A 92,470-nucleotide genomic window follows, 5' to 3' on the forward strand; every position below is an offset into this window, starting at 1 on the left:
GATCTTTAGGCACAAGCTCATCAATACAGACAAACTCAAGGGTGGACTGGGTTTGGGGGCGTTCTTTTAACATGGCTCTATTATAAAAAATCCTCGTCATTTGACGAGGACTTTTTCAGCAGTCTGACCCGCCAGTAGGCGGGTTTTTTTGTGGACTTAAAACGTTGTAACCGAGCCGCTTAGTTCAGTGTGATATCAACCATAAGGTCGCCGGCTATTGCTTCCAGTGCCTGTTGTAGATCATCCAGATCAACGCCGGCGGGGACGGTAAGATCGGCATCCGCTTTGAACAACTCTTCGGCCGACATTGAACCGCTGACCAGTTCTGTCGATAGACGCTCGACATTGATGTTGAAGCGGCTGAGTGCCTGAGATATTTCGCGGACGATGCCGGGTTTGTCGTGGCCAATCAGCTCCAGCGTAATATTGTTACTGTCGGCGGATGTTTCATATTGTGGACTACGTGCAACGATGACTCTGAGTCCCTGAGATTCGAGTGCTTGCAGCGCCTCGATCAGTGTCTCTGCGCGTTCTTCGGCCACCGATACAATCAAAATACCGGCAAACTTACCCGCGAGGCGGGACATGCTGCTTTCTAGCCAGTTGCCGCCATTGTCCGCGATGGTTTGGGACAGTCGTTCTACCAGGCCGGGTTTGTCTGGGGCGATGACGGTGAGTACGAGAGGTGTCATGATTATTTGCTCCTTAAAATATATTCAGACGGGGCTTTTTGTCTTTGCGATGGCGGACGTTAACTCTCGTCTGTACGGTATATAGGGTTGAACCGTTGTGGTGCTAGAATAACTGGCTTAGGGTTAAGGTTTCAACGGCCAGAGTAAAGGGCGAGTTGAAATGTCGGTGCACTGTTTAAGGCGTCTTGCTTAAAAAGTGCTGACAACGTTAATGGATCATCCCATAATTCAGATCATCCTGCTATCGGGGCTGAAGTCTTAAGTTTCGGCCGAGAACCGCTTGATGGTCAATATGCACAGCTTTTTGTTGGATTATAAACACAGATGAACGAGATTCTTACGGCCTTATGGCCGGTTTTTGCGTTGCTATGTGCCGGACATATTATTCGGCGTATGGCGTTTCCGGGTGATGGCTTTTGGGAGCCTGCAGAAAGGTTAATCTATTTTCTGCTGTTTCCGTTGTTGTTGGTGCATAAGCTGAGTCTGGCGGATGTCGGTGCGGTGCCGGTGGCTGATGTTGCCTTGGCGGTGGCTTTGTTGTTGTTTGCCGGCACGCTGGTGCTATTGGTTATACAGCGATTAAAGCCGTTGGACGGTGGTAGTTTTACCTCGGTTTATCAGGGTGGGATACGCTTTAATACCTATGTGGGTTTAGCGGCCAGCGCGGCGATATTTGGTGATAGCGGGGTGGCCATCGCAGCGGTCATTATTGCGGTGATGATCCCGTTGTTAAATCTGCTCTGTGTTTTGATTTTTAGTTTGTATACCCGTAAAGATGCGGGTTATTTGAGTGCCCTGTGGGCGATTCTAAAAAACCCGCTGATTATTGCCTGTTTTATCGGCATCTTTCTGAATCTGTCGGGTATTGGTTTGCCCTGGGCGGTGGCATCGGTTGCTGGCTTGGCCAGTGGTATGGCATTGCCGTTGGCATTGCTGGCGGTGGGGGCGGGTCTTAACTTGACCGCTTTGCGCAAAGCGGGCGGTGCGGTGATCTACAGTAGCGCAGTGAAGTTGTTGCTGTTTCCTGTCGTGATGCTGTTTATCTGTAGGCTGTTTATCGACTCACTTGAGGTGGCTCAGGTGTTATTACTCTTCAGTGCTCTGCCCACGGCGCCCTCTGCCTATGTATTAGCGCGGCAATTAGGAGGCGATGCGACGCTAATGTCGGCGATCATTACGGGGCAAACATTGTTGTCTATGCTGCTAATGCCGATAGTTTTATCGATTTTGCCGTCTTTTTTATGAATTTCTGTAAAAAAAGGGAACTTTTCCTCGTTTTTTAATGTCTTTTAGTAAGCTTTTAAAGCATTTGTCGATAAAGTGCGCATAAGTTCTTAAAAATACATCATAAAACAGTTGTTTTTTTTGTTCTGTATGCAAGAATATAAGCGCTTTTGAGTTAGCGAACTAAAATTACTGAGCAGTTGGAAAATGAGAAAAGGGCCGGATATCGTTGTAGTACTGGTGGCTGTATTTATTTTGGGTACGGTGTTTACCGGTGTCAGCCATGCTGATATCGAATTTGTATCTTTGGTAGGAGAAGCTTTTGCTAACTGAGGGTTATCGGGTGGCGCGGTAGAAGCGTTTCTCGGTGGCAATACCTTCCAAGGGAATATCCCAGCTTTCTGTTTTAAGTTGATCCACTTTCTGTAGATCATGCGCCAATCCAATTAGGCGTGTGCCCCTTCCGTGACGCCAACCCTGCTTAAAGGCAAAGGTTCGGTCATAATATCCGCCCCCCATACCTAAACGGCCGCCCTGTTCATCAAAGGCAACCAATGGCAATAAGACTAGATCTAAAGCCCAGGCCGGACGTCGTGGTGCCTGTACCAATGCGGGTTCTTTAATGCCATAGATATTGGCATCTAATACAGTATCTTTCGTGTATTCAATAAACCAGAGGCGGTTATGGCGTACCGGGTGAAGTACCGGCAAAAAACATCGTTTACCCAGTTTTCGGCAGTATTGAATCACCTGTTCAGGGCTAATCTCACCATCACTGGCAAGGTAGAGGGCAATGGTGCGGCTGCGACGAAATTGAGACAGTCGGCGAATAGTTGAGAGTAAACCTTGAGCGTGCTGACGTTGAGTGGCCGGCGGTAAGCTACGGCGCATTTTACGTATTTGACGACGCAGATTTTTTTTATAATCGCTGGCTTGTTTCATTCGATTGTCACGGCAGGAAAGAGAGAAGACTCCCCAGGGTTACGGCGCTGGATCGGCCCTGAACCCGAAGGTTCAAGGTGGCAGCTTCAGATTAAAATTAGGCTTTCCGGCAAGCGGACATGCACATCAGATAATACAAGAAGCTTCCAATGGTGTGATTATCGGCTCAAGGGACTAACCAGAACAACCAATAACCTCAGGGAGCTGATCTCATTATACCGCTCTAGAATAGAAAGTCAGCCTTGAATTAACACTTTAATGTGCTATTGCGAGAAATAACCGGATGTTTAATTAGGTGAAAAATAAGGTTATTTTCGGTAATTGAAAAATATTCAAGCGTAACCCTGTTAGTTGCTTAAAAATCACTCAGCTAATGTTTTTTCGAGCAGCAGGCTAAGATGGCTCAGGCGTGAGTTAACCGCTTCTCGCTCGGCGGTTTGGCTGGATTGTAATTCATAGGTGATATTCAATGCTGCCATGACGGCAACTTTTTCTGAGCCGATGATGCGACCGCCTGCACGGATGTCTTGCATCTTTTTATCGAGGTAGGCGGCGGCTTTAAGGAGTTCCGCTTCGGCTTCGGCAGGGCAGGCGACGACATACTCTTTACCGAGCAGGGTCACGGAGATATTGCGGGGAGAACTGCTCATGCCTGCTGCTCCAGCGTTTTAAGGCGACTGATCATCGCTTCGAGTTTCTGATCGGTCTGATTAGCGACGTGCATACGCTGATGCCGCTCCTCTTTCAGGGCAGAAATTTGTTGTTGCAGATCTTGATTAGACTGCTCAAGTTTCTGGCAGTGCAGGATCAGCTCATTAATCTGTTGTTCCAGTTTATCGAACGCTTGCGCAGACATAGGTATCAGACTCAATTATCAGAGCGCCTATAATAAGCTGAAAATGGCTGGTAATCGAGTGCTGTTTCATGGTGCCGCTCTAGCTGAAGTGCTAGGATATGAATCCTGAAAAGTTAAGCCGATACAGAGTAGCGCCTCCATGCCTGAAACCCAGTCCCCTGAAGACTTTCTTCCCGAATATTATGAAATATGTGATGTACTTGTCGCCGAAGACAGTATGACCAGTAGTGCCGCCGAACTGCACGGTTTGTTGTGCGGCTATCTTGCTGCCGGTGCTCGGTTTAGCCATGAAGCTTGGTTGAAGCTGGCGATGGAGCTGACCGATATCACCGATTTTCGCCATGAATCATCGAAACTGGCCTTTACCGACCTCTATGATGGGGTGGTGGCACAACTTGAACAGAGTGATTTCAGTTTTCAGCTGATGTTGCCCGATGATGATATGTCGATGGCCGAACGGGCGGAAGCCTTGGGTTGTTGGTGTCAGGGTTACCTGAGTGGCTTTGGTTTACAGGGCGGACATACCAATGAGTCGCTTTCCAGTGAGCTGAAAGAGGCGTTGGCCGATATGGCGCAGATTGCCCAGATCGAGTTGGAACCCGATGCCGATGAAGAGAACGAGTCAGATTTGATGGAGCTGCAGGAATATGTCCGCATCTCATCGATGATGATTTATGGCGAGTTCAATACGCCACCAGAACAAGAGTCTGCACCGGGTGCGACTCTCCATTAACAGGGAGTGATTTTTACTATGCGAATCAGTCAGTCAGGTTTTGCCCTTCGTCGTCAGCAGTTGATGGATAAGATGAGTCCCGGCAGCGTGGCGATCGTTCCCTCTGCCAGCGAAGTGACGCGTAACCGAGATGTGGAATATCCCTTTCGCCAAGACAGTGATTTCTATTACTTAACGGGCTTTAATGAGCCGGATGCGCTGTTGGTATTGATTCCTAGTCCGAGTGCCGGTCAGGTGGTGATCTTTTGCCGCGACCGTGACCCTGAAATGGAGATCTGGCATGGCTATCGCGCAGGACCCTTAGGTGTTTGTAACCAGTATGGTGCGGATCACGCTTATCCTATTGGCGAACTAGACGAGCGCATGGTTGAGCTGCTGCAGGGTAAGGATCGACTCTATTACTCCATCGGGACCCATGAGAGTCTCGATGCCCAGGTGCAGGGTTGGCTGAATGGTATTCGTAAAAATAGCCGGCTTGGCGCCACGTCACCGAGCGAAATGGTGATGTTAGATCGGCTGTTACATGAGCAGCGATTGTTCAAATCGGCTGAAGAGGCTGATTTGATGCGCGCAGCGGGCCGTATTTCGGCTGAAGCTCATGTGCGGGCGATGGAGGTTTGCCGGCCAGGTTTGACGGAGTATCAGTTAGAAGCGGAGATTACCCATCACTTTGCGATGAATGGTTGCCGCTTACCGGCTTACTCGTCGATAGTCGGCGGCGGTGATAACGCCTGTGTTTTGCATTACACCGAAAACCAAGATGTGCTGAAAGAGGGCGATCTGGTACTGATCGATGCGGGTTGTGAGCTGGATTACTATGCCGGTGACATCACCCGTACTTTCCCTGTTTCGGGTAAGTTCAGTGCTGAGCAGAAAGCGCTATATGAGCTGGTGCTGGCGTGCCAGTTAGCCTGTATCGAAGCGATACGCCCTGGGGTGCCTTGGATCTGTATCCATGATAAGTCGGTCGAAGTGTTAACCCATGGGTTGATCGACCTGGGCTTACTGCATGGCGACCCTGAAGAGTTGATCGAAACCGGTGCCTATCGAGCGTTTTACATGCACCGTATCGGCCACTGGTTGGGTATGGATGTGCATGACGTGGGTGATTATAAGGTGGATGGCGAATGGCGTTCACTGGAGCCGGGGATGGTGTTAACCGTCGAGCCGGGGATCTACGTGTCACCACAGAATGACAGTGTCGATGAAAAGTGGCGGGGTATCGGTATTCGTATCGAGGATGACGTACTGGTAACCGAGGATGGTTATGAAGTGCTCAGTGCCGCTGCGCCAAAGGGTGTTGCCGAGATAGAAGCATTGATGAGCCGCTCTGCGTGAATCGCGTGTGGTCGTCTTTGCGCTTAACGCGACGATAAGTCTTAACAGTCCGGGCCGTTATGAAACAGCATTACGATATTATCATTATTGGTGGCGGTATGGTGGGGGGCAGTCTTGCGGCCTCACTGATTCCCGCCGCTCAGCGTTTGGGATTGTCGATCGCCGTGGTCGAAGCTTTTCCCCTGCCAGAGGCGGGTAGCGAGGAGTATCAGCCGAGTTACGATACGCGCTCGACGGCACTCTCCTATGGCAGTCGCCTAATCTATGAGCAGATCGGTATTTGGCAGCAACTACGTCAACATCTGTGCCCCATTACCCATATCCATGTATCGGACAAAGGGCGCTTTGGCGCTACCCGGTTGAATGCTGAGGATGAGCATGTCTCGGCGTTGGGCTATGTGGTGGAAAACCATTGGCTGGGGCGGGTGTTGATGAACCGTCTGGCGCAGGAAGATGCGGCGGTTATTGATCTGCTGTGCCCTGCGGAAGTCACCGATGTTGTGTCTGATGACAACCTGATGAGGGTTGCATTGACGACGGCAGAGGGCGATCAACAGATAACCGCCGAACTCGTCGTGATGGCCGATGGTGGCCGGTCAGGGTTGCGTGAGCAACTGGGTATCGGTTATCAACAGAAAAGTTATCAACAGCATGCGGTGATCGCCAATATTAGCCCTGAAACCGCCCATGGCAATATTGCCTACGAACGCTTTACCGATACCGGCCCGATCGCGCTGCTACCCCTAGAAGACTCCGTGTTAAGTGGCGAGGCGTCGCAACAGGATTTTCACCGCATGGGGTTGGTCTGGACGGTACCCGATGAGCAGATAGATGAGATTCTCGGGCTGACCGATCAACAGTTTATCGAGCGGGTACACGAGCGTTTTGGTTATCGTGCTGGGGTGTTTGTTAAGGTCGGTGAGCGTTTTAGTTATCCACTGAAACTCAGTATCGCCGACGAGCAGGTGCGTCAGGGATTAATTGTTTTAGGTAACGCGGCCCATGCGTTGCATCCCATCGCCGGTCAAGGCTATAACTTAGCGTTACGCGGTGTGGTTGCTTTGGCGGCAGAGTTGATTGAGGCCCGTGAAGCGGGTGTTAATCTGGGTGATATTCATCATCTGACACGATTCGCCGACCGGGTGCGTCAAGATCAGCAAAAAACGATCGGCTTTAGTGATAAAACGATGAAGCTGTTTTCCAATGATAATCCACTATTGGCCCTTGGCCGCAGTGCGGGTTTACAGTTGATGGATATCTGTCCCATGGCGAAAACGGTCTTTGCCCGCAGCGCGATGGGGCTCGACCAACCGACGCCGGATTTGCGCTGAGGCGTATCAGTCATCTGTGAGGACTCAAATGACACAAGATAATACAACCGATCTGGTGATTGTCGGTGCGGGTATGGTGGGGCTGACGCTGGCCGCATTATTGGCGGAGAGTGGTTTACGCATCCGCATTCTGGAAAGCCGAGAGGTCGATGCCGCACAAGCCCTGAGTTGGGAGCAGTCTCAGCGGGCGGAAGGTTATGATCCTCGCGTCAGTGCGTTGACGGTTGCATCGCAGCAGGTACTTACGGTTGCAGGTGTTTGGTCGCAGATCGAACAGATGCGGTTAATGCCTTACCGTGCGATGGATGTTTGGGACGGTGAGGGTACCGGCGAGATACGCTTCGATTGTACCGAGTTACATGAACCCTGTTTAGGTCATATTGTTGAAAACCGAGTCACGCAAGCGGCGCTGTTGCAGCGAGTAGCGGGTTTGGCGCAGTGCCAGTTATCCGTAGGGGTGGCATTGACCGAGCTATCCGAGCCGGATGCTGATGGGTTGCGTACCCTGACACTGAGTGATGGCGAAACTCTGCAGTCGCGCTGTGTGGTTGCTGCCGATGGCGCGCTGTCGAATACGCGTCGGTTGGCGGGTATCGGTATGTGGGAGTGGGATTACGGGCATCATGCTATCGTGACAACGGTTACCACCGAGCAAGCCAACCAAGCGACCTGCTGGCAGCGTTTTACCGATGATGGGCCGTTAGCCTTTTTACCCCTGCCGGATAGTCACCTGAGTTCGATTGTCTGGTCTACTTCGCCGGATCATGCGAAAGCGGTGATGGAGTTAGATGACGAAGGATTTTGTCAGGCGCTGGAGCGAGCCTTTGAGGGGCGTTTAGGGGCGGTGACCCATACCGATGCACGCTATGTGTTTCCCCTGCGTCAACGTCATGCGCAACAGTATGTTAAAGCGGGCTTTGCGGCGATCGGTGATGCGGCACATACCATTCATCCCTTGGCTGGGCAGGGTGTTAACCTTGGGCTAATGGATGCGGCGGCATTGGCGGAGACTATCCTTGATGGGCTGGCGGATGGGGTGAATTGGCATTCCGATTACCATTTGCGCCGTTTTCAGCGCGCCCGTCAAAGTGAGAATTTGCAGATGGCAGTGACAATGGAGGGCTTTAAACGACTATTTAATGCGGGCGGGCCACTGCCCCGACTATTGCGCAATACCGGTATGACGTTGATGAATCGATGCTCGCCGGTGAAAAACCATATTGTGCAGCAGGCCATGGGTTTGGCAGGGCCGCTGCCCCGTTTAGCGCGCCGGCCGGTAAAAGAGTAAAGCCGACCTAGGTCGCTAACGAGCACCGCATTAGCCTAAAAGACCGGCGCTAATCCATGCGAAAATTTGCACTGCCGCTGGATTCTATATACATTGACTGCCCTTTTTGAAGACAGCCCTTAGCGTTATTGCTGCATAACAATTAATAGCGACAGCTACAGAGCGATCGGTTATTCGCTCAGGATAAGTGAGTTACGAATGATGGGACAGAAAACGGCACTTTACGATAAGCATTTACAGATGAATGCCAAACTAGTGGACTTCGGTGGTTGGGATATGCCGATCCACTACGGTTCTCAGGTTGAAGAGCACCATATCGTCCGTCGCGATGCAGGTATGTTTGATGTGTCTCATATGACGGTCGTGGATGTCACCGGCGCTGATGCGAAAGAGTATCTGCGTTACCTATTGGCGAACGATGTCATCCGACTACAGGAGCAGGGTAAAGCGCTCTATAGTGGTATGTTGAACGAAACCGGCGGCGTGGTTGATGATCTGATCGTCTATTTGATGACCGATCCCGATGTAACCGGTGAGTGGTTCCGGGTCGTGGTTAACTGTGGCACCCGTGAAAAAGATCTACGTTGGATGGCGGATCATACCGCCAAGTTCGACAACGTCGCCTTGACGGAACGTCCTGAATTGGCGATGGTAGCCATTCAGGGGCCTAATGCGCTGGCGAAGGTTGCGTCGGTGTTGAGTGATGGGCGGGTTAAGCTGATTAACGACTTGAAGGTGTTTCAGGGGCTTGAATCTGAAGGCTGGTTTTTTGCGAGAACGGGCTATACTGGCGAAGACGGACTTGAGGTGATGGTGCCAGAGGAGTATGTTGCAGACTTTTGGCAAGCCTTGGCCGATGCTGGCGTAGCGCCTTGTGGTTTGGGCGCGCGTGATACCCTACGATTGGAAGCTGGTATGAATCTGTATGGCTCTGATATGGACGAGAAAATCTCGCCATTGTCGGCTAATATGGGTTGGACGATTGCTTGGGAACCGGCAGAACGCGATTTTGTAGGTCGTCAAGCGCTTGAAAAACAGCGTGAGGCGGGTGTAAAACAGAAGCTCGTTGGCTTGGTTCTTGAAAGCCGGGGCGTGCTCCGTAGCCACCAAAAAGTCATGATTAACGGTGAGGAAGCGGGTGAAATCACCAGCGGTTCTTTCTCGCCAACATTGGGTTGTTCTATAGCAATGGCCCGAGTATCGGCTAATATAGCGGATACATGCCATGTTGATATGCGTGGCAAACTGGTAGAAGTAAAAGTAGTTAAACCGTCATTTGTTCGCAATGGCGAGAAAGTGTATTCATAAACTCTCACTGTAGGAAAGAGAAAATGAGCGATATCCCAAGCGATCTGAAGTATGTTGCCAGCCATGAGTGGATCCGTGACGAGGGTGATGGTGTTGTAACTATCGGTATTACTGATCATGCCCAAGACCTTCTGGGTGATGTAGTGTTTATTGAGCTGCCGGAAGCCGGCGCTGAATTCGCTACCGGTGATGACCTCGGTGTGGTTGAGTCTGTTAAAGCAGCATCGGATGTGTATGCGCCGTTGAGCGGCGAAATTATCGCCATCAATGGTGATCTGGAAGATGCCCCTGAGTTGGTTAACAGCGATCCTTACGGTGACGGTTGGTTTGTCCAACTGCGTCTGTCGGATACCACCGAACTCGATGATCTATTAGACGCTGACGGCTACGCGGAGTTGTGCGAAGCCGAAAGCTGATCTGTATTGATCATGTATAACTAAGCCCTGCCACTGCGGGGCTTTCTGTTTTCTGGGCCAGCAGGCTTTCTGCTAATAGTCCACCTAATAACTGTCTTACTGAGGGTAACTTCCTTGCAACAACTACGTTTAAATTCTGGCGCTGATAAGCGTCTACGCGGTGGCCATGTCTGGATCTACAGCAATGAAGTGAATACGCAGCTTACGCCATTGAAGCAGTTTGCTCCGGGTGAACAGGTAGTGGTGGAGAGCTCTGCGGGTAAGCCATTGGGATTGGCGTACGTTAATCCTAATTCGTTGATCTGTGGTCGTCTGGTGAGCCGTAGCGTGAAGATTCCGCTGGATCGCTCTTTGATTGTTCATCGTCTGAAGATTGCTTTGTCTTTGCGTGAAGCCTGTTTTGATAAGCCTTGCTACCGCTTAGTCTTCGGAGATAGCGATGGTCTGTCCGGTTTAGTGATCGACCGATTCTTCGATATCTTTGTTGTGCAAATTTCCACAGCGGGAATGGAGCTGTTTAAAGAGGATATTGTGGCGGCGTTGCAGAAAGTCTTTAAGCCGCAGGGTATTCTCTTCCGCAATGATGGCAAAATGCGTCAGACGGAAGGCCTGGAAAGTTACTCTGAAGTGGCTTACGGTGAAGTGCCTGAGCTCGTGCCGTTTGAAGAGAATGGTGTGTCATTCTTGGCACCCGTACATAAAGGTCAGAAGACCGGTTGGTTCTATGATCACCGGTTAAACCGCGCGCGGATGCAGCAGCACGTTGAAGGCAAACGGGTGTTGGATCTATTCAGCTACATCGGTGGCTGGGGAGTGCAAGCCTTAGCGGCCGGCGCTGAACATGTGACCTGTTTGGATGCGTCTGAATTTGCTTTGGATGTGGCGCAGGAAAACGCTGTGTTGAATGGCGGTGAAGATCGCTTTACCAGTATTCAGGGCGATGCGTTTGATGGCTGCAAAATGCTGCTGGAAGAGGGCGAAAAGTTTGACGTGGTGATTGTTGATCCACCGGCCTTTATTCAGCGACGTAAAGATATTCGTAACGGCGAGCAGGCTTATAAACGGATCAATCAGTTGGCGATGCGGCTGGTGGCTAAAAATGGCCTGCTGATTTCGGCATCATGCTCTATGCACCTGCAGCGTGAACGGCTGGTGGATATTATCCGTTCCGAAAGTCGTGCGTTAGATCGTCAGGCACAGATTTTTGATCAGGGTCATCAGGGTGGCGATCATCCGGTCCACCCGGCGATACCGGAAACCGATTATCTGAAATCCTATTTTGTCCGGTTGTTACCGGTCACCTAAATCGATCTGAGGAAAGCATAGGCTATGGATTATAAATTACTCGGTGGCAGTGAGCTGAACGTCAGCCGTCTCTGTTTGGGTACTATGACCTTCGGTCAACAAAATACCGAGGCCGAAGCGCATCAGCAGCTCGATTATGCGGTTGATGCAGGGATCAACTTCTTTGATACGGCGGAGATGTATCCGGTACCGCCGAACCCAGCGACCCAAGGGCGTACGGAAGAGTACGTTGGTAGCTGGATTAAGGCGCGGGGTAACCGTGAGCGGATTATTCTGGCGACTAAAGTAAGCGGGCCTGCAGAGATGGCGACGCATATTCGGCCGGGGCTCTGCCTCGATAAAGCCAATATCCGCCAAGCGATTACGGATAGTTTGCAGCGTTTGCAGACCGATTATGTGGATCTTTATCAGATTCATTGGCCGGAGCGGTCGACTAACTTTTTTGGTCAGTTGAATTATAAGCACCAGCCGGAACAGGATGGCACGCCCATACTGGAAACGCTTGAAGCGCTAAAAGAGTTGGTCGATGAAGGACTAATTCGCTATGTCGGTTTATCCAATGAGGTGCCTTGGGGAGTGATGAAGTTCCTCAGTTATGCTGAGGCGCTTGGGTTGCCGCGGGTCGTTTCGGTGCAGAACCCATACAACTTGTTGAATCGAAAAGATGAAGTGGGTTTAAGTGAGGTGATGCTGCGGGAGAATGTGGATCTGTTAGCCTATTCACCCTTGGCGTTTGGTACGCTCAGTGGCAAGTATCTGGATGGTAGTGCAGGCCCCGATGATCGTATCAACCAGTTTCCTCGCTTTGCCCGCTATTTTACCGATATGGGGCTGAAGGCGACGGCGGAATATGTCTTGCTGGCACGGGAGCATGGTCTTGACCCCGCGCAGATGGCGTTGGCGTTTGTGAACCATCAGCCTTTTGTCGGCAGCAATATTATCGGTGCGACCACGATGGAACAGTTGCAGAGTAATATCCGTTCTATCGATCTAAAGTTGTCAGCCGAGGTGCTCGACGGGATTGAACGGATTGCCACGCAATACTCGAATCCTTGTCCCTAATGGGTCAGCTTTAATCGAAAAATGCGCTCATTGAAGCGCATTTTTTATATCGATGAATAATTCATTCAGGCCGCTCGGCACTGTTTTAGTTGGTTGTTTAGCGCGGCCATCACCTGACCCCGTTTAACGAGACCGACGAGTATGCCGTTGTCGATGACCGGATAGATTTTCGGCTTATTCGTGGCCATCATCTGCGCGAGTTCCAGCACGGTTTGGCTAGGTTTTACGCTCAGCGGTGTGCGTTGCATCATATCCTTGACCAACACATGGCTGTCACAGTGATAGCTATCGCCGAGTAAGAACGGGATGCAATCTTGCTCTGATAGGAAGCCGGTGAGATGCTTGTTGGCATCGATGACGGGCAAACCGATCATGTTACTAGCGATGAGTTGATCCACTGCTTGTGGTAATGACATCTCTTCAGGTAACGGTGTTATGCATTCAGACATAATATCTCTAATTAAAATCATGGTCTTCATCTCCTCTGTTGCTTATATACAGTCTTGCAGCAAAACGTGGGTTTCACCAATCAGGCTTGGCTATTCAGCTGATAGCGGCAAGCTACTGGATATAAAAAATGCCCCACCTGTGAGGGCAGAGCATTAGATGTTGAATCGATTAAGAGGAGATGGGGCGCTTTATCGGAGACTAATAATGGGCCAGCCGTTATCTTCAGCGGTTTGCTTGAGCCGTTCATCGGGATCGACGGCGACGGGGTGGGTGACCCGTTCCAGCAATGGCTTATCGTTAATGGAATCGCTGTAAAAATAGCTGTCGTCCATGGAACGGCCGGTTTGCGCTAGCCAAGCGTTAAGACGCTCTACTTTGCCCGCCTGAAAGCAGGGAATGCCCGCGACTTTACCCGTATAGCGACCATCAATCATCTCGGGTTCGGTGGCTAGGGTATCGTCGACACCAAGTGCGGCGGCGATAGGGCCGGTGACAAAACGGTTGGTGGCGGTAATGATTAGTAGGTAATCACCTTGGTCACGATGTTTTTGCAGCAGCGTGGCTGCTTTGTCTAACATCATCGAGGCTACGGTGGTCTGCATAAATTCTTGATGCAGTTGTTCGAGGACGGCTGGCTCATGCTCGCTTAAGGGTTTTAGCGCAAACTCCAGAAACTCGAGGATATCCAGCGTACCTTTTTGATATTGTTGATAAAAATAATCATTGGCTTGACGGTAGGCTTGAGTATCGACAATACCCTTGTTGCATAAAAACTCGCCCCAGGCGTGATCGCTATCGCCGTTTAGTAGGGTGTTATCTAAATCGAAAATCGCCAGGCTCAAGGTTCTCTCTCCAATATAAGGTCAGCTTTAAAACGCAGCGCTAAGAATAGTGGCTCATGGTTAAGGTGGCAATTATTAATCCTGAATTTTATCGGCCAGCTTAATTTGCTGTATTGCCTGAAGTTGTGGAACAATAGCGTAAAAGAATTTGTAAGGAATTCACCGTGATAGATTCAGATGGGTTCAGGCCGAATGTCGGTATCATTCTGGCGAACTCGATGGGTCAGGTGCTTTGGGCAAGACGTATAGGGCAAAATGCATGGCAGTTTCCTCAAGGGGGAATTAACGTGTCAGAATCGCCAGAACAGGCGATGTATCGGGAACTTAAAGAGGAGATTGGGCTCTCACCTGAAGATGTTGAGGTGATTGCTGTTACCCGAGGCTGGCTTCGTTACCGGCTACCCAAACGCATGATAAGACACCATTCCCATCCGGTTTGTGTAGGACAGAAACAAAAATGGTTTTTACTGCGCATGTTGAGTGATGACAGCGCAGTCGTGATAGATTCAACAAACTCTCCTGAGTTTGATGGCTGGCGTTGGGTGAGTTACTGGTACCCTCTTGGCCAAGTGGTGGCATTTAAGCGGGATGTGTATCGCAAAGCGATGCGTGAACTGTCACCAAAATTGACCCGACTGGTTCTTGGGGGCTGGTATATAAAGGAGTAGGCACCGTATGCTGGAAACGCTACGCAAAATTGTACAGGAGGTTAATGCCGCAGCGGATCTTGAATCGGTGCTGGATGTTATTGTCCGCCGTGTGCAGCGTGCGATCCGTACAGATGTCTGCTCTATCTATCTGCTTGACCGACAACGCGAACGCTATATGTTGATGGCGACGCAGGGGTTGAATCAAAAGTCAGTCGGGCGAGTCTCTCTTTCGGTTGACGAGGGTATTGTGGGCTTGGTCGGTCAGCGTGCTGAGCCGATCAACCTCGAAGATGCGGCGACCCACAGCGCATTTACCTATTTAAAAGGTACTGGCGAAAAAAAGTTTCATGCGTTTCTCGGCGTGCCGATTATTCACCATCGCACCTTGTTGGGGGTTCTGGTTGTTCAGCAAAAGCTGATTCGTAAGTTTGACGAATCAGAAGAAGCCTTCATGGTGACGATGTCGGCGCAACTGGCGGGGGTGATCGCCCACGCAGAGGCGACCGGTTCAATTCTACAGATTTCCGACCACACTAAAAACGAAGCCGACCGTAAGTTTGAAGGCGTCTCCGGCTGTATCGGTGTCGCTATTGGCCCCGCCGTGGTGATGACGCCGCTAGCGGATCTCGACGGTGTGCCGGATCGAAAAGTCGATGATATTAAGGCCGAGGTGGCCACCTTTAAGCGAGCCTTGGCTCAAGTGCGGCGGGATATTAAACGGGTAGGCCGTAGCCTAGCGAAACGTTTGCGTTCAGAAGAGCGTGAGCTGTTTGATGTGTATATCCGTATGCTCGATGACAATGCGTTGGGCGGCGAGATTATTGCTCGTATTAAAGCGGGAAGTTGGGCTCAGGGTGCACTCAAACAGGTGATTGGCGAGCATGTGCAGCAGTTCTCGATGATGGATGATCCTTATCTGAGAGAACGGGCTACGGATATTAAAGATCTTGGCCGCCGCATGCTGACCTTCCTGCAGGAATCTGGCCCCTCATTGTCAGAGATTGTCTTCCCGGAAAATACCATTCTGGTGGCCGATGAGCTAACACCTGCGATGCTTGGTGAGGTGCCGACGGAAAAGTTGGTCGGCCTGATCTCCGTGCATGGCTCCGGTAACTCCCATGCGGCGATTCTGGCCCGCTCGATGGGTATTCCTACTTTGATGGGGGTTGTAGATCTGCCCTATACGCGGGTAGAAGGGTTGAATGTGATTCTCGATGGCTACTCCGGTCGGGCGTTTATCAATCCATCTGACGATCTGATTCAGTGTTATCAAGAGGTTATCCGTGAGGAAGACGAGGTTAATGCGGGGCTCGAAGGGTTAAAGGAGCTGCCGGCGGAAACCACCGATGGTTATCGTATGCCGCTGTGGGTGAATACCGGTTTGATTGCCGATGTCGCTCGGGCCCTCGATCGGGGGGCGGAAGGTATCGGTCTCTATCGCACCGAGATTCCCTTTATGATTCGGGATTTCTTCCCCAGCGAGCAGGATCAGATGGAGACCTATCGCAAGCAGTTAGAAGCCTTTGCGCCCCGTCCGGTCACCATGCGCACGCTGGATATCGGTGGTGATAAACCGCTGTCCTACTTTCCCATTAAAGAAGATAACCCCTTTCTCGGCTGGCGCGGTATTCGGGTGACCTTGGATCATCCCGAGATCTTTCTGGTGCAGATTCGAGCCATGCTCCGTGCCGCCGAGGGGTTAGATAACCTGCGTATCATGCTGCCGATGGTCACCAGCGTGCGGGAGGTAGATGAATCTAAACGGCTGATTGCACAAGCGGTGGAAGGTTTGCGAGAAGAGGGACATAACATCACTCAACCGCTGATTGGCGTGATGATCGAAGTCCCTGCGGCTGTCTATCAGGTGCGTCGTTTTGCACGGCGGGTCGATTTTATCTCGGTGGGTTCGAATGACCTGACCCAGTATCTGTTGGCCGTCGATCGCAATAATCCACGGGTGGCGGATCTTTACGTGCCTTATCATCCGGCGGTGTTAAAAGCGTTGCAGTTCATCGTTTTGGAAGCCCACAAAGAGAATGTCTCGGTAAGCATCTGTGGTGAAATGGCGGCGGACCCTGCGGGTGCTATTTTGCTGATGGCGATGGGTTACGATGTGCTGTCCATGAATGCAACGAACCTGCCTAAGGTGAAATTTGCTTTGCGGGGAATCAGTTTTGAGCGGGCCAAGGCGCTATTAAGCGAGATTATCGTGATTGGCGATGCGGATAAGATTCAGGCTGCGTTGAGTAGTCGCTTGAAAGAGATGGGCCTAGGTCAGCTGACTCAGCCGACGATGCCCGACTGATCGATCGCCGCTGAATGTTCGAGACTCAAGCTTTCGTTCTTTTAACTGGGTTTCAGTGCTACGAAGCGAAAGGCATGTCGCTCGGTTTTTCCCTGCGCATCATAACTCTGTTCGACCACCTCGGTTTCACCATTATGCTTGATGAGTATCGCGGTGGTGGCTCGGGTGCCGTAGTGCTCTGAATGAATAAAGCTGGCGGATAGTCGGCGTTCGAGAGCGAGATCGATACCGGTGTGTGGTAACTGTTCGTCGGGGTAGGTGGTTGTGTCCTGCATCAGTTTGATGAGGCTATCGGGGGATAAGTCGTTATCGATACACTGTTTTAAGGCCTGCTTGGCCGCGAGGAGTTTTGGCCAGGGAGTATCAAAGACAGCGTTGCTGATGCCGTGAATCCCATTGGGGATTGGTTGCAGTGCTTCGGCACGATTGGATAGATAGCATAGTTGCTGGCCATCATCGATGAGTTGATTAAAGCCATCAAAATCATCGGTGTGGGTCGTGCGAATAAAGTGACTACAGCTTTGATCGCTCAGTAGAAAATCTAGCGGCAGGTTGCCCCTAGAGCGATGCCCCTGGGGTTTAGTTAAGCCGTTGCGGTGGTTAGTGAGGGCGGAAAAGCGCCCGCTACGGGTGAGCCCTAACCAGGTGCCGCCTTGTTCGAGATCTTTGCCTGCCAATAGATCGGGCTGGTCGGGCCAGTACTGCATCGCACGGGTAGGGCGATTGTAAAACTCATCCCGATTAGCGGTGAGGATCAGTTTGTAGTCGGGGTGGTGGTTGTAGGCGAACAGAATCAGGCACACGGCGGGTTCTCTCTTTGGCTCGGCAAGCGTTAGCCGTTATATTTATAAGAAATTTTTATCGCTAAGCTGTGGGTAACAGCTTCATTTAAAACCAATATTTGTCATTTATCTATTATAGGATGCGCAATAAGCGTGATTTTATCCGGCAGATTCAGAATAAAGGAAGTCAGTTTTAATGTGGGTGCATGATATTGATCCAATTGCGGTGGCGTTAGGGCCATTAAAAATTCACTGGTATGGGCTGATGTATCTGGTTGGTTTCGCCTCAGCCTGGTATCTCGGTGGTAAGCGCGCACGTCGCCCCGGTTCTGGTTGGACCGAAGAGCAGATCTCCGATCTGATTTTTTGGGGCGCTGTCGGGGTGGTGCTCGGGGGCCGGTTTGGTTATGTGGTGTTTTATAACTTTGATCAGTTTCTCAACGATCCGCTCTGGTTATTTGCCGTCTGGGAAGGAGGGATGTCATTCCATGGTGGCTTGCTCGGGGTGATTGCGGCGATTGGTTATTTCTCCCATAAATATCAGAAGAGCTATTTTGATATCGGTGACTTTGTCGCGCCCTTGATTCCGATTGGGTTGGGCGCGGGACGTATCGGTAACTTTATTGGTGGCGAGCTATGGGGTCGGCCAACGGATCAAAGCTGGGGTGTTATTTTTCCCCGTGCCGGTGATACGTTAGCCCGTCATCCATCGCAGCTGTATGAATTTGCCTTAGAGGGCGTGGTGCTGTTTGTGGTGCTGTGGTTCTATTCCGCTAAACCGCGGCCAAAAATGGCGGTCTCAGGGATGTTCTTGCTCTGTTACGGTCTGTTCCGTTCGAGCGTTGAGTTCTTTCGTCAACCGGATGTGCAGTTGGGCTATGTGGCGCTGGATTGGTTGACGATGGGCCAGTTGTTGTCGTTGCCGATGATTGCGTTAGGTGCTTTCTTATTATGGTTAGCTTATAGCCGGGATACCGTGAAACGGATGGCATAGGTCGTTCTCTAACGGCCCCGTGTTATTTTATCGTGTGATTAGGGGGCTGTGCGTCCTGTGTGCGGCTTAGCGCGAGTTTGAGCAGTGCGGCGACGGACATGGCATCTGTGATCTCTCCCTTGATGGCCATCGCGATAGCCTCGTCGGTGGTCACTTTCATGAGAGTGATATCTTCGGTGTCTTCTAGCTGTTGCGGGCCTTGGCTTAGTTGGGTTGCTAAAAAGATAAAAGCGACTTCATCGGTCACCGAGTTTGATGTTCTCAGCTCCATAAAGGGCTGCCAATGCTCAGCGGTTAAGCCTGTTTCTTCGCGAAGTTCTCGTTTGGCTGCATCCAGTGGAGGTTCATCGAGTGATGCGCCACCCTCTGGAATCTCAATGGTGGTCTCATTGTTAGGGTAGCGGCTCTGTTTGACTAGGCAGATCTGATCGTCATCATCAATGGCGATAATGCCAATCGCTCGGGATTTAAAATGTACAACGCCATAGATCCCCTCGGTGCCGTTAGGACGGATCACCTCTTCATGGCGAACCTGAATCCAGGGGTTCTCATAAGCAATCTGTTGACTCTTTTGCTGCCAACCACCTATCTTGGGTTTTGTCATGATTAGGCCCGTTTAACGTCAGCGTTTATGGCGGCTGACGTTGTTGTTATACGGAGAATGGGTATTGAATCGGGTCGTGATACTGATAGCCTTCGATCTCGAAATCATCGGTAGTAACCCAGGTTTCCAAATCTTCTAAGGTTTTAATGTCCGGATTGACCTTAAAGGTGGGCAGCGGCAGAGGTTCACGTGTTAGCTGTACATCACGCATCAACTCGAGCTGATCTTCATAAATATGTGCATTAACGATCTTATGGTAGGCCTTGCCTGGTTTTTTTCCGGTAATCTGGGCGATAATCGCCAACAGAAAATAGACCTGAACCATATTGAATGTCAGACCTAAGGGTACATCGCAGCTGCGTTGTGTGCTGTTGAGGTAGAGTGTATCTCCTAACAGCGAGAAGTGGTGGCTGTACATGCAGGGGCGTAGGCAGCCCATGTGAAATGCACCGGGGTGATAAAAAGTATAGATCTCCCCGCGATCATCGATACCCTGAGTCAGGTCGTCGACAATCTTACGCAGTAGATCGATGCTACCGCCGTCGGGCTTGGGAAAGTTTCTGCCTACCTTGCCATAGATAAAGCCACAGTCATCGGTGCCTTTGCGGTAGGGGTTGGCGAGCCAGGATGCGTTATCATTGGCGTTGGCATCCCAGGTCTTAGTGCCGAGTTGGCGGAACTGTGCCGCATTGTCGTAACCGCGCAGATAGCCTAACATTTCGGCAATGGCCGATTTATAAAAGCTTTTCCGTGTCGTGACCAACGGGAATTCACCGGCGGCGACATCGTAGGTTAGGTCGGCGTTAATGACGGTCAGGCAGCGTTTTCCGGTGCGTTCGTTTTCCACCCAGATGCCTTCATTGATGAGTCTTTGGCAAAGATCAAGATATTGTCTCATTGGTTTGTGCTTGACACCTGTGGTTAAATTCAGCCAGCGATGTTACCAAACAGTAAGTAGCAAGTCATTGGTACCAGCACTAGTTCGAGTATTAGTTAAGGCAAGGAGAGTTTATGAACCTGGCGATCATAGTGGCCCAGGCAGAAAACCGGGTAATCGGTATTAATAATAATTTGCCCTGGCATCTGCCGGAGGATCTGCGCTATTTCAAGCGGGTCACGATGGGTAAGCCGATTATTATGGGACGTAAGACATTTGAATCGATTGGTCGGCCGCTACCGGGGCGGACCAATATTGTGGTTAGCCGTGATACAACGTATCAGCCGGAAAATGTAAAGGTGGTGCACAGCCTTGAAGCGGCGAAAGCACTAGCTGAGAGCATCTGTATGGTGAATGGTTGCGATGAGGCGATGGTGATCGGTGGTTCACAGATTTATCAGCAGGCGTTACCGTTGGCTGACCGTCTGTATCTGACCCAAGTACATGCTGAAGTGGAAGGTGATGCGTATTTCCCCGTATTCCACCCCGGTGATTGGGCTGAAATCGGTCGGGAGGATTTTTCGGCCGATGGACCTAACCCCTACGATTACAGCTTTATAGTGCTGCAACGTATCTCCTGAAGGATATTCTATGATTGAGCCACTTTTATCGGTACTGGCGGATGGTAAGTTTCATTCAGGTCAGGCGCTGGGGCAGGCGTTAGGTGTAAGCCGCAGTGCCATTTGGAAGCAGATTAAGAGCATTGAAGAGTCGGGTATTGAGGTGTTTAGCGTCAAGGGTCGAGGTTATCGGATTCCCGGCGGGTTAGATCTGCTGGATCAGGCCTTGATTGAGGGTGCGTTACAGGCGGATGTGCGTCAGCGTCTCAACCTGATCGATGTAAACCTGATTATCCCCTCGACCAATGCCAAAGCGATGGAAGCGGTTTATCGTGACGGACATGGCTCGTTATATTTGGCTGAGCAGCAAACAGCAGGACGTGGTCGTCGTGGGCGTAGCTGGGCAAGCCCTTTTGCCAGTAATATCTATTTTTCACTGACTTGGCAGTTCAATAATGGCGCAGCTGCACTTGAGGGGCTAAGCCTTGCCGTCGGGGTGGCGCTGATTCGCGGCTTGAAACGGCTGGGGGTGGATGAAATCTCGGTTAAATGGCCTAACGATCTGTTATGGCGTGGGCGTAAGTTAGCCGGTGTGTTGCTGGAAATGAGTGGTGATGCGGCAGGTGAGTGTTTTGTGGTGATTGGCGTAGGTATCAATGTCAATATGTCAGAACTCGCGGCGGAGACGATTGATCAGCCGTGGATCGATCTACGTCAGATTCTGGGTGAGGCGCCTTCGCGCAATCGGTTGTTAGCCGAACTGATCAATGAGTTGGTGCCTGTGCTTGAGCAGTTTTCCAGCGAAGGTTTTGCCGCCTTTAAGGATGAGTGGCAGCAGATAAATGCCCATCGTAATCAGGTGGTGAGTCTTAATCTAGGTAACCGACAGGCGGTGGGTATTTGTCGTGGGGTTGATCAATCCGGCGCGCTTCTGTTGGAAATCGATGGTGAGTTGCAGGCTTATCATGGTGGCGAAGTGAGTGTACGACTAGCATGAGTGTGTTGGATCTGGATGCGGGTAATACCTTTATTAAGTGGCGAATGGCTGGCTCAGAACTGCGGGGGCGGTTGCGTCATAGCGAGTTGACGATCGCACAATGGCCGTCAGACGTGGAGCGGGTAAGAGTCTCGTCGGTGGCGGGTGAACAGGTAAATCAGGCATTGCATCAGTTTGTGTCGCAGCGCTGGCAGGTGCAGCCCGAGTTTGCCGTCACTCAGGCAGCCGCCTGCGGTGTGAGTAATAGTTATAGTGATCCCTCGCGAATGGGGGTTGATCGCTGGTTAGCCCTATTGAGTGCTTGGCAGCAGGAGCAGGGTGCCTGCTGGGTGGTGGATTGCGGTAGTGCCATCACAGTAGAGCAGTTGAGTGGCAATGGGCAGCACCTAGGTGGTTATATCATTCCAGGGCTCCAGTTGATGGGACGTAGTCTTTTGATGAATACCGCAGAAGTGATTGTGGATCAAACGATAGCGGGCTTCGATGCGACGCCGGGAGTTAATACGTCTGAAGCGGTGCATCATGGTGTCAATCTATTATTAGAATCGCTGGCTGAAAAGGTGATGCGTAAGGCAGCAGGGCAACCGGTTTATGTAACCGGCGGTGATGGTGAGTTGTTTTGTTCGCTGGTGGAGGGCGCTACCTGGTGTCCTGATCTTGTGTTAGATGGTTTACCGTTGGCGCTGGGCGCTGAATGATGCGCTGGCTATTTTTAATTCTACTGCTGATCAATGGTGTCTATTTTGGTTGGCAGTTGCGTCAATCAGATGAGCCGGTTGAGGGAGTTCGGCAGGCGCAGGTGGCATCGCTTAAACTGCTGAGTGAAGTTGATCGTTCGACTTTGCTACCACGTCAGGTCGTTAAAGCAGAGTCTAGTGCTGGGGTGTCTATCCCCGATGAAACCATGTGTTATGTGGTCACAGGGATAGAATCTGAAGTCGAGGCGCTGGACCTACAGGAACGGATCGAACGGTTAGGCTTGAATGCGCTGTTATTACAAACAGATGTAGAGCGGGTGGAGATGTTTGAGCTAATACTGAATCGGCCTGCTGATTATTCGCAACAGCAAGCATTAGAGGCGCGCTTGGTGGAACAGGGATTCAATGTAGAAACAGAGAAACTAGGCCCTCGCGATGTGTATGTTATCGGTCGATTTAAGACGCGTGCAGCGTTAAATCAGGCACGGGATAGCGTGAGTCAGCAGTTTGTGGTGGATGAATATGAGGTTATGCAGTCATTGCCACAGTATGAGGTTTGGATTGAGGCTAATAATTCGCTAGAAACAGACAATAAAATCAACGAGGTAGACGGTTTTCTTGATTCTGCCATAAAAATCGAAAAAAAGTTATGTAAAAGGGTTGCAAGCACAGGGGCTCGTGATTAATATATGCGCCACTTCACAGCCGATGCCGGTATAGCTCAGCTGGTAGAGCAACTGACTTGTAATCAGTAGGTCCCGAGTTCGACTCTTGGTGCCGGCACCATTAAAGCGGTGAAGTATTGGTAGGGTGGGGTTCCCGAGTGGCCAAAGGGATCAGACTGTAAATCTGACGCGCGAGCTTCGGTGGTTCGAATCCACCCCCCACCACCAATAGCTGTAAGGCGGGTATGGTACAATGGTAGAACCTCAGCCTTCCAAGCTGATGATGCGGGTTCGATTCCCGCTACCCGCTCCAGTTAGATGTGCTCATGTGGCTCAGGGGTAGAGCACACCCTTGGTAAGGGTGAGGTCGGCGGTTCAAATCCGCCCATGAGCTCCATTATTTTCATAGGGTAGATATAGCGATATGTCTGCCCTTTGTTGTATGTGGCAGCGTGGTTAATCACACTTACTTGACGCAAGGTAAATGGCAATGGCTAAAGAACAATTTGAACGTAACAAACCGCACGTTAACGTTGGTACAATCGGCCACGTTGACCACGGTAAGACTACTCTGACAGCAGCACTGACCCGTGTATGTGCAGAAGTTTTCGGTGGTAAAGCTATCTCATTCGCTGGTATCGATAATGCTCCAGAAGAGCGCGAACGTGGTATCACTATCGCGACTTCTCACGTTGAGTATGATTCTCCAATTCGTCACTACGCGCACGTTGACTGCCCAGGACACGCGGATTATGTGAAAAACATGATCACCGGTGCTGCTCAGATGGATGGTGCTATCTTGGTTTGTGGCGCGACTGATGGCCCTATGCCTCAGACTCGTGAGCACATCCTGCTGTCTCGTCAGGTTGGTGTACCTTACATCATCGTATTCCTGAACAAGGCAGACCTGCTGGCTGAAGATTGCGGCGGCGTTGATTCTGAAGAATACGCTGAAATGCTGGAATTGGTTGAGATGGAGCTGCGTGAGCTGCTTGATACTTACGATTTCCCAGGTGATGACACTCCAATCATTGCAGGTTCTGCATTGATGGCGTTGAACGGCGAAGATGAAAACGAACTGGGAACAACGGCTGTACGTAAGCTAGTTGAAGCACTGGATACTTACATTCCAGAACCAGAGCGTGCTATCGATCAGCCATTCCTGATGCCTATCGAGGACGTATTCTCTATCTCTGGTCGTGGTACTGTAGTAACTGGCCGTGTAGAGCGTGGTATTGTTAAGACGGGTGAAGAGATTCAAATCGTCGGTATCCGTGATACTCAAACAACTACCTGTACTGGTGTTGAAATGTTCCGTAAGCTGCTTGACGAAGGTCGTGCAGGTGAGAACATTGGTGCATTGTTGCGTGGTACTAAGCGTGACGACGTAGAGCGTGGTCAAGTACTGGCTAAGCCAGGTACAATCACTCCTCACACTCGTTTCGAAGGTGAAGTATACGTACTGTCAAAAGATGAAGGCGGACGTCACACTCCATTCTTCAAAGGTTACCGTCCACAGTTCTTCTTCCGTACTTGTGACATCACAGGTTCTTGTGAACTTCCAGAAGGCGTTGAAATGGTAATGCCAGGCGATAACATCAAAATGGATGTTACCCTGATCAACCCTATCGCAATGGAAGAAGGTCTGCGCTTCGCGATCCGTGAAGGCGGTCGTACTGTTGGCGCAGGCGTTGTAGCAAAAATCATCGAGTAATCTTTGATTTAATAGCAACTTAACGGTTGCTACCTAGTAGGGATGCGTGTAATATACGCGTCCCTAGTTAGTACTAGGCCAGTGGCTCAATTGGCAGAGCAGCGGTCTCCAAAACCGCAGGTTGGGGGTTCGAGTCCCTCCTGGCCTGCCAACTCTAATCTGAGTTGGTGTCTAACAAGTTCATAGCAAATTATCGATAACCGAGGCCCATCGTGAATTCTAAAGTGTCTTCCGAAGGTTCAAAGCTGGATGGCCTGAAATGGGTCGTAGTGGTAGCCATAGTCGCTGCCGGCGTAGTAGGTAACTCTGTTTATTCAGAAGAGTCACTGCTATATCGCGTAATTGCACTATTAGTTCTTGCTGGTGTTGCAGGCTATATTGCGCTGCAAACCGCTAAAGGATTGGCTTTCTTTACATTGTTTAAAGAAGCGCGATCTGAAATTCGCAAAGTTGTATGGCCAACCCGTCAGGAAACAATGCAGACAACTCTGATTGTGACTGTCGTTGTATTGGTTGTAGGTTTGCTTTTGTGGGGTCTTGACTCGTTACTGAGTTTGGGCGTCTCGACTGTAATCGGATAAGAGGAAAGAGGCATGGCTATGCGATGGTATGTTGTACATGCGTACTCCGGTTACGAGAAGCGTGTAATGAATTCTCTGAGAGAGCGGGTCGAGCTGCATAAAATGCAGGATGGCTTTGGCGATATCCTCGTTCCTACAGAAGAAGTTGTTGAGATACGCGAAGGTAAAAAACGTAAGTCTGAACGTAAATTCTATCCGGGCTATGTATTGGTTCAGATGGAAATGAATGACGACACTTGGCACTTAGTTAAAGATACGCCGCGCGTTCTTGGCTTTATTGGTGGTACGGCAGATAAGCCAGCACCGATTACCGAGAAAGAAGCGCAAGCGATTCTGCAACGTGTTGAAAGTGGTGTTGATCAGCCGCGTCCTAAGACCTTGTTTGAACCGGGTGAAATGGTTCGAGTGGTCGATGGTCCGTTTGCAGACTTTAACGGTGTTGTAGAAGAAGTGAACTACGAGAAGAACAGGCTGCATGTTGCAGTATTGATCTTCGGTCGTTCGACTCCAGTAGAGCTGGGGTTTGGTCAGGTCGAAAAAGCCTGATAGCAGAATTTTAGGAACTGACCTCGGTGCTTGAATGAGTGCTGGGGTTTTTCCGTCTTTAAACCGGGGAGCCGAAAGGCGTTACTACCCGCCAGGAGTGAAACATGGCTAAGAAAATCCAGGCTTATATTAAGCTGCAGGTTGCTGCCGGTCAGGCGAACCCAAGTCCACCAGTTGGCCCAGCATTGGGTCAGCATGGTGTTAACATCATGGAATTTTGTAAAGCGTTTAACGCTGCAACTCAGGGTATCGAAGCGGGTCTTCCGACTCCTGTTGTTATCACTGTATACGCAGATCGTAGCTTTACCTTCATCACTAAGACGCCTCCTGCAGCAGTATTGCTGTTGAAAGCGGCTGGTCTGAAGAGTGGTTCTGGTCGTCCAAACACTGAGAAAGTGGGTTCTGTTACTCGCGCTCAGTTGGAAGAGATTGCAACGACTAAAATGGCTGACTTGACTGCTTCTGATATGGATGCAGCTGTTCGCACCATCGCTGGTAGTGCACGTAGCATGGGTCTTACCGTGGAAGGAGTTGAGTGATGGCTAAGTTGTCTAAGCGCCAAAAGGCGATTGCTGAGAAAGTTCAACCTGGTAAGCAGTACGCTGTTAACGATGCGGTTTCTCTGCTGAATGAACTGTCCACTGTTGACTTTAAAGAGTCTGTTGATGTTGCGATCAATCTAGGTATTGATCCACGTAAATCTGACCAAAACGTTCGTGGCTCAAGTGTGCTGCCAAGCGGTACTGGTAAAGAAGTACGTGTTGCTGTGTTTGCTCAGGGTGAAAACGCTGAGAAAGCAAAAGCAGCTGGCGCTGATGTTGTCGGTTTTGATGATCTGGCTGAACAGATTAAAGGCGGCGACCTGAACTTTGACGTTGTTATTGCAACGCCAGATGCGATGCGTGTTGTTGGTCAGTTAGGCCAAATCTTGGGCCCACGTGGTCTGATGCCTAACCCTAAAGTAGGAACCGTTACTCCAGACGTTACTACTGCGGTTAACAATGCTAAAGCTGGTCAAGTACGTTTCCGTACTGACAAAAACGGTATTATCCACGCAGGTATTGGTAAAGTTGGCTTCGAACCTGAAGCGATTGCTGCCAACCTAGACGCGTTGTTAGGCGAAATTAAGAAACTTAAGCCTTCTTCTGCTAAAGGCGTGTATCTGAAGAAAATTACCCTGTCCACCACTATGGGGCCAGGTCTGGTAGTCGATCAGGGCTCTTTGGGCGCTTAATCGATTTTCAGAAAAATTGAGGGTCTCTGCGGTATTGCCGCAGAGGTCGTCAAAGACCGCAGGTGAGAGTGGCGCACGTAGTCAGTCTCTTAATCTATCAACCTGCGCAGACGGTGTGATCCCCTTAACAGGATCAATTCAACCACCGTACTCGGCGCTTCAGTGATTTATCATTGGAGTGATTGGTAAACAGTCGATAAGACTAAATCCAGGAGTAAATCGTGGCATTAGGACTCGAAGATAAAAAAGCGATTGTCGCTGAAGTCCAGGAAGCTGCTAAAGGCGCTCTTTCTGCTGTAGTTGCAGATTCTCGCGGTGTTACCGTTGAGAATATGACCGAACTACGTAAGCAGGCACGTGAAGCGGGAGTATGGCTACGCGTCGTACGTAACACGCTAGCGCGTCGTGCAGTAGAAGGCTCTGATTTCGAATGTATCTCAGATGCGTTCGTAGGTCCAACCTTGATTGCATTCTCTAACGAGCACCCAGGTGCTGGTGCGCGGATTCTGAAAGATTTCGCCAAGAAGAATGACAAGCTTGAGTTAAAGACCGCTGCTTTCGAAGGGCAGACCGTAGACATCTCTGTGTTGGCTTCACTGCCTACATACGATGAGGCGATCGCTAAGCTGATGGGTTGCATGAAAGAAGCAGCTGCAGGCAAGCTGGTTCGCACTATTGCGGCTATTCGCGAACAGAAAGAAGAAGCTGCTGCTTAATTTTAAAAGCGGCTTAAGTAACGAGTTTAAGAGCCTCAGGCTCGAATATTTTAGGAATTGAACCATGTCTCTATCTAAAGAAGATATCTTGAATGCAATCGCTGAAATGTCTGTAATGGACGTTGTTGAGCTGGTTGAAGCAATGGAAGAAAAATTCGGTGTTTCTGCTGCTGCTGTTGCAGTTGCTGGCGCTGCTGGCGGCGAAGCTGCTGCTGCTGAAGAGCAAACTGAATTTGACGTTGTTCTTGCTGCTGTTGGCGACAAGAAAGTTAACGTAATCAAAGCTGTTCGTGCAGCAACTGGTCTTGGCTTGAAAGAAGCTAAAGGCATGGTTGACGGCGCTCCTGCTACCGTTAAAGAAGGCGTTAGCAAAGATGAAGCTGAAGAGCTTAAGAAAGCTCTGGAAGAAGCTGGCGCAACTGTTGAAGTTAAGTAAGCAGCGCTATGCTTCGTATCAGACTATTTGATAGCTGATACATCTACGGCTGGTGGCAAAGTGCCACCGGCCTTTTTCCGTTATTAGTAAGAGCAAATGATAACGGCTCACAAACCGAGAAAATTCCTTCGGTTTGGTTGAATTTTTCAGGTGTAGATGCTGGGGAACTTAGATGGCTTACTCATATACTGAAAAGAAACGCATCCGTAAAGACTTCGGAAAGCTGCCGGAAGCGATGGACGTGCCGTATTTATTGGCAATCCAGTTGGATTCTTATTTGAAATTCCTGCAACAGGGTGCTGACTCTACAGACCGCAAAGATGTCGGACTGCATGCTGCTTTCAGTTCCGTATTCCCGATCGTTTCCTATTCCGGAAATGCCGCATTGGAATATGTAGGTTACCGTCTGGGCGAGCCGGTTTTTGACGTTAAAGAATGCCAGATGCGTGGTATTACTTATGCGGCTCCACTGCGCGTAAGAGTCCGCCTGGTAATCTATGATCGCGAATCTTCAAATAAAGCGATCAAAGATATTAAAGAACAAGAAGTATACATGGGCGAAATGCCGCTGATGACCGACAACGGTACATTCGTTGTTAACGGTACAGAGCGTGTTATCGTGTCCCAGTTACACCGTTCGCCTGGTGTATTCTTCGACCATGACAAGGGTAAAACGCACTCCTCTGGGAAGCTGCTTTATTCTGCCCGTGTCATTCCTTACCGTGGTTCATGGTTGGACTTCGAGTTTGATCCTAAAGATAGCCTATTTGTACGTATTGACCGTCGTCGTAAATTGCCGGCCACTATTCTGTTGCGTGCACTGGGATATACCACTGAAGAGATCCTCGAAACCTTCTTTGATAATACGGAATGGGTACTGAGCACAGAAGAGATTCTGATGACGCTGGTACCTACTCGTCTGCGTGGCGAAACAGCTACCTTTGATATTAAAGATGGCAGCGGCAATGTACTGGTTGAATCCGGTCGTCGTGTGACACCGCGTCATATCCGTCAGTTAGAGAAAGATAATGTTACTCAGCTAGAAGTGCCTGTTGAGTATCTGCTAGGTAAAGTATTAGCAAAAGATATTATCGATCCTACTACCGGTGAACTACTGTGCGAAGGCAACAGCGAGATCACTGAAGAAGTGCTTGAACTGATGCGCAGCCGTGATGTTACCGCGTTTGAAACGCTGTACACCAACGAGCTGGATTGTGGTTCATTTATTTCTGATACCCTGCGTATCGATACGACGCGTAATCAGCTAGAAGCACTGGTAGAGATCTACCGGATGATGCGTCCTGGCGAGCCACCAACCAAAGAATCTGCTGAGAACCTGTTCCAGAACTTGTTCTTTGCTGAAGAGCGTTACGACCTTTCTGCTGTTGGTCGGATGAAGTTCAACCGTCGTCTAAGTCGTGATGATGAAGTCGGTTCTGGCGTGCTGGATAAAGAAGATATCCTGGCTGTTATGAAGACGTTGATCGATATTCGTAACGGTAAAGGTGTTGTCGATGATATCGATCACCTGGGTAACCGACGTATTCGTTCTGTTGGCGAAATGGCTGAAAACCAGTTCCGTGTTGGTCTAGTACGTGTAGAGCGTGCTGTCCGTGAGCGTTTGAGCATGGCGGAATCGGATAACCTGATGCCTCAGGATCTGATCAACGCTAAGCCAGTAGCGGCTGCCGTTAAAGAGTTCTTCGGTTCGTCACAGCTGTCTCAGTTTATGGACCAAAACAACCCACTGTCGGAAGTTACCCACAAGCGCCGTGTATCAGCGTTAGGGCCTGGCGGTTTGACACGTGAGCGTGCTGGCTTTGAGGTACGTGACGTACATCCAACCCATTACGGTCGTGTATGTCCAATCGAGACACCTGAAGGACCGAACATCGGTCTGATCAACTCGCTGGCAACCTATGCCCGCACTAACGATTATGGTTTCCTTGAGAGCCCATACCGGAAAGTGGTTGATGGTCAGGTAACTGATGAGATTGAATACCTATCAGCGATTGAAGAGGGGCGTCATGTTATCGCTCAGGCTTCTGCTGGTATGGATGACAACCATAAGCTAACCGATGAGTTGGTTGCGGTTCGTCATGAAAATGAATTTACCGTTATGCCACCGGAAAAAGTTACCTACATGGATGTATCTCCACGTCAGGTAGTATCGGTTGCGGCGGCATTGATTCCGTTCCTAGAACACGATGACGCGAACCGCGCATTGATGGGATCGAACATGCAGCGTCAGGCTGTACCGACATTGCGTGCTGATAAGCCGTTAGTGGGTACAGGCATGGAGCGTTATGTTGCACGTGATTCCGGCGTTTGTGTCACTGCTAAACGCGGTGGTGTGATTGAAGCGGTTGATGCGGCACGTATCGTTGTGCGTGTAAGTGATGAAGAAACAGCCGCGGGTGAAGCGGGTGTAGATATCTACAACCTGACCAAATACACCCGTTCTAACCAGAACACCTGTATCAACCAGCGCTCTATCGTGAGTCAGGGCGAAACAGTTCAGCGTGGCGATATCATGGCTGACGGCCCGTCCGTTGACCTTGGTGAGCTGGCGTTGGGGCAGAATATGCGTATCGCATTCATGCCTTGGAACGGTTACAACTTCGAAGACTCGATTCTGATCTCCGAGCGTGTTGTGCAGGAAGATCGTTTCACCACTATCCACATTCAGGAACTGACCTGTGTGGCGCGTGATACCAAGTTGGGTTCTGAAGAGATTACTTCGGATATTCCAAACGTGGGTGAGTCTGCGCTGGCGAAACTGGATGAAGCCGGTATCGTACACATCGGTGCTGAAGTTGGCCCTGGTGATATTCTGGTTGGTAAAGTGACACCTAAGGGTGAAACTCAGCTGACTCCGGAAGAGAAACTGCTACGAGCTATCTTTGGTGAGAAAGCCTCTGACGTTAAAGATACGTCTCTGCGTGTTAAGACAGGTACCATCGGTAAAGTTATCGATGTACAGGTATTTACCCGTGATGGCGTGCCTAAAGATGAGCGTGCACTCTCCATTGAACAATCTGAACTGAACCGTATCCGTAAGGATTTGAACGAAGAGTTCCGCATTGTTGAGCAAGCGACCTTTGAACGTCTCGAACGTGCCCTGTGTGGTCTTAAAGCTGAAGGCGGTGCAAACTTCCAGAAAGGCGAAGAGATTACCTCTGCTGCATTGGCTGAACTGAAGAAATCTGATTGGTTCAAGATCCGTGTTGCTGATGAATCAGCACAGGAAATGCTGGAAAGAGCGCAAGAGCAACTCGAAGAAAGTCGTGTTGAGCTAGATGCTAAGTTCGAAGACAAGAAGAACAAGCTGCAAACAGGTGATGACCTAGCGCCGGGCGTACTGAAAATTGTCAAGGTTTACGTAGCGACTAAACGCCGCGTACAGCCAGGTGACAAGATGGCCGGTCGTCACGGTAACAAAGGTGTTATCTCCGTTATCATGCCGGTTGAAGATATGCCGTATGATGAAAACGGTGAGACGGTTGATATTGTCCTCAACCCACTGGGTGTACCATCACGGATGAACGTAGGTCAGGTGCTTGAGACCCACATGGGTATGGCGGCTAAAGGTCTGGGCGTTAAGATCAATGCGATGCTGCAAGCAGAGCGTGATCGTCTAGAAACCGTTAAAGAGCTACGTGAGTTCCTTGATCGTATCTACAACAGTGAATTGGGTGGCTATAAGTCAGGCCGTCATGAAGATATCGACTCTTTGAGCGATGACGAAGTGATGGAGCTGGCGAAAAACCTGAAAGGTGGTGTACCGCTGGCAACCGCAGTATTTGACGGTGCTAAAGAAGCGGAAGTGAAGGAGCTGCTGCGTATGGCAGACCTGAGCGATACCGGTCAGTTCACCCTGTTTGATGGTCGCTCCGGTGATAAGTTTAGCCGTCCAGTAACCGTAGGTTACATGTACATGCTGAAACTTAACCACTTGGTTGATGATAAGATGCACGCACGTTCTACCGGTTCTTACAGTCTGGTTACTCAGCAGCCGCTGGGTGGTAAGGCTCAGTTCGGTGGTCAGCGATTCGGTGAGATGGAAGTGTGGGCACTGGAAGCATACGGTGCTGCTTACACCTTGCAGGAAATGTTGACGGTTAAGTCCGATGACGTGAATGGCCGTACGAAGATGTATAAAAACATCGTTGATGGCGATCATCGTATGGAACCGGGCATGCCAGAATCGTTCAACGTGCTGGTGAAAGAGATCCGTTCGCTAGGTATCGACATCGAGCTGGAATCCGAGTAACCCTTTAACAGATAGTTTACTGCGCAGCTGAATTAATCGCTGCGTGGTCAACTCCCCCGAGGAGCTGAAAGAAATGAAAGATTTACTAAATCTGTTGAAATCCCAGGGACAGAACGACGAGTTTGACTCGATCCGTATCGGTCTGGCATCACCTGAGATGATTCGTTCTTGGTCTTTTGGTGAAGTTAAAAAGCCAGAAACCATTAACTACCGTACGTTTAAGCCTGAGCGTGATGGTCTGTTCTGTGCCAAGATCTTTGGTCCAGTTAAAGACTATGAATGTCTATGTGGCAAGTACAAGCGTCTCAAGCATCGCGGTGTTATCTGTGAGAAGTGTGGCGTTGAAGTAGCACTGGCTAAAGTTCGTCGTGAACGTATGGGTCACATCGAACTGGCATCGCCGGTTGCACACATTTGGTTCTTGAAGTCTCTACCATCCCGTATCGGTTTGATGCTGGATATGACTCTGCGTGATATTGAGCGGGTCCTGTACTTCGAATCTTTTGTTGTGATTGATCCAGGTATGACGACGCTTGAGCGTGGTCAGCTGATGAATGACGAGCAGTATTTTGAAGCGCTAGAAGAGTTCGGCGATGACTTCGATGCCCGTATGGGTGCTGAAGCAATCCAAGAACTGCTGAAATCTATCGATCTTGTAGAAGAGATCGAAGTGATGCGTGAAGAACTGCCAGCAACGAATTCTGAAACTAAAATTAAGAAGCTGTCTAAGCGTCTTAAATTGCTGGAAGGTTTCCATCTGTCAGGCAACAAGCCTGAATGGATGATTTTCCAAGTTCTGCCGGTTCTGCCGCCAGATCTGCGCCCATTGGTGCCGCTGGATGGTGGTCGTTTTGCGACTTCCGATCTCAACGATCTGTACCGTCGGGTAATTAACCGTAACAACCGTTTGAAGCGTCTGCTTGATCTGAGTGCTCCGGATATCATCGTACGTAACGAAAAACGTATGTTGCAAGAATCTGTTGATGCGCTGCTAGATAACGGTCGTCGCGGTCGTGCTATTACCGGTTCTAACAAGCGCCCACTGAAATCCTTGGCTGATATGATCAAGGGTAAGCAGGGTCGTTTCCGTCAGAACTTGTTGGGTAAGCGAGTCGACTACTCTGGTCGTTCCGTTATCGTGGTTGGTCCATACTTGCGTTTGCATCAGTGTGGTCTGCCTAAGAAAATGGCACTGGAGCTGTTCAAGCCTTTCATCTTCTCTAAGCTAGAGCTACGCGGTTATGCAACCACGATTAAAGCCGCTAAGAAGATGGTTGAGCGCGAAGAGTCGCTGGTATGGGATATCTTGGATGAAGTTATCCGCGAACACCCGATCATGCTTAACCGGGCACCAACACTTCACCGTTTGGGTATTCAGGCATTTGAACCTGTACTGATCGAAGGTAAAGCGATTCAGCTGCACCCATTGGTCTGTGCGGCTTACAACGCCGACTTTGACGGTGATCAGATGGCGGTACACGTGCCGTTGACTATCGAAGCGCAGCTAGAAGCTCGTGCATTGATGATGTCAACTAACAACGTACTGTCGCCTGCTAACGGTGAGCCTATCATCGTACCTTCTCAGGACGTGGTCTTGGGGCTGTACTGGATGACCCGTGCGCGTATTAACGCTCAGGGTGAAGGCATGGTCTTCGCTGATATCAAAGAGGTTCAGCGGGCTTACGGTGCCAAGCAGGTCGATCTGCAAGCGTGCGTGAAAGTGCGTATCCACGAAACGATTCGTGATATCGAAGGTAACGAAGAGCATATCACTAGCATTAAAGAAACGACCGTTGGTCGTGCCATGCTGTTTGATATCGTGCCAACCGGTCTACCATTTGATCTGGTTAACCAGGCGATGACGAAGAAAGCTATTTCGCGTCTGATTAACACCGCTTATCGTATCGTTGGTTTGAAAGATACTGTTATCTTTGCTGACCAAGTGATGTACATGGGCTTCCGTCAAGCAACAGTTTCTGGTTCTTCTATCGGTGTTAACGATTTCGTTATCCCAGATGAGAAGGTCGATATCATCACTTCTGCAGATAGCGAAGTGAAAGAGATCGAAATGCAGTACGCTGACGGTCTGGTTACCCAGGGCGAGAAATACAACAAGGTTATCGATATCTGGTCTCGTGCAAACGAAGTACTAGCTAAGAAGATGATGGATAACCTGAAGAAGGAAGAGGTGCTAAACCGTGAGGGCGAGCTAGTCATCCAAGACTCTTTCAACTCGGTTTATATGATGGCCGACTCCGGTGCCCGGGGTAGTGCTGCACAGATTCGTCAGTTGGCGGGTATGCGTGGTCTGATGGCGAAGCCGGATGGCTCCATCATCGAAACGCCAATTACCGCAAACTTCCGTGAAGGTTTGAACGTACTACAGTACTTCATCTCGACTCACGGTGCGCGTAAAGGTTTGGCGGATACCGCACTGAAAACAGCGAACTCTGGTTATCTGACACGTCGTCTGGTTGACGTATCTCAGGATCTGGTTATCACTGAAGATGACTGTGGTACTGAAGAAGGGCTTGTCATGCAGCCGCTGATTGAAGGCGGTGATGTTGTGGTAGGTCTGGGTCATCGTATCCTGGGTCGTACTATCGCTAAAGATGTGATGGATCCAAGCGGTACTGAAGTGCTGATCGAAGCCGGTACATTGATTGATGAAGCTTGGGTTAAACGTCTTGATGACGAACAGCGCTTCTCTTCTATCGATGAAGTGGTTGTACGTAGTGCGATTACCTGTGAAACAGCCTTCGGTCTGTGTTCTAAGTGTTATGGTCGTGACCTCGGTCGTGGTCATAAGGTTAACCCAGGTGAAGCAGTGGGTGTTATCGCTGCTCAGTCTATCGGTGAGCCGGGTACACAGCTGACCATGCGTACCTTCCACATCGGTGGTGCAGCATCACGGGCAGCCGCAGTCGATAGCGTACAGATTAAAAACTCCGGTGAAATCCGGATGCATAACCTTAAATCTGTAGAAAAAGCAGATGGTTCTCTGGTAGCAACCTCTCGTTCAGGCGAGCTGGGTGTAACCGATGAGCACGGTCGTGAGCGTGAGCGTTATAAGCTGCCTTACGGTGCTGTGATTAAGGTTAAAGATGGCGATCGTGTTGAAGCCGGCGCTATTGTTGTTAACTGGGATCCGCATACCCACCCAATCATCTCCGAGGTGGCGGGTAAGCTTGAGTTTGTTGGTATTGATGACGGTATTACCGTTAAGCAACAAACGGATGAGCTGACCGGCTTGTCGACTATCGAGATTCTGGACCCAGCAGTACGTCCAGCGGCGGGTAAAGATATCCGTCCGATGATCCGTTTGGTTGATGCGACGACGGGTGCTGACCTGTTCCACCCGGGTACAGACTCCGCTGCTCAATACCTGCTGCCTGCTAAGGCGATTCTGAACCTGAACAATGGTGCAGAAGTGGGTATCGGTGATGTACTGGCACGTATCCCTCAGGAAGGTTCTGTGAACAAGGATATCACCGGTGGTCTGCCACGGGTTGCTGACTTGTTCGAAGCGCGTAAGCCTAAAGAATCTTCTATTCTGGCTGAAGTGTCCGGTACGATCACCTTCGGTAAAGAAACCAAAGGTAAGAAACGTCTAGTGATCAGTCCTCCTGATGCTGATCCTGTCGAGCTGATGATTCCTAAGTGGCGTAACCTGAACGTATTTGAAGGTGAAGTCGTGCAGAAGGGTGAGGTTATCTCCGATGGCCCATCTAACTCCCATGATATTTTACGTATCAAGGGTGTTGCGGAACTGGCGAAATACATCACCTCTGAAATTCAAGACGTTTACCGTCTGCAGGGTGTTGGCATCAACGATAAGCACATCGAAGTTATTGTACGTCAGATGCTGCGTAAGGTTGATATCACTGCCAGTGGTGATAGCTCGTTCATCAACGGTGAACAGGCTGAATACCACAAGGTTATCGCTGAGAATAAGCGTTTGGTTGCTGATGGTAAGATGCCGGCTAAGTACGATCGTGTACTGCTGGGTATCACTAAAGCATCGCTGGCAACAGAGTCCTTTATCTCTGCTGCATCGTTCCAAGAAACAACCCGCGTTCTAACTGAAGGTGCGGTGTGTGGTAAGAAAGATTACCTGCGCGGCCTGAAAGAAAACGTGGTTGTTGGACGATTGATTCCAGCCGGTACCGGTTTGGCTTATCACAAAGCGCGTAAGCGTAAAGCTCAGAAAGTCGATGATAACGTCACTGTAAGTGCAGAAGATGTTCAATTGGCACTGACTGAAGCGTTGAACCAAGCAGCGATGCCTGATTCAGAATAATAAGCTGTTGGCGGGCCTGAATTAGTTTTCGGGCCTGTAATTAGAGCTTATATGTGGGTAACTTTGGTCTAGAGGCTAAGAAAGATCTAAAAAGAGTTATCTAATACTTGGTCGAATATTGACCTAGTGGGCCGAGATTGAGTACAATCTCGGCCCTTTCGTGACAGGAGTGAAAAAAATCCTGTTTTTTTGGTGCTTAAATAAAGCGTGGAGTTTGCTTAATGGCAACTATTAACCAGCTGGTGCGACAGCCGCGCAAGCGTAAAGTGGTAAAGAGCGATGTTCCTGCATTGCAGGCTTGTCCTCAACGCCGCGGCGTTTGTACCCGCGTCTATACAACAACCCCTAAGAAACCGAACTCAGCATTGCGTAAAGTATGTCGTGTTCGTTTGACTAACGGATTCGAGGTTACTTCCTACATCGGTGGTGAAGGTCATAACCTGCAAGAGCACTCCGTTGTTCTGATTCGTGGCGGTCGTGTAAAAGACTTACCGGGTGTTCGTTACCACACAGTACGTGGCGCACTGGATACCAGTGGCGTAAATGACCGTAAACAAGGTCGTTCTAAGTACGGTACCAAGCGTCCTAAGTCTTAATTGTTTCCGGGACGGCGACAGAAGTCCGGCACTGGCTGTGCAAACAGCCCGCTATACAACTAGAGCTAGACCGCAAGCAATAAGAGTAAGGTCAGGTATCAATTCCTGAAATAACCTGAAGACCTGTAGATAAAGGGGCTTATCATGCCAAGAAGAAGAGTTGCGGCAAAACGTGAAATCCTGCCGGATCCTAAGTTCGGTAACATTACACTGGCAAAATTTACTAACCACCTGATGATCAGTGGTAAGAAATCTGTTGCTGAGAAGATCGTTTACGGTGCGCTGGACAAAATCAGTGAGCGCACTGGTGAAGATCCAATTGAATCATTCAACAAAGCACTTGAGGCTATCCAGCCAATGGTTGAGGTTAAATCTCGCCGTGTGGGTGGTGCTACCTATCAGGTGCCTGTAGAAGTACGTCCTTCTCGTCGTATGGCTCTGGCTATGCGTTGGTTGGTTGATGCTTCCCGTAAGCGTGGTGAAAAATCCATGGCTCTGCGTCTAGCTGGTGAAATCGGCGATGCAGTAGAAGGCCGTGGCGCAGCTGTGAAGAAACGTGAAGACGTTCATCGCATGGCTGAAGCGAACAAAGCATTCGCTCACTACCGCTTCTAAGCTTTTGATGTAAGGTCTGAGGATTGAGTTTTGGCTCGTAAAACGCCTATTAACAGATATCGAAATATCGGTATCTGCGCCCATGTTGATGCTGGTAAAACAACGACCACTGAGCGTGTTTTGTTCTATACCGGTATGTCTCATAAGATCGGTGAAGTACACGACGGTGCGGCGACCATGGACTGGATGGAGCAGGAACAGGAGCGTGGTATTACTATCACCTCCGCTGCGACAACCTGTTTCTGGAGTGGCATGAGTAAGCAGTTTGATCAGCACCGTATCAATATTATTGATACGCCGGGACACGTTGACTTCACGATTGAAGTTGAGCGTTCTCTGCGGGTGCTTGATGGCGCTGTTGTGGTGTTATGTGCGTCTTCGGGTGTTCAGCCTCAGACCGAGACCGTTTGGCGTCAGGCGGATAAATATGAAGTGCCGCGTATGGTTTTCGTCAATAAGATGGACCGTGCCGGTGCTGACTTCTTCATGGTCAAAGACCAGTTGAAGGAACGTCTGGGGGCAAGCGCTGTACCGATCAATTTTCCGATTGGTGCAGAAGAAGAGTTTAAAGGTGTAGTCGATCTGATTCGCATGAAAGCCATTATGTGGAATGAAGCGGATCAGGGGATGACTTACGAGCTTTACGACATCCCCGCTGAGTTGCAAGAGCAGGCTGAAGAGCTGCGTGAGCAGATGATTGAAGCCGCTGCTGAAGCATCCGATGAGCTGATGGACAAATACCTCGAAGGAGGTGAGTTGTCCAATGAAGAGATAAAAGCGGGCTTGCGTCGACGCACTCTTGCTAACGAACTTGTTCTAATGCAGGCAGGTTCTGCCTTTAAGAATAAGGGCGTGCAAGCGATGCTAGATGCCGTGATTGAGTATATGCCATCGCCGGTCGAAGTTAAGGCGATCGAGGGTATGCTTGATGATGACGAGACGCTTGAAACTCGCGAAGCGGATGATGCAGCACCTTTTGCAGCGTTGGCATTTAAAATAGCGACTGATCCATTCGTGGGTACACTGACATTCGTGCGTGTGTATTCGGGTGTGCTGGCTTCTGGCGATAGTGTTATTAACACTGTTAAAGGTAAGAAAGAGCGCGTCGGACGGATGGTGCAGATGCACGCTAACAACCGTGAAGAGATTAAAGAGGTTCGCGCAGGCGATATCGCTGCTCTGATCGGTATGAAAGATGTTACGACCGGAGATACTCTGTGCTCTCCTGATCATAAGATCACGTTAGAGCGTATGGAGTTTCCTGAACCGGTAATCTCGGTGGCTGTTGAGCCTAGATCTCAGGCAGACCAGGAAAAAATGGGTATCGCGCTGGGCAAGCTTGCTCAGGAAGATCCTTCTTTCCGGGTGGCAACTGATCCTGAAACCGGTCAGACAATTATCTCTGGTATGGGCGAATTGCACCTAGATATATTGGTGGATCGCATGAAACGCGAATTTAGCGTTGAAGCGAACATCGGTAAGCCGCAGGTAGCCTATCGCGAGAAAATCCGTCAGTCTGTCGATGCAAACCATAAGTTTATTCGTCAGTCAGGTGGTCGTGGCCAGTATGGTCATGTAGTCATTGAGTTTAGTCCGTCTGAAAATGAAGGGCTGGAGTTTATCAATGAAATTGTTGGTGGTTCTATTCCTAAGGAATATATCCCAGCGATAGAAAAAGGTATCGAAGAGCAGATGAAAAACGGCGTTATTGCCGGTTATCCGCTCATCGGCCTGAAGGCTCGTCTACATGATGGGTCTTACCATGAAGTTGACTCTAATGAGATGGCGTTTAAAATTGCCGCCTCACAGGCGCTTAAAAAGTATGCGCAGGAAGCAAGTCCCTGTCTGCTTGAGCCTGTTATGAAGGTGGAAGTTGTAACGCCCGAAGATTACATGGGTGACGTGATGGGTGACCTGAACCGTCGACGTGGTCTGGTTCAGGGTATGGACGATTGTAGTTCAGGTAAGATAATCAATGCTCAGGTTCCACTGGGCGAGATGTTTGGTTATGCTACCGACCTGCGTTCGGCTACTCAGGGTCGTGCAACCTACTCAATGGAATTTCTTGATTATGCCGAAGCGTCAGACAATGTCGCCCAGGCAGTAATCAATGCAAGATAATTTGCCCAACATATTAATGAGGAATTAATCGTGGCTAAAGAACAATTTGAACGCTCAAAACCGCATGTTAACGTTGGTACAATCGGCCACGTTGACCACGGTAAAACTACTCTGACAGCAGCACTGACCCGTGTATGTGCAGAAGTTTTCGGTGGCAAAGCTATCTCATTCGCCGGTATCGATAATGCGCCAGAAGAACGTGAACGTGGTATCACTATCGCGACTTCTCACGTTGAGTATGATTCTCCAATTCGTCACTATGCGCACGTTGACTGCCCAGGACACGCGGATTATGTGAAAAACATGATCACCGGTGCTGCTCAGATGGATGGTGCTATCTTGGTTTGTGGCGCGACTGATGGCCCTATGCCACAGACTCGTGAGCACATCCTGCTGTCTCGTCAGGTTGGTGTACCTTACATCATCGTATTCCTGAACAAAGCAGACCTGCTGGCTGAAGATTGCGGCGGCGTTGATTCTGAAGAATACGCTGAAATGCTGGAATTGGTTGAGATGGAGCTGCGTGAGCTGCTTGATACTTACGACTTCCCAGGTGATGACACTCCAATCATTGCAGGTTCTGCATTGATGGCGTTGAACGGCGAAGATGAAAACGAACTGGGAACAACGGCTGTACGTAAGCTAGTTGAAGCACTGGATACTTACATTCCAGAACCAGAACGTGCTATCGATCAGCCATTCTTGATGCCTATCGAGGACGTATTCTCTATCTCTGGTCGTGGTACTGTAGTAACTGGCCGTGTAGAGCGTGGTATTGTTAAGACGGGTGAAGAGATTCAAATCGTCGGTATCCGTGAAACTCAAACAACTACCTGTACTGGTGTTGAGATGTTCCGTAAGCTGCTTGACGAAGGTCGTGCAGGTGAGAACATTGGTGCATTGTTGCGTGGTACTAAGCGTGACGACGTAGAGCGTGGTCAAGTGCTGGCTAAGCCAGGTACAATCACTCCTCACACTCGTTTCGAAGGTGAAGTATACGTACTGTCAAAAGATGAAGGCGGTCGTCACACTCCATTCTTCAAAGGTTACCGTCCACAGTTCTTCTTCCGTACTTGTGACATCACAGGTTCTTGTGAGCTTCCAGAAGGCGTTGAAATGGTAATGCCAGGCGATAACATCAAAATGGATGTTACCCTGATCAACCCTATCGCAATGGAAGAAGGTCTGCGCTTCGCGATTCGTGAAGGCGGCCGTACTGTTGGTGCTGGCGTTGTAGCTAAAATCATCGACTAATCTTCGTTGATATATAAAAAAGGCTCCTTCGGGAGCTTTTTTTTGTCTTTTTTATGTAGCTTGAGTTTAGCGTATTTCAGCTTTTGTGCGGCCGTATCAAAAACCCATCGCTAATCTGGGTGTTAAGAGAATCTGCTTGGATTGACTCGCGCTCATTTACGTCCGCCAATGAGGGAATAGATAGTCACTTCTTTGTTTTAGCTTTCTGCTTTATCTCCCTGTTTTGCTTAAGTATCGATTCTCTCTGTCTGATTTTTGTTGCGCTGACTTGGCTGCTGTTGAGCGCCGCTAAAGGCGGGCTGTTTAATTTGTAAACAATACAGGCTTGACTTGGGTGTATAGGGTAAGTAGAATGCGCTACCCCGTTAAATGGGGTTAGGTGGCGAAAGCCTTTTTTTAATTCTAGGAATTGTGGTCAAATGCAAAACCAGAAAATCAGAATCCGTCTGAAGGCTTTTGATCATCGCCTGATTGACTCTTCCGCTCAGGAGATCGTTGAGACTGCTAAGCGGACAGGTGCTCAGGTGCATGGTCCGATCCCGCTTCCTACTCGCAAAGAGCGTTTTACAGTTCTGATCTCTCCTCACGTGAACAAAGATGCACGTGACCAATATGAGATCCGTACTCACAAACGCGTTCTAGACATCGTTGAACCAACAGAAAAAACTGTTGATGCACTGATGAAGCTAGATCTTGCTGCGGGTGTTGAAGTGCAAATTAGCTTAGGCTAATTAGACGATTGCGTAGATGAGTACATCTACGTGTGGAATGCCTTTTAGGCAGCCATAGCGGGTTTTAGCCCCGTACACAACTGGCAATGTGAGGTTTATAAAATGTCTGTATCTTTAATCGGACGTAAAGCAGGTATGACTCGTGTCTTCACTGAAGACGGCGTGTCTGTGCCAGTCACTGTCATCGAGGTGGAACCGAACCGCGTAACACAGGTTAAGACCGAAGAAACTGATGGTTATTCTGCTGTGCAGGTAACTGTAGGTTCTCGTCGTGCTAACCGCGTTACTAAGGCCGCTGCAGGTCACTTTGCGAAAGCAGAGACTGAAGCAGGTCGTGGTTTGTGGGAGTTCCGTCTGTCAGGTGACGAAGAAGTAAATGTTGGTGATCAACTGACTGTTGAACGCTTTGAAGCGGGTCAGAAAATTGATGTAACCGGTCAATCCAAAGGTAAAGGTTTTCAGGGCGGTATTAAGCGCTGGAACTTCTCCATGCAGGATGCGACACACGGTAACTCTCTTTCTCATCGTGCTCCTGGTTCTATTGGTCAGTGTCAAACTCCTGGTCGTGTGTGGAAAGGTAAGAAGATGGCAGGGCACATGGGTGCTGAACGTGTAACCGTTCAATCCCTAGAAGTTGTTCGCATCGATGCCGAGCGCAATCTGCTGTTAGTGAAAGGTGCTGTACCTGGTGCTACTGGCGGCGACGTAATCGTTAAATCAGCTGTTAAAGCTGGTGCCTGAGGGGGTTTGAAATGAATCTGAATCTTGCAGGAGCTGGAGGAAGCGTAGAAGTTTCCGATCTAGCATTTGGTAAAGAATTCAATGAATCACTGGTTCATCAGGTTGTTACGGCATACCTGGCCGGTGGTCGTCAAGGCACCAAGGCTCAGAAAAACCGCGCCGCTGTAAGCGGTGGTGGTGCTAAGCCATGGCGTCAAAAAGGTACTGGCCGTGCACGTGCCGGTACTATTCGTAGTCCTTTGTGGCGTACTGGTGGCGTAACATTCGCTGCTCAGCCGCGCGACCATGCTCAAAAAGTTAACAAGAAAATGTATCGCGCTGCGATGCGTTGCATCTTGTCTGAGCTGGTTCGTCAGGAGCGTTTGGTTGTTGTTGAAGACTTCCAAGTAGACGCGCCTAAGACTAAGCAGTTTGTTGCTAAGCTCGCTGAGCTTGAGTTGACAAACGCGCTAGTGATCACAGAAGACGTAGAGCAGAATCTGTATCTAGCCGCACGCAACGTACCACACGTTGACGTTCGCGATGCAGCTGGCATCGATCCTGTCAGCCTGGTAGGTTTTGAGAAGGTTGTTGTGACTGTTGCTGCTCTCAAGAAAGTTGAGGAGGCGTTAGCATGAACGAAGGACGCATCTATCAAGTACTGCTAGGCCCACATATCTCTGAGAAAGCGACGATTGTTGCTGAAGGTTCTCAGCAGGTTGTATTCCGCGTCTCAACTGATGCAACTAAGCCTGAAATTAAGAAGGCTGTTGAGCAGTTGTTCGACGTAAAAGTAACTGGCGTGAACGTTGTTAACGTTAAGGGCAAAACCAAGCGCACTCAGCGCGGTATGGGTAAACGCTCTGACGTTCGTAAGGCATATGTATGTCTTGCAGACGGCCACGACATCGACTTTATCGATGGCGAATAAGAGGGGTTTGAATTATGGCTATTGTTAAATCTAAACCGACCTCCGCTGGGCGCCGTCATGTAGTAACGGTGACAACACCTGATCTGCACAAGGGTAAGCCACACGCTGCTCTGGTCGAAAAGAAAAGCAAAACCGGTGGTCGTAACACCTATGGTCGCATTACGACTCGTCACATTGGTGGCGGTCATAAGCAACATTACCGTGTTATCGATTTCCGTCGCAACAAACTGGATATCCCTGCTACCGTTGAGCGTCTGGAATATGATCCAAACCGCTCCGCGCACATCGCTTTGCTGATGTACGCTGACGGTGAGCGTCGCTACATTATCGCCCCTAAAGGTGTTAAAGCTGGTGATTCTCTGATATCTGGTCAGAATGCTGATATTAAACCAGGTAACTGTTTGCCACTGCGCAACATCCCTGTCGGTAGTGTCATTCACTGTATCGAGATGAAACCAGGTAAAGGTGCTCAAATTGCACGTTCTGCTGGTACTTCCGCACAGTTGATTGCTCGTGAAGGCGCTCACGCGACTTTGCGTCTGCGTTCAGGCGAAATGCGTAAAGTGTTGGTTGATTGCTGCGCGACACTGGGTGAGGTCGGAAACTCCGAGCACTCTCTGCGTCGTCTAGGTAAAGCTGGTGCTACGCGCTGGCGTGGTGTTCGTCCTACCGTTCGTGGTGTGGCGATGAACCCAGTCGATCACCCACATGGTGGTGGTGAAGGTCGTACATCTGGTGGTCGTCATCCTGTGACACCATGGGGCGTACCGACTAAAGGTAAGAAAACTCGTTCGAATAAGCGTACCGATAAGATGATCGTACGCCGTCGTCAAGCGAAATAATCAGAGGATACAGCTGTGCCACGTTCACTGAAGAAAGGTCCTTTTATCGACCTTCACCTGTTGAAAAAGGTAGAAGCTGCAATTGAGGCCAATGATCGTCGTCCGATCAAAACTTGGTCTCGCCGTTCTACAGTTTTTCCAAACTTCGTAGGACTGACGATTGCAGTTCATAATGGCCGTCAGCACGTACCGGTGTTTGTCACCGAGGATATGGTTGGTCATAAATTAGGCGAATTTGCAGCGACCCGTACGTATAAAGGTCATGCTGCAGATAAGAAAGCTAAACGCTAATCGGGAGTTAAGAAAATGGAAGTAGCCGCTAAGCACAAAGGCGCCCATATCTCCGCTCAGAAAGCGCGTTTGGTTGCCGATCAAATCCGCGGAAAGGCGGTGGGTGAAGCCCTGAATATTTTGGCTTTCAGCCCTCAAAAAGGTGCGGTGCTTGTTAAGAAGGTACTTGAGTCTGCTATTGCTAACGCAGAGCATAACGAAGGTGCTGATATTGACGAGCTACGCGTTTCACAAATCTTCGTTGATGAAGGTATGACCATGAAGCGCATAAGACCGCGTGCGAAAGGTCGCGCTGACCGTATTTTGAAGCGCACCTCCCACATCACCGTTAAGGTAGCTGACTGCTAGGAGATACCACTATGGGTCAGAAGGTACATCCAACAGGTATTCGACTTGGAATTGTAAAAGATCACACTTCGGTGTGGTATGCAGACAAGAACGAATACGCTAATAAGCTGTTGAACGACCTTAAGGTACGTGAGTATCTGGAAGGCGAATTAAAAGCAGCATCTGTTAGCCGCATCGAAATTGAGCGGCCTGCACAGAATGCAAAAATTACCATTTTCACTGCCCGTCCAGGTATTGTTATTGGTAAGAAAGGTGAAGATGTCGAAAAACTGCGTAACGCTACATCAAAAATGATGGGTGTTCCGGTTCACATCAACATCGAAGAAATCCGTAAACCAGATCTAGATGCTAAATTGGTTGCTCAAAGCGTCGCGAGCCAGCTGGAACGTCGTGTTATGTTCCGCCGTGCCATGAAGCGTTCTGTACAGAATGCTATGCGTCAGGGTGCTGAAGGTATCAAGATCCAGGTTGGTGGCCGTCTAGGTGGTGCAGAGATTGCACGGTCTGAATGGTACCGCGAAGGTCGTGTGCCATTGCACACCCTGCGTGCTGACATCGATTACGGTACTTACGAGGCGCACACTACATACGGTGTGCTTGGCATTAAAGTCTGGATCTTTAAAGGTGAGATTTTGGGTGGTATTGAAGAAGTACGCGCTCAAAGAAATGCTCAACCTAAGAAGAAAGGTTCAAAGTAGGGGTAATTATCAATGCTGCAACCTAAGAGACTTAAATTCCGCAAGGTTATGAAAGGCCGCAACCGCGGTCTGGCCGAGCGCGGCGGTACTGTTAGCTTCGGTGAAATTGCACTGAAAGCGACAGAACGTGGCCGTATTACTGCTCGTCAGATCGAAGCTGCTCGTCGTACTATGACTCGTCACGTAAAACGTGGCGGTAAAATCTGGATTCGCGTGTTCCCGGACAAGCCAATCACAGGTAAGCCGCTTGAAGTACGGATGGGTAAAGGTAAGGGTAGTGTTGAATACTGGGTATGCCAGATCAAACCAGGCAAAGTACTGTTCGAAATGAGCGGTGTGCCTGATGAGTTGGCTATCGAGGCGTTCAACCTAGCTGCGGCGAAATTGCCGCTGGCCACCACTATTGTTAAACGGACGGTGATGTGATGAATGCAACTGAACTGCGCGAACAATCCGCTGAAGAGCTCCAGCAAACTTTGCTGGGTCTTCTCAAGGATCAGTTCAATCTGCGTATGCAGAAAGCAACTGGTCAGCTGACTCAGAATCATATGCTGGGTCAAGTGCGTCGCGATATCGCGCGCGTTAAGACCGTACTGAATCAGAAAGCAGGTAACTAATAATGGCCGCAGAAAAACGTACACGTACTGTGACCGGTAAAGTTATCAGCAATAAAGCTGACAAAACTATTACCGTTCTGGTTGAGCGAAAAGAGAAGCACCCGATCTACGGGAAATTCGTAACTCGCTCTACTAAGCTGCATGCGCATGACGAACAGAATGAATGTCAGATGGGAGACACAGTGACTGTTGCTGAATCTCGTCCGCTTTCAAAAAGTAAGTCTTGGACGCTAGTTAAGATTGAAGAACAGGCAGTAAAGGTGTAATATAACGCACCTTTGCTTCTGGCAGGCTGTTTTTTGGGCCCGAAAGAGCAAAGAAAACAGTCTGAATTTTGGAGTAGAGACCCATGATTCAAACAGAATCTATGCTTGATGTTGCTGATAACAGCGGCGCCAAGCGAGTACAGTGTATCAAGGTCCTAGGTGGCTCTCATCGTCGTTATGCCGGTGTGGGTGATATCATCAAAGTTACTGTGAAAGAAGCAATTCCTCGCGGTAAGGTGAAAAAAGGCCAGGTCCTTAATGCTGTTGTGGTACGTACCCGTAAAGGTGTTCGGCGCCCGGACGGTTCAATTATTCGCTTTGATACAAACTCAGCGGTATTATTGAACGCCAACTCCGCGCCTATCGGTACTCGTATCTTTGGCCCAGTAACTCGTGAACTTCGCTCAGAGAAGTTTATGAAAATCATTTCCCTGGCGCCTGAAGTGCTATAAAAAATCCCGACCTAATCAGTCAGGATTTATGCAAAAACGCTAAGCTCGAAAGGGCTTGGCGTTTTTAAGCATGAGAGGGTAGTAGGAAAGGATGGATAATTAATGCGTAAAATCATTCGTAACGACGAAGTAATCGTTATTGCAGGCAGAGACAAAGGCAAACGCGGCAAAGTATTGCGTATTCTTGCTGATGATCGTCTGATCGTGTCTGGCATCAACATGGTTAAGAAACACACCAAGCCTAACCCTATGGTGGGTAAAGCTGGCGGTATCATAGAAAAAGAAGCAGCGATTGCAGTATCTAACATCGCTATCTTCAACTCTGCTACCGGTAAAGGTGACCGTGTTGGTTTCAAAGTTCTGGAAGATGGCAACAAAGTCCGGATCTTCAAATCCAACGGCGAAGTTATCGCTAAGTAATAGGAGTTGATGCCATGTCTAGATTAAAAGCACTCTATAACGAGTCCGTTAAGCAGCAGTTGAAAGACGATTTAAGCTGTCCTAACGTGATGGCTGTACCACGCCTGACCAAAATTACCCTGAACATGGGTGTTGGTGAAGCGCTGGGTGATAAAAAGCAGCTAGATAATGCCGTTGCAGAAATGCAGGCAATTGCAGGTCAAAAACCTGTTGTAACCCTAGCCCGCAAATCAATTGCAGGCTTTAAGGTTCGTGAAGGTTGGCCAATTGGTTGCAAGGTAACTCTGCGCGGTGAGCGTATGTGGGAATTCCTTGACCGTCTGGTTGATATCTCGATCCCACGTATTCGTGACTTCCGTGGTCTGAACCCGAAATCTTTTGATGGTCGTGGTAACTACAGCATGGGCGTGAAAGAGCAGATCATCTTCCCTGAAATCGAATACGATAAGGTAGATAAGCTGCGTGGTATGGATATTACCATCACCACCACTGCTCGCACTAACGACGAAGGTCGTGCCCTGCTGGCAGCCCTCAACTTCCCATTCAAAAAGTAAGGGTAGAGAAATGGCTAAGGTATGTATGAAAGCGCGCGAATCAAAACGCGCAAAAACGGTTGCTAAGTATGCTGAAAAGCGTGCTGCTCTTAAAGCAATCGTGAAAAACCCAGCTTCTTCTGAAGATGAAGTTTGGGATGCCCAGGTAGCTCTACAAAAGCTACCGCGTGACGCTAACCCGGTTCGCCAGGTTCGTCGTTGTCAGGTTACTGGTCGTCCACACGCTGTTTACCGTAAATTTGGTCTAAGTCGGATCAAACTGCGTGAAGCAGCTATGCGTGGTGATGTTCCGGGCCTGAAAAAAGCTAGTTGGTAAGCACAATGGTCTGGGCAGGGTGGTTGTCATCCTGCTACCGCATTGCGCTGCACAAAGGAAAATAAACCATGAGTATGCAAGACACTCTTGCGGATATGCTAACCCGTATTCGTAATGGTCATATGGCTGAGAAATCAGCTGTAACTATGCCTGCTTCTAAACTGAAAGCCTCTGTTGCTGCAGTTTTGAAAGAGGAAGGTTACATTGCTGACTTCGCCGTTGAAGGCGAAGGCAAGCCAGTGATGACTGTTGAACTGAAATACTTTGAAGGCAAGCCGGTTATAGAGTCTATCCAGCGAGTTAGCCGTCCAAGTCTGCGTGTATACCGAGGCGCTACTGAGCTGCCTAAAGTATCTGGCGGTCTGGGCGTAGCTATCGTTTCCACTTCGCGTGGTGTGATGACTGATCGTGCTGCTCGTGCTGCCGGTATCGGCGGCGAAGTCATCTGTACGGTATTCTAGGAGCTGGAAATATGTCTCGAGTTGCTAAAAGTCCCGTTGTCCTACCGGCAGGTGTTGAAGCTAAGGTTGATGGTCAGCAGATTAATGTAAAGGGCGGTAACGGTGCCCTAGATCTGACTGTTCACCCGTCTGTAGAAGTAACCACAGAAGAAAACGTGCTGAAGTTTGCCGCACGCAATGGCAGCAAAACTGCTAACGCGCTGGCTGGTACTGCTCGTTCTTTGGTTAATAACATGGTTGTTGGTGTAAGTACTGGTTTCAATAAGAAACTATTGCTTCAGGGTGTTGGTTATCGTGCTGCCGTTAATGGCAATACGTTGAGCCTGACTCTGGGTTTCTCACACCCAATCGATTATAAGCTGCCTGAAGGTGTTGTAGCTGCAATGGAAGGCCAGACCACTATCGTGCTGACAGCAGCCGATAAGCAGGCGCTGGGCCAGGCTGCAGCTGAAATTCGTGCTTTCCGTCCACCAGAGCCTTACAAAGGTAAGGGTGTACGTTACGCTGACGAATTCGTTCGCCGTAAAGAAGCTAAGAAGAAGTAAGGTAGGGTCATGAACGAAAAGAAAACATCTCGTATTCGCCGTGCCCGCCGTGCCCGTTATAAAATGCGTGAACTGGGCGCAGTACGACTGTGTGTAACCCGTACACCACGTCACATCTATGCACAGGTTATCTCTGCTGATGGTGGTCAGGTTTTGGCTGCAGCATCAACTGTAGAAAAAGACCTGCGTAGTGATACTACTGGTAACACTGATGCCGCTACTAAAGTAGGCACACTGATCGCTCAGCGCGCAAAAGACGCTGGCGTGACTAAGGTTGCTTTCGACCGTTCTGGGTTTAAATACCACGGACGAGTTAAAGCGTTGGCAGATGCAGCCCGTGAAGGCGGCCTGGAATTCTAAGGGGTTTGACAATGGCAAATCACGAACAGAAAGACGGTGACCTACAAGAGAAACTTGTTCAGGTTAACCGTGTTGCCAAAGTAGTTAAAGGTGGTCGTATCTTCGGTTTCACCGCTTTGACTGTTGTTGGCGACGGTAATGGCCGCGTAGGCTTCGGTCGCGGTAAGGCACGTGAAGTTCCTGCGGCGATTCAAAAAGCGATGGAACAAGCGCGTCGTAACATGATCACAGTTGATCTGAACGGCACTACTCTGCAATACCCTATTAAAGCCCGTCACGGTGCTTCTAAGGTATACATGCAGCCTGCATCTGATGGTACTGGTGTTATCGCCGGTGGCGCGATGCGTGCTGTACTGGAAATTGCAGGTGTTCACAACGTACTGGCTAAGTGCTACGGCTCTACAAACCCAGTCAACGTTGTTCGCGCAACTATCAACGGTCTTGCTAGCATGACATCTCCTGAAGATGTTGCCGCTAAGCGTGGTAAGTCCGTAGAAGACATCCTGGGGTAATCAACGATGGCATCTACTCTCAAGGTAACACTTGTACGCAGCACCATCGGTATCCTGCCTAAGCACAAATTGTGCGTCCAGGGTCTGGGTCTGCGCCGTATCGGTCACACTGTTGTAGTGGAAGACACTCCTTCCGTACGCGGTATGATCAACAAAGTTAACTACATGGTTCGTGTAGAAGGCGAATAAGGAGCTCATTATGCGTCTTAATACACTGAGTCCTGCCGAAGGTTCTAAACATGCTCCTAAGCGTGTAGGCCGCGGTATTGGTTCCGGCCTGGGTAAAACCTGCGGTCGTGGCCATAAGGGTCAGAAATCCCGCTCCGGCGGTTCAGTGAAACCAGGTTTCGAAGGCGGCCAAATGCCGTTGCAGCGTCGTCTGCCTAAGTTCGGCTTTACCTCTCGTCAGGCTGCATTCGTTGCAGAAATTCGCCTGAACGAGCTGGCTAAAATCGATGCTGACGTTATCGATCTGGATGCACTGAAAAAAGCGGATATCATCAAAGACAGCATCAAGCGTGCGCGCGTGATTCTTTCTGGTGAGATCAACAAAGCAGTTACCGTTAAAGGTCTTAAAGTGACCAAAGGCGCTCTAGCTGCAATTGAAGCTGCAGGCGGAAAAGTCGAGGAATAAATGGCTAAGAAAGGACCAGTACCAGCAGGCGTACAGAACGGCTTAGGCGAGCTTAAGTCTCGCTTGTTGTTCGTTTTGATTGCGATCGTTGTATACCGTATCGGTGCACATATTCCGGTACCTGGTATCAATCCTGATCGCCTAGCTGCACTTTTTGATCAGAATCAGGGCACTATTCTGAGCATGTTTAACATGTTCTCCGGTGGTGCGTTGGAGCGAATGAGTATTCTTGCGTTAGGCATCATGCCGTACATCTCTGCATCGATTATTATGCAGTTGATGACGGTGGTGAGTCCGACACTCGCGCAACTCAAGAAAGAGGGTGAAGCTGGTCGTCGTAAGATCAATCAGTACACACGTTACGGTACCGTTATTCTAGCGACTGTACAGTCGTTCGGTATGGCGGTCGGTCTGGCGAATCAGGGCGTAGCCTTCGCAACAGATTTCAACTTCTACTTTGTAGCGGTTGTTACGCTGGTCGCGGGTGCGGTCTTCCTGATGTGGTTGGGTGAACAGGTGACTGAGCGGGGTATCGGTAACGGTATTTCGATTCTGATCTTCTCTGGTATTGTGGCCGGTCTGCCAGGTGCGGTCGGTCAGTCCTTTGAATCAGCGCGTCAGGGGGATCTTAATATCCTGGCGTTGCTGGCCATTGCTGTGCTGGCGGTTGCCACTGTGGGTTTTGTTGTGTTTATGGAGCGCGGTCAACGCCGTATCACCATCAACTATGCTAAACGCCAACAGGGTCGTCGCATGTATGCTGCGCAGTCTAGCCATTTGCCGTTAAAGGTGAATATGGCTGGTGTTATTCCGCCGATCTTCGCTTCAAGCATTCTGCTGTTCCCTGCATCACTTGGCCAATGGTTTGGTCAAACTGAAGGCATGGAGCTGCTACAGGATATCGCACTTGCGCTGGGTCCGGGTCAGCCGCTGTATATCCTGCTGTTTTCGGTATGTATCATATTCTTCTGTTACTTCTATACTGCGATTGTTTTCAATCCAAAAGATGTAGCTGATAACTTGAAGAAGTCTGGTGCATTCATCCCGGGTATTCGCCCAGGGGAGCAATCTGCTAAGTACATCGATAACGTACTGGGCCGCCTGACACTGTTTGGCGCTCTGTACATCACTGCGGTATCTTTGATGCCTCAGTTCCTGGTGGTAGCCTGGAATGTACCTTTCTACTTCGGTGGTACGTCACTGTTGATTGTGGTTGTTGTTGTGATGGATTTCATGGCGCAAGTACAGTCCCATTTGATGTCCCATCAGTATGAATCCCTGATGAAGAAGTCGAATCTTAAAGGAGGCGGTGCTGGCCTGCTGCGCTAGTATCCCTGCTATTTGGAGTTGATCATGAAAGTACGTGCATCAGTTAAGAAGATCTGCCGTAACTGCAAGATCGTACGTCGTAACGGTACTCTGCGGGTTATCTGCAAAGTTGAACCACGACACAAGCAGCGCCAGGGTTAATTAACGCCTGGTCTGGGAGTGGTAGGCGCGAAGGGTTGATTTATTTTTGATCAGCGTGTAGAATCTCGCGCCTTCCATTAATAGAAGAATTTGCAGTACCTGTGAAAAGCACAGGTGCATGCTAATAAGTTGGAGTAAATTGAATGGCCCGTATAGCTGGCGTCAATATTCCTGACAATAAGCATGCGGTAATTTCATTGACTTACATCTTCGGAATTGGCCGCACGACAGCGAAGGACCTCTGCGTTACTTGTGGAATTCAAGAAACCACAAAGATCGCAGATTTGTCAGAAGATCAACTGAATACGGTACGTGACGCAGTCGCTAAGTTGACAGTTGAAGGTGATCTTCGCCGTGAAGTATCCATGAACATCAAACGCTTGATGGATCTTGGTTGTTACCGTGGTTTGCGGCATCGCCGTAGTTTGCCTCTTCGTGGTCAGCGCACTAAGACAAACGCGCGTACCCGTAAAGGGCCACGTAAACCAATCCGTAAGTAATGGTAAGCGATAGGAATTTCCAGTATGGCTAAGCCAGGTAATCGCACACGTAAAAAGGTTAAAAAGCAGGTTGTTGACGGATTCGCTCACATCCATGCTTCATTTAACAACACGATCATTACTATTACTGATCGTCAGGGCAATACCCTGAGTTGGGCAACCGCAGGCGGCTCCGGCTTCCGTGGTTCTCGTAAGAGTACACCCTTCGCAGCACAGGTTGCTGCGGAACGTGCAGGTGTAGCTGCTCAAGAGTATGGTCTAAAGAATTTAGACGTTTTTGTTAAGGGCCCAGGCCCAGGCCGTGAATCTGCAGTGCGCGCATTGAACGCATGTGGATACAAGGTTAATAACATCACGGACGTGACACCGATTCCTCACAACGGTTGTCGTCCACCGAAGAAACGTCGCGTTTAATCCGGAGACAGTAATAATATGGCTCGTTATTTAGGACCAACATGCAAGCTGTCTCGCCGTGAAGGTACCGACCTTTTCCTGAAGAGCGGTGTTCGTGCTCTGGACAGTAAGTGTAAAGCTGAAAATGTTCCAGGTGTACATGGCGCTCGTCGTGGTCGTTTATCAGATTACGGTTTACAGCTTCGTGAAAAACAGAAAGTTCGTCGTACATACGGCGTACTTGAAAAGCAATTCCGCAGCTACTACAAGGAAGCTGCTCGTCGCAATGGCGCGACGGGTACTAACCTTCTTCAGTTGCTGGAAGGGCGTCTAGACAATGTCGTCTATCGTATGGGATTTGGATCTACTCGTGCTGAAGCACGTCAGGTAGTTTCTCATCGTCAGATTACAGTGAATGGACAATCAGTGAACGTTCCATCTTTCCAGGTACAAGCTGGTGATGTGGTTGCTGTTCGTGAAAAGTCTAAAACTCAATTGCGTATTAAGCACGCTCTTGAACTGGCTTCTCAGCGTACTGCTGTTGAGTGGGTAGATGTTGATGCTGCGAAGATGGAAGGTACTTTCAAGTCCCTGCCAGAACGTACTGAACTGTCTGCTGACATCAATGAGCAGCTGATTGTCGAACTGTACTCTAAGTAAATATTGACTTCTTAATTGGTGGAACTATGCAGCGTTCAGTAAACGAGTTTCTAAGTCCCCGTCACATTGACGTTCAGGAAATTAGTGCGACTCGTGCAAAAGTTACTTTGGAACCACTGGAGCGCGGTTTTGGCCATACGCTGGGTAATGCGCTACGCCGTATCCTTCTCTCTTCAATGCCTGGCTGTGCCATCACTGAAGCTGAGATCGAGGGTGTGCTGCATGAGTACAGCACCATCGAGGGTGTGCAGGAGGACGTAATCGAAATCCTGCTCAACCTTAAAGGTGTTGCAGTCGCGCTGCACAATGGTGACGAAGCAACCCTGACTCTGTCTAAAAGCGAAGCGGGTCCTGTTACAGCAGCTGATATTCAGTTGAATCAGGACGTCGAAATCGCTAATCCAGAGCATGTCATCGCTCATTTGAGCGAAGGTGCAAGCCTTAACATGCAACTGAAGATCGTTCGTGGTCGTGGCTATGTGCCAGCTGACCTGCGCGTATCGGATGAAGACGAGTCTCGGACCATCGGCCGCCTGCTTCTTGATGCTACTTACAGCCCAGTTCGTCTGGTGTCGTATGTAGTGGAAAGTGCGCGGGTTGAACAGCGCACTGACTTAGATAAGTTGGTCATTGACATTGAATCCAATGGTACTATCGATCCAGAAGAATGCATCCGTCGTGCTGCAACTATTCTGCAGCAACAACTTGCTGTATTTGTAGATCTGGAAGGTGGTAAGGATCAGGTTAACGATGAACCGGAAGAACCAGAAATCGATCCGATTCTGCTTCGCCCGGTTGATGATCTGGAGCTGACTGTACGTTCCGCCAACTGTCTGAAGGCAGAGCAGATCTACTATATCGGTGATCTGATTCAGCGTACCGAAGTAGAACTGCTTAAGACTCCGAACTTGGGTAAGAAATCGCTGACCGAGATCAAGGACGTTTTGGCGTCTAAAGGTCTGTCGCTGGGTATGCGCCTTGAAAATTGGCCACCTGCGAGCATCAGAAACGACGATAAAGTCGCTTCCTGATCTGCGGTTTTAAACCTAACAGTTTGGCAAGGATAAAAAGATGCGTCATCGTAAATCAGGTCGTCACTTTAATCGTACAAGTGCGCACCGTAAAGCAATGTTCAAAAACATGGCTGTAAGCCTGTTTGAACATGAGCTCATCAAGACCACGCTGCCTAAAGCTAAAGAGCTGCGTCGTGTTGCTGAGCCACTGATCACACTGGCAAAAGTAGACTCGGTTGCAAACCGTCGTCTAGCCTTTGCTCGTACCCGCAGTAAAGAAGCTGTTGGTAAACTATTTAACGAACTTGGCCCTCGCTACGAAGGTCGTCCAGGTGGTTACATTCGTATTTTGAAATGTGGCTTCCGTACGGGTGACAACGCGCCGATGGCTTACGTTGAACTAGTTGACCGTCCAGCGGATGCTGTAGCGGTAGAAGATTCTGAAGATTAATCTCTTCGACTCTTAATAAAACCCGGCTTATGCCGGGTTTTTTTTGTCTAAAAATAATGTCAGCACCGTTCGGTCGTTCTTAATGCCTGATGCTATGCGTAGTGTATCGATTAATCAAAGGGTCGGTATTTTGCTAGAGGGCACTATATACCCGTGATGGCGATTACTTATTCATTTAGTAATGACTCTATCTGAGCTCTTCACTCACCTTTGCTCTTAACAAATCCCGTAGGAGTAGCACCGCCGGTGTCACTTGTTTTCGGCTAGGGCAAATGAGCCAGAGTCCTGTGGGCTTAGACTGATATTGAGGCAGCAGTTTTATCAGTTTGCCGCTTCTTAATTCACGTTTCACATCCAGTTCCGACTTAAAGGCGATCCCTCGGCCAGCACATGCCCAGCGACGTACGATCTCTGCATCATCGCATTCACGGTCACCGGTCACTGAAATACGCTGGTGCTCATCTTTTTGGTATAGATCCCAGGTATTGAATGAGCGGTTACCGAGTCGGAATATCAGACAGTTATGCTTTTTCAAATCTTGAGGTTGTTCTGGTTTGCCCGCCTTTGCGATGTACTCAGGTGATGCAATGATCACGCGATCGACATTGGCTATCTCGAAGGCAATCATGGAGGAGTCTTCGGGTTCGCCATACCGTAGTGCGACATCAACACGGTCGAGATAAAAATTTGATAGATCATCGCCGATATTGAGTTTGATAGATAACTCAGGGTGTTTGAGCATTATTTCATCGATCCAAGGAATCACTAAGTTTCGCCCTAGATCTGATGGCATGGATAAGCGTAATTCTCCAGAAATTTTACCTTTAATGGTATGCAGTGAGGCTTTGCCCTCTTCGAGTGAAGTTAGCGCCTGTCGGCAAAACGTTAAAAAATGCTCGCCTTCTGAGGTGAGTCTAAGTTGCCGAGTGGATCGTATAAACAACTGGGTATCTAATTGCTTTTCTAGCCGTTTAAGGGCGGCACTGGCTGTGGCTGGTGTTAATCCCAGTTGTTCAGCGGATGCGGTAATACTGCCGCAGTCGGCGATACGGGTAAATAATTCTAAGTCGGCTGTATTCATTATCAAAAATATATTGAAACTGATTGAGTGATTATCCTGTTTTTAGTTTAGGCATATCGGTTCACAATGTCGCTATCAATTTACGGAGGTCGACAATGAAAGCTATTGGTTATTTAGAGTCACAGGCAATTACAGAGCAGGATTCACTGGTTGATATCGATCTGCCGATGCCTGTTGCTGCGGGTCGTGATCTGCTTGTGAAGGTTAATGCTATTTCTGTTAACCCGGTCGATACTAAAGTGCGCCAGCGGGCACAGCCTGAAAATGGTGAATACAAAGTGTTGGGTTGGGATGCGGTCGGTGAAGTCGTCGCGGTGGGTGAGCAGGTTGAATTTTATCAGCCGGGTGATCGTGTCTGGTATGCTGGTGATCTGACTCGCCAAGGTACGAATTCTGAATTCCACCTAGTCGACGAGCGTATTGTTGGCCAAGCACCTAAGTCGTTGTCTGATGCCGAAGCGGCGGCGATGCCGTTGACGACTATTACTGCGTGGGAGTTACTGTTCGATCGCCTTGGGCTAAAGCAGAAGAGCGCTAATGGTGTAGCATCAAAGCCTGAGCAGGTGTTGGTTATCGGCGCAGCCGGTGGTGTGGGCTCGATTATTGTGCAGTTGGCTGCCAAACTAACGGATGCTGTCGTCATCGGTACGGCGTCACGTGAGGAAAGTCAGCAATGGGTTAAAGAGCGTGGCGCTGATTTTGTTATTGATCACCGTCAGCCGTTGAATGAAGAACTTAAACGCATCGGCTTTGATACCGTATCTCATGTGGTTAGCCTCAATGCTACCGACCAGCATTTCGCGGCCATCGTTGAGAGTATTGCTCCTCAGGGTAAGCTCGCGTTGATTGATGACCCTCAAATACCGTTGGATATCATGCAGTTGAAGATGAAGTCTGTATCACTACATTGGGAGTTTATGTATACCCGTTCAATGTTCAACACCGATGATATGGCGAAACAGCGTGATCTGCTGAATGCCGTTGCTGAATTGATTGATGCGGGTGAGATCAAAACCACTCAAGGCACCAACTTTGGCGCTATCAATGCTACCAACTTAAAGCTGGCGCACGCTGCTGTTGAGAGCGGCAGCACCATCGGCAAGGTGGTACTCGAAGGTTTTTAACATTGCGGGACGGAATTCGTCCCAATACCTTGCGTTCGGCGCTGAAACTTAGGAACAATGATGACCGCTGAACTGATAGTTGTTGCCCGAATTGAGCTAAAGTCAGCGTAAAGTGATCTGTAAAAACTGAATCAATCCAGTTAATTGAATCTACTGGTCAAGAGGCTGGTTGCTTGCAGCCCGATCTGCATCAGGATAATAACAACTGGACTCGGTTTCTTTTCTATGAACGCTGGGAATTCCGTGATCTTTGGGAAGCGCACATGGATAACGTTAATCTAAAGAGTTATTCAGTGGCGTTGAAGGGCTGTGGAGAGCTTTATTCTGAATGAAATGGCGCATCTTTGTTGAGCTAAGTGAATAAGTTATAAAAAAGGCTGATGTGTTTGCATCAGCCTTTTTTGCGTCTAAGCCCTGGTTAATCTTGGGCTTTATGATTCTTATCCAGCATCGGTTTGAGGAACTCCCCGGTATAGGAGCCTTCTACTTCAGCGACTTCTTCGGGTGTGCCGGTGGCGATGATTAAGCCGCCCCGGGTGCCGCCTTCAGGGCCGAGATCGATGATCCAGTCGGCGGTCTTGATGACATCCAGGTTATGCTCGATGACGACAATGGTGTTGCCATGATCCCGTAATCGATAAAGCACATTGAGCAGTTGCTGAATATCGTAGAAGTGCAGTCCAGTGGTTGGCTCATCAAGAATATAGAGGGTTTTACCGGTATCCCGCTTACTCAGCTCTTTCGCCAGTTTGACCCGTTGTGCTTCACCACCGGAGAGGGTGGTGGCCGCTTGTCCTAGACGGATATAGGAAAGGCCCACATCGATCAAGGTTTGTAATCGGCGAGAAAGGGCTGGGATGGCATCGAAAAATTCACGTCCATCTTCCACCGTCATATCGAGCACTTCGTGGATACTCTTGCCCTTATATTTAATTTCTAAAGTTTCTCGGTTATAGCGTTTACCTTTACAGACATCGCAAGGTACATAGATATCCGGCAAGAAGTGCATCTCGACCTTGATCACGCCATCACCCTGACAGGCTTCACAGCGACCACCTTTCACGTTAAAGCTGAAACGTCCGGGCTTATAACCCCGTGAACGCGCTTCCTGTGTGCCGGCAAAGAGTTCACGAATCGGGGTGAAGATGCCGGTATAGGTCGCTGGGTTGGAGCGTGGTGTCCGACCGATAGGGCTCTGATCAATATCGATCACCTTATCGAGCATATCCATCCCTTTAAGCTCTTTATAAGGGGCGGCATCTAGCGTGGTGGCACCATTCAACTCGGTGGCCGCGATAGGATAGAGTGTGCCGTTAATCAGTGTTGATTTACCGGAGCCTGAAACACCGGTAACACAGGTGAGCAGCCCCAGTGGAATATCTAAATCGACACTGTTCAGGTTGTTACCGGTGGCACCGTGCAGTTGCAGCCAGCGCCCATCGGATTTATGTCGTTCGCCTGGAATCTCGATTTTACGTCGACCCGAAAGGTAGTCGGCGGTCATTGATTCTTTGCAGGCCATTAATTCTGCTGGAGTACCCTGAGCAATGATTTCACCACCGTGGACGCCCGCACCTGGGCCCACATCGATCACATAATCTGCTAGGCGAATCGCATCTTCATCGTGCTCGACCACAATTACCGTGTTGCCTAAGTCACGCAGGTGAATGAGGGTTTTTAATAGGCGGTCGTTATCCCGTTGATGCAGTCCGATTGACGGTTCGTCGAGAATATACATAACACCGACGAGTCCGGCACCGATCTGGCTAGCGAGACGAATACGTTGGGCTTCACCACCGGAGAGCGTTTCGGCACTACGTTCAAGGGATAGATAATCGAGCCCCACGTTGACCAAAAATTGCAGACGTAGGCGGATCTCTTTGAGGATCTTATCGGCGATTTCACCCTGTTTTCCGCTGAGTTTTAGACTGTCGAAATAGTCACAGCTATCGCCGATTGATAGGCGTACTAACTCCGGCAGGGTGGTTTCATCAATATACACATGGCGAGCATCACGGCGCAGTCGGCTACCGTCACAAACCGGACACTCTTGCATATTGATATACTTAGCCAGATCATCCCGTACCATATCGGATTCAGTTTCTCGATAACGGCGGGATAGGTTATTCAACACCCCTTCAAAGGGGTGGGATTTGCTGATGATATCGCCACGGTCATTAAGATAACGAAAAGCGATATCCTCTTTGCCGCTGCCTTCCAGAATCATCTGCTGCTGCTTGTCGGTCAGATCCTTAAAGGGGGTATCCATATCAAAGCCGTAATGGTCGGCAACGGCTTTAAGTTGTTGAAAATAGTAAAGTGCGCGTCGGTCCCAGCCTCGAATCGCCCCCTCAGATAGGGTGAGTGTATTATCACCGACCACTTTTTTCGGATCAAAAAACTGTTTTACCCCCAAGCCATCACAGGCGGAACAAGCGCCATGGGGGTTGTTAAAGGAAAACATCCGAGGCTCGAGTTCTTGGATGCTATGCCCACACTTAGGGCAGGCAAAGCGTGCCGAGAAGACGAGCTCTTCTCCGTCGCCATCCATATAGCTGATGGTAGCGATACCATCGGTCATCGCCAAGGCGGTTTCAAAGGACTCGGCTAAACGGACCTGTAGATCATCGCGGACTTTAAAACGGTCAACAACGGCTTCAATATTGTGCTTTTTGTTCTTGTCTAACTCGGGAATGCTATCGATGTCGCAGACAATACCGTTCACGCGTACTCGGACAAAACCCTGTGCTCGAAGTTCGCTGATCGTATGTAAGTGCTCACCTTTACGGCCCTGCACCACTGGCGCCAATAACATCAGTTTCGAGCCTTCAGGCAGCTCCAATACCTGGTCAACCATCTGGCTGACGGTTTGAGCCGCTAAAGGAAGGTCGTGATCGGGACAGCGGGGTTCACCGGCGCGGGCAAACAGCAAACGCAGATAATCATAGATCTCCGTGATGGTGCCGACTGTTGAACGGGGGTTATGGGAGGTGGATTTCTGCTCAATGGAAATTGCAGGCGAAAGCCCCTCGATATGATCGACATCCGGCTTTTCCATCATCGATAAAAATTGCCGCGCATAGGTAGACAGGGATTCAACGTAACGACGCTGCCCTTCGGCGTAGAGCGTATCGAATGCCAGCGAGGATTTTCCTGACCCGGATAAACCGGTAATAACGACCAGTTTATCCCGTGGGATATCCAAATCGATATTTTTCAGGTTGTGTGTTCTGGCGCCGCGAACCACTATCTTGTCCATCGTTGTTTCCGTGTCCAATGCAAAAGCTCAAGTATAAAGAGTTATGCCTGCGCCGACACCTGATCTGACCACTTTTTATCGCTGCGGGCAGTAATAATTATCCACAGCCGAGTAGAAGAATTATGCTATGCTTCATTTAATGCAGTGACTGCAAATTTTATGCAGTAAGAGTGTGCAAACCGTTAAAGAATATTGGAGAGATCAATGGCACGTGGTGTTAACAAAGTCATCTTGATTGGTAACCTGGGCAACGAGCCTGAAACTAAATATTTACCCAGTGGCAATGCGGTGACCAACATTACGGTGGCGACTTCCGAATCTTGGAAGGATAAGCAAACGGGTCAACAGCAGGAACGGACGGAATGGCATCGGGTGGTGTTTTTCAACCGATTGGCTGAAATCGCCGGTGAATACCTGCACAAGGGTTCTAAAGTGTATCTTGAAGGCTCATTACGGACTCGTAAATGGCAGGATCAGCAGGGCCAAGATCGATACACCACCGAGATTGTGGCAAGCGAAATGCAGATGTTAGATAGTCGTGGTGATGGCGGTAACAACGGTTATCAGCAGCCTCAGTCGGGCGGCTATCAACAACCACAGCAGGCGCCACAGCAGAACTATCAGCCACAACAGGCTCCACAACAGAATTATCAGAAACCGCCGCAGCCACAACAGCCGCCGCAACAGAATTATCAAAAACCAGCGCCTCAAGCTGCTCCTCAAGCTCCACAGCCAGCGCCAGGATTGGACGATTTTGACGATGATATCCCGTTCTAGGCCCCGTTTAATGTAAAGTGTAACGTTTTACATAGACTTATTCTCTTAAAGCCCCGCTATTGCGGGGTTTTTTGCGTCTAGACCTTACCGCAATGCTACGGCTTAAAGGATGCTTTTGGTTGAGGGGGTATTAGGGATTTGAACGATAATAAGCGATTCTCATCAACTTCATAAAGTCGAGAGGCTTTGTTCAGATGGAGGGTTTTACAGTCATTCCTGATCGCTAAATGATCTTTTTTTCGTTTTATCTGGGGTTAAATAATAGCGTTTAAGCGGCTCAAAGGATGGGCCTTCTTATAAGAGTAAAGCATCAAGGCGAGCGCTTTTATATGAATAAATGCAGGGTGGTCGGGAAGTGAATTGACGCCTATCGGTATCGATAGCCCATTCTGTGATGGCTGATTTAATCTACACTCAGCGGAAATCCTCAGCTCATTAAGTGATATATGAGCCGCTTCAAACATTCGAAAAGTTGTTGTCGATTGCAAACCTTCATGCCTGAGGCTATTTTTACATCAAATAGTCAGTATCTTATACTGCAGGCATTCGATCATATTGAAGTAGGGTGGTCGGATCTCACGCTAGTGGGAGTTAGCGACTAGGCCATCATGCAATTTGTCGCATAAACCCTTTAGAGCCATCCCTTCTTCTGGTGAGATGGTGATTTTAGCGCCCATTACTTTAGGTATTTTCAACGCTTGTTGCTTTAAAGCCCTGCCTGCTTCAGTCAGACGTACAATGCATGCACGTTCGTCCTGTGTGCACCGTTCACGTAACACCAAACCCTTTGCTTCCATTCGCTTTAGCAGGGGAGTGGTTGTACCTGAGTCCATGTGTAGTTTTTCACCTAATGTTTTTACATTCAGCGCGTCTCCGTTCCAGAGCACTAGCATGGCTAGATACTGCGGGTAGGTCAGGTCCAGTTCATCCAGTACGGGCCGGTAGGAACGCACCATCGCATTGGCTGCGCTGTACAGGGAAAAGCACGGTAGGTTTTCTGGTTTAAGTACGGTTTCTTCAATCTTGTCTGTCATTAGTGTATTCCTATTTTTTTTATATATTGCCTGCAATTAACGTGTATAAGAGCTTATTCCAGAATAGGATTGCTTGCAAGTTAATTGCGCACAAGTTTGTTGCGCTCAACCAATCTCTCGATACTAGCATGAATAAAAGATCGAACCAATATTGAGGAGTACATTATGTAGCCACTTATCACACTAGCCGCATTAGCCTGGGTGCTGGCTGCTGTTCCAATGACTAGTTTTTAAAAGGATTTGACGGTACCGATATATAGGATAGATCTCAGAATTACTCTATCGTCGTAGGCGGTGGAGCCTGCTAACTTATCTAGGTAACCGCCACCGCTCAGCACTTTTTGTGGAGAGTAACAAATAAGGCAGTCGTTACTTGCTAAGGACATTTAAGGGAATCCGATTTTACGCTAATCACGAGCGAAAGGTTGTCAGCGGACTTGTCGTATAAATCCTTTAAGGTTTTTTCTTGTCAGATAGGTATTACCGCTCATTGTTTCGCTGCTTTAAATGTTGACTGTATTAAGACCTAGCCTAGTTGAGGGTAGTGAAAAATACAGGTTTATGATGCTACGTCGTTCCCATAATACTCGGCCCTTTGCTGCCATTTGTTTGAGTAAGGGGTGTTGTACCTGAGTTTATGTATCGTTTCTCACCTAATATTTTCACATTTCACCTTTTTATATTACAGCGTACTCGCAGAGCGAGGAGCTACCAGTAGTCAGGCTCTAGCTATTCAATACTGGCCGATAGGTGCATCTCATGGTGCTTTCATGGCGTTAGACACTAAAGCCATTGAGCGGTAGCAAGCACCCATGCTTTATTTTTGTCATTAGTTTATTCCTAATTTTTATATATATTGTTCGCAATTAACTTGCATGCAAGATTAATCTGGAATAAGATCGCTCTCAAGTTGGTTGCACACAAGTTACTTGTGCTCAACTAATAACCAGATACGCTCATGAATACATGATGACAATATTGAGGAACATATTATGAAAGCACTTATTACAACAATCGCATTGGCTTCTACTCTCGCTGCAGGCACCGCATCAGCGACTAATTTTGAAGTGGGTCAGCTAGGTGGCGGTACGACTATCCAGAACGGCTCTCACTACAGCAGCGAAGAGCTGGTAACCGTCGATCACGCTAACTTGCCAGCGAACCATTACGGTTCAGAACTATTTATCGGCAGCAAGTAAGTCGGCACTTAACCATTTTTATCAGTTTTTAATTTAAGTATTAAAGGATCAGATAATGAAAGCACTTATTACAACAATCGCATTGGCTTCTACTCTCGCTGCAGGCACCGCATCAGCGACTAATTTTGAAGTGGGTCAGCTAGGTGGCGGCACGACTATCCAGAACGGTTCTCACTACAGCAGCGAAGAGCTGGTAACTGTTGATCACGCTAACTTGCCAGCGAATCATTACGGTTCAGAACTGTTTATCGGCAGCAAGTAAGTCGGCACTTAACCATTTTTTATCAGTTTTTAATTTAAGTATTAAAGGATCAGATCATGAAAGCACTTATTACAACAATCGCATTGGCTTCTACTCTCGCTGCAGGCACCGCATCAGCGACTAATTTTGAAGTAGGTCAGCTGGGTGGTGGTACGACTATTCAGAACGGTTCTCACTACAGCAGCGAAGAGCTGGTAACTGTTGATCACGCTAACTTGCCAACGAATCATTACGGTTCAGAACTGTTTATCGGCAGCAAGTAAGTCGGCACTTAACCATTTTTTATCAGTTTTTAATTTAAATATTTAAGGAACAGATCATGAAAACACTTATTACAACAATCGCGCTAGCTTCTACTCTTGCTGCAGGCACCGCGTCAGCGACTAATTTCCAAGTAGGTCAGTTGGATGGCTTCGATGTACAAGAAACATCTCAGTATCATTCTACCGATGCAGTGAATGTCGTGGCTCCTAACTTGCCAGGGACTAATTTTCAAGTGGGACAGATCGGCGGGAAAATCGATGTACAAGATGCCTCTAACTATCATTCTGGCGATATGGCAATGACTGACACCCCTAATCTACCGGGTAGCAGCTATAGCTCAGCACTTTTTATCGGCAATAAATAATTCGCCCGTCATAACCAAAATCTTTCAGTTAAATTGTTTAAGGAATCGATCATGAAAACACTTATCACAACCATCGCACTGGCTTCCGCGCTAGCTGCAGGCACCGCGTCAGCCACTAACTTTGAAGTGGGTCAACTGGGTGGCATTGATGTACAAGCAACATCTCACTCAACCAGTGCTGCGGTAATGGAAACCTCTAATTTGCCCGGAAGCAGCTATAGCTCAGCGCTTTTTATCGGCAATAAATAATCCGCCCGTCATAACCAAAATCTTTCAGTTAAATTGTTTAAGGAATCGATCATGAAAGCACTTATTACAACAATCGCATTGGCTTCTACTCTCGCTGCAGGCACCGCATCAGCGACTAATTTTGAAGTAGGTCAGCTGGGTGGTGGTACGACTATTCAGAACGGTTCTCACTACAGCAGCGAAGAGCTGGTAACTGTTGATCACGCTAACTTGCCAGCGAATCATTACGGTTCAGAACTGTTTATCGGCAGCAAGTAAGTCGGCACTTAACCATTTTTTATCAGTTTTTAATTTAAGTATTAAAGGATCAGATCATGAAAACACTTATCACAACCATCGCACTGGCCTCCGCGCTAGCTGCAGGCACCGCGTCAGCCACTAACTTTGAAGTGGGTCAACTGGGTGGCATTGATGTACAAGCGACATCTCACTCAGCTAGTGCAGCGGTAATGGAAACCTCTAATTTGCCCGGAAGCAGCTATAGCTCAACACTGTTTGTGGGTAACAAATAGTTATTATGCAGTCACTCGTTAGTCATTCCCAGTGACTAGGTAAGATGATTGACTTAAATTATTTATCAAGGAACGAAGTATGAAAGCAGTTTTTACGATAATCAGCATGGCACTGGCTACAGGAGTAGCTAGTGCGTCATCCAGTGTAGTAGCTATAGAGACTCAAGCAGTAGCTTTCTATAACAATGAAGAGGTGGTTATCGTTGATGGGCCGAATATGCCGGGTAATAATGACGGTAATAAGTTTCTGGTCGTCAGTAACTGAACGAAGAGTCTGAACAGAGCGCGGCTTACACTCGTAAACAAACTGATGCTGATCAATCTAGCGTCAGCATGAGAACAAAGCCCTGACGTTTTTACGCTAATTTAATGACGGATTTAACCTACCTTGAATGCTTAATTTCCCTCATAGCTATCCTGGTTGATAACCAACAATAATCCCCCCTGAAAACAGTGATGCACAACAGATCGGTAGGAATACCGCTTTAACGCTATATTGACGATGAAAATGCATCTCGAATTGCGAAGCGGCCTTGGATGCAAATCGTAGGGTTGAATCTGGATCGCACGAGTCGAAATAGGGGTGAGACATCAAGAGCCATACCGAATGGCCCTCTTCACACGATAGCCCCATCATCTTATTTGTTTCAGTGCCTACTTTATGTCGGCCGTGATCGGTCATTATGGTCGGTGAGTTTATCCGCACGGCACTGTTATTCAAAAAGTGTCGCCTGTTGTTCCACCTAGACAAAGCCTTCCTATAAGCCCGCTTAATTAATGATGTAAAGCATCAACTTAACGCATGATTATGAATTTTGTAGGCTCATTATTGTAGTTTATGTGGCTATAATATAGGCTTCAAAAAATAGTTGAAAAGTGGTGGCAGGTGCTTTCGCTTTCTATGAGCTAAACAATCGGAAGGATTTCGTATGTTGAAGAAAGTTTTAGTGTTGAGTGTGGGTAGCACTTTGCTCGCTGGATGTTTCGGTGCTGGGACGTCACAAGCCCCAATAGCGGCGACCTACCCAGTAACAGATCAGCAAAAAATGCAGGCCGCGCATCACTGGAGTGTTCTGGCTGATCACCAAGCAGATCAATTGATCGAGAGTAATCGGCTGAAAGCTTGGCCGTTATACATAGAAAATGAGCAGGAAACGTCGTTTCACTCTTCCTATCAGTCTCTGTTGACCAGTTCATTGGTAAGTAAAGGAGCCCATGTTCAAACAAACGCGACGGGTGCCGCAACGATTACTTATAAAGTCAACGTTATCGAACATAAGGATCGTGAACCTGTTCGTGCACCTGTAGGCGCACTCACCGCGCTTGCCGCAGGTGTTGCCGTCGCAACGGTGCCTTTTAGTCACAACTGGGGTGAACCCGCATTAATGTTGGTACCAGCGGCTATCTATGGCGATATCTTTAGCGGTAGCTGGACGTCTGAATCCAACCTAGAAGTTGTTATTACAACTCAGGCCGTTGTGGGAAATCAGGTCCTCTATTCGTCTTCTAATATTTACTACATCAATGGCGGAGATAGCGATCACTACACCACAGAGCATGATAGCTCGAAGCCGACTGACGTCACGGATAAATGGTAAGGGGCCGAATATGAGAGACACTAAACGAAAAACTTCATACAAGTTGGTTTTGGCTCTTCTTTCGGCAGTCGCTCTAGCTGGATGCGCTAGTCATTCGTCTGTACCAAAAGATCCCACAGTCAATTTAATTCAGATATCGTCATCAGCGGCAAAAAGTTTAGCCAGCGGATTAACTCTTGACGAAGGGAAGCCGGTTTTAGCTGTTAGTTTTGCTAACATCGATAATCTGAGATCGTCATCAACGCTGGGGCGTACCCTTGGCGAGCAATTTTCGAGTGCAATGACCAATCTCGGTGTTCCGATGGTAGAGATAAAAATGCGGAGCAGTCTGTTTGTGGAGGCGCAAACAGGAGAGTTAATTTTATCTCGGCAACTGAGAAGTATTGTTAACTCTCATGATGCGCAGGCCGTTGTGCTTGGTACTTATGCTGTGGGTGGAAACAATATATATGTTACAGCCAAAGTCGTGCGTACTGCTGATAACTTGGTGCTATCGTCAACGAATTACACCTTACCACTAAATAAAGATATAAGCGCGATGATCAGAAACTCGCGGTAATTAAGTGTAAAAAGTATGTTAGAAGGGCGCTGATAGCGCCCTTTTTTGTGTTTAGCTACTTATAAACGATGGGCAATGAACAGATCCGTTTTCGATGGATGCTGTATACCCTTAGCCAACATCGGCATTAGATTGATAGGTGCGTTGAAGGCTATGTAATCAGGGGGTATTAGCGCTCATTTATAGACCCACGCTGTACTTATCCTTCAGCAACCCGCAGCTTGGCGGTAATAAAATCTTTATGTGATACGTAGATCAGGTCGGCGATGCGACGAATGACGTGTTCTTCGTAGTGGTGTAGCTCGCCATCGGCATAGGCGACCCGCCAGAGGTTTTCAATGAGGGTGATCTTTTCTTCAGGGGTGCATAGATCATTGATCTGGGAGGTGAAGCGAAAGTAATCAGTGGCATTATGCTGGGCTTTTTCAGCCCGAGTGAGTAGTGCTTGCGCGGTTACTTGGTTAAGTGAAAAGGTTTTCTTCAATACATCCAGCAGAGTTTCATTTTCTTCGGGTTTACGTTCGTAATCGGATATCAACACTTCAACCATCAGTGCAGCTGAGGCGAGTGACAGCAGGGCTTGTGGATTTTCCTCTGCGTCTGTCTCGGGTAGAAATGTTTCTAGAAAGGATTTCAGCTTCGCTATCATTTTAAATTCTCCAGTACCGCCAGTAGACAAGCGTTTGTTTGTATTAGTTCATTTCATCGGCTTCGGCATTTTCGGTTAAAACTGTTTTGACAAAATTTAGCTGCCATGGCAGTATTCTGCTTTAAGTTAACTGCCTAGGCAGCTAAATTGTCGTTATCAGGGAAACCCCCATGATCTACTTTACCGAAGACAATGTGCCCACCCGGCTGAGCATTGCGCATCTGCTGTTTCTGTTGAACCAGCATAAAGACCGATTACTCGAAAAGTGCCTTAAGCCTTTCAATAACGGCTGCGATCGATAGCGGTGCTCAACTAATAACCAGATACGCTCATGAATACATGATGACAATATTGAGGAACATATTATGAAAGCACTTATTACAACGGTTGCATTAGCTTCTACCCTCGTAGCAGGCACCGCATCAGCGACTAATTTTGAGGTGGGTCAGCTCGGTGGCGGTACGACTCTCCAGAGCGGTTCTCACTACAGCAGCAAAGAACTAGTAGCCGTCGATCACACTAACTTGCCCGCGAATCATTACGGTTCAGAACTGTTTATCGGCAGCAAGTAAGTCGGCACGTAACCATTTTTATCAGTTTTTAATGTAAGTATTTAAGGAACAAATCATGAAAGCGCTTATGACAACAATCGCATTGGCTTCTACTCTCGCTGCAGGCACCGCATCAGCGACTAATTTTGAAGTGGGCCAGCTCGGTGGCGGTACGACTCTCCAGAGCGGTTCTCACTACAGCAGCAAAGAACTAGTAGCCGTCGATCACACTAACTTGCCCGCGAATCATTACGGTTCAGAACTGTTTATCGGCAGCAAGTAAGTCGGCACGTAACCATTTTTATCAGTTTTTAATGTAAGTATTTAAGGAACAAATCATGAAAGCGCTTATGACAACAATCGCATTGGTTTCTACTCTCGCTGCAGGCACTGCATCAGCGACTAATTTTGAAGTGGGCCAGCTCGGTGGTGTCGATGTACAAGAAACATCTCAGTATCATTCTTCGGGTGCAGTGAATGTCGTGGTCCCTAACTTACCAGGGACCAATTTTGAAATAGGACAGATTGGCGGGAAGGTCGATGTACAAGATATCTCTAACTATCATTCTGGCAATATAACAATGGCTGACAGCCCTAATCTACCGGGTAGCAGCTATAGCTCCGAACTTTTTGTGGGCAATAAATAGTTATTACACAGTCATTCGTTAGTCATTCCCAGTGACTAGGTAAGATGAAGATGATTGACTGACATTATTTATCAAGAAAGGGAGTATGAAAACAGCTTTTACGATAATTAGTATGGCACTGGCTACAGGCGTAGCTAGTGCATCATCCCGTGTGGTGGCTATAGAGGCTAAAGCAGTAGCTTTCACCTGATATCTTGATAGGGGGCAACTGCAAAATAATAGGCATGCTCGCTTAGCAGTTAAGTTGTTTGCAAATCTTTTACAAATAAAGAATACCGTATGCGTATTGTTCTGGATGGAATTAAGTCATCTAGATGACGAAAAATCTGAGCAATACTTTACAGTTTTTCAATCGCGATATCGTTTAAGCAGAAACAACGATATTCGTTTTTCTTATCAAAAAAATATAGCTGAGGAGGTTACTCTTTCATTGCTTGTTTGCGTCGAACCAGGCGTTTCCGTTAAAACTACTTTGACAAAATTTAGCTGCAATGGCAGTATCTCGGTTTAATTTATCTGCCTAGGCAAATAAATTATTGTTATCGGAGAAAATCCCATGATCCACTTTACCGAAGATAATGTGCCCACCCGGCTGAGCATTGCGCATCTGCTGTTTCTGTTGAATCAGCATAAAGATCGATTACTCGAAAAGTACCTTAAGCCTTTTAATATCACTGGACCACAGTTTCGGGTGATGCGGCTTGTTATTGTCGAGCATGTCGATAGCCCTTCAGAACTAACGCGGCTGCTATCGATCGATAGTGGTGCTATGACACGGATGCTCGACCGTCTTGAGCAGCGCAATATTTTGGTACGTGAACGCTGCCCCCATGACCGGCGGCAGGTACGCCTTAAACCGACTGCCGAAGGGATTGCACTGAGTCATCAGGTGCAAGGTCTGGCGGCGGATCTGTTGAATGAGCTGACCGGTGAACTCACTCAACAGGAGTTAAGCGAGTTTGACCGTATGGTACGCAAGATGTTGGTGCCGACCGGGTTGATGGAAGAGCCCACACAGCAGAGCAAACCCGAATAAAGAAGAGTGCGGAATAGAGTTATGAATGAGAGTGATCCTCAGGTCGAAACACGGCCAGCTTCAGCTAAACGTAGTCGTCTGATCTTACTGAGTGGTTTATTTTTTATTGTGCTCGTGATTGGCGGGGCAGTATTTGCGTATGAACATCTTTATGGTCGTTTCTACGAGGAAACCGCGGATGCTTATGTGGATGGTAACCGGGTGCAAATCGGCTCGGGTATTAATGGCACTGTGATTCGGATTAACGCGGATGATGGTGATTATGTCGAGCAGGGCCAAGTGTTGGTCGAACTAGATCCCAGCGATACCACGATTGCATTAGAGCAGGCGAAAGCGGATTTAGCCGCCACGGTGCGGGAAGTTCGTGGGCTGTTCTCCAGTGTGGATAACTTTCGCGCTCAGTTAGCGACTCGTCAGCTTGAGTTGCAACAGGCGCGCAGTGATTTTAAACGGCGCGATAAGTTAGCGGCGGCGGGCGTTCTATCAGAAGAGATTATGTCCCACTCAAGGGATGCACTGGGCGAGGCTGAAAATGCGTTGATTAGTGCCCGCCAGCAGCTGTCTAGCACATTGGCGCTGGTGGAAGGGACAACCATTGCGACCCACCCGAAGGTGCAAGCGGCCACGGCAAAGCTACATCAAGCATTTATAAACCATGGCCGTACTCATCTGATTGCGCCGGTGAGCGGTTATGTGGCCCAGCGGAGTGTTCAGCCGGGTGCCCGAGTGACTACCGGGCAGGCCTTAATGGCGGTAATACCGTTGGATCAGGTGTGGATTGAGGCGAACTTTAAAGAGACGCAGATGAGCCAGATGCAGATAGGTCAGGCGGTGGAGGTTACGGCGGACCTGTATGGCAGTGATGTGCATTATCAAGGACGGGTCGAAAGCCTCGGTGTCGGCACTGGGGGGGCGTTTGCTTTATTGCCCGCTCAAAACGCCAGCGGTAACTGGATTAAGATTGTGCAGCGGGTGCCGGTGCGCATCGGCTTACAGGCGGAAGAGTTACAGGCGCATCCGTTGCGGTTGGGAATGTCAACCAAGGTTGAGGTCGATCTGCATCAGCAGGATGGCGAAGTGCTGGCCAGTCGTGCCGATCATTCCGCCCGCTATGCCACCGATATCTATGCCAATCTGCTGCAAGAGGCGGATGAGTTAGCCGCACAATTGATTCGCGCCAACAGTGAGACGACACAAAACGATAGTGCGGTGTCTCAAGTTAAATGAGTGCGGTCCGGTTTGTACCCGCGAACTTGGTGCTGGCCACGATTGGTCTGGCGTTGGCGACCTTTATGCAGGTGCTGGACACCACGATTGCTAATGTTGCACTAACATCGATTACCGGTAATCTGGGTGCCAGCAGCGAGCAGGGCACCTGGGTGATTACCTCGTTTGCCGTGTGTAATGCGATCGCGTTGCCGCTGACCGGCTGGATGGCGCGTCGGGTCGGCGAAGTGCGTTTGTTTATCGGCTCTGTTTGTCTGTTTATGTTTACCTCGTTTCTCTGTGGTATCGCCACCTCGCTGCCCGAGCTGGTGTTCTTTCGGGCGCTGCAGGGCTTTGTTGCCGGGCCGCTTTACCCTATCGCCCAGACCCTGTTGATTGCGATCTATCCTGCGGCACGCCGTGGTATGGCGCTGTCGCTATTAGCGATGGTGGCGGTGGTGGCGCCGATTTTGGGGCCGATTTCCGGCGGTTGGTTAACGGATAACTACTCTTGGCCATGGATTTTCTTTATCAACCTACCGATCGGGCTGTTTGCTGTGCTGGTGGTGTGGTCGCAGCTGCGTAACCGTCCGGAAGACACCGAAAAAAAGCCGATCGACTATGTGGGTTTAGCCCTGTTGGTATTAGGGGTTGGGTTATTACAGGTGGTGCTGGATAAGGGTAATGATCTGGATTGGTTTGAATCGGAGTTCATTATCTACAGTGCTGCGGTGGCGGTGATTGCGTTGATCTCGATGGTAATCTGGGAGATGACCGAAGAGCATCCGGTGATTAATCTGAGGCTGTTTCGCCATCGCAACTTTACCTTCGGCACGATAGTGTTGGTGTTGGGTTACTCCGCCTTTTTTGGCCTTAACCTGCTGCTGCCAGTGTGGTTGCAAACCCGCATGGGCTATACCGCTGTTTGGGCGGGGCTGGCGGCAGCCCCTATCGGTATCATCCCCGTGATACTGTCGCCTATCGTCGGGCGTTTTGGCTACAAAGTGGATATGCGGTTATTGACCAGTATCGCCTTTTTGGCGATGTCTCTGTCGAGTTTCGGGCGGGCTGAATTTTCGCTCGATGTGGATTATTACCATATTGCGATGATCCAACTGGGGATGGGGTTAGGCGTGGCGCTGTTCTTTATGCCCGCGACCACTATCCTGCTGTCGAGTCTCTCTCCTAGGGAGATTGCCGATGGCTCGGGTTTGGCCACTTTTTTGCGGGTACTCGGCGGGAGTTTTGCGTCATCCCTCACAACCTGGTGGTGGCATCGGCAAGCGGCGATAGAACATGCCTTGTTGACGGAAAATATTACCCCATACAGTCCAGAAACACGGCACTATCTTGATCTGTTGGGTGGCCCTACATTGCAGAATTATGGGCGTATTGAACAGTTGATCGAAGCGCAGGCCTATATGATCTCGACGGTCGATTATTTTGCACTGCTGGGGTGGATCTTCTTGGCGCTGATGGCGGCGGTGTGGTTTGCCAAACCACCTTTTATGTCCGGCGGGAAGGCTAGTAAGTAGGGTTGAGCTAGTAAATAGACAGGGCTGTTTGAGCGTATTGAGACCACAATACGGAGCCAATCGATGAGCCTAGGGCCGGATAGAAAAGTATCCGGCCGGTTGGCTAATAAGATCGGTTAAGCGGTTTCTTCGTCACGATAGGCATAGGTATTGTTAAAGCAGTAAATCATCCAGTCGCCTGCTGATATCGGCTCGTATTTAGGGGGCGTATCCGCCGAGCAGCAGTTATCTAAGCAGCTGACATCGGTATCAAAATCAGGCTCGACAAAAAACGGCATGGAGTAGCGTTCTTCACCACTAGGGCTAAATACGCGGTGAGCCGTCGATTTATAACGGTCGTTGCTCCAACGGGCCATCATGTTACCGATATTGATCACGAAGCTGTCTTCAATGGGAGGCGCGTCGATCCATTCCCCGCGGGTATCTTGCACCTGCAAACCGCCTATTTCATCCTGCCAAAGAATAGTAATGCAGCCATAATCGGTATGCGCGCCTGCGCCAATATGCTGTTTGCCCGCTTGGGGGGCGACTTCAGGATAATGGATAAAGCGTAAGACGCTTAATGGGTGTGCAAATTTATCGTCAAAGAAGCGTTTCTCGAGACCTAGGGCCATGGCTAGGGCGCTGAGGATGGTTTTGCCTAGTTCAAGCATATCCCAATAGTGACGTTCCATTTTTTGTTGGAAATCAGTAAGGGATTGAGGATATTGGTTTGGGCCGTAAAGGGGCCGGTCTGGACCAATCAGTGGATGATCCGTGGGTAGATTCAGTGCCATATCAAAGGTTTCTTTGATATCACCGGGATGTTCTGGGTCGAGCTGCTCTGCCATCATGCGACCATAGCCACGATGATTGTTTGAGAGAGTAATATCGATGGCAACTTTTTCCGCTTCAGGAAGCGCAAAAAAGGCTTCAGACAGCGCGCGCATCTCGCGTATGCGGGCTTGGCTGATGGGATGCCCTTGGATATAAAAAAAGCCACTTTCTCTGCAGGCAGTATCGATGGCTTTAGCGACTTCCATTTGTTCCGTTGTATTGTCGGAATATAAGCTGGAAATATTGATCAGAGGAATATTCATATAGGTGTTGGGCACTTAGTTGAAAGGCTTGCCGCTATCATGGATAGCGGCAAGGGGGTATTGCGGGTTATTTTGGAATATCAGACTGGATACCTTCGACGTACCAGTTCATTTTTTCCAGGTCTTCGTAAGAAAGGCTAGAACCTTCAGGCACAACCAGTTCACCCGCTTTGTTTTTGATCGGGCCAGCAAAAGGATAAACGCTACCGTCCTTAATGCCGGCAATCAGTTCTTTTGCATGGCTAACCACATCAGCAGGAATGCTGTCATTGAAGCTTGGAATCACGATAGCACCCTCTTTCATACCCTCAACATTCGCTTTGGGCTTCCAAGTACCATTCATGACTGAATTGACGGTGTTAATGTAGTGTGGACCCCATTCATCAACCACGGAGAGTAGGTGAGCGTTCGGGCCAAAGGATGACATATCAGATGCCTGTCCAACCGCATATTTACCGCGACGATCAGCGGCCTGCATGGCAGCAGGGCTGTCAGTGTGCTGTAAAATCACATCAACGCCTTGATCCATCATCGCATTGGCTGCATCGGCTTCTTTACCTGGATCAAACCAGCTATTGACCCAGATGACTTTGAGTTCAGCTTCCGGATTGTATTTATTTAATGCGAGTTGTACCGCATTGATATCACGGATAACTTCAGGGATCGGGAATGAGGCGATATAGCCTATCTTATTGCTTTTAGTCACCTGTGATGCGACATAGCCAGCAACGTAACGGCCTTCAAAGGTGGTTGAGATATAGGTGCCAACGTTTTTGGCCATTTTATAACCGGTGGCATGTTCAAATACCACGTCAGGAAACTGTTTAGCCACCTTGAGGGTAGGGTTCATAAAACCAAATGAGGTGGTGAAAATCAGCTTATGGCCCGTTTTGGCCAGATTATAAATAACCCGCTGAGCATCAGCCCCTTCGGCAACATTCTCAACATAGGTGGTTTTAACTTTGTCGCCGAACTCGGCTTCAACGGATTTACGACCTTGGTCATGCTGATAGGACCAGCCGTGGTCACCAATAGGGCCCACATAAACAAAGCCTACTTTCAGCGGATCAGCAGCCTGAACCGACAGAGAGGACAGTGCGGTCAGGCATACCCCGGCGGCAAGCCCGGTAACCAGTTTATTAAATTGACGACGTTTCATGCATCCTTCTCCTGTTGAGACATTTGTTAGCGACAGGCTAAAAAAGTTGACCGGTAGGTCAGTTATAATTATTAAAGCAAAAATCTGACCAATTCAGCATTAATCATTAACTTAACCGGAATTCTTGTGGTTTGGCAATTAAGGTTCCGGTTTTGTTATTAGTCATGACTGTAGTTTGCTCCTGTTTGGTGCGCAAGTATTAAAATGCGGTGGTGAACTCCACAAAACAGGGCGTCGATTGCTTACCCCTTGGCATAGAACGGATTGCCCAGCGACATCGGTGCAACCAGCCGGCTGCGAGTCTGGTTACTGGACAGGATGACTAGGACAACGACAGTGGCTAAATAGGGCAGTATCGCCAGTAGGTTTGGCGAAACAGAGAAGCCGAGCCCCTGAAATACGAGGTGGAGAATGCTCGCCAGACCAAACAACCATGCGCCTAATAGCACCCGTTCCGCCTTCCAGCTAGCAAAGACCACTAATGCCAAGGCTATCCAGCCGCGTCCAGCGGTCATGTTCTCTGCCCACAGCGGCGTATAGGCTAATGATAGATAGCCTCCAGCCAGCCCTGCCATTGCACCGCCAAACATGATGGCTAGATAACGGGTTTTAAAAACGGGTAAGCCAATGGCATTTGCCGCGTGAGGGTTCTCGCCGACGGCTTTGAGGATCAGCCCAGGGCGGGAATGATTGATAAACCAGTAGACTGCACCGAACAGAATGAAGGAGAGATAGACTACCAAATCCTGACCAAAAAACATCCGGCCGATGATGGGAAGATCTGTTAAACCGCTAATAAAGATCGGGTCGAGGCCATCGATAGGCTTGCCGACAAAGTCACTACCGATAAAGGCGGAGAGCCCCGTGCCAAAGATCGTCAGTGCGAGTCCGGTGGCCACCTGGTTAGCGCTCAGCTCCATGGTAATGAGGCCAAAGATCAACGACATTAAGACGCCCGCGACCATCGCTAATAGAAAGCCTAGGAGTAGACTGCCGGAAACAAGGGTCACGATAAAGCCGATCACGGCACCCATGAGCATCATCCCTTCTTGACCGAGATTGAGCACACCACTTTTTTCGCAGACCAGTTCTCCCAGCGCGACAATCAATAGCGGTGTCCCCGTGCGAATCATGGCATAGAGTATGTTGGTAATCAGATCAATATCCATGGTGTCGTTATCCTTGAGTGTCAGACGCTAATATTGATGGCGGCGTGGGTGTTATTTTTTTAGGTTTGAGGCGAATACGGAAAGAGATCAGCACATCGCAAGCCAAGAGATAGAACAGCAACATCCCTTGAAACATCCCCGTCAGTGCTAATGGCAGGCCAAGGCTGATCTGGGCCATCTCGCCGCCCATATAGAGTAGCGCCATGAGTAAGCTAGCCAATAAGATACCCACCGGATGGAGTCGGCCGAGGAAGGCGACGATAATCGCGGCGTAGCCGTAACCGGGGGAGATTTGTGGAATCAGCTGGCCAATCGGACCGGCCACTTCCCCGACACCCGCGAGACCCGCTAAACCGCCACTGAGCAGCAGCGCAAAGTAAGCGAGGCGCTTCTCTTTGAAGCCCGATAGACGGGCGGCACCCGCATCCATGCCCATTACTTTGATTTGGAAACCATAGAAGCTGCGGCTCATTAATACCCAAACAGCGACAACGGCAAATAACGCTAAGGCCATACCAAAATGGACCCGGGTATTGTCAATGAGAATGGGTAATAACGCGGACTCACCAAAGAGTGCTGACTCTGGGAAGTTATAACCCTCAGGATCTTTGAGTGGACCATGTACGGCCCAGAGTAAAACATTGAGGGCGATATAGTTCATCATGATGGTGGTGAGGATTTCATTGGTGTTGAAGCGCACTTTCAATATCGCCGCGATACCCGACCAGACCATACCGCCTAGCGCACCGGCAATTAGGACGAGGGGTAATACCCAAAAGCCTTCCGCCTCAATCAGTTGTAAAGCGATATAGCTGCCGAATAGGCCACCCATTAAGAGTTGACCTTCGGCGCCGATATTCCAGATCTTTGCTTTGAAGGCGACGGATAAACCGATAGCACACAGTAGAATAGGCGCCGTCTTAACACAGAGTTCCGCTAAGCCATGGGTATCTGAAATGGGGACATAGAGAATGGTGATTAGCGCTTCAACCGGATCGACGCCTAAGAGGGTAAAGACAACTAAGCCGGTCAGCATGGTGAGGACGGCGGCTAATACCGGTGATAAATAAGCCATTGTGCTGGAGCGTTCACCCCGGGGTTCCAGTTTAATCATGGGGTTACTCTCTCTTCGCGGGCGGGATTGAAATCGCCGGCCATCATGCGACCCAGTTCGGGTATGGATGATTCAGGGGTGGGCTTAATGGGGGACAGTGCACCATCACAGATCGCGCCGATACGGTCAGAAATAAGAAATAGTTCATCAATATCTTCAGAGACCACCAGAATGGCAGCACCCTGATCCCGAAGGTTGATTAAGGCTTTGTGAATAGCGGTGGCGGCGCCGATATCGACGCCCCACGTTGGGTGGGCTGCGATCAGTATGCGGGGGTTCTGCATGATTTCACGGCCAATAATAAACTTTTGCAGGTTGCCGCCGGATAAGCTATCCGCTTGTGCTTGTCGACTCGGTGTTTTGACCTTGTATTGGGCAATAATATCATCGGCAAAGGCTTCGGCCTTTTTCCACGCCACCATTCCGTTTTGGACCAGACCGGTGAGAAACCCGGTCAGTAAGGCGTTTTCGGTGAGGCTCATTTCGGGCACAGCACCGCGGCCAAGCCGCTCTTCTGGGACAAAAGCCAGCCCCCATTCGCGGCGCTTATCCGGTGATAATTTGCCCACCGGGGTGTCCGCAAAAGTGATGGTTTTATTATCTTTACAGCGTTGCTCGCCGCTGAGACTCGCCAGTAACTCCTCCTGACCGTTACCGGCAACCCCTGCAATCCCGACGATTTCACCGGCATTGACCGTCAGGTTGATATGTTTCAGCTGCACACCAAAGGGATCGGGACTATTGAGGTTTAGGTCGTGGACACTCAGCAGAGGAGAATTGCCCAGTTTTTTAGGGTAGGTGGTACTAACGGGGGTGTCATCACCCACCATCAGCTTGGCCATGCTGGTGGTATCTTCATCGGCGGGGATACATTCGCCGGAGACTCTGCCGGAGCGCAGTACGGTAGCCTTATGACAGAGTGCTTTGACCTCGTTGAGCTTATGACTGATAAAGAGGATCGAGCAGCCTTCATGTGCCAGTTGTCGCAGTGTTACGAAGAGGGTGTCTACCTCTTGCGGCGTGAGTACAGAGGTGGGTTCATCAAGAATAAGCAGCTTAATGTTTTGGACTAAGCAGCGCACAATCTCGACCCGTTGGCGTTCGCCGACCGAGAGCGTGTGTATCTCCCGTTCAGGGTTGATCGCCATGCCGTATTTTTCCGACACCGTGCGAATCTTCTCTGCCAAGGGCTCTAACTCACCGGCATCATCACCGAGTGCTAAGGCGATATTTTCGGTAACGGTTAGGGTTTCAAACAGTGAGAAATGTTGGAACACCATGCCGATACCCATCTTACGGGCATGGGCTGGGTCTTTGACCTCAATGGGCAGGCCGTCCCAGAGGAGTTCGCCACGGTCGGGTTTGACTAAGCCGTAAATTACCTTCATTAAGGTGCTTTTACCGGCACCGTTTTCACCCAGCAGGGCGTGAATTTCTGCGGGTGCGATATCCAGGTGGATGTCATCGTTGGCTAGACATCCGGGGTATTGTTTACTGATACCGCGTAAAGTCAGTCGCGGAGGTGGTGGGTTCTGCTTCACGCTGGCTACCTCGTCTCTATCCTAATGGAGCTTAAAGAACACTATACTCAAACCAGATAGCCGAGTGTCGTCTATCTATGAAATAAAAGCAAAAAGCTGGCCAACCGGTCAGAATGTTTAAAATCAATTCATATTGCTCTGTTTATGGCAGCTAATCTTTACCGGTCGCGCCTATCTGAGTGTTATCGGCCGTGACTGATCCTGCTCGAGGGTGCTGTTGCACCAGATAGGCTCGTCGTTTAAACGGAGCCGCACCCTTGTGAGGCGCCGATTTATCAATCGAATGATCATACCTGTTGATACATTGAGGTGTTAATGGATTATTTTAGTGGGGTAATACCGCAACCTTTAAGAATAATATGGGTTAGGGTGCTGATGGCCTGTTCATAGTCGTTGTCATCTAAAGTCTCTTTGCCGAGGGCGGATGATACCTGCAGGGCGAAATCGGCATAGTGTTGCGTGCTGGACCAGAGTAAAAAGATAAGATGGCTTGGGGTGATCTCTGAATCGAGCTTACCCTGCTGCTGCCACTGCTCAAAAACCGCCGTCCGCGAGCGAAACCAAGCTTCATAGCCTTCACTGAAATAGTCGTTTAAATTAGGGCCGCCGCTAATGATCTCGCTGGCAAAAATACGCGAGGCGAGCGGGTGATCACGGGAAAATTCGATTTTTCGGCGTAGATAATGGGTTAGGCTTTCAGTGGCGTCATCTTCTGGTTTTAGATGGCTAAGGGTGCTATCCCATAGGTCAATAATATCGCTGAGTACGGCGAAATAGAGCCCTAGTTTATTTTTGAAATAATAGTGAATGTTTGCTTTGGGCAAATTCGCCCGAGTAGCGATCTCTCTGATGCTGGCCCCTTTGAATCCACAGGTCGCAAATTCCTGTTCTGCGGCGGCGAGAATCCGTTGCTCGTTGCGTTGTCGAATGCGACCGGCAGGTTTTTCCTCCGTATGTGAATTGATGTCTAACGGCATGAAAGGGATCTCAAATAGCAAAGTGAGGGCGAATTATAGCGTAAAAAAAACGTCCATCAGTAGGCCGCATCCTATTTTATCTGCGCTTCACTTTATTATTGGACAGCAGGAGATGAATGAAATAACAGGCTCTGTCTTTATGGTGTTTAAGCGAGGGTTAACATAACATGACGGAGTTGATCTTTTTTTTGCACTGCAGATACGCAGTTATGGTATCTTTTCTAGATACTTCATAGGTGGAGCCAAGAGTTTAATGACACAGGATTTTCTGACTACTCCGGCGAAAATATTGATTACCGGTGTAGATGGCCAGATTGGCTATTTTTTAAATCAAGCAACTCAGAATGACCCCTTCTTTTCGGTGGTTGCCTTTACTGATTCAAAATTGGATATCAGTAGTCGCGAACAGGTGCAACAGCAGCTGAGTGAGCATCAACCTGATTATGTTATTAATACCACCGGCTTTAATGCGGTAGATCGAGTTGAAGCACACTCTGAACGTTGTTTTGCGCTGAATAGAGATGCCGTTGAAAACTTGGCCTTGGTTTGCAACGAGTTGGCTATCCCTCTAATCCACCTATCCTCTGATTATGTCTTTGATGGGCATTACGCCAGCGGCTATACCGAAGATGATCAAGCACACCCCTTGGGTCTCTATGGAGAGAGCAAATGGCAGGGCGAAGAGGTGTTACGGTCGGTTTTAGCGAAGCATGTTATTTTGCGGGTGAGCTGGGTGTTCAGCACTATCGGCGATAACTTTATGCGTCGAGCGTTATTACAAGCACGTCAGCAGGAAGAGATCTCTGCGGCGGATGATCGACGAGGCTGTCCTACTTCGGCGAGCGATATTGCTCGGGTGATTGTGGCTATTCTGAAACAACTGCATAACGGTGCGGAAAACTGGGGAACCTACCATTACTGCTGTGCTGAGGTGACGACCCGTTATGGTTTTACCGAGGCGGTCTTAGCGGCGGCGGGGCAATATGAAAAACTGAAGGTTGAGAAGCTGATTCCGATTAGTTCATCTGATTTAGGTAGTGATGCGGAGCGGCCTGCTTCATCAGTGTTAGTCTGCACCAAGCTACTGAATCATTTTGGTATCCGTCAGCGCCCTTGGCGGAGTCAGCTGGTGGCGATGATTCGTGAGCAGTACCAAAATGAAGAGATTAACGATATAACGGCTTAGGGGAGCCGATACCACTCCCCCCTAGTGACTGCCGATCTAGAACGCTGAGTGACGCAGTGCGACCCAGACAATATAGACCACGCAAGCCAATGCCATGATAAAGGCTAATATTCTGATATTCCTAGTTTTTCCTCTCTTTAGGGCGATAGTGCCCAGCCCAATATAAGCCACTAATGCGATTAACTTTGCGGTCAGCCAGCCATGGGTCAAAGGATACTGATTGATGGTAACGGTCAGCGCGATGGCGCTTATCAGCAAAAGGGTATCGATAATATGAGGTACAATTTTTACCCAGCGTCGTTGCAGTTTTGCAGGGGTGGTTAACATCCAGAAGCCGCGGAGGCTGAAAAGCAGAATGCTCAAAACGGCAAAGGTGATATGGGTATGTTTCAGTGCTAAATACATTCGTTAGGGACTCGTTTAGAATAGGTGATATAACCGATGAAAATGGTCGGGTATATTTTTGCCGAAAATACCATGAGATACTAGCCCGAAGATGACGACAACAACGAATAAAAACAATAGCAGTCAACTTGTCGATCGTTTTGGTCGTCGGGTTGAGTATATTCGCCTGTCAGTGACCGATCGCTGTGATTTTCGCTGTGTGTACTGCATGGCCGAAGAGATGGAGTTTCTGCCCCGTAGTGAAGTGCTGTCATTAGAAGAGCTGTATTTTGTCGCCCAAGCATTTGTAGACTTAGGGGTGAATAAGATCCGTCTAACCGGTGGTGAGCCGCTGGTACGTCGAGGCATTTTGAGTCTCGTTGAAAAATTAGGGCAACTACCGGCTGAACTGTTGATTACAACCAATGGTTCACAGTTAGCGGGTATGGCAGCGGACCTAAAGCGTTTAGGCGTTGACCGTTTGAATATCAGCCTTGATAGCCTGCAGGACGATAAATTTAAACGCCTGACCCGTACCGGTCGCTTGCATCAGGTGTTAGCAGGTATCGATGCCGCGGTGGCGGCGGGTTTTAAGCGGATTAAGTTGAATGCGGTGGTGTTGAAAGGCCGCAACGATGATGAAGTGCTCGATCTGATCAGCTTCGCGCGGGATAAAGGAGTAGATATTACCTTTATTGAAGAGATGCCACTGGGGGCGATAACGGAACATGATCGCGCCGAAGCTTACTGTTCCAGTGATGAGCTATTGGCGTTGATTAAACCTGCCTATCCCCTGATCGACTGTACCGAGAAAACCGGTGGGCCATCACGCTATTACCGGATGGCCGATAGTGATAGTCGGGTCGGCTTTATTTCGCCCCACAGCCATAATTTTTGCAGTGAATGCAATCGGGTGCGGATGACGGTGGAAGGGCGTTTATTACTCTGTTTGGGTAATGAGCACTCGATGGATCTGCGTCAGGTCATCCGCGAGCATCCAGGTGATATCGAACGGCTGAAGCAGCATCTGATCCAAGCCATGGACCTTAAACCTGAACAACATCACTTCGATCTTGATGACGATGCGCCGCAAATCGTTCGCTTTATGAATATGACCGGCGGCTGATGTCGCCAAGTTATTGACCCTTCTCTTAGGTTTAATCTAAAGAATAGATAATGTGCGCTGAAATTATTCCTGTCTCCCTGTAAAATACCCGCCTTAATATTTGTAATGCCCAGGAGGCAGAATGTCAGCCAGCCCTATCAATGATCCATTTCAGAATATTCGTCCCTATCATGATAGTGAGGTTAGCGATGTCCTGAACCGGCTGATACATGATGATGAGCTAATCTCGGTGTTAACACGTTATCAGTTTCCGCAGATGGCATCTCTGTTTGGTTGGTTATTGAAACCGGCGATCCGTATTTTTTTAGCTCAAAAAACCGGTGACATCGAAACCATTCAAGACTTTCAAACACTCATTGCCAGTTATATGACTAAGATGATTGGGCGAACCACCACCCGTCTGTCCTGCAGTGGTATTGAAGAGCTTGAAACTGATGAAGCTTACCTCTTTGTTTCCAATCACCGTGATATTGCGATGGACCCCGCTTTTATTAATTGGGCCCTGTATCAAAATGATTTCGATACCCTGCGTATCGCGATCGGTGATAACTTGTTACGTAAGCCCTATGTCTCTGACTTAATGCGCTTGAATAAAAGCTTTATTGTTAACCGTTCGGCTAAGGGGCGGGAAGTACTCACGGCGCTGGGGCAGCTGTCGGCTTATATTGATCATTCGCTGATACAGGATGAAGCCAGTATTTGGATTGCGCAGCGGGAAGGGCGGGCAAAAGATGGTAATGACTTTACCGATCCGGCGATCCTGAAAATGTTTTATATGACCCACCGTAAACAGCGTAGCTTTGCTGAGTTTGTCGAGCGAGTAAAGATCGTACCAGTGTCTATCTCCTATGAATATGATCCTTGTGATCGAGCCAAAGCGCTGGAACTTGATGCTAGGCAGCAGGGTGGGGAATACCAAAAGTCACAGTTTGAAGATATTGAGAGTATTGTGGCGGGTATCAATGGCAATAAAGGGCATGTGCATGTTGCCTTTGGTCAGGTGATCGCCCCGATGGATACGCCAGAAGAGCTGGCCGCTGAAATCGATCGGCAGATTATTGAAAGCTATTATTTACACCCCTCTAATCTGCTCGCCGCGGGTATCGACACCGATGGTATTGATGCTGAACAGAAAGCTCAGTTTGAAGCGCGGTTTGAAGGTCTATCCGATTCCGCCGCGGAGATTCTTCGGCAGATGTACGCCAATCCCGTGTTAAATAAGCAGAAATATCAGGAGACAGCATGAGCCGATTAACACATCTGGATGAGCATGGTCATGCGAACATGGTGGATGTATCTGCAAAAGCGGTAACCAGCAGAGAAGCGACGGCTCAGGCGGTGGTTAGTATGCTGCCCGAGACCCTGCGTATGATTAGTGCCGGTGAGCATAAAAAGGGTGATGTGCTGACGGTTGCACGGATTGCGGGTATTCAGGCGGCTAAGCGCTGCGCTGATCTTATTCCGTTGTGTCACCCGTTGATGCTCAGTAAAGTTTCGGTTGAGCTGTTGCCGCAGCCTGAATCGGACTCGGTGTTAATTTTGGCGACGTGCAAGCTGGCCGGTCAGACCGGTGTTGAAATGGAAGCGCTGACGGCGGCTTCAGTCGCTGCGTTAACCATCTACGATATGTGTAAGGCTGTGGATAAAGGGATGGTTATCTCTGAGATCAAGCTGTTAGAAAAAAAAGGTGGTAAAACGGGTCACTGGAAAGTGGACGTTTAACTTCACCGTAACATAGATTCCATGCCGGAAAAGGATAGTGATCAGGCGATGACCAGACAACCCTCTCTGCTTTTATATCTACGGGCAACCCTGTTTTACATCGGTTTTTATCCGGTGACCTTGCTGTTTGCCGCCTTTTGTTTGCTGGTGGGTTGGGCGCTGCCGTTTCGTCCCCGCTTTAAACTATTTACCCTGATGAACTATTTTAGTATGGCTTGGCTCTACCTGTGCTGCGGCGTTAAATACCGTGTTGAAGGTCGTGACAATCTGCCTAAAGATAAAGCGTATGTGTTGGTCGCCAACCATTCGAGCGAATGGGAAACGCTCTTTCTACAAACCCTCGTTCGTCCACAGAGCGCTGTGTTGAAGCAGGAGTTGTTACACATACCGTTCTTTGGTTGGGCGCTGGCGATGCTGAAGCCGATTGCCCTCGATCGCAGTAAACGTCGTGGTGCGCTGAAGCAGTTGTTAACGCAGGGTAAGGAGCGTTTGGCGGAAGGTGTGAATGTCGTTATTTTTCCACAGGGCACTCGGGTTGAAGCGGGTAAGCTGGGTAAGTTTAATAAAGGTGGCGCGATGCTGGCGGCGAGTGCTCAGGTGCCTATCGTTCCCTTGGCCCATGATGCGGGTTTATTTTGGCCGGGTAAGAGCTATGTGAAATATCCGGGCACTATCACCGTTAGGATTGGTACGGCCGTTGAATCAGTTGATCGTAGTGTTGACGAGATTCACAGTGATTCCATTGGTTGGTTGGAAGCGCAGATGCGTGATCTCCACCTGGTAGATGAGTAGGGATTTTCGAGATAATAAAAACCCGCCGATTGGCGGGTTTTTTAATGGGCTTAAGCTATCGATTAGCCTGCGAATTTCTCGAAGACCAATGTGGAGTTGGTGCCACCGAAACCGAAGCTGTTAGACATAACCCGTTGCAGATCAACGTTGTCTTTGCGTTCAGTAACAACCGGCAGGCCTTCAGCCGCTGGATCTAAGTCATCAATATTAGCGGATGCGCAGATGAAGTTGTTTTCCATCATCAGCAGGCTATAGATCGCTTCCTGAACGCCGGTAGCGCCCAGTGAGTGGCCTGTCAGTGATTTAGTGGAGCTAACCGGAGGCATGTCAGCACCGAAGGTTTCTTTCATCGCCTTCAGTTCTTGGATGTCACCAGCAGGGGTCGAGGTGCCGTGGGAGTTGATGTAATCAATGCCGCCATCAACAGTGCTCATCGCCTGCTTCATGCAGCGTACAGCGCCTTCACCGGAAGGAGCAACCATATCGTAACCGTCAGAGGTAGCGCCGTAACCGACCAGCTCGCCATAAATCTTGGCGCCACGGGCTTTAGCGTGTTCTAACTCTTCCAGTACGATCATGCCGCCGCCGCCAGCGATGACAAAACCATCACGGTTGGCATCGTAAGCACGGGATGCTTTTTCGGGAGTTTCATTATACTTGCTAGACAGGGCACCCATAGCATCAAACATCATACTTAGAGACCAGTGTAGTTCTTCACCACCACCGGCAAAGACGATGTCTTGCTTATTGAGCTGAATCTGTTCCATCGCATTGCCGATACAGTGGGCGCTCGTGGCGCAGGCAGAGGTGATAGAATAGTTAATGCCTTTGATCTTAAAAGGTGTTGCTAGGCAAGCGGATACCGTTGAACCCATGGTGCGGGTAACTCGGTATGGGCCAACACGACGAACACCTTTGGTGCGGAGGATATCAGCTGCTTCAACAATATCGGCAGAGGATGCGCCGCCAGAACCGGCAATCAGACCGGTACGGACATTAGATACCATATCTTCGCTAAGATTAGCGTCTTTAATCGCTTGGTCCATTGAGAGATACGCATAAGCGGCAGCATCACCCATGAAACGAACCAGTTTGCGGTCGATTAGATCGGTGTAATCCAAATCGATGCTGCCAGCTACCTGGCTGCGGAACCCAAGCTCTTTGTACTCTTCCTGAAACTTAATGCCAGAACGGCCTTCTTTCAGTGAGTCCAAGACGGCTTCTTTATCAGTACCTAGGCAAGATACGATACCCATTCCGGTAACAACTACACGTCTCATAGGATGCCTCTTTTATTCAGTAAATATTGTAAGTATAGATCTACAGCTGCCCATGGCGGCTGTGACGGCTTCGTTTATTTAGAAACTATCGGTAGATACGAACAGGCCTACCCGCAGATCTTTAGCGGTATAGATTTCGCGGCCATCAACGGATACGCTGCCGTCGGCAATGCCCATGACCAGTTTGCGTTCAATCACCCGCGATAGATCAATACGATACGTTATTTTTTTAGCGGTTGGCAAAATTTGCCCAGTGAATTTAACTTCACCGCAGCCGAGCGCGCGTCCGCGGCCTTTATTGCCACGCCAGCCAAGGAAGAAACCAACAATCTGCCACATTGCATCTAGGCCTAAGCAGCCAGGCATAACCGGATCGGTTGGGAAGTGGCATTCGAAAAACCAAAGATCGGGATGGATATCCAGCTCTGCTTCGATATAGCCTTTGCCGTATTTGCCGCCTTCACTGGTGATCATAGTGATGCGATCCATCATCAGCATGTTGCCGATCGGCAGGCGGGCATTACCCTCACCAAACATGATGCCGTTACCGCACTGAAGGAGTTCTTCTCGATTAAATGAGGAAGGTTTTGTCATCTGAGCTGTATACCCACTGTTTTTTTATAGCCAAAATATCGGTGGGATTATACCGGTTTAGTGGTCAGGGATCACGGTCTGTATCAGCAAAAACGGTAAATTCAGATAGATTTCGTCGTTTTTAGGGCGGTTTATCACAGGATTTAGCGGGAATTTTGCGAGAGTACGGGGCTTAGCGGCGAGTTAAGTCATTATCACTGGTCAGCGAATAACAAGGTAAAAAGCGGTTGAGCGTTGCTCGAAACCGCCTTGTTGATAGCTTGCTAGTTGATTTAGAGATCAAACACTTAGCTGTAAAGGGCGGTATAGGCTCAGATTAATAACTCTGTGTGATTCGCCCTTCAAGCCGTGATTGCAGATTTAGCTGCTGCGTTTAACCGCTAAATCTGCCAGTTGAATCATGGTCTGTTTGAACGAGCTGTCCGGCAGAGCATCGAGTGCTTTGATCGCTTTATCGGCTTCGGCGTAGGCGGTGTTACGGGAGTAATCAATAGACCCCGTCGCGTGAACAATATCCATAATGGGTTGCAGATCTTCTAGGCCCCCTTTGCGGATAGCTTGGCGGATCAGCGTGCGCTGTTCATCGTTACCATGCTGCATGGCGTGGATGAGTGGCAGTGTGGCTTTGCCTTCGGCCAAGTCGTCACCGACATTTTTACCCATCTCTTCTGCAGTGCTGAGATAATCCATCACATCGTCGATGATCTGAAAGGCGATGCCGATATGGCGACCATAGAGCCGCAAGGCTTCCTGCTCTTCTTTGCTGGCGTCGGCCAAAATCGCACCGGCTTCGGTCGCTGCTTCAAACAGCATGGCGGTTTTACCCAAAATCACCTGCATATAGGCATCTTCGGTGGTGTCAGGGTTGCGTGCATTAAGCAACTGCATGACTTCGCCTTCAGCGATGATGGTGGTGGCGTTGGAGATCACCGCCATAATTTCCAGCTTGCTGATCTCAACCATGATCTGAAATGAGCGGGAGTAAAGGAAGTCGCCTACTAGCACGCTAGGTGCGTTGCCCCATTTAGCGTTAGCAGTATCATTGCCTCGGCGCAGCTCTGAATTATCCACAACATCATCATGCAGCAGAGTAGCGGTGTGGATAAATTCGATCAGGGCGGCGAGTGGCACGTGATGCTCGCCTTTATAGCCGGCAGCATTGGCAGCAAGGAGTACCAGTAACGGTCTTATCCGCTTACCGCCACTTTCGACAATGTAATGTCCGATCTTTTCAACCAGTGGCACACCTGAGTGTAAGTGGTTGATAATATAGTCGTTTACCGCTTCAAATTGCGGTTCAATAGCTGGATTTAACTGATGTGGCAGCATAGGAACTGATACTAGGCTCTTAAATTGGTATTGGCGCATGCTAGGGGGTGCGTATGCGAGTGTCAAGAAAGTCGGGTTATTATCTATATTTCTACTTGAGTCATATTCCATGTTTCTATATAATCTCGCGCCCTAACCCATCCAAATTCGCTCCCTACCATATGGTTCAACCATTAGAAGTAGGCGTGTTATTTAGTAGCAGGGTGGGTTTTAAACTGGAGATTAAAATGTACGCAGTAATTGTGAGCGGCGGTAAACAGTACCGAGTTCAGGAAGGCCATACGCTGAAACTGGAAAAACTGGCTGTAGAAGCGGGTTCTAATGTTGAATTTGACCGCGTTTTACTGGTTGCAGATGGCGATGATGTTAAAATCGGTGCGCCAGTTGTTGAAGGTGCTAAGGTTACAGCTGAAGTTGTAAGCCACGGTCGCGCTAAGAAAGTTCATATCATGAAATTCAAGCGTCGTAAGCATCACATGAAGCAGATGGGTCACCGTCAACACTTCACTGAAGTTAAAATTACTGGCATTAGTGCCTAAGACTATTCGATAGGAGAGTGACAAATGGCTCATAAGAAGGCGGCAGGTAGTACTCGTAACGGTCGTGACTCCGAGTCGAAACGCTTAGGTGTTAAGCGTTTCGGTGGTCAGGTAGTAACGGCTGGTAACATTCTTGTTCGTCAGCGCGGAACTAAGTTCCATGCTGGTGTTAACGTAGGTATGGGTAAAGACCATACTCTGTTTGCGACTGCAGACGGCGTTGTTAAGTTTGTTGTTAAAGGCCCGCAAAAGCGTAAGTATATTACTATAGAAACCGCTTAATACGGCTTTTATGCTTAAAAAAGCTCCGCGGTTGCGGGGCTTTTTTTGTTTTTAATGGCTAATTAAGCTTGTTGTTGAAAAGGTCTGCAGGGCGGGTCTTATCAACAGCCGGTTTGTTGCCGGTAATGTGCACAGAATGCCAGTATAACTGGAGGTGTAATATGAAATTTGTAGATGAAGCGACGATTACGATCGAGGCGGGCAAGGGCGGCAATGGCACCCTAAGCTTTCGCCGGGAAAAATATATCGCGAAAGGTGGCCCGGATGGTGGCGACGGTGGTGATGGTGGTTCGGTATATGTAGAGGCGGATGAGTCTCTGAATACATTGATCGATTACCGTTTTCAGCCGCGTTATAAGGCTGAGAATGGTAAAGGCGGTCAAAGCCGTAACTGTACCGGCTCCAAGGGTGAAGATTTGATCATGAAGGTGCCCGTGGGCACCACTGTGGTCGATATCGACACCGATGAGGTTCTTGCCGATATGACTCAGGTGGGTCAGATTGAGAAGATCGCTCAGGGTGGCTTTCATGGTTTAGGCAATACACGCTTCAAAAGCAGTGTAAACCGTGCGCCTCGGCAGACCACCAATGGTAGTCTGGGTGAGACTCGAAACGTCAAGCTTGAATTGAAAGTGTTGGCAGATGTGGGTTTGCTGGGCTTGCCTAATGCGGGTAAGTCGACCTTTATTCGTTCCGTTTCGGCGGCAACACCGAAAGTCGCTGACTATCCGTTTACCACGCTGGTGCCTAACCTTGGGGTTGTCAGTGTTGAGCAGCATAAGAGCTTCGTTATTGCCGATATTCCGGGCATTATCGAAGGTGCTGCTGAGGGGGCGGGTCTAGGTATTCAATTCTTGAAGCATCTGGCGCGTAACCGAATTCTGCTGCATCTTGTTGATATGGCGCCGTGGGATGGTGAAACGCCGGCTGATTCTGCCTGTGTGATCGTTCGGGAGTTGGAAAAGTTTAGCCCGACACTGGCCGCTCAGCCGCGTTGGTTGGTGCTTAATAAGCTGGATATGGTGCCTGAAGAAGAGCAGGAAGCGCTGTGTCAGTCGGTTGTTGATGCGCTTGGCTGGGAAGGTCCGGTTTATCGAATCTCAGCGATTAATAAGATGGGTACCCAGCAATTAGTGCAGGATATTCAGGTGTTTCTTGATCAGTTGGCTGAACGGGTGGCAGAGATGCCTGAGTTGGTGGAAGCTGAGCTTGAAGTTCGACGCGCAATCGACCGTGAAGGTCGTGAGCGGATCGAGCAGATGCGTGAAGAAGTACGTGCTAAGCGTCGTGGCGATGATGATTTTGAAGACTTCGACGATGATGATTATGACGTTGAAGTGGAATACGTCAAAAATTAAGACAGGTTTGGGCTGCTTCACTGCTTGCGGGTGGTGAGAATGAAAGTGGTCTTAGTTGCGTCTTTCAAGAGAGTAGTGATCCGTGAGTGCAGCGCGTAATAAACTGAAAACCTCCCGTCGATGGGTTGTTAAAATTGGTAGTGCGTTACTAACAAATGATGGTGAAGGGTTGGATCTGGCGGCGATCGGTCGCTGGGTCGATCAGTTAGCTCAGTTGCGACAGGATGGTCTTGAGATTGTCTTGGTCTCTTCCGGTTCTATAGCTGAAGGGATTGTTCGCTTGGGGTGGAGAGAGCGCCCTTATGAGGTTTATAAGCTTCAGGCGGCCGCCGCTGTTGGGCAGATGGGCTTGGTGCAAGCGTACGAAACTAACTTTCGTCGCCATAATGCCTTAACGGCCCAGATTTTGTTAACCCATGAAGATCACTCCAACCGTAAGCGTTATCTCAATGCCCAGGCCACACTTAAGACCTTGTTGTCGGTGGGTGTCGTGCCGGTGGTCAACGAAAACGATACCGTAGTCACCAAAGAGATTCGCTTCGGCGATAACGATACTCTTGGTGCTCTGGTGGCTAATTTGGTCGAGGCGGATGCCTTGATTTTGTTGACCGATCAAAATGGTCTATATACGGCCGATCCCCGTTCAAATCCAAGTGCAACCTTAATCTCTGAGGCGAAAGCGGGTGATCGTTCGCTGGATGCTATGGCTGGCGGCGGCGGTCGTTTGGGTCAGGGGGGGATGGCGACTAAGGTGCGAGCGGCGAAATTGGCGGCTCGCTCGGGCGCGGTGACTGTTATTGCCAGTGGTCGAGAAGATAATATCTTATTGCGATTGCGTGAGGCTGAGGTGTTGGGGACGGTGCTCGTGCCTGAGAAGTCACCTGTGGCGGCGCGTAAACAGTGGATTGCAGGGCATCTTCAGGCGCGTGGTACCTTAACCTTAGACGAGGGCGCCGTGCGGGCCTTGGTTGAGCGCGGTAAGAGTCTATTGCCTGCCGGTGTTAAGTCGGTGGCAGGGTCTTTCTCCCGTGGTGAGATGGTGGTGATTAGTGATGAGTCTGGCCGGGCGATCGCTCGTGGCTTGGTGAATTATGGGGTTGAGGATGCGCGGAAGATCATTGGTCATCCGAGTTCGCATATAGAAACCGTGCTGGGGTTTGTCGGCGAGCAAGAGTTGGTGCACCGAGATAATCTGGTATTGGTCTGAGTTTTATATCCATTATATTTAAAGCAAAAAAAAACCGGCCAAGGCCGGTCAGGTTACTGATAAACCCCAGTATTTTTGCTGGGGTTTTGCTTTTCTAGCGCCATGACTGTTTTATTAACAAAATACTGGGGCAATAGTTTGAGGCCGTTTTAAGTCGCCTCAAGACCTCTCAGGCC

Annotated in this window: 108 protein-coding genes, 5 tRNA genes and 1 other RNA gene; 90 read left to right on the forward strand and 24 right to left on the reverse strand. The window is 49.1% G+C overall.

Translation table 11 applies throughout. From position 1 onward, the window contains the following. Positions 1-179: 179 nt before the first annotated feature. A complete protein-coding gene (locus tag EH243_RS13980) occupies positions 180-692 on the reverse strand; it encodes a glycine cleavage system transcriptional repressor (protein ID WP_126159300.1) in 513 nt (170 codons plus the stop codon). Positions 693-1,016: 324 nt separating this feature from the next. Between EH243_RS13980 and EH243_RS13985 the strand changes: the two genes are divergently transcribed. Then, on the forward strand, positions 1,017-1,937 hold the full coding sequence (locus EH243_RS13985) for an AEC family transporter (protein WP_126159301.1): 921 nt from the start codon (positions 1,017-1,019) through the stop codon (positions 1,935-1,937). 315 nt (positions 1,938-2,252) lie between these two features. On the opposite strand, the gene EH243_RS13990 is transcribed toward EH243_RS13985, so the two are convergent. From EH243_RS13990 to EH243_RS14005, 4 genes are all read right to left on the reverse strand, one after another. Beyond that, positions 2,253-2,858 carry a 5-formyltetrahydrofolate cyclo-ligase gene (locus EH243_RS13990; RefSeq protein ID WP_126159302.1) on the reverse strand — a complete coding sequence of 202 codons (606 nt, stop codon included), beginning with the start codon at positions 2,856-2,858 and terminating at the stop codon, positions 2,253-2,255. Positions 2,859-2,884: 26 nt separating this feature from the next. Then, positions 2,885-3,064: non-coding RNA, 6S RNA (gene ssrS / locus EH243_RS13995), on the reverse strand. Between the two features lie 156 nt (positions 3,065-3,220). Beyond that, on the reverse strand, positions 3,221-3,508 hold the full coding sequence (locus EH243_RS14000) for a cell division protein ZapA (RefSeq protein ID WP_126159303.1): 288 nt from the start codon (positions 3,506-3,508) through the stop codon (positions 3,221-3,223). After that, the gene (locus EH243_RS14005; protein WP_126159304.1) at positions 3,505-3,729 is read right to left on the reverse strand and encodes a DUF904 domain-containing protein; all 225 of its coding nucleotides are present in this window, start codon (positions 3,727-3,729) and stop codon (positions 3,505-3,507) included. The genes EH243_RS14000 and EH243_RS14005 overlap by 4 nt, the downstream gene beginning before the upstream one ends. Positions 3,730-3,853: 124 nt before the next feature. Between EH243_RS14005 and EH243_RS14010 the strand changes: the two genes are divergently transcribed. The 8 genes from EH243_RS14010 to EH243_RS14045 all read left to right on the forward strand — a co-directional run bounded on the left by EH243_RS14010 (position 3,854) and on the right by EH243_RS14045 (position 12,495). Beyond that, a complete protein-coding gene (locus EH243_RS14010; protein ID WP_126159305.1) occupies positions 3,854-4,447 on the forward strand; it encodes a UPF0149 family protein in 594 nt (197 codons plus the stop codon). Between the two features lie 18 nt (positions 4,448-4,465). Further along, a complete protein-coding gene (pepP, locus tag EH243_RS14015; RefSeq protein WP_126159306.1) occupies positions 4,466-5,785 on the forward strand; it encodes a Xaa-Pro aminopeptidase in 1,320 nt (439 codons plus the stop codon). 59 nt (positions 5,786-5,844) lie between these two features. Beyond that, positions 5,845-7,116: a 2-octaprenyl-6-methoxyphenyl hydroxylase gene (gene ubiH / locus EH243_RS14020; RefSeq protein ID WP_126159307.1), complete on the forward strand. Its 1,272-nt coding sequence runs from the start codon at positions 5,845-5,847 to the stop codon at positions 7,114-7,116. Between the two features lie 28 nt (positions 7,117-7,144). Then, positions 7,145-8,404 (forward strand): UbiH/UbiF/VisC/COQ6 family ubiquinone biosynthesis hydroxylase, encoded by a 1,260-nt coding sequence (locus tag EH243_RS14025; RefSeq protein ID WP_126159308.1) that lies wholly within the window; start codon positions 7,145-7,147, stop codon positions 8,402-8,404. 201 nt (positions 8,405-8,605) lie between these two features. Beyond that, complete coding sequence (gene gcvT, locus EH243_RS14030) at positions 8,606-9,712, forward strand: glycine cleavage system aminomethyltransferase GcvT (protein WP_126159396.1); 1,107 nt, start codon at positions 8,606-8,608, stop codon at positions 9,710-9,712. 23 nt (positions 9,713-9,735) lie between these two features. Continuing rightward, positions 9,736-10,128, forward strand: a complete 393-nt coding sequence (gene gcvH / locus EH243_RS14035; RefSeq protein ID WP_126159309.1) for a glycine cleavage system protein GcvH — start codon at positions 9,736-9,738, stop codon at positions 10,126-10,128. Between the two features lie 114 nt (positions 10,129-10,242). Then, complete coding sequence (locus EH243_RS14040) at positions 10,243-11,433, forward strand: class I SAM-dependent rRNA methyltransferase (RefSeq protein WP_241235091.1); 1,191 nt, start codon at positions 10,243-10,245, stop codon at positions 11,431-11,433. A 24-nt stretch (positions 11,434-11,457) separates the two neighbouring features. Continuing rightward, a complete protein-coding gene (locus EH243_RS14045; protein ID WP_126159311.1) occupies positions 11,458-12,495 on the forward strand; it encodes an NADP(H)-dependent aldo-keto reductase in 1,038 nt (345 codons plus the stop codon). Positions 12,496-12,560: 65 nt separating this feature from the next. Here the strand turns inward: EH243_RS14045 and EH243_RS14050 are convergent, their stop codons facing one another. Together EH243_RS14050 and EH243_RS14055 are read right to left on the reverse strand one after the other, a co-directional pair. Then, positions 12,561-12,965, reverse strand: coding sequence for a CBS domain-containing protein (locus tag EH243_RS14050; protein WP_126159312.1), 405 nt, complete (start codon positions 12,963-12,965; stop codon positions 12,561-12,563). Between the two features lie 168 nt (positions 12,966-13,133). Next, positions 13,134-13,787 (reverse strand): histidinol-phosphatase, encoded by a 654-nt coding sequence (locus EH243_RS14055; RefSeq protein ID WP_126159313.1) that lies wholly within the window; start codon positions 13,785-13,787, stop codon positions 13,134-13,136. A 164-nt stretch (positions 13,788-13,951) separates the two neighbouring features. On the opposite strand from EH243_RS14055, the gene rppH reads away from it, so the two are divergent. Both rppH and ptsP read left to right on the forward strand, forming a co-directional pair. Beyond that, the gene (gene rppH, locus EH243_RS14060) at positions 13,952-14,455 is read left to right on the forward strand and encodes an RNA pyrophosphohydrolase (protein WP_126159314.1); all 504 of its coding nucleotides are present in this window, start codon (positions 13,952-13,954) and stop codon (positions 14,453-14,455) included. A 7-nt stretch (positions 14,456-14,462) separates the two neighbouring features. Beyond that, entirely contained in the window at positions 14,463-16,742 is a 2,280-nt protein-coding gene (gene ptsP, locus EH243_RS14065) for a phosphoenolpyruvate--protein phosphotransferase (protein WP_126159315.1), read from the forward strand. 41 nt (positions 16,743-16,783) lie between these two features. Here the strand turns inward: ptsP and EH243_RS14070 are convergent, their stop codons facing one another. Next, complete coding sequence (locus tag EH243_RS14070; RefSeq protein ID WP_126159316.1) at positions 16,784-17,545, reverse strand: NRDE family protein; 762 nt, start codon at positions 17,543-17,545, stop codon at positions 16,784-16,786. 175 nt (positions 17,546-17,720) lie between these two features. Here EH243_RS14070 and lgt point away from each other — a divergent pair, with 175 nt between their 5' ends. Further along, on the forward strand, positions 17,721-18,518 hold the full coding sequence (gene lgt / locus EH243_RS14075; RefSeq protein WP_126159317.1) for a prolipoprotein diacylglyceryl transferase: 798 nt from the start codon (positions 17,721-17,723) through the stop codon (positions 18,516-18,518). A 22-nt stretch (positions 18,519-18,540) separates the two neighbouring features. Here lgt and EH243_RS14080 read toward each other — a convergent pair whose 3' ends face one another. Together EH243_RS14080 and EH243_RS14085 are read right to left on the reverse strand one after the other, a co-directional pair. Next, the gene (locus EH243_RS14080; protein WP_126159318.1) at positions 18,541-19,122 is read right to left on the reverse strand and encodes an NUDIX domain-containing protein; all 582 of its coding nucleotides are present in this window, start codon (positions 19,120-19,122) and stop codon (positions 18,541-18,543) included. 46 nt (positions 19,123-19,168) lie between these two features. Next, positions 19,169-20,020, reverse strand: a complete 852-nt coding sequence (locus EH243_RS14085) for a thymidylate synthase (protein WP_126159319.1) — start codon at positions 20,018-20,020, stop codon at positions 19,169-19,171. Between the two features lie 113 nt (positions 20,021-20,133). On the opposite strand from EH243_RS14085, the gene folA reads away from it, so the two are divergent. From folA to rplQ, 50 genes are all read left to right on the forward strand, one after another. Continuing rightward, positions 20,134-20,640, forward strand: a complete 507-nt coding sequence (folA, locus tag EH243_RS14090; protein WP_126159320.1) for a type 3 dihydrofolate reductase — start codon at positions 20,134-20,136, stop codon at positions 20,638-20,640. A gap of 10 nt (positions 20,641-20,650) precedes the next feature. Then, the gene (gene birA / locus EH243_RS14095) at positions 20,651-21,616 is read left to right on the forward strand and encodes a bifunctional biotin--[acetyl-CoA-carboxylase] ligase/biotin operon repressor BirA (RefSeq protein ID WP_126159321.1); all 966 of its coding nucleotides are present in this window, start codon (positions 20,651-20,653) and stop codon (positions 21,614-21,616) included. Next, complete coding sequence (locus tag EH243_RS14100; protein WP_126159322.1) at positions 21,613-22,314, forward strand: type III pantothenate kinase; 702 nt, start codon at positions 21,613-21,615, stop codon at positions 22,312-22,314. Before birA ends, EH243_RS14100 begins: the two co-directional genes overlap by 4 nt. After that, on the forward strand, positions 22,314-23,000 hold the full coding sequence (locus tag EH243_RS14105; RefSeq protein ID WP_126159323.1) for a hypothetical protein: 687 nt from the start codon (positions 22,314-22,316) through the stop codon (positions 22,998-23,000). Before EH243_RS14100 ends, EH243_RS14105 begins: the two co-directional genes overlap by 1 nt. A gap of 24 nt (positions 23,001-23,024) precedes the next feature. Further along, positions 23,025-23,100: transfer RNA gene (locus EH243_RS14110), tRNA-Thr, on the forward strand. 23 nt (positions 23,101-23,123) lie between these two features. Beyond that, positions 23,124-23,207: transfer RNA gene (locus tag EH243_RS14115), tRNA-Tyr, on the forward strand. 11 nt (positions 23,208-23,218) lie between these two features. Continuing rightward, positions 23,219-23,292: transfer RNA gene (locus tag EH243_RS14120), tRNA-Gly, on the forward strand. A 9-nt stretch (positions 23,293-23,301) separates the two neighbouring features. Next, positions 23,302-23,376: transfer RNA gene (locus EH243_RS14125), tRNA-Thr, on the forward strand. Between the two features lie 93 nt (positions 23,377-23,469). Next, complete coding sequence (gene tuf, locus EH243_RS14130) at positions 23,470-24,693, forward strand: elongation factor Tu (RefSeq protein ID WP_126159324.1); 1,224 nt, start codon at positions 23,470-23,472, stop codon at positions 24,691-24,693. 75 nt (positions 24,694-24,768) lie between these two features. Beyond that, positions 24,769-24,844, forward strand: a tRNA-Trp gene (locus EH243_RS14135). Between the two features lie 61 nt (positions 24,845-24,905). Further along, on the forward strand, positions 24,906-25,274 hold the full coding sequence (gene secE, locus EH243_RS14140; protein WP_126159325.1) for a preprotein translocase subunit SecE: 369 nt from the start codon (positions 24,906-24,908) through the stop codon (positions 25,272-25,274). A gap of 12 nt (positions 25,275-25,286) precedes the next feature. Further along, a complete protein-coding gene (gene nusG / locus EH243_RS14145) occupies positions 25,287-25,820 on the forward strand; it encodes a transcription termination/antitermination protein NusG (RefSeq protein ID WP_126159326.1) in 534 nt (177 codons plus the stop codon). Positions 25,821-25,924: 104 nt separating this feature from the next. Beyond that, positions 25,925-26,359 (forward strand): 50S ribosomal protein L11, encoded by a 435-nt coding sequence (gene rplK / locus EH243_RS14150; RefSeq protein WP_126159327.1) that lies wholly within the window; start codon positions 25,925-25,927, stop codon positions 26,357-26,359. Beyond that, positions 26,359-27,054, forward strand: a complete 696-nt coding sequence (rplA, locus tag EH243_RS14155; protein WP_126159328.1) for a 50S ribosomal protein L1 — start codon at positions 26,359-26,361, stop codon at positions 27,052-27,054. The genes rplK and rplA overlap by 1 nt, the downstream gene beginning before the upstream one ends. Before the next feature lie 221 nt (positions 27,055-27,275). Then, positions 27,276-27,770 (forward strand): 50S ribosomal protein L10, encoded by a 495-nt coding sequence (gene rplJ, locus EH243_RS14160; RefSeq protein ID WP_126159329.1) that lies wholly within the window; start codon positions 27,276-27,278, stop codon positions 27,768-27,770. A 64-nt stretch (positions 27,771-27,834) separates the two neighbouring features. Continuing rightward, on the forward strand, positions 27,835-28,206 hold the full coding sequence (gene rplL / locus EH243_RS14165) for a 50S ribosomal protein L7/L12 (RefSeq protein ID WP_126159330.1): 372 nt from the start codon (positions 27,835-27,837) through the stop codon (positions 28,204-28,206). A gap of 172 nt (positions 28,207-28,378) precedes the next feature. Beyond that, on the forward strand, positions 28,379-32,479 hold the full coding sequence (gene rpoB / locus EH243_RS14170; protein ID WP_126159331.1) for a DNA-directed RNA polymerase subunit beta: 4,101 nt from the start codon (positions 28,379-28,381) through the stop codon (positions 32,477-32,479). A gap of 73 nt (positions 32,480-32,552) precedes the next feature. Then, positions 32,553-36,779 carry a DNA-directed RNA polymerase subunit beta' gene (gene rpoC, locus EH243_RS14175; RefSeq protein ID WP_126159332.1) on the forward strand — a complete coding sequence of 1,409 codons (4,227 nt, stop codon included), beginning with the start codon at positions 32,553-32,555 and terminating at the stop codon, positions 36,777-36,779. 221 nt (positions 36,780-37,000) lie between these two features. Next, the gene (gene rpsL / locus EH243_RS14180) at positions 37,001-37,375 is read left to right on the forward strand and encodes a 30S ribosomal protein S12 (RefSeq protein WP_126159333.1); all 375 of its coding nucleotides are present in this window, start codon (positions 37,001-37,003) and stop codon (positions 37,373-37,375) included. Between the two features lie 144 nt (positions 37,376-37,519). Then, positions 37,520-37,990: a 30S ribosomal protein S7 gene (gene rpsG, locus EH243_RS14185; RefSeq protein WP_126159334.1), complete on the forward strand. Its 471-nt coding sequence runs from the start codon at positions 37,520-37,522 to the stop codon at positions 37,988-37,990. Positions 37,991-38,020: 30 nt separating this feature from the next. Next, the gene (gene fusA, locus EH243_RS14190; RefSeq protein WP_126159335.1) at positions 38,021-40,111 is read left to right on the forward strand and encodes an elongation factor G; all 2,091 of its coding nucleotides are present in this window, start codon (positions 38,021-38,023) and stop codon (positions 40,109-40,111) included. Positions 40,112-40,141: 30 nt separating this feature from the next. Continuing rightward, a complete protein-coding gene (tuf, locus tag EH243_RS14195) occupies positions 40,142-41,365 on the forward strand; it encodes an elongation factor Tu (RefSeq protein ID WP_126159336.1) in 1,224 nt (407 codons plus the stop codon). A gap of 419 nt (positions 41,366-41,784) precedes the next feature. Further along, complete coding sequence (gene rpsJ / locus EH243_RS14200; protein ID WP_036511965.1) at positions 41,785-42,096, forward strand: 30S ribosomal protein S10; 312 nt, start codon at positions 41,785-41,787, stop codon at positions 42,094-42,096. 102 nt (positions 42,097-42,198) lie between these two features. Further along, the gene (gene rplC / locus EH243_RS14205) at positions 42,199-42,837 is read left to right on the forward strand and encodes a 50S ribosomal protein L3 (protein WP_126159337.1); all 639 of its coding nucleotides are present in this window, start codon (positions 42,199-42,201) and stop codon (positions 42,835-42,837) included. 11 nt (positions 42,838-42,848) lie between these two features. Next, positions 42,849-43,454 carry a 50S ribosomal protein L4 gene (rplD, locus tag EH243_RS14210; protein WP_126159338.1) on the forward strand — a complete coding sequence of 202 codons (606 nt, stop codon included), beginning with the start codon at positions 42,849-42,851 and terminating at the stop codon, positions 43,452-43,454. Further along, positions 43,451-43,747 carry a 50S ribosomal protein L23 gene (gene rplW / locus EH243_RS14215; RefSeq protein WP_126159339.1) on the forward strand — a complete coding sequence of 99 codons (297 nt, stop codon included), beginning with the start codon at positions 43,451-43,453 and terminating at the stop codon, positions 43,745-43,747. The genes rplD and rplW overlap by 4 nt, the downstream gene beginning before the upstream one ends. A 14-nt stretch (positions 43,748-43,761) precedes the next feature. Beyond that, on the forward strand, positions 43,762-44,589 hold the full coding sequence (gene rplB, locus EH243_RS14220; RefSeq protein ID WP_126159340.1) for a 50S ribosomal protein L2: 828 nt from the start codon (positions 43,762-43,764) through the stop codon (positions 44,587-44,589). A gap of 15 nt (positions 44,590-44,604) precedes the next feature. Then, positions 44,605-44,880, forward strand: a complete 276-nt coding sequence (rpsS, locus tag EH243_RS14225; protein WP_091361858.1) for a 30S ribosomal protein S19 — start codon at positions 44,605-44,607, stop codon at positions 44,878-44,880. A gap of 15 nt (positions 44,881-44,895) precedes the next feature. Further along, positions 44,896-45,228, forward strand: coding sequence for a 50S ribosomal protein L22 (gene rplV, locus EH243_RS14230; protein ID WP_091361855.1), 333 nt, complete (start codon positions 44,896-44,898; stop codon positions 45,226-45,228). Between the two features lie 11 nt (positions 45,229-45,239). Then, entirely contained in the window at positions 45,240-45,926 is a 687-nt protein-coding gene (gene rpsC / locus EH243_RS14235; RefSeq protein ID WP_126159341.1) for a 30S ribosomal protein S3, read from the forward strand. A 12-nt stretch (positions 45,927-45,938) separates the two neighbouring features. Further along, positions 45,939-46,352 (forward strand): 50S ribosomal protein L16, encoded by a 414-nt coding sequence (rplP, locus tag EH243_RS14240; protein ID WP_126159342.1) that lies wholly within the window; start codon positions 45,939-45,941, stop codon positions 46,350-46,352. After that, positions 46,352-46,543 carry a 50S ribosomal protein L29 gene (rpmC, locus tag EH243_RS14245; RefSeq protein ID WP_126159343.1) on the forward strand — a complete coding sequence of 64 codons (192 nt, stop codon included), beginning with the start codon at positions 46,352-46,354 and terminating at the stop codon, positions 46,541-46,543. Before rplP ends, rpmC begins: the two co-directional genes overlap by 1 nt. 2 nt (positions 46,544-46,545) lie before the next feature. Next, entirely contained in the window at positions 46,546-46,809 is a 264-nt protein-coding gene (gene rpsQ / locus EH243_RS14250; RefSeq protein ID WP_091361846.1) for a 30S ribosomal protein S17, read from the forward strand. Between the two features lie 83 nt (positions 46,810-46,892). Beyond that, positions 46,893-47,261 (forward strand): 50S ribosomal protein L14, encoded by a 369-nt coding sequence (gene rplN / locus EH243_RS14255; RefSeq protein ID WP_126159344.1) that lies wholly within the window; start codon positions 46,893-46,895, stop codon positions 47,259-47,261. Positions 47,262-47,363: 102 nt separating this feature from the next. After that, entirely contained in the window at positions 47,364-47,681 is a 318-nt protein-coding gene (gene rplX / locus EH243_RS14260; RefSeq protein ID WP_126159345.1) for a 50S ribosomal protein L24, read from the forward strand. Between the two features lie 14 nt (positions 47,682-47,695). Continuing rightward, on the forward strand, positions 47,696-48,235 hold the full coding sequence (gene rplE / locus EH243_RS14265; RefSeq protein ID WP_091361841.1) for a 50S ribosomal protein L5: 540 nt from the start codon (positions 47,696-47,698) through the stop codon (positions 48,233-48,235). A gap of 10 nt (positions 48,236-48,245) precedes the next feature. Continuing rightward, a complete protein-coding gene (gene rpsN / locus EH243_RS14270) occupies positions 48,246-48,551 on the forward strand; it encodes a 30S ribosomal protein S14 (protein WP_126159346.1) in 306 nt (101 codons plus the stop codon). A 68-nt stretch (positions 48,552-48,619) separates the two neighbouring features. After that, positions 48,620-49,012 (forward strand): 30S ribosomal protein S8, encoded by a 393-nt coding sequence (gene rpsH, locus EH243_RS14275; protein ID WP_126159347.1) that lies wholly within the window; start codon positions 48,620-48,622, stop codon positions 49,010-49,012. A gap of 11 nt (positions 49,013-49,023) precedes the next feature. Beyond that, positions 49,024-49,557, forward strand: a complete 534-nt coding sequence (gene rplF, locus EH243_RS14280; protein WP_126159348.1) for a 50S ribosomal protein L6 — start codon at positions 49,024-49,026, stop codon at positions 49,555-49,557. 9 nt (positions 49,558-49,566) lie between these two features. Continuing rightward, positions 49,567-49,917 (forward strand): 50S ribosomal protein L18, encoded by a 351-nt coding sequence (gene rplR / locus EH243_RS14285; RefSeq protein ID WP_126159349.1) that lies wholly within the window; start codon positions 49,567-49,569, stop codon positions 49,915-49,917. 11 nt (positions 49,918-49,928) lie between these two features. Next, on the forward strand, positions 49,929-50,429 hold the full coding sequence (rpsE, locus tag EH243_RS14290; RefSeq protein WP_126159350.1) for a 30S ribosomal protein S5: 501 nt from the start codon (positions 49,929-49,931) through the stop codon (positions 50,427-50,429). Positions 50,430-50,435: 6 nt separating this feature from the next. Next, the gene (gene rpmD / locus EH243_RS14295) at positions 50,436-50,618 is read left to right on the forward strand and encodes a 50S ribosomal protein L30 (RefSeq protein WP_126159351.1); all 183 of its coding nucleotides are present in this window, start codon (positions 50,436-50,438) and stop codon (positions 50,616-50,618) included. Positions 50,619-50,628: 10 nt separating this feature from the next. Beyond that, positions 50,629-51,063 carry a 50S ribosomal protein L15 gene (rplO, locus tag EH243_RS14300; protein WP_126159352.1) on the forward strand — a complete coding sequence of 145 codons (435 nt, stop codon included), beginning with the start codon at positions 50,629-50,631 and terminating at the stop codon, positions 51,061-51,063. Continuing rightward, positions 51,064-52,392 (forward strand): preprotein translocase subunit SecY, encoded by a 1,329-nt coding sequence (gene secY / locus EH243_RS14305; RefSeq protein ID WP_126159353.1) that lies wholly within the window; start codon positions 51,064-51,066, stop codon positions 52,390-52,392. 24 nt (positions 52,393-52,416) lie between these two features. After that, positions 52,417-52,533, forward strand: a complete 117-nt coding sequence (gene rpmJ / locus EH243_RS14310) for a 50S ribosomal protein L36 (RefSeq protein WP_083935407.1) — start codon at positions 52,417-52,419, stop codon at positions 52,531-52,533. Between the two features lie 143 nt (positions 52,534-52,676). Continuing rightward, positions 52,677-53,033 carry a 30S ribosomal protein S13 gene (gene rpsM / locus EH243_RS14315; protein ID WP_126159354.1) on the forward strand — a complete coding sequence of 119 codons (357 nt, stop codon included), beginning with the start codon at positions 52,677-52,679 and terminating at the stop codon, positions 53,031-53,033. Positions 53,034-53,057: 24 nt separating this feature from the next. Continuing rightward, positions 53,058-53,447, forward strand: coding sequence for a 30S ribosomal protein S11 (gene rpsK, locus EH243_RS14320; protein WP_019622838.1), 390 nt, complete (start codon positions 53,058-53,060; stop codon positions 53,445-53,447). A gap of 18 nt (positions 53,448-53,465) precedes the next feature. Then, positions 53,466-54,086, forward strand: a complete 621-nt coding sequence (gene rpsD / locus EH243_RS14325; RefSeq protein ID WP_126159355.1) for a 30S ribosomal protein S4 — start codon at positions 53,466-53,468, stop codon at positions 54,084-54,086. Between the two features lie 26 nt (positions 54,087-54,112). Further along, the gene (locus tag EH243_RS14330; RefSeq protein ID WP_126159356.1) at positions 54,113-55,117 is read left to right on the forward strand and encodes a DNA-directed RNA polymerase subunit alpha; all 1,005 of its coding nucleotides are present in this window, start codon (positions 54,113-54,115) and stop codon (positions 55,115-55,117) included. A gap of 40 nt (positions 55,118-55,157) precedes the next feature. Then, positions 55,158-55,550: a 50S ribosomal protein L17 gene (rplQ, locus tag EH243_RS14335; RefSeq protein WP_126159357.1), complete on the forward strand. Its 393-nt coding sequence runs from the start codon at positions 55,158-55,160 to the stop codon at positions 55,548-55,550. A gap of 187 nt (positions 55,551-55,737) precedes the next feature. Here the strand turns inward: rplQ and EH243_RS14340 are convergent, their stop codons facing one another. Beyond that, positions 55,738-56,631 (reverse strand): LysR family transcriptional regulator, encoded by an 894-nt coding sequence (locus EH243_RS14340; RefSeq protein WP_126159358.1) that lies wholly within the window; start codon positions 56,629-56,631, stop codon positions 55,738-55,740. Positions 56,632-56,726: 95 nt separating this feature from the next. On the opposite strand from EH243_RS14340, the gene EH243_RS14345 reads away from it, so the two are divergent. After that, on the forward strand, positions 56,727-57,755 hold the full coding sequence (locus EH243_RS14345) for a zinc-binding alcohol dehydrogenase family protein (RefSeq protein ID WP_126159359.1): 1,029 nt from the start codon (positions 56,727-56,729) through the stop codon (positions 57,753-57,755). Between the two features lie 143 nt (positions 57,756-57,898). Continuing rightward, entirely contained in the window at positions 57,899-58,087 is a 189-nt protein-coding gene (locus tag EH243_RS14350; protein ID WP_420897540.1) for a putative quinol monooxygenase, read from the forward strand. 86 nt (positions 58,088-58,173) lie between these two features. On the opposite strand, the gene uvrA is transcribed toward EH243_RS14350, so the two are convergent. Continuing rightward, complete coding sequence (gene uvrA, locus EH243_RS14355; RefSeq protein WP_126159360.1) at positions 58,174-61,014, reverse strand: excinuclease ABC subunit UvrA; 2,841 nt, start codon at positions 61,012-61,014, stop codon at positions 58,174-58,176. 204 nt (positions 61,015-61,218) lie between these two features. Between uvrA and ssb the strand changes: the two genes are divergently transcribed. Further along, the gene (gene ssb, locus EH243_RS14360) at positions 61,219-61,791 is read left to right on the forward strand and encodes a single-stranded DNA-binding protein (RefSeq protein ID WP_126159361.1); all 573 of its coding nucleotides are present in this window, start codon (positions 61,219-61,221) and stop codon (positions 61,789-61,791) included. 581 nt (positions 61,792-62,372) lie between these two features. Here the strand turns inward: ssb and EH243_RS14365 are convergent. Next, complete coding sequence (locus tag EH243_RS14365) at positions 62,373-62,825, reverse strand: MarR family winged helix-turn-helix transcriptional regulator (RefSeq protein WP_126159362.1); 453 nt, start codon at positions 62,823-62,825, stop codon at positions 62,373-62,375. 992 nt (positions 62,826-63,817) lie between these two features. On the opposite strand from EH243_RS14365, the gene EH243_RS14370 reads away from it, so the two are divergent. From EH243_RS14370 to EH243_RS14410, 10 genes are all read left to right on the forward strand, one after another. Further along, positions 63,818-64,024 (forward strand): hypothetical protein, encoded by a 207-nt coding sequence (locus EH243_RS14370; RefSeq protein ID WP_126159363.1) that lies wholly within the window; start codon positions 63,818-63,820, stop codon positions 64,022-64,024. A 55-nt stretch (positions 64,025-64,079) separates the two neighbouring features. Then, positions 64,080-64,286: a hypothetical protein gene (locus tag EH243_RS14375; protein WP_126159363.1), complete on the forward strand. Its 207-nt coding sequence runs from the start codon at positions 64,080-64,082 to the stop codon at positions 64,284-64,286. 56 nt (positions 64,287-64,342) lie between these two features. After that, positions 64,343-64,549, forward strand: a complete 207-nt coding sequence (locus tag EH243_RS14380) for a hypothetical protein (protein ID WP_126159364.1) — start codon at positions 64,343-64,345, stop codon at positions 64,547-64,549. 56 nt (positions 64,550-64,605) lie between these two features. Beyond that, the gene (locus EH243_RS14385; protein WP_126159365.1) at positions 64,606-64,914 is read left to right on the forward strand and encodes a hypothetical protein; all 309 of its coding nucleotides are present in this window, start codon (positions 64,606-64,608) and stop codon (positions 64,912-64,914) included. 51 nt (positions 64,915-64,965) lie between these two features. Continuing rightward, positions 64,966-65,163, forward strand: a complete 198-nt coding sequence (locus EH243_RS14390) for a hypothetical protein (RefSeq protein ID WP_126159366.1) — start codon at positions 64,966-64,968, stop codon at positions 65,161-65,163. Between the two features lie 51 nt (positions 65,164-65,214). Continuing rightward, positions 65,215-65,421 carry a hypothetical protein gene (locus EH243_RS14395; RefSeq protein WP_126159363.1) on the forward strand — a complete coding sequence of 69 codons (207 nt, stop codon included), beginning with the start codon at positions 65,215-65,217 and terminating at the stop codon, positions 65,419-65,421. A 56-nt stretch (positions 65,422-65,477) separates the two neighbouring features. Further along, positions 65,478-65,675: a hypothetical protein gene (locus EH243_RS14400; protein ID WP_126159367.1), complete on the forward strand. Its 198-nt coding sequence runs from the start codon at positions 65,478-65,480 to the stop codon at positions 65,673-65,675. A 106-nt stretch (positions 65,676-65,781) separates the two neighbouring features. Continuing rightward, positions 65,782-65,940 (forward strand): hypothetical protein, encoded by a 159-nt coding sequence (locus EH243_RS18545; RefSeq protein ID WP_164549127.1) that lies wholly within the window; start codon positions 65,782-65,784, stop codon positions 65,938-65,940. Between the two features lie 664 nt (positions 65,941-66,604). After that, positions 66,605-67,273 carry a hypothetical protein gene (locus tag EH243_RS14405; RefSeq protein ID WP_126159368.1) on the forward strand — a complete coding sequence of 223 codons (669 nt, stop codon included), beginning with the start codon at positions 66,605-66,607 and terminating at the stop codon, positions 67,271-67,273. Between the two features lie 10 nt (positions 67,274-67,283). After that, the gene (locus EH243_RS14410) at positions 67,284-67,832 is read left to right on the forward strand and encodes a FlgO family outer membrane protein (RefSeq protein WP_126159369.1); all 549 of its coding nucleotides are present in this window, start codon (positions 67,284-67,286) and stop codon (positions 67,830-67,832) included. 199 nt (positions 67,833-68,031) lie between these two features. On the opposite strand, the gene EH243_RS14415 is transcribed toward EH243_RS14410, so the two are convergent. Next, on the reverse strand, positions 68,032-68,481 hold the full coding sequence (locus EH243_RS14415) for a tellurite resistance TerB family protein (RefSeq protein WP_126159370.1): 450 nt from the start codon (positions 68,479-68,481) through the stop codon (positions 68,032-68,034). 365 nt (positions 68,482-68,846) lie between these two features. On the opposite strand from EH243_RS14415, the gene EH243_RS14420 reads away from it, so the two are divergent. The 6 genes from EH243_RS14420 (at position 68,847) to EH243_RS14445 (ending at position 73,456) form a co-directional block, all read left to right on the forward strand. Next, a complete protein-coding gene (locus EH243_RS14420; RefSeq protein WP_126159371.1) occupies positions 68,847-69,053 on the forward strand; it encodes a hypothetical protein in 207 nt (68 codons plus the stop codon). A gap of 55 nt (positions 69,054-69,108) precedes the next feature. Continuing rightward, positions 69,109-69,315 carry a hypothetical protein gene (locus EH243_RS14425; RefSeq protein WP_126159372.1) on the forward strand — a complete coding sequence of 69 codons (207 nt, stop codon included), beginning with the start codon at positions 69,109-69,111 and terminating at the stop codon, positions 69,313-69,315. Between the two features lie 55 nt (positions 69,316-69,370). Further along, positions 69,371-69,679 carry a hypothetical protein gene (locus EH243_RS14430; RefSeq protein ID WP_126159373.1) on the forward strand — a complete coding sequence of 103 codons (309 nt, stop codon included), beginning with the start codon at positions 69,371-69,373 and terminating at the stop codon, positions 69,677-69,679. A 556-nt stretch (positions 69,680-70,235) separates the two neighbouring features. Further along, complete coding sequence (locus EH243_RS14435) at positions 70,236-70,715, forward strand: MarR family winged helix-turn-helix transcriptional regulator (protein ID WP_126159374.1); 480 nt, start codon at positions 70,236-70,238, stop codon at positions 70,713-70,715. A gap of 21 nt (positions 70,716-70,736) precedes the next feature. Then, positions 70,737-71,942: an HlyD/EmrA/EmrK family protein gene (locus EH243_RS14440; RefSeq protein WP_126159375.1), complete on the forward strand. Its 1,206-nt coding sequence runs from the start codon at positions 70,737-70,739 to the stop codon at positions 71,940-71,942. Continuing rightward, positions 71,939-73,456 carry a DHA2 family efflux MFS transporter permease subunit gene (locus EH243_RS14445; RefSeq protein WP_126159376.1) on the forward strand — a complete coding sequence of 506 codons (1,518 nt, stop codon included), beginning with the start codon at positions 71,939-71,941 and terminating at the stop codon, positions 73,454-73,456. Before EH243_RS14440 ends, EH243_RS14445 begins: the two co-directional genes overlap by 4 nt. Before the next feature lie 116 nt (positions 73,457-73,572). Here the strand turns inward: EH243_RS14445 and EH243_RS14450 are convergent, their stop codons facing one another. From EH243_RS14450 to EH243_RS14475, 6 genes are all read right to left on the reverse strand, one after another. Beyond that, complete coding sequence (locus EH243_RS14450) at positions 73,573-74,535, reverse strand: isopenicillin N synthase family dioxygenase (RefSeq protein ID WP_126159377.1); 963 nt, start codon at positions 74,533-74,535, stop codon at positions 73,573-73,575. A gap of 67 nt (positions 74,536-74,602) precedes the next feature. Further along, the gene (locus EH243_RS14455) at positions 74,603-75,694 is read right to left on the reverse strand and encodes a BMP family ABC transporter substrate-binding protein (RefSeq protein WP_126159378.1); all 1,092 of its coding nucleotides are present in this window, start codon (positions 75,692-75,694) and stop codon (positions 74,603-74,605) included. A 242-nt stretch (positions 75,695-75,936) separates the two neighbouring features. After that, on the reverse strand, positions 75,937-76,863 hold the full coding sequence (locus tag EH243_RS14460) for an ABC transporter permease (RefSeq protein WP_126159379.1): 927 nt from the start codon (positions 76,861-76,863) through the stop codon (positions 75,937-75,939). Between the two features lie 7 nt (positions 76,864-76,870). Continuing rightward, on the reverse strand, positions 76,871-77,977 hold the full coding sequence (locus EH243_RS14465; RefSeq protein WP_126159380.1) for an ABC transporter permease: 1,107 nt from the start codon (positions 77,975-77,977) through the stop codon (positions 76,871-76,873). After that, positions 77,974-79,518 carry an ABC transporter ATP-binding protein gene (locus tag EH243_RS14470; protein ID WP_126159381.1) on the reverse strand — a complete coding sequence of 515 codons (1,545 nt, stop codon included), beginning with the start codon at positions 79,516-79,518 and terminating at the stop codon, positions 77,974-77,976. Before EH243_RS14470 ends, EH243_RS14465 begins: the two co-directional genes overlap by 4 nt. 320 nt (positions 79,519-79,838) lie before the next feature. Continuing rightward, positions 79,839-80,495, reverse strand: a complete 657-nt coding sequence (locus tag EH243_RS14475) for a TetR/AcrR family transcriptional regulator (protein WP_126159382.1) — start codon at positions 80,493-80,495, stop codon at positions 79,839-79,841. Positions 80,496-80,748: 253 nt separating this feature from the next. Here EH243_RS14475 and rfbD point away from each other — a divergent pair, with 253 nt between their 5' ends. Further along, on the forward strand, positions 80,749-81,681 hold the full coding sequence (gene rfbD, locus EH243_RS14480) for a dTDP-4-dehydrorhamnose reductase (protein WP_126159383.1): 933 nt from the start codon (positions 80,749-80,751) through the stop codon (positions 81,679-81,681). A gap of 36 nt (positions 81,682-81,717) precedes the next feature. On the opposite strand, the gene EH243_RS14485 is transcribed toward rfbD, so the two are convergent. Continuing rightward, positions 81,718-82,086 carry a SirB2 family protein gene (locus EH243_RS14485; protein WP_126159384.1) on the reverse strand — a complete coding sequence of 123 codons (369 nt, stop codon included), beginning with the start codon at positions 82,084-82,086 and terminating at the stop codon, positions 81,718-81,720. Positions 82,087-82,177: 91 nt separating this feature from the next. Between EH243_RS14485 and moaA the strand changes: the two genes are divergently transcribed. The 4 genes from moaA to EH243_RS14505 all read left to right on the forward strand — a co-directional run bounded on the left by moaA (position 82,178) and on the right by EH243_RS14505 (position 85,705). Further along, positions 82,178-83,191 carry a GTP 3',8-cyclase MoaA gene (moaA, locus tag EH243_RS14490; RefSeq protein WP_126159385.1) on the forward strand — a complete coding sequence of 338 codons (1,014 nt, stop codon included), beginning with the start codon at positions 82,178-82,180 and terminating at the stop codon, positions 83,189-83,191. Between the two features lie 121 nt (positions 83,192-83,312). Further along, the gene (locus EH243_RS14495; protein ID WP_126159386.1) at positions 83,313-84,437 is read left to right on the forward strand and encodes a 1-acyl-sn-glycerol-3-phosphate acyltransferase; all 1,125 of its coding nucleotides are present in this window, start codon (positions 83,313-83,315) and stop codon (positions 84,435-84,437) included. Next, on the forward strand, positions 84,434-84,913 hold the full coding sequence (moaC, locus tag EH243_RS14500; protein ID WP_126159387.1) for a cyclic pyranopterin monophosphate synthase MoaC: 480 nt from the start codon (positions 84,434-84,436) through the stop codon (positions 84,911-84,913). The genes EH243_RS14495 and moaC overlap by 4 nt, the downstream gene beginning before the upstream one ends. A 48-nt stretch (positions 84,914-84,961) precedes the next feature. Further along, positions 84,962-85,705: a lysophospholipid acyltransferase family protein gene (locus tag EH243_RS14505; protein ID WP_126159388.1), complete on the forward strand. Its 744-nt coding sequence runs from the start codon at positions 84,962-84,964 to the stop codon at positions 85,703-85,705. 62 nt (positions 85,706-85,767) lie between these two features. Here the strand turns inward: EH243_RS14505 and fabB are convergent, their stop codons facing one another. The 3 genes from fabB to ispB form a co-directional block, all read right to left on the reverse strand. Continuing rightward, positions 85,768-86,985, reverse strand: coding sequence for a beta-ketoacyl-ACP synthase I (gene fabB / locus EH243_RS14510; RefSeq protein WP_126159389.1), 1,218 nt, complete (start codon positions 86,983-86,985; stop codon positions 85,768-85,770). Between the two features lie 78 nt (positions 86,986-87,063). Then, the gene (gene fabA / locus EH243_RS14515; protein ID WP_126159390.1) at positions 87,064-87,579 is read right to left on the reverse strand and encodes a bifunctional 3-hydroxydecanoyl-ACP dehydratase/trans-2-decenoyl-ACP isomerase; all 516 of its coding nucleotides are present in this window, start codon (positions 87,577-87,579) and stop codon (positions 87,064-87,066) included. Between the two features lie 360 nt (positions 87,580-87,939). Beyond that, complete coding sequence (gene ispB, locus EH243_RS14520; protein ID WP_126159391.1) at positions 87,940-88,908, reverse strand: octaprenyl diphosphate synthase; 969 nt, start codon at positions 88,906-88,908, stop codon at positions 87,940-87,942. A 227-nt stretch (positions 88,909-89,135) separates the two neighbouring features. Here ispB and rplU point away from each other — a divergent pair, with 227 nt between their 5' ends. The 4 genes from rplU (at position 89,136) to proB (ending at position 92,294) form a co-directional block, all read left to right on the forward strand. Then, positions 89,136-89,447 carry a 50S ribosomal protein L21 gene (gene rplU, locus EH243_RS14525; RefSeq protein ID WP_126159392.1) on the forward strand — a complete coding sequence of 104 codons (312 nt, stop codon included), beginning with the start codon at positions 89,136-89,138 and terminating at the stop codon, positions 89,445-89,447. A gap of 24 nt (positions 89,448-89,471) precedes the next feature. Next, complete coding sequence (gene rpmA / locus EH243_RS14530; RefSeq protein ID WP_126159393.1) at positions 89,472-89,729, forward strand: 50S ribosomal protein L27; 258 nt, start codon at positions 89,472-89,474, stop codon at positions 89,727-89,729. Positions 89,730-89,890: 161 nt separating this feature from the next. Continuing rightward, positions 89,891-91,087 (forward strand): Obg family GTPase CgtA, encoded by a 1,197-nt coding sequence (gene cgtA, locus EH243_RS14535; RefSeq protein ID WP_126159394.1) that lies wholly within the window; start codon positions 89,891-89,893, stop codon positions 91,085-91,087. Between the two features lie 82 nt (positions 91,088-91,169). Continuing rightward, positions 91,170-92,294: a glutamate 5-kinase gene (gene proB, locus EH243_RS14540; RefSeq protein ID WP_126159395.1), complete on the forward strand. Its 1,125-nt coding sequence runs from the start codon at positions 91,170-91,172 to the stop codon at positions 92,292-92,294. Positions 92,295-92,470 lie beyond the last annotated feature (176 nt).

It is taken from the genome of Amphritea opalescens (genome assembly GCF_003957515.1).
Lineage (GTDB): Bacteria > Pseudomonadota > Gammaproteobacteria > Pseudomonadales > Balneatricaceae > Amphritea > Amphritea opalescens.

Bases quoted from the DNA above. Each gene is read 5' to 3' on its own strand.
- EH243_RS14435 (WP_126159374.1), top strand. From the start codon at position 70,236: ATGATCCACTTTACCGAAGATAATGTGCCCACCCGGCTGAGCATTGCG.
- rplU (WP_126159392.1), top strand. From the start codon at position 89,136: ATGTACGCAGTAATTGTGAGCGGCGGTAAACAGTACCGAGTTCAGGAA.
- EH243_RS14495 (WP_126159386.1), top strand. From the start codon at position 83,313: ATGTCAGCCAGCCCTATCAATGATCCATTTCAGAATATTCGTCCCTAT.
- rpsJ (WP_036511965.1), top strand. From the start codon at position 41,785: ATGCAAAACCAGAAAATCAGAATCCGTCTGAAGGCTTTTGATCATCGC.
- rplK (WP_126159327.1), top strand. From the start codon at position 25,925: ATGGCTAAGAAAATCCAGGCTTATATTAAGCTGCAGGTTGCTGCCGGT.
- rplV (WP_091361855.1), top strand. From the start codon at position 44,896: ATGGAAGTAGCCGCTAAGCACAAAGGCGCCCATATCTCCGCTCAGAAA.
- EH243_RS14410 (WP_126159369.1), top strand. From the start codon at position 67,284: ATGAGAGACACTAAACGAAAAACTTCATACAAGTTGGTTTTGGCTCTT.
- EH243_RS13985 (WP_126159301.1), top strand. From the start codon at position 1,017: ATGAACGAGATTCTTACGGCCTTATGGCCGGTTTTTGCGTTGCTATGT.
- uvrA (WP_126159360.1), bottom strand. From the start codon at position 61,014: ATGGACAAGATAGTGGTTCGCGGCGCCAGAACACACAACCTGAAAAAT.
- rpmC (WP_126159343.1), top strand. From the start codon at position 46,352: ATGAATGCAACTGAACTGCGCGAACAATCCGCTGAAGAGCTCCAGCAA.
- EH243_RS14370 (WP_126159363.1), top strand. From the start codon at position 63,818: ATGAAAGCACTTATTACAACAATCGCATTGGCTTCTACTCTCGCTGCA.
- rplD (WP_126159338.1), top strand. From the start codon at position 42,849: ATGAATCTGAATCTTGCAGGAGCTGGAGGAAGCGTAGAAGTTTCCGAT.
- EH243_RS14430 (WP_126159373.1), top strand. From the start codon at position 69,371: ATGAAAGCGCTTATGACAACAATCGCATTGGTTTCTACTCTCGCTGCA.
- EH243_RS13980 (WP_126159300.1), bottom strand. From the start codon at position 692: ATGACACCTCTCGTACTCACCGTCATCGCCCCAGACAAACCCGGCCTG.
- rpmJ (WP_083935407.1), top strand. From the start codon at position 52,417: ATGAAAGTACGTGCATCAGTTAAGAAGATCTGCCGTAACTGCAAGATC.
- gcvT (WP_126159396.1), top strand. From the start codon at position 8,606: ATGGGACAGAAAACGGCACTTTACGATAAGCATTTACAGATGAATGCC.
- rplO (WP_126159352.1), top strand. From the start codon at position 50,629: ATGCGTCTTAATACACTGAGTCCTGCCGAAGGTTCTAAACATGCTCCT.
- rpsC (WP_126159341.1), top strand. From the start codon at position 45,240: ATGGGTCAGAAGGTACATCCAACAGGTATTCGACTTGGAATTGTAAAA.
- rplC (WP_126159337.1), top strand. From the start codon at position 42,199: ATGTCTGTATCTTTAATCGGACGTAAAGCAGGTATGACTCGTGTCTTC.
- rplQ (WP_126159357.1), top strand. From the start codon at position 55,158: ATGCGTCATCGTAAATCAGGTCGTCACTTTAATCGTACAAGTGCGCAC.
- pepP (WP_126159306.1), top strand. From the start codon at position 4,466: ATGCGAATCAGTCAGTCAGGTTTTGCCCTTCGTCGTCAGCAGTTGATG.
- ubiH (WP_126159307.1), top strand. From the start codon at position 5,845: ATGAAACAGCATTACGATATTATCATTATTGGTGGCGGTATGGTGGGG.
- folA (WP_126159320.1), top strand. From the start codon at position 20,134: ATGAACCTGGCGATCATAGTGGCCCAGGCAGAAAACCGGGTAATCGGT.
- rplN (WP_126159344.1), top strand. From the start codon at position 46,893: ATGATTCAAACAGAATCTATGCTTGATGTTGCTGATAACAGCGGCGCC.
- rplA (WP_126159328.1), top strand. From the start codon at position 26,359: ATGGCTAAGTTGTCTAAGCGCCAAAAGGCGATTGCTGAGAAAGTTCAA.
- EH243_RS14025 (WP_126159308.1), top strand. From the start codon at position 7,145: ATGACACAAGATAATACAACCGATCTGGTGATTGTCGGTGCGGGTATG.
- EH243_RS18545 (WP_164549127.1), top strand. From the start codon at position 65,782: ATGGCACTGGCTACAGGAGTAGCTAGTGCGTCATCCAGTGTAGTAGCT.
- rpsE (WP_126159350.1), top strand. From the start codon at position 49,929: ATGGCAAATCACGAACAGAAAGACGGTGACCTACAAGAGAAACTTGTT.
- rpsD (WP_126159355.1), top strand. From the start codon at position 53,466: ATGGCTCGTTATTTAGGACCAACATGCAAGCTGTCTCGCCGTGAAGGT.
- secY (WP_126159353.1), top strand. From the start codon at position 51,064: ATGGCTAAGAAAGGACCAGTACCAGCAGGCGTACAGAACGGCTTAGGC.
- rplB (WP_126159340.1), top strand. From the start codon at position 43,762: ATGGCTATTGTTAAATCTAAACCGACCTCCGCTGGGCGCCGTCATGTA.
- EH243_RS14345 (WP_126159359.1), top strand. From the start codon at position 56,727: ATGAAAGCTATTGGTTATTTAGAGTCACAGGCAATTACAGAGCAGGAT.
- rpsM (WP_126159354.1), top strand. From the start codon at position 52,677: ATGGCCCGTATAGCTGGCGTCAATATTCCTGACAATAAGCATGCGGTA.
- EH243_RS14440 (WP_126159375.1), top strand. From the start codon at position 70,737: ATGAATGAGAGTGATCCTCAGGTCGAAACACGGCCAGCTTCAGCTAAA.
- EH243_RS14460 (WP_126159379.1), bottom strand. From the start codon at position 76,863: ATGGATATTGATCTGATTACCAACATACTCTATGCCATGATTCGCACG.
- rplP (WP_126159342.1), top strand. From the start codon at position 45,939: ATGCTGCAACCTAAGAGACTTAAATTCCGCAAGGTTATGAAAGGCCGC.
- rplX (WP_126159345.1), top strand. From the start codon at position 47,364: ATGCGTAAAATCATTCGTAACGACGAAGTAATCGTTATTGCAGGCAGA.
- moaA (WP_126159385.1), top strand. From the start codon at position 82,178: ATGACGACAACAACGAATAAAAACAATAGCAGTCAACTTGTCGATCGT.
- EH243_RS14330 (WP_126159356.1), top strand. From the start codon at position 54,113: ATGCAGCGTTCAGTAAACGAGTTTCTAAGTCCCCGTCACATTGACGTT.
- EH243_RS14010 (WP_126159305.1), top strand. From the start codon at position 3,854: ATGCCTGAAACCCAGTCCCCTGAAGACTTTCTTCCCGAATATTATGAA.
- EH243_RS14380 (WP_126159364.1), top strand. From the start codon at position 64,343: ATGAAAGCACTTATTACAACAATCGCATTGGCTTCTACTCTCGCTGCA.
- rplL (WP_126159330.1), top strand. From the start codon at position 27,835: ATGTCTCTATCTAAAGAAGATATCTTGAATGCAATCGCTGAAATGTCT.
- EH243_RS14000 (WP_126159303.1), bottom strand. From the start codon at position 3,508: ATGAGCAGTTCTCCCCGCAATATCTCCGTGACCCTGCTCGGTAAAGAG.
- fabA (WP_126159390.1), bottom strand. From the start codon at position 87,579: ATGACAAAACCTTCCTCATTTAATCGAGAAGAACTCCTTCAGTGCGGT.
- EH243_RS14450 (WP_126159377.1), bottom strand. From the start codon at position 74,535: ATGAATATTCCTCTGATCAATATTTCCAGCTTATATTCCGACAATACA.
- EH243_RS14365 (WP_126159362.1), bottom strand. From the start codon at position 62,825: ATGACAGACAAGATTGAAGAAACCGTACTTAAACCAGAAAACCTACCG.
- EH243_RS14475 (WP_126159382.1), bottom strand. From the start codon at position 80,495: ATGCCGTTAGACATCAATTCACATACGGAGGAAAAACCTGCCGGTCGC.
- EH243_RS14340 (WP_126159358.1), bottom strand. From the start codon at position 56,631: ATGAATACAGCCGACTTAGAATTATTTACCCGTATCGCCGACTGCGGC.
- rpsL (WP_126159333.1), top strand. From the start codon at position 37,001: ATGGCAACTATTAACCAGCTGGTGCGACAGCCGCGCAAGCGTAAAGTG.
- rplR (WP_126159349.1), top strand. From the start codon at position 49,567: ATGAACGAAAAGAAAACATCTCGTATTCGCCGTGCCCGCCGTGCCCGT.
- EH243_RS14455 (WP_126159378.1), bottom strand. From the start codon at position 75,694: ATGAAACGTCGTCAATTTAATAAACTGGTTACCGGGCTTGCCGCCGGG.
- rplF (WP_126159348.1), top strand. From the start codon at position 49,024: ATGTCTCGAGTTGCTAAAAGTCCCGTTGTCCTACCGGCAGGTGTTGAA.
- lgt (WP_126159317.1), top strand. From the start codon at position 17,721: ATGTGGGTGCATGATATTGATCCAATTGCGGTGGCGTTAGGGCCATTA.
- EH243_RS14080 (WP_126159318.1), bottom strand. From the start codon at position 19,122: ATGACAAAACCCAAGATAGGTGGTTGGCAGCAAAAGAGTCAACAGATT.
- nusG (WP_126159326.1), top strand. From the start codon at position 25,287: ATGGCTATGCGATGGTATGTTGTACATGCGTACTCCGGTTACGAGAAG.
- rpmA (WP_126159393.1), top strand. From the start codon at position 89,472: ATGGCTCATAAGAAGGCGGCAGGTAGTACTCGTAACGGTCGTGACTCC.
- ptsP (WP_126159315.1), top strand. From the start codon at position 14,463: ATGCTGGAAACGCTACGCAAAATTGTACAGGAGGTTAATGCCGCAGCG.
- rpoB (WP_126159331.1), top strand. From the start codon at position 28,379: ATGGCTTACTCATATACTGAAAAGAAACGCATCCGTAAAGACTTCGGA.
- rpsN (WP_126159346.1), top strand. From the start codon at position 48,246: ATGGCTAAGGTATGTATGAAAGCGCGCGAATCAAAACGCGCAAAAACG.
- rplW (WP_126159339.1), top strand. From the start codon at position 43,451: ATGAACGAAGGACGCATCTATCAAGTACTGCTAGGCCCACATATCTCT.
- rfbD (WP_126159383.1), top strand. From the start codon at position 80,749: ATGACACAGGATTTTCTGACTACTCCGGCGAAAATATTGATTACCGGT.
- EH243_RS14445 (WP_126159376.1), top strand. From the start codon at position 71,939: ATGAGTGCGGTCCGGTTTGTACCCGCGAACTTGGTGCTGGCCACGATT.
- EH243_RS14100 (WP_126159322.1), top strand. From the start codon at position 21,613: ATGAGTGTGTTGGATCTGGATGCGGGTAATACCTTTATTAAGTGGCGA.
- EH243_RS14505 (WP_126159388.1), top strand. From the start codon at position 84,962: ATGACCAGACAACCCTCTCTGCTTTTATATCTACGGGCAACCCTGTTT.
- EH243_RS14390 (WP_126159366.1), top strand. From the start codon at position 64,966: ATGAAAACACTTATCACAACCATCGCACTGGCTTCCGCGCTAGCTGCA.
- EH243_RS14405 (WP_126159368.1), top strand. From the start codon at position 66,605: ATGTTGAAGAAAGTTTTAGTGTTGAGTGTGGGTAGCACTTTGCTCGCT.
- EH243_RS14415 (WP_126159370.1), bottom strand. From the start codon at position 68,481: ATGATAGCGAAGCTGAAATCCTTTCTAGAAACATTTCTACCCGAGACA.
- cgtA (WP_126159394.1), top strand. From the start codon at position 89,891: ATGAAATTTGTAGATGAAGCGACGATTACGATCGAGGCGGGCAAGGGC.
- EH243_RS14105 (WP_126159323.1), top strand. From the start codon at position 22,314: ATGCGCTGGCTATTTTTAATTCTACTGCTGATCAATGGTGTCTATTTT.
- ispB (WP_126159391.1), bottom strand. From the start codon at position 88,908: ATGCTGCCACATCAGTTAAATCCAGCTATTGAACCGCAATTTGAAGCG.
- EH243_RS14420 (WP_126159371.1), top strand. From the start codon at position 68,847: ATGAAAGCACTTATTACAACGGTTGCATTAGCTTCTACCCTCGTAGCA.
- EH243_RS14050 (WP_126159312.1), bottom strand. From the start codon at position 12,965: ATGATTTTAATTAGAGATATTATGTCTGAATGCATAACACCGTTACCT.
- EH243_RS14400 (WP_126159367.1), top strand. From the start codon at position 65,478: ATGAAAACACTTATCACAACCATCGCACTGGCCTCCGCGCTAGCTGCA.
- rpsG (WP_126159334.1), top strand. From the start codon at position 37,520: ATGCCAAGAAGAAGAGTTGCGGCAAAACGTGAAATCCTGCCGGATCCT.
- tuf (WP_126159324.1), top strand. From the start codon at position 23,470: ATGGCTAAAGAACAATTTGAACGTAACAAACCGCACGTTAACGTTGGT.
- rpsK (WP_019622838.1), top strand. From the start codon at position 53,058: ATGGCTAAGCCAGGTAATCGCACACGTAAAAAGGTTAAAAAGCAGGTT.
- EH243_RS14395 (WP_126159363.1), top strand. From the start codon at position 65,215: ATGAAAGCACTTATTACAACAATCGCATTGGCTTCTACTCTCGCTGCA.
- rplE (WP_091361841.1), top strand. From the start codon at position 47,696: ATGTCTAGATTAAAAGCACTCTATAACGAGTCCGTTAAGCAGCAGTTG.
- EH243_RS14045 (WP_126159311.1), top strand. From the start codon at position 11,458: ATGGATTATAAATTACTCGGTGGCAGTGAGCTGAACGTCAGCCGTCTC.
- ssb (WP_126159361.1), top strand. From the start codon at position 61,219: ATGGCACGTGGTGTTAACAAAGTCATCTTGATTGGTAACCTGGGCAAC.
- EH243_RS13990 (WP_126159302.1), bottom strand. From the start codon at position 2,858: ATGAAACAAGCCAGCGATTATAAAAAAAATCTGCGTCGTCAAATACGT.
- rpoC (WP_126159332.1), top strand. From the start codon at position 32,553: ATGAAAGATTTACTAAATCTGTTGAAATCCCAGGGACAGAACGACGAG.
- rpsH (WP_126159347.1), top strand. From the start codon at position 48,620: ATGAGTATGCAAGACACTCTTGCGGATATGCTAACCCGTATTCGTAAT.
- gcvH (WP_126159309.1), top strand. From the start codon at position 9,736: ATGAGCGATATCCCAAGCGATCTGAAGTATGTTGCCAGCCATGAGTGG.
- EH243_RS14465 (WP_126159380.1), bottom strand. From the start codon at position 77,977: ATGATTAAACTGGAACCCCGGGGTGAACGCTCCAGCACAATGGCTTAT.
- EH243_RS14425 (WP_126159372.1), top strand. From the start codon at position 69,109: ATGAAAGCGCTTATGACAACAATCGCATTGGCTTCTACTCTCGCTGCA.
- rpsQ (WP_091361846.1), top strand. From the start codon at position 46,546: ATGGCCGCAGAAAAACGTACACGTACTGTGACCGGTAAAGTTATCAGC.
- EH243_RS14485 (WP_126159384.1), bottom strand. From the start codon at position 82,086: ATGTATTTAGCACTGAAACATACCCATATCACCTTTGCCGTTTTGAGC.
- EH243_RS14385 (WP_126159365.1), top strand. From the start codon at position 64,606: ATGAAAACACTTATTACAACAATCGCGCTAGCTTCTACTCTTGCTGCA.
- EH243_RS14085 (WP_126159319.1), bottom strand. From the start codon at position 20,020: ATGAGACAATATCTTGATCTTTGCCAAAGACTCATCAATGAAGGCATC.
- birA (WP_126159321.1), top strand. From the start codon at position 20,651: ATGATTGAGCCACTTTTATCGGTACTGGCGGATGGTAAGTTTCATTCA.
- EH243_RS14375 (WP_126159363.1), top strand. From the start codon at position 64,080: ATGAAAGCACTTATTACAACAATCGCATTGGCTTCTACTCTCGCTGCA.
- moaC (WP_126159387.1), top strand. From the start codon at position 84,434: ATGAGCCGATTAACACATCTGGATGAGCATGGTCATGCGAACATGGTG.
- rpmD (WP_126159351.1), top strand. From the start codon at position 50,436: ATGGCATCTACTCTCAAGGTAACACTTGTACGCAGCACCATCGGTATC.
- fabB (WP_126159389.1), bottom strand. From the start codon at position 86,985: ATGAGACGTGTAGTTGTTACCGGAATGGGTATCGTATCTTGCCTAGGT.